Source organism: Sinorhizobium sp. CB7 (genome assembly GCF_041357635.1).
Classification (GTDB): domain Bacteria; phylum Pseudomonadota; class Alphaproteobacteria; order Rhizobiales; family Rhizobiaceae; genus Rhizobium.
The window spans coordinates 56,545-147,457 of sequence record NZ_JAULLL010000020.1; the positions used below are offsets into that span (position 1 = coordinate 56,545).

Here is a 90,913-nt window from a genome sequence, read left to right on the forward strand (position 1 = left end):
CCGAAAACCGCGCACACTTTTCGGCATCCCGCTCTAGGTTCGTCACCGTTGGATTGACATGCCCTCAGCTGGACCGATCAGAGTTCTGACAGCGGACGATCACCTGTTGATCAGGGAAGGTCTTGCTGCGCTCGTCGCTTCCTGTCCCGACATCGCCATCGTGGGCGAAGCCTCGGACGGCGAGGAAACGATTGAACTCTACGAAAAGCTCAAGCCCGACATCCTCCTTCTGGATCTCCAGATGCCGAAACTCGGCGGCATCGAAGCCATGGCCGTCATCAGAAGCCGCCATCCCTCCGCGCGCATCATCGTGCTGACGACCTACGACACCGAGCAACTCGCCATCAAGGCCATCGCTCACGGCGCAAGGGCCTACCTGCTGAAGAGCTCCGTTCGCCGCGATCTGATCGACACGATACGGTCCGTTCACAGCGGAAGACGGCATGTCGACCGGGACGTCGCGGCAACGATCGCCAGCTACGCGGACAATGATCTTCTGACAAACCGGGAAGTCGACGTCCTGAGGCTTATTGCTGCAGGAAACTCGAACCGGGAGATCGGCGTGCACTTGTCGATCACCGAGGAGACGGTCAAGGGACATGTCAAGAGCATCCTCTCGAAGCTCTCCGCAAACGACCGGGCGCACGCCGTCGCGGTGGGCCTGAAGCGGGGCATCATCAGCCTTTAGGCAGGCTGAATCCCGAGTTTGCCCCTCACCCTAACCCTCTCTCCGCAAGCGGGGAAAGGGGACGACGGAGCAAGGCAATTACTCGCGGAAGAATGGAGTCCGCGGCCGGATACGATTGTCCCCTCGCCCCGCTTGCGGGGAGAGGGCTAGGGTGAGGGGCAGAATTCTCAGCGAATCCAACGGCTTCCGATCGGAATATCTGCCGCACGGCAACCCCATCATTCGCAACGATCGCCACCTCGCCCTCCGTGGCATCGCATTGTATGATTGCTAGCTTGAGCAATTCCAGGAAAAGTGTGAAGCGGTTTTCCGTCAGGAATTGCGCACAGCAAAAAGCTGCTGGGGGGTGGCAATGGGGAACGCGCTTTCGGATTCTGACGCCTCGGCGCTCGTGGCGAGGACTGTCGACTGGCTGGTCGATAGCGGGCTTGGGGGGAGCGACGTGCCGGAACTTGTCGCGGGGCTCGGCCGTCGCCTCAATGCAGGCGGTGTTGCCGTCGACCGGGCCGGCTGCGCAATTCTGACACTGCATCCGCAGATCGTTTCGCAGGAGGCCACCTGGCACCTGGAAAGCGACGAGGCGACCACGCGGCATTATTCGCCGAAGCTGATGGAAGATCCCGACAGCCTGCGCGGTCCGTATTTCCATCTCGCCTGGAACAGGCTGATGTACAAACGGTTTCCGCTCGGCGAAGGCGGGGATATGCCATTGCTCCAGCGGCTCCGTGCCGAAGGCTACACCGAATATTTCGGTTTCTTCCACCCGACCGGCGGTGCGGCGGCATTATCTCCCTTTGCGCGCCGGGTCGGTCTCGTTCCCTGCGTCGTCGGCTCGTTTGCGACACGTCGGCCCGGCGGCTTCAGTGAAACGGAAATCGGTTGCTTCAAGGCCATATCGACGCGATTGGCGTTGGCGGCGAAGGCGCGAATGAACTTCGAGACGGGCGCCCGTCTCCTCGATATCTATGTCGGCCGCTCTTGCGGATCCCAGGTGCTTGACGGACGCATCACGCGCGGCGACTCGGACCGCATCACCTGCGGCATCTGGCTCTGCGATCTGCGCCGGTCGTCAAGGCTGGTCGCGCAGATGCCTCTGGACGAATACATCGCCCTTCTCAATCGATACTTCGATGTCACGGTCGGGGCGGTCATGGGCGCGGGCGGCGAGGTCCTGAAGCTCATCGGAGACGCCGTCATGGGGATCTTCCGCTCGGATCGGCCAGGCAGTGACCTTGACATGCGCGAACGTGCGCTGGCGGCCTCGATGGGAACGCTCAGGGAAATCCGCGCCCTGAACGCGTCCGGCCCGCCGCTGGAGGTCGGCATTGCCCTGCACGTGGGAGACGTCATGTACGGCAATGTCGGCACTGACGAGCGGCTGGACTTCACCGTCATCGGTCGCGCCGTCAACGAAGCGGCAAGGCTCCAGGGGCTGACGAAGCAGCTCGGGCATCCGGTGCTCGCTTCTGCGTCATTCGCCGAGCCGATCCCCGATCGTTTCGACTTTACCGGAGCACATCCGGTCGCCGGCTTCGATGACATGCTCGAAACCTATGTTCCGCGGACCTGATCCGCCTGCCCTATTGTAACGTCTCCACGGCTGTCTGGCGGCAAATCATGGCTGCATGATAAATATTAGATATATCTAATTCATAGCCGGCGACCGCGGGATCAAACTGTGCGGCACGGCAATACTGGAGGTGGACCAAGCAGTGATGCGTCACCGAACGAATATTCGCATCGCAGTGAATGGGTTGATTGCCCTGCTGGTGACCTATCTGCTTGTTGCCTATTTCATCGCTCCGGAGATCTGGATTTTTCGCGATGCTCGCCGCGTAGCCGGGTTTGGCAACATGGTTACGACCACGGAGCAGGATATTCCCGGTGACCCCATCAACGTTGGCCTTGTCGGGTCGAAGGAAGAGGTCGTCCGGGCTTTTGCTGCCGCCGGATGGGATCCTGCAGACAAGATCACCTTGAAAAGCTCCGTTGAGATCGGATTGAGCGTCGTGCTGGATCGGCCCGATCTCGATGCGCCCGTCAGTCCACTCCTGTTTGAGAGAAGGAAACAGGACCTGGCCTTCGAAAAGCCCGTTGGTGAAAGCGCCGACCGGCGAAACCATGTCCGTTTCTGGCTCACTCCAAAGACCGGCACTGATGGCCGCCCGCTTTGGCTCGGCTCCGCCAGCTTCGATCGTGGCGTTGGCTTAAGCCATGACACCGGTCAGATCACCCATCATATCGGGCCAGACATCGATGCCGAGCGTGACCTTGTCATCGGCGATCTTCAAACGGCCGGGCAACTATCGTCCAGTTACGAGATCCCCGGAATAGGAGCAACCGACAGGGGGCGCAATGGCGGAGGCGATCCCTATTTCACCGATGGCAAGGCGCTCGTCGGCGTGCTGCGTTAAGGTGCGGCTCGATAGGAGCGGGAGTTCGGGTTACGCCGAATGTCTGGCGGCGCTCGCATCGATTTTGGCGAAATTTTCAGCAAGTCCAATAACTTAAAATCCGAATATCTGCCGTGCGGCGCCCCCCCTCATCCGACCCTTCGGACCACCTTCTCCCCGCCGGGGAGAAGGGGAGTTCGCCGCTTGCTCGATCGTCCCCTCTCCCCTCGGGGAGAGGGCAGGGTGAGGGGGAATCTCAGCGAATCCAACAGCTTCAGATCAAAATACCTGCCGCGCCCATCTACCGCCCGATGGACCGCTCCTGCATCTCCTCGCCGATGAAGCAATTATAGGGCTCCTGGTAGGCAACGCGGCTCAGTCCCTCTTCGATCGCGCTGACCTTCAGCCCGGAAATCTCGATGACGAGCTTGTTCAGGATCGCCTGGCCGAATTGGCCGACGTCCGACACCTTCAGCAGAAAGGCTCCCTCCCCGCCGATGACGCATTCCCGGTAATAGACATCGAGATCCGGGATCGATGCCGAATCCGGCGCGGTCTTCAGCATGATCGGTAGGCCGTCGATGACGATCCCCTGGGCGATGGTGGTATTACGGCCGACGGGGGCCGGCACCCCGGCATTATTCGGTCCGTCGCCGGATATGTCGATCACGCGCCGGCTTCCTGAAAATGGGTTGGATTGCAGAAGCGCCCGTGAAAAGCCCAGAGCATTCGAGATCGAGGTGAACGATATCCGTCTTATCGGCTGCCGGCTCAAGGCACCGGCAAATTGCCAGGCGGTCTCACTATCCTCGATCACGGTCCAGGGTACGATCTGGACCGCCGTACCGCCCCATTCGACATAGGTGACCGCAATCCTGCCGAGCGCCCCCCGGCGCACGGCGCGGACGATCTCCGGCCGGCGGAATGCCGCGACGTATCCGGCCCGCTGCAGCCGCTGCTCCTCGATATCCATCGAGTAGGAGACGTCGACGGCAAGGACCAGCTCCAGGTCGACGGCATCAGGAGATTGCCCGGCGGACGGGCCAGCGCCCGCAAGACAAAGGGAAACGGCAAGCACCCATCGCCATTTCATCACGACGTCAATTCCCACGCGGCATGGCTGCCGGTTTTCATTCGGCCTCAGCAGCATAGCCCACGAGCAGGCGTTTTGCGAAGACCAGCTTTTTGACCGGAAGCAGGCCTTTACCCGAGCACGATCAGCGGCGTCCCCTCCTCCTCGAATTGCATGTCTCTGAGGAACGCGTGATCGTCGCGTTGGCGCAGCATCAGTAACGTGCGGAAGCCCTTGCCGATGCGCTTCGCATAGCCGAGGTCGTTGAGTAGCGAACTCAGCTGCAAGCCGTCGATCCGGTCGGCCCTGAGGGCGGAAAAGAGGCCCGCGCGGAACTTTTCCTCGAAAGAGGAGACCTCCTGATCGAAGGCCGCGAGTGCCCCCTTCCCATCCTCGCCGGTCTCTTCCGACTGGCCGAGAATCCGCACCCTGTGAAGCACCGAAATCAGATGCCGGCGCAGCTCGACATAGGCGTCGCGGCCCGGCGAGTCCGGTTGGCGCAGATAGAAACCGAGATTCTTCTGCAGATGCTTGGCGTCTTTCACCATCTCGACCAGTCTGAGGGCAAGGAGCTGGCAGGCCGTCCAGAATTCGCGATGTTCCTCGTCCTTCGGGATATCGATCCGCCCCATGAAGTCGAGGAGGTCGGCATAGACGCCCTTGATGTAGCGCTGGTAGAGCGTGTCGGCATCGAGGTAGTGCTCAGCCGGCGGGGCCCGCATCAGGGACTCGTCGTGGATGGCGCGGTCGATCTCGTTCACCGGCAGATAGAGGGCATGGCAGATCACCTCGATGCTGAGGCGGCCGAGATGTTGCAATTCGTGCACCACGGCCGAGGCGGCCGTATCGAGCGAGCTCAAAGCCTGCCTGTTGAGGTAGCGCGCATGGTTGCGCTCGATCGCGGGCGCGGCGGGCAGGACTTCCCCGATCAGCACATGCGGTTCCGGCCACTCCGGCAACACCCGTTCGAGCATGGTCGCGAAACGATCGAGGAAGGGCCAGAAGAGGAGAACGCCGAGCCCGTTGAACAGCGTGTGGAAGATGGCCAGCATGATCAGGTTGTTGTCGGCAAAGCCGATCATCACGGCAATCGCCTGGGTCAGCCAGACGAATGGGCTGAGCAACAGGAAGGCGACGACAGCGGTCAAGGCGTTGAAGAGCAGATGCGCGAGCGCCAGGCGTTGACCGCTGCGATTGCCGCCGAGCGCGCCGGCCGCAGCGGTCGTGACGCTACTGCCGACATTGGCGCCGATCGCAATCGCCGCCGATTGCACGAGATCGAGCTGGCCGAGCGCCAGTGCCGCCAGCGTCAGCATCAGCGTCGCATGCGAGGATTGCAGCACGAGCGTCAGCACTAGACCGATGCCGGCGAAGAGCAGCCGTCCAAGCCAGCCGTCCAACTGGTACTGCGCCAGATCGAAATTCTCCGTGACGGTCGAGAACCCGTCCTTGATCAGGTCGATGCCGAGGAAGATAAAGCCGATGCCAAGCAGGATGCGGCCCGCCGCCTTGGCCTTCGGTCCCAGGAAGCTCGCCACCACGCCGAAGATCATCAGCGGCAGGGCGAGCGGCGAGAGGCTGAAATTCTGCCCGGCGAACGCAAGCAGCCAGATGCCGGTGGTCGCCCCGAGATTGGCCCCGAAGATGATAACGATTCCGGCCGTCAGGCCGATCAGGCCCGTGGTGATAAAGGCGATGGTCATCAGCGAAACGAGCGTGCTCGATTGCAGCACCGTCGTCCCGAGGAGACCGATCGTCAGGCTTTTCAACCGTGTCGAGGTGCCGCGCGCCAGCATCTGCTCGAGCGCCTCGCCGGCAAGCCCGCGCAAGCCCTCTTCGAGGCATTGCATGCCGAAGAGAAAGAGCGCGAGCCCGGCGCAGAGCGTCATCCAGTTGTCGTTCGCCCAGAAACTGTAGGCGAGCGCCACGACCAGAAGTGCCGCGGCCACACCCATCGCATAGCGCCGCAGGGAATGAGCTGCCGAAACGTCGCCCATCGGAATGCCTCTCGAGATGACGCTGATCCTCGATCAGTCAATTTTCATTGCGGTCCCTTGTCAATCTCTCCCAATTCAGGGTTGACGAAAGGACTGGGCTCTTGGGCTTGTCCGCGCAAGGAGATGACTGCCTCGGGCTTCGCATCTGCCGAGAATTTGCCCCTCACCCTAGCCCTCTCCCCGCACGCGGGGAGAGGGGACGACCGTTACCCTGACGCAATGGTTCCCTCTCCCCGCGCGCGGGGAGAGGGTTAGGGTGAGGGGCAAAACTCTCAGCGAATCCGATGGTTCCGGGTCGGAACATTTGCCGCGTGGCGGATGAGGAGCGGCCCGCGGCATCCAATAATTGAGACGCAGCACCAGTAGTTCCAATTCACATTCCGCGGGCATCAAGCAGCAAGACGAAACCCGATCACCGCCTGCACGGCGCCTCGAAGATCCGCCCGTTCCGGTCCCGGTACCGACAATAGCCGGCGCGTTCGGTCGACGCGCCGATCAAGGTGCCGGCGACAGCGCCGAGCGCACCGCCGACGGCCGCATTCCGCACGTCGTTGCCGCCAACCGCTGTTCCGACCGCGGCCCCGCCGACACCACCGATCACGGCGCCTTTCTGAGTGTTGGTGCAGGCCGCCAGGCCTGCGGCAACTGCGAGCACAAAAGCCAGTTTCCTCATGGAGGTTCTCCTCGTTGCGTGCCGACCCGATTTTCAGAAGCAGCGTCCCTGACTGATGGGGCGGAAGCCGCTTGAGCGTGCCAGGCAGGCATTGTCGAAAGTACGGGTCCTGTTGCCGCGCACGGCGCAGACCGGCCGGAATTCGCGTGTGCAAACGGTCGGCCGGCCACCAAACGGCGGCGGCGGTACGCTCATGCGGCATTGGCCGCGATGCATGACCTGGAATCCGGAGGCCCGGGCCAGGCAGGAATTGTCGAAGGTCCGCTGCTGGCCACCGCGGCGGCCGCAGACCGGCGCGAACTCGCGCGTGCAGGCAAACGGCGGGCCGCCGATCGGCGGCGATACGCTCATGCGGCACTGGCCGCGGTGCATCACCTGGAATCCGGAAGCCCGGGCCAGGCAGGAATTATTGAAAGTCCGCTGTTGGCTGCCGCGGCGGCCGCAGACCGGCGCAAATTCCCGCGTGCAGATCTGCTGCCGCACCGGAACCGGCTGCACTTCGACGACGGGCGTGCAGGCCGAAAGGGTCGCGGCGACAAGGAGGAAAGCCAGGAAAGAATGGGCACCGCTCGACATTACGTCACCTCCTCCATTCGGAGTTGCTGTCAGCCCCTTGTCCTGATCACACGGCCGCCTGCTGCATCATGAACTATGCCGCTGTCCCAGTGGAGGCCCGGCTGAGCGCATCCCGCAGGACCTGTTCCTTGGTTTCGTCGAGCGAGGTCTGGAGCACCGTGCCGCCATAGCCCTCGATCTCATTGATCACCTTATCGGCTGTCATATCCTGGACGAGCAGGAACAGGGCGGCCTTGCCCGGTTCGAGATTTGCCGACAGGTCCTTCATGAAGTCGTCGTTGATGCCGACATCGCTCAGCGCGCCGCCGATCGCGCCGGAGGCAGCACCCAAGGCAACCCCGATGAGCGGACTGAGAAACAGAAGTCCGACGAGCAGGCCCCAGAAGCTGCCCCGTGCCGCACCGAGGGCTGTGGTGTTGACGATCTGGTTGAGCTTGACCTTGCCGCCGTCCGTCTTGGTCGCAATGACGGCGTCGCCGAGTGTGATCAGATATTCCCTCTGCAGCTCGAAAAGCCGGTTGCGCACTTCTTCGGCTTTGGCTTCCGTGGGATACACGATGACGATGAGACTGGACATGGATACCACCCGTGTCGAAGCATGAAAGGACGAGCCATTCTATCTTCCCGCTCGTTTGAAGAAATCAGCCGAGAATCCCGGGGCTTGGCTCTGCGTCTCTTTTCAACCGTCGGATGCCTTGAGTTCGGCCCCTCACCCTAACCCTCTCCCCGCTCGCGGGGAGAGGGAACGATCGAGTAGGCGGCTGTCTATCCGGTTCACACAATAGTCCCCTCTCCCCGCGAGCGGGGAGAGGGCTAGGGTGAGGGGCAAATCCACGAATCCGAAACCCTCAAAGCCCACAAACCCGCAGCGGATAGGCCGCCGCCCCCAAAGCCGATGCGTTCGAACCCAGTTCGGATACCATCAGCTTCGGCACCGCACGGGGCACACCATAGCGTGAGCCCTGCTGGATGACGCAGCCCTGGATGAAGCGTTCAGCGAGTTTTGCGGGAATCTGTCCGCCGAGCACGATCGCCTGCGGGTCAAAGGTTCCCCAGATTGCGGCGACCATCTGGTTGAAGGCCGGCGTGACCTCGCCGATCCACTCTTCGGCGCCAGGCCATTTGGGATCGTAGTACTGACTGATGTCGGCGATAGAGCGCACCGGAACGCCATTCGCGATCAGGCGCGCCAGCAGAAACTGAAGCGCGGGACGGCGCTGGTGCTCCTGCGGATGATAGATGCCGGAGAACTCACCGGCATTATGATTGCCGCCGATCAGCAATTCGCCCCTGTAGATCAGGCCGCCGCCCAGCCCGTAATTGAACGAGATATAGGCGAAGTTCGAAATGAAGCGGCCATAACCCAGCATCGCCTCGCCGATCGAGGCGGTATTGGCGCCGTTTTCGATCCAGACCGGCAGGCCGAACCTGTTCGACAGCAGCGGCCCGAGTTCGATCAGCGACCAGTCGTGCAAGGGAAGCGGCGCGTTGAACTGCGTTCCGCTGACCCAATATCCGGCAATGCCGAAGCCGACGCCGAGGCAGCGCTCCTCCTCGAGGTGATGCTCTTGGCGGAGCGCCTCCATGCGATCCGAGATCAAGTCGATGCCGTCTTCCCGCCCGCGGCCACCGATCTCGACGAATTCCTGATGGATGGGCGTACCGTCGAAACGCATCAGGCACAGCCCGATATCGTCGGTGTTGAGCGATATGCCCCAGGTATAGGCAAAGGCCGGGTCCACCCAGAGCGACGGGCTCGGCTGCCCGCGCCCGAGCCCCGGCTGCGGCGGACCGAGCTTCAGGAGGCCGCGCTCGGCCAGGCCGTCGACGATGCGATGGAGGGACTGCTGGGCAAGATCGAACCGGTCGGACAGCAAGGAGCGGGCGACACCCGGCTGCAGCCGGATATATCGCAGGATCTGCCCCTCGTTGAGTGACACGACAGGCCCGCCGGGCTGGCGGCGAAACCGCTCGGCAATCAGGCCCTCGGCTCGATAACTCATACAGTCCCCCTCATATTATTACACGTTGCGTGACTATCTATTGGGCAGCAAAGCAGCAAAAATCAAGGAAAATCCTGCCACTTAGCCTGGTGTTACCACGTATTCAAAATCCATTCATGCGATTGTCACACTCAATGAGTAGTAATCTCCACGGCGCCGGGGATGGCTGCCGTAACAATTTTTCCTGCCTGGAGAGAGACCATGCGCCTTTCAACCCTTTTTACGATGATGACCGCGCTGACGGCGTTCCAAGGAACGGCGCAGGCGACGGATATCGAGTTCTGGTACGGCAATACCGGCAGTGGCGAAGCCGCCATTCAGGCTGCCTGCAAGGGCTTCAATGAATCACAGACGAAGGATCACATCACCTGCACCGGCCAGGGCAGCTACGAGGCGGGCATGCAGAAGGCGATCGCCGCCTACCGCTCCAAGAACCATCCGGTGCTGATCCAGTTCTTCGACGCCGGCACGCTCGACCTGATGCTTTCGGGCGCGGTCATTCCGGTCTCCGAAGCCATGCCTGATGTCAAGTGGGACGAGTATATCGCAGGCGCCCGCGCCTATTACGAGACGGCGGAGGGCAAGCTCTATTCGCAGCCTTACAATTCCTCGACGCTTCTGTTCTACACGAACAGGACCATGCTCGAAAAAGCGGGCGTGACGAAGACGCCGGAGACCTGGGAAGAGGTCATCGAGGCCGCGCGCAAGCTGAAGGCCGCCGGTGCCGCCTGCCCGTTCACGACAGACGTCAACCCCTGGCGCCAGCTGGAGCAGTTCGCCGCCCGCCATGGTGTTCCGATCGCGAGCAAGCACAACGGCTATGACGGCCTGGATGCCGAATATGTCTTCAACCAGGGCATCATCAAGCAGCACCTGAACAATCTCAAGAACTGGCGCGATGAAGGCCTCGTGCGCCTGAACGCCGATACCAAGGCCGGCGACTACACCGCCGCCTTCAATGCCGGCGAATGCGCCATGATGGAAGGCTCGTCCGGCTCCTACGCCACCTCGCTGAAGGCCTTCGGCGACAAGTACCAGATCACCGTCAGCATGGCGCCGATGTATGCCGGCCATGAGCGTCACAACACGCTGGTCGGCGGCGCCTCGCTGTGGCTGATGAAGGGACATTCCGAGGCGGAAGTCGCAGCCGCACAGGCCTTCCTCGATTATCTCCGCATGCCCGAACAGCAGATCGCCTTTACCGAAATGACCGGCTACCTGCCGGTGACGCAGGCCGCGATCGACAAGCTGGAAAAGGACGGCCTTGCCGACAATCCGAAATTCGGCACCGCCCGGATCGGCATGCAATCGCTGTCGATGCCGGCAACGCCAGACACCCGCGGGGTCCGCCTCGGCTTCTATGTCCAGTTCCGCGAGATCTTCAACGAGGAAACGCAGAAGGCCTATGCCGGCGAGATCAGCATGGACGCAGCCCTCGACAACGCCAAGCGCCGCGGCGACGAGCTGTTGAGCCGTTTCAAGGCCACCTACGCCTCGGCTGCCGCGAACTGATCGTCCAGCCCGGCTCCGTTAGAGCAATTCCAGGAAAAGTGCGGAACGCGGTTTTCCGTCCGGAATTGCTCTGAAAAAAGGAGCCGGGCCTTTGATCCCCAGGGGATATCGATGACCCACTCTCCATTCCGCTCACCCTGGCTTGCGGCCGCCCTGCTGGCGCCGATGATGCTGCTGGTCGCCGTGTTCTTCTACTGGCCGGTGGCGGAAGCCTTCTACTGGTCCTTCTTCCTTGAGCAGCCCTTCGGCGGCGGTTCCACCTATGTCGGGCTGGAAAACTTCCGGCGCGTCCTCTCCGATCCGCAATTCTGGAAAAGCCTCAGGCTGACGCTGCTCTTCATGATCCTCGGATCGACGCCCGCCGTCGTCGTGCCGCTGGCGCTCGCCGTCGCGGCCGATCGCAGCCTCAGGGCATCGAGGCTCGCGCGCAACGTGCTTGTCTGGCCGAAAGGCGTGGCGGGCGCCTCGATCGGCGTCGTCTTCGCCTTCATCTTCAATCCCTTCGTCGGCATCCTGACGCCCGTCAACGGAGCCTTTCCGGGATCGTGGAATCCCGGCATCAGCGGCACCGACGCCTTCATCATGCTGATCGTCGCCAATGTCTGGAGCGGCATCCCCTTCAATTTCGTGATCCTGCTTTCGGGCCTGCAATCCCTGCCCGACAGCTATGCCAAGGCGGCCGCAATGGACGGCGCGGGTCCGTGGCGGCAGGTCTTCGACATCCGCCTGCCGTTGATCGCGCCGCAGATCTTCTTCACCTTCGTGCTCGAATTCACTGAAAGCGTCGTATCCGCCTTCGGCCTCGTCGACACCATGACGCAAGGCGGTCCGGGCGGCGCCACGACGCTGCTCGTTTACAAGATCTATACGGATGGATTCAAAGGCTACGATCTCTCCGGCGCCTCGACCCAGACCGCCCTCCTGATGGTCTTCGTCGCCCTGATGGCGACCATGCAGTTCCTGCTCGTCGAGCGCCATGTGAAATACGAGCGCTGAGATGATCGAGAATTCGCATTCCTTCAACCGCTTCGCCTCGGCCCTGCTCCTCCTGGGGATCGTCTACATCCTCGGGCCTCTCTGGGTCGCGCTGATGACCGCCTCCCATTCCTATCAGGATATTCTCGAAAACGGCTTTGCCTGGTATCCGGGCACCGAGCTCTTCGCAAACATCGGCCGCGTCTTCGCCGAGACGCGCATTCCGGTCCAGATGCTGAACAGCCTGTTGGTCGCCCTGATGATCTCGGGCGGCATCTGCCTGCTCTCCTTCCTGACGGCCTTCGCGCTCGTCTTCCTGAACCTGAGGGTCGCGCCGCTGATCTTCGCGACGATCTTAGCCACCATCATGCTGCCGCTCGATATCCGCGTCGTGCCGACCTATCAGGTCGCCTCCAACATCCTGGCTCCGGTCGGCGCCTTCCTCGACTTGACCGGCATCAACACCATGCTGCCGCGGCCCTGGCATCCGGAGCTTTCGATCGTCAACACGCATCTCGGCCTTGCACTCCCCCTGATCGCCCATGGCACGGGAACCTTCATGTTCCGCCAGTTCTTCCGGACCATCCCGATGGATCTCGCCAAGGCCGCGCGCATGGACGGCGCCGGCGCCTGGCGCTTCTTGATCGACGTGCTCCTGCCGCTCTCGAAAAGCAGCCTTGCCGCGCTCTTCGTGCTGATGTTCCTCGGCGGCTGGACGCAATATCTCTGGCCGCTCGTCGCAAGCTCCACGGCCGACATGCAGACAGCGGTCGTCGGCCTCGCGCGGCTTGCCCCTGACGCCAACGGCGAGCTGCCCGATTATCCCCTCATCATGGCGGCCGCATGCGTCGTCTCGATTATCCCGCTCATGATGATCGCGCTGCTGCAGCGCTTCCTCGTGCGCGGCATGGCCCTTTCGGAGAAATAATGCTGACCTCGCTCGAAACCCCGGCATCGACCAATGCCGCGCTCTCCGGTTCATCGATGAAGGCCGCGTCGGCGACCGCCATCCGCCTCGAGGCGCTCTCCAAGACCTATGACAAGCTTCCGGTGATCGAAAACCTTTCGGCCACGATCGAACCGGGCGAATTCACGGTGATCCTCGGTCCGTCCGGCTGCGGAAAATCCACCCTGCTCGGCATGATCGCCGGGCTGGAACGGGTGACGGGCGGCCGCATCCTATTCGGCGGGCGCGAGGTCCAGGCGCTTGAACCGCGTCAGCGCGGCTGCGCCATGGTCTTCCAGAACTATGCGCTCTATCCGCATATGACGGTCGCCCGCAACATGGACTACAGCCTGCGGATCGCGGGCATGCCGCGCAGCGAACGCGACGAGCGCGTCAGGAAGGTCGCGACGATGATGGAGCTCGACCATCTGCTCGATCGTCGTCCCGGCCAGCTCTCCGGCGGCCAGCGCCAGCGCGTCGCGATCGGCCGGGCGATCATTCGCGAGCCGCAGGTTCTGCTCTTCGACGAGCCGCTCTCCAATCTCGACGCGCGGCTGCGCAACGAGATGCGCCTCGAGCTGTCGCAGCTGCATCGCCGCATCGGCGCGACGTCGATCTTCGTCACCCATGATCAGGTCGAAGCGATGACGCTCGCCGACCGTGTCATGATCCTCAACAAGGGCCGGATCGAGCAGTTCGACCGGCCGGGCGAGATCTATCGCAATCCTGCCTCGACCTTCGTCGCGGGCTTCCTCGGCGCGCCGCCGATGAACCTCATCCAGGCGACCGCGGCCGACGGCAGGCTGCGGATCGCCGACGGAACCGTCATCGCCCCTTGCGGCGAGAGCGGCAAATATGTCGCCGGCATTCGCCCTGAGCATATCGCTGCCTGCGCACCCGGAGATGAAGGCGCCGCCGGCGTCCGGGTTCTGCTGCGTGAGGAACTCGGACTGCATACGGTCGTGACCGGCGTCCTGCCTTCCGGCGAACGGCTTCGCTGGATCTCACCGCCCGACACGCAATGTGGTACGGACGACGTGACGCATGTCCGCCTGCCTGCCACGCATCTCAAGCTTTTCTCCGCGGAAACGGGTCTCGCCGTCCGCACCCCCAGCAAGTGAAAGACAGACAATGAAGACTTACAAGGATTGGATTGCGGCCCCAGGCCGTGACTGCGCAGTCATTGCCCATCGCGGCGCTTGGCATGAGGCCCCGGAAAACAGCGTGGCGGCAATCGCCCGGGCGGCCGCACTCGGCTGCACGGTCGCGGAAGTAGATGTGCGCCGCACCGCCGATGGCGCGCTTGTCCTCCTCCACGACGATACGGCGCTGCGCATGACCGGCGTCGACCTCGCCCCCGAGGAGGTGACGCTTGGAGAACTGCGCGCCCTCAGGCTTCGCCCGCGCGACGGCCTTGGCGATCAGACTGCGACCGAGCACCTCATCCCAACGCTCGAAGAGGCGCTTCAAGCCGCCAAGGGCCGCATCTTCCTCGATCTCGACCTGAAGGACCGCGGCATCGCGCCCGACGTGATCGCCTGCGTCAAGCGCGCGGGCGCGGAAGGCATCGTCGATCTGAAATTTCCCGTGAGCTCGCAGGCGGAGGCCCGCCGCCTGCAGGAGATGCAGGGCGAGAGCGGCATCGCCATGATGGCCATGACCACCTTCGAGGCCGGCAGCGACGACGAACGCCGCCAGGCCCTTCTGACGCACGCACCCTTCATGGTCGAGACGAAGTTCGACAGCGCCGAGCGCCTCGCGGCAAATGCGGCTGTCTTGAACAGGGCCGGCATCGCCGTCTGGGTCAATTCGCTTGATGTCTCCTATTGCGACGGCTTCAACGACACCAATGCGCTCGCCGACCCCGATCGCATCTGGGGCAGACTACTCGCCGCCGGCGTCAGCGCCATCCAGACCGATGAGCCGGAAGCCCTGATCTCCTGGCTGAAGTCCCGCAAGGCGGCGGCGTGACCGAACGCGCCTTCTCGGGCGAGGGATAATCGAACGCGCGGCAGTTATTACCGTCGCCGCCGTGAGGGACGACGGAGGCTGCGACTCCCCCTTCGCCCCGCCTGCGGGGAGAAGGTGGCCCGAAGGGTCGGATGAGGGGCTGTCACGGCACTCGAATTTTCTCTCGCAACTATCGGATTCGCTGAGAATTCTGCCCCTCACCCTGGCCCTCTCCCCGCAAGCGGGGCGAGGGGACAATAGAGCAAGTGGCAGTGACGGTAATCAATGTCACGGTGAGGGACGACGGAGGCCGCGACTCCCCCTTCTCCCCAGCGGGGAGAAGGTGGCCCGAAGGGTCGGATGAGGGGGTTTCACCGCCCGCGCAACTCTACCCGAAACGCACCGCAGTCGTGTTCGCCCCGCATATCAGCACACAGACCTTCTCCCCCGGCGCCGGCACATATCGGCCGCTCAGCAGCGCCGCAAAGGCCGCCGCCCCGCCCGGTTCCGCAACGATCCGGATCGTGTCCCACAACGCCGCCTGCGCCCGTCGGATATCGTCGTCGCTGACCAGGATCGAGCGATCGACATAGGATTGGGCAATCGGAAACATCAGGCTGCCGACCTGCCTTGGCGCAAGCGAGTCGGCGGCAATGCCCTCGGTGGGCGCATCGACGGGCCGGCCGGCTGCGAGTGCCATGTGAAGCGTCGGCGCGCCTTCGGGCTCGACCGCGACAACCCGCTTGCGACCGGCGAACCAGGCGGCTATGCCGCCGATCAGACCGCCGCCGCCAACGGCGACCAGTATCGTATCGACCTCCGGCAGGTCCCGTTCCATCTCCAGGCCGAGCGTCCCCTGCCCGATCAGCGTCTCGGACTGATCGTAGGCGTGGACCGCAAGCGCGCCCGACTCCGCCACGAACGCCTCGCTCGCCGCAAGCGCGTCCGCATAGCGCTCGCCCCCGACCACCAGCTTCGCGCCGTAGCTCCGGATCCGGTCCGCCTTGGCAGGCGAGGTGACATCAGGCAGGAAAATCGTCGCCGGAACGCCGAGCCGGCTTGCCGCATAGGCAACGGCCGCACCATGGTTGCCGCCCGAAGCGGCAACGACGCCGGCCGCCGGCACCGGCCTTCCGAGGAGATTGGCGAAGGCGCCGCGCGCCTTGAACGATCCGGAATGCTGCAGGCATTCGAGCTTGAGCGCGGCCGGCAACGTTGACATGCCGAAATCAGCCATATCAACGTGCAGGACGGGCGTGCGCCGGATATGCGGACGGATCTTGGCTTCCGCCTCTCGGATGCGCGCCTGTGAAATATCGGTTGAACTGTCGGCCATCATGAAAACTCCTCGGTCATTGACATCAGTTAGTAACTTAGCAAAATAACGAAATGCAAGAGGTTGATGTCATCAAAGCGCTCGCCAATTCAAGGCGGCTTCAGATTCTGGACTGGCTCAAGGATCCGGTCGCCCATTTCCCGCCTCAGGTGGATGGCGATCTGGTTCAGGACGGCGTCTGCGCCGTCCTGATCGCCGAAAAGCTCGCCATTTCCCCGGCAACGCTAAGCGAACACATGCGTGTCCTCACCCATGCCCGTCTCGTGCACGCCAGGCGGATCAAGCAGTGGATATTCTACAGGCGCAACGAGGCGCAGATCAGCGCGGTGAAGGCGCTGATCCAGGAGATATGAGGCGGGGGCCGATGGCCGAGTGTGGGAAGTGCCGAGCTAAATGACACACTGTGCGATGTATCGAAAGGAGTCTTTTCGCCGTGCGGACGCACGGCGGCTGGATCCCTGTGACAAGCACAGGGAAGAGGGAGGTCGGGGAGGCCTTCCGCATCAAACAACTACCTGCGAAATACCGGAGGCTTGGCCGGTTCTATAATTTTCCAAGATTTCAGGCGGTGATTGGGGCACGGACGGTCCCCCAAACTCCCTCTTCCCTGTGCCTGTCACAGGGATCCAGCCCGCGCCGTGTCCACGGCGCGAATGACTCCCTCCTTCACACACGACCGCCACGACCCCACCCCGGCACCACAAGATTTCACAAAATTTCACGCGCGGACACCGGCGAGCGCTGGCAGAGTGTCCGTACTGCTGCGTTAGGGGGACGGCTTCCGGCCGTGAGATTTTGTATGTCCTATGATCTGACCATCAACGGAAAGAGCTACACCGTCGATGTCGACGGCGACATTCCGCTTCTCTGGGTGCTGCGCGACACGATCGGCCTGACGGGGACGAAATTCGGTTGCGGGATCGCCATGTGCGGCGCCTGCACGGTTCATGTCGACGGCATGGCTGTCCGGTCCTGTGTCATGCCGGTCCAGGAAGCGGTCTCCAGGGCAATCACGACCATCGAAGCGATCGGCGAAACCGAGGAAGGCGCCCGTGTGCAAAAAGCCTGGCTCGATGTCGACGTGGTCCAGTGCGGCTACTGTCAATCGGGGCAGATCATGTCCGCGGCAGCATTGCTGGCGGCCAATTCGGCGCCGACGGACGACGACATCGATGCCGTCATGGCCGGCAATATCTGTCGCTGCGGCACCTATCCGCGCATCCGCGCGGCGATCAAGCTGGCCGCCGGTCAGTCTGCTGAGGCGAGGTGATCCCGATGAGCATCTTGGACAGGGCCGAGATCGGCTTTTCGCGACGCAGTTTCCTGATCGGCGCATCGCTCTCGGGAGCCGCCCTCCTCATCGGACTGAGGCCGGTGACATCAGCGGCGGCAAGCGGCACGTTCGAACCCAATGCCTTCATCCGCATCCCGGCCGATGGCAGGATCGTGCTCGTCATGCCGTCAGTCGAAATGGGGCAAGGCATCTATACCGCCGTTGCCATGCTGATTGCCGAGGAGCTGGAGGTCAACCTGGACCAGGTGACCCTGGAGCATGCGCCGGCTGACCCGTCGCGCTACGCCAACCCCTTGCTGGGCGACCAGATCACAGGCGGCTCGCTTGCCATCCGGGGCATCTACGAGCCCATGCGCCAGGCGGGCGCGACCGCCCGTCAGATGCTCGTCAACGCGGCCGCACGGCAATGGGGCGTCGCACCGGACACCTGCCATGCCGCGGCCGGCGCGGTTATCCATGCGGCAAGCGGCCGCAGCAGCGCTTATGGCGGCCTCATCGAGGCAGCCGCTTCCGAGCCCGTCCCTCAGGAGGTCCCGTTGAAGCCGGCACAAAGCTTCAAGGTTATCGGACAGGCAATCCGGCGGCTCGACAGTCCGCAGAAGGTCAACGGCACGGCGAAATTCGGCATCGATGCCCGCCCTGACGGCGTGTCCTATGCCGCGATCGCGATCTGTCCGCACTTCAACGGAACGCTGCGTTCGGTCGACGATGCGCCGGCTCTCGCCGTCAAAGGCGTGAAACAGGTTGTCCGGATCGAGGATGCCGTCGCCGTGGTCGCGGACAATACGGGTGCTGCCCGCAAAGGCCTTGCGGCGCTTTCGATCGAGTGGGATCCGGGGGTCAACGGCAATCTCTCCATGGAAGAGCTCGAGCAACGCGCCGAGCAGGCGATCGGAGGCGACGCCCTCCCCCACATCAACGAAGGCGATGTGGCCAAGGCCGAGGCCGAGCATGGCCCGCCGCTGGAATTCATCTACCGGCTGCCGATCCTGACGCACACGGCCATGGAACCGATGAACTGCACGCTCCACATCCATCAGGATGGTTGCGAGGTCTGGACCGGCACCCAGGTCATGGGACGCGCCCGGCAGGCGGTCGCCGATGTGACGGGTCTGCCGCTGGAAAAGGTGGTGGTGCACAATCACCTGCTCGGCGGCGGTTTCGGCCGCAGGCTCGATGTCGACGGCGTCATCGTCGCCGCCAAGATCGCCAGGCACGTTGCCGGACCGGTCAAAGTGACCTGGAGCCGCGAAGAGGACATCCGTCACGACTGCTATCGCTATCTCAACTACAGCAAGGTGACGGCAACGCTCGGTCCGGACGGACTGCCGGTCTCGTGGCGGCATCGCGTCATCGGCCCGGCCGTCATGGCGCGCTGGCTGCCCGCCTTCACGCGGAATGGCATCGATCTCGACATCATGGGCGGCGCGGAAAGCCCCTACGCCATTCCCAACAAATACACGGAGTTCGTCCGGCACGAGGCGCCCGACGGCATGCTGACCGGCAACTGGCGCGGCGTCGGCGCCACGCGCAACATACCGCCCATCGAGGGGGTCATCGAAGAGCTCGCACATGCCGCGGGCGCCGATCCCCTCGAATACCGCCGGCGTCTGCTGAACGACAAGCCTCGGCTCCTCGGCGCCCTCAATCTCGCGGCCGAGAAGGCTGGCTGGTCGAAGGCGCTTCCTGAAGGCAAGGGACGCGGTATCGCCATCTCGGAAGACTTCGGCAGTTTCGCCGCGATGATATCGGAAGTGACGGTCGACGACGGCGGAAGCCTGAAGATCAACCGCATCGTCTGCGCCGTCGATTGCGGCCAGGCGATCAACCCCGATACGATCGAGGCGCAGATCCAGAGCGGCATCGTCTATGGCCTGAGTGCTGCGCTTTACGGGCGCATCACCGTTGCGCGCGGCGCCGTCGTGGAGGGCAATTTCGACGATTCCCCGGTCCTGCGGATCCATGAGACGCCGACGATCGACGTCTACATCGTCCCGAGCACGGAAGCCCCCGGCGGCATCGGTGAAGTCGGCACGCCCGGCGTCGCACCCTCGCTGCTGAATGCGATTTTCAAAGCCACCGGCAAACGCCTGCGTTCGCTTCCGGTCGACCAGACCCAATTGCAGAGAGTATGATCATGATGGGCAGGGCTTTTGCTGTATCTCTTGCCATCGGTGCTGCCGCTCTGGGCCTTATTGCCCTCGGCCCCTTGCAGGGCAATGCCGAGACGACGGACAACGCAGCGGCATTGAAGGCTGTCTCCGATTTCGACGCCATCACGGATACGTCCGCTCGATCGAAGGCGCTCTTCGAAGAGGCGACCCGCGTCATCACGCACCCCCGCTGCATGAACTGCCATCCCGCGACGCGCAGCCCGACCCAGGGCGAAGACTTGCACCCGCATGTGCCGCCGATCAACGCCATCGAAAGCTCCATGGGTCCGGCGGGGCTGGCCTGCACGACCTGTCACGGAGCGGAAAACCGGACCCTCGTCGGCAGCCGGCTCAAATCGATCCCCGGCAATGCCCATTGGTCGCTCGCCCCCGCAAGCATGGCCTGGCAGGGCCTGTCGCACCGCGAAATTTGCGAGCAGGTCAAAGATCCGAACCGCAACGGCGACCGGTCGCTCGCGGACCTCATTCATCACATGGGCGAGGACCATCTCGTCGCCTGGGCGTGGCATCCCGGCGAAGGGCGCGCGGCAGCACCTGGAAACCAGGAGGCCTTCCGCGCGCTGATTGCGGCCTGGATCGAAACGGGCGCGCAATGTCCTGATTGAGACCTGTCAGGGAATCGCCTCGCGGGGCGCAAGCTCGGATCTAATGGCTGAGCGCCCTAAAGGCGGACAAAGCTGCCTGCGCGACTTCGACATCCTGCGAGACGGTGCCGCCCGCCACGCCGAGCGCGCCAATGACGATCCCGTCCGGCCCCTTCAGCGGAATACCGCCGCCAAACGGAGCAAGACCGCCGTTCGTCAGCTCGAGCTCGGGGGCCGAAGCCCCGGGCTTGCAATAGTCCCAGACGGTCTCGCTGTTTGCCTGAAACAGGACGGCCGTCGAAGCCTTGCGGATGGCGATGTCGATCGATGCGAGCACCGCGCCATCCATGCGCCGGAACGCCTTCAGATGAGCGCCGGCATCGAGCACGGCGATGACGACGGCAAGTCCCATCTCACGCGCCTTGGCTTCAGCGCCGTCGATGACCGTCTGAGCCTGATATGAACTGAGTTGCATGCCGCCTCCTCTACCGACAAGGATTCCCAGAATTCCTCGAGGATCGGTTGAGACGGTCTGTCGCGCCAGTTCAGTTTTGCCGAGAAGTGTGGAGTTTTGTGGGGTGAGAGGCGCGACGCCCAGGCCAAACGAAGCTCTGTGCAGCCGGCGTCATGCAGCAAGAGTCCTTTCGCCGTGCGGACGCACGGCGGCTGGATCCCTGTGACAAGCACAGGGAAGAGCGAGGTCGGGGAGGCTTCCGCACCAAACAACTGCCTCCGAAAGCTGGAGGCTTGGCACCGTTCTATAATTTCCAAGATTTCAGGCGGTGATTGGGGCACGGGCGGCCCCATCCTCCCTCTTCCCTGTGCTTGTCACAGGGATCCAGCCGCTGTGTGTCTGCACGGCGCGAATGACTCCCCTTCTCACAATCCCTTTACGTCGACGGCGAGCTCATCCAGCAGGCGTCTCGCAGCCTTGAGATCTGCCGTATCGAACCCCTCACGGAAGAGCGCGTAGGTTTCGCTCAATATCGCCCAGCCTTCCCCGTGCCTTTGCTGCCGGGCTCTGAGCCGCGCCAGACTGGTGACCGCGCGCAGCCGCCAGGACAACGCCGTCTGCACGTCCGCGATGGAAATCGATTGTTCAAACATCCGTTCGGCGTCGCGTTCGCTGCCTGCCTTTGCAAAGAGTTCGCCATGCACGCGCAACAGCTCGGGTATTATGTAGAGGCCGTTGCGCCGCCAGGCTGCGGATATGACGTCATCCATCAGCCCAAGGGCCTGGTCGAGAAAACCGTTCTGGGCGAGGCCCTCGGCGAGCGTGCAGGAGAGCCAGGGCGTGTAGGTCCCGAAGTTTTCGGACTTCAGTTCCGTGAGTGCTTCCCGGATCAATTTGAGACTGGCTTCGCGGTCTCCCTGGCGAAACAGGGCCTCGCCCTTCAAGCCGTAACCGACGGATCTGTAAGGCTTCAGCGAAAATTCGGTGGCGTGTTGAATCAGCCGGTCGGTATAGCTTTCGAATGTCGGCCAGTCGCCTCTGAAATGAAACAGGCCGCCCGCCAGAATGAGGACCTGACAGGTCGCAAGGGGATCCGGCCTTGCGGCGCTTTCGCCCTCGCGCACCAGGTTCAGGGCCTGGTCGGCAAATCCCTGCAGCCAGAGAACTCTGGCAAGCAGGAGTTGGGATTCGGAGCGGAAGTCGAGAAAATTCGTCGTTCCATGCGTGGCATTCTCCGGTCGCCGCAACACTCGGACCAGGCACTCTCGCGCCTTGGGCAGGTTTCCCGCCAGATAGTGAGACGCGGCGACCAGCACGTCGGCGGCGGGTGACACCGCCGGTTCGACAAGGCGATCCGTCAACGCCGTTGCCTTCTCGGCAATGTCCAGCAGGCGCGTGAAATCTCCGGTGCGACGATCATAAATATGCAGGCAGCCGAGCAGGCGAAACTGAGCGTCGTAATCTTGCAGGATTTCCGCGATCCTGAGGGCCTGCTCGTGCAGGGCGCGTGCCTTAATGCTGTTGCCCTCGGAGTACATCTGTATATGACCAAGTGCGGCGTACAACGCCATATCATATTGCGTATCGCGAAGCTCGTTCGGCAGGACAGCGAGCGCCCGCTCGCACCAGCGCCGGCATTCGGCGAGCAGCCCGTCACGAAGGAACAGGCGAACCGAGTCGGCCGCCAGCCGGACGCCGAGTGCGGCATCGCCCATGTCGGACAGGCTCCAATCCAAGGCAGCACGAATATTGCCGAGATGCAGTACCGCGGCGGCATTGCGGTCTTGCGAGATTCGGGTCGTGGTCGCGATCAGCCTGAGCGGCGCGACATAGTAGGATGCATGGCGTCTGGAGACCGCCGCTTCCTCATCGGCCTCGGCGAGCTTGGCCTTCGCGTAGTCACGTGTCGTGTCAAGGAGCCGGTACCGCGTTGCGCCGTCCATGGGATCCGCGACGACAAGGGATTTTGACACGAGCTGAGCCAGCGCTTCGACGATATCGGCGGCAGCGACGGTATCGCCACCCGCGATTGCCTGTGCTTCGGCGAGCCCGAACGGTCCAACGAACACGGACAGGCGCCGAAGCACGATGCGCTCGCGTTCGGAGAGCAGCTCGTAACTCCAGTCCAGCGTGGCGCTCAGCGTCTGATGGCGGGGCAATGCCGTACGCCGTCCTTGCCAGAGCAGTTTCAATCGGCCATCGAGCAGCTCTGCCGTCCCCCTGAGCCCATGGGTGCTCACGCGGCCGGCGGCCAGTTCCAACGCGAGCGCGATGCCGTCGACCTTCCGGCAGATATTGGCAACAACAATCGCATCGGCGTCATTGAGCCTGCCCGGATGGCCGCCCGCGACAACGCGTTCGACGAAGAGCGAAGCGGCCGAATAGTCCAGAACGCTCCTGGCGTTCAGCGTCGCGCCCTCGGGCGGAATGTCCATCGGCACCAGAGGATACACATGTTCTCCGGCGGCCCGCAGAGGCTCACGGCTCGTTGCCAGAATGCTGACGCCGGGGATTTCCTGAAAGATCGTCTCCGCCAGTGTCGCCGCCGAGCCGATCACATGTTCGCAGCAGTCGAGAATCAGAAGCATGTGGCGGTCGCGCAGATAGGTTATGACCGCGGCCGTTGGATCTTTTGTCTGGACCGCCAGTCCCAGCTTCGACGCGAGGACTTCCGGAATTGCCTCCTTCGCCGGATGTACGCCAAGGTCAAGAAACTGCACACCGTGCCGAAAAAGCCCCGAGAGATGATGGCCCATCGAAAGGGCGACTGTCGTCTTCCCGATGCCTCCCGGCCCATGGATGGTCACAAATCGCCGTGTCGACAGAAGCTCCCCGATGACGCGCATGTCATTGTCGCGTCCGATCATCCGGGTCGGTATCGGGGGAAGTCTGCCGGCCGGGCTGCGGACTGGTGTTTCCGGCGCCCTATGGTTCGGCGGCGCTATATTACTGACGTGATGGACGAAGCAATAGCCTCGGCCGGCGACATTCGCGATGTAGCGTATCCCGTCCTTTCCCTCGTCCAGTGCCTTCCTCAGAGCGGCGATGTGCCCTCTGAGGCTGCTCTCCTCGACCGTGATATCGGGCCAGGCCCGGGCCATGAGCTGCGGCTTGGTCACAACGCTCCCGGCGTTTTCGACGAGGAGGATGAGAAGATCGAGCGCCCGGCCACCCAAGGGAACCGTCACGCCCTGCCTGACCAGGCGACGCTCCTGCGCAAACAACTGGAAGGGGCCGAACTCAACGCTGCGCATCGCCGAGTCCCCTGCCGGTCTGGATTTTTTCGAAGACCCCTGCTTTTTCGCGAGAAATCCCGGCACAGTTGCCTCCGGCCGAACGCAACCGTTGCCGCAGCGGATTGAGAATCCGCTTCCAGTTTCTGTCCGCCCTCATCGTCCCCGCGCCATTGTTATACCCCCGGGGGAATATACCGTGACGGGCAAATTTTTGTCATCCGGCCCCGTCCAGCACATTTCGGTGATGATGAAGGGCGGACACGTCCGGCAAAGCGCGACCATCTATGGCATGAAAAAAGGCCCGGCGTTACACCGAGCCTCATCTTACGGACGGATGCCTGAGACCATCAGTTTGCGCGAGGTTGCTGCGTAGCCTTCGGCTTGCTGGGAACGGCCTCTTTCTTGACACTGCCCGTTGTGTTCGCGTCCTTGGTGCGGGGAGCGCCCATGACGCGGCTTGCTGCGGAGGCCTTGTTCGAGCCGCCGGCAGGATATGGCGATGAATTCATGCCGTAGAAGTTGGCTGCCGAGGCCGAGGCCGCGCCGCCGATGATTGCGGAAGCGACGATAGCGGCTGCCATCGTGATGTTTGCGATCTTGCTCATATTTACTTTCCTTTTGCTTCGCGGTGCATTTCTTGGGAACAATGACACCGCCGAAAATGAACAATTTTGGTGATCTGAGCCCTTGTTCTCCAACGGTAACACGGGCCCCTCTCTGGAATGCCTGCCTTCAAAATGGGTTTGCTTGGGAGAGATCCCTCTTTTGTCTGCAGCCGGGATGTGGGTGCTGCCTGAGACAATAAAAGGCGCGAAATCCTGAACGCTGTGTTGGGAAAATATGAATTGTCACGCGTTGGGCAATCGCGGGGCGCGTGCTTCGCCAGCTTCGCTCGGGCGCGGCAAAGCCCGGGCATTTAGAGCATAACCAATTGATTCCCCTGCATTTTCACCTTGCAGCATCATGCGTCTTTTCAGAAGCATCTGATTGAGCGAGACATGCAGCAGCAGGCCTGTATTCAATCACTTTGATTTGACAGCATCGTGACCGCCAGGAAGCTGGATTTCGCCCTCAGCCCTTCCCGCGCTCTCCTCGAAAGAGGGCGAGAGGACAATCGAGCAAGCGGCGGCTGCGGATCGATCGCCGCTGTAAGGGACGAAGAAGGGTGCGACTCCCCCTTCGCCCCGCCTGCGGGGAGAAGGTGCCCGAAGGGCGGATGAGGGGCCGTCGCAGCACCTGATTTTTTCTCGCAACTGACGGATTTGCCGAGAGTTTCGCCCCTCACCCTAGCCCTCTCCCCGCAAGCGGGGCGAGGGGACAACCTCAAGCGGCGGCTGTGAACGAACAGGGACGACTGAGGTCGCGGCTCTGCCCCACAAGTCAGGCCTCCATCCGCAACAATTTACCCTCGCGTATCCCGCGTCTTATACCCCCAGTGCTCCGCCAGCACGTCCAGCCCATCCTTCAGATAGTCCGCAAGCGTCGTCCGCTCGCGATGCGTCCGGCCGAGCTCGGCGATCGCAAAGCCCTGGCCGGCCACCTTGCTCATGATCTCGTAGGCACGAACGCCGAGCAGTTCGCGGCATTTGGCGAGCTGGCGCCCGGCATCCATCTGATGCAGACCGATCGGGTCGCGCGCGCCGCCAGCGTCGACCCGTTCGACGGAAAGGTCGAGCGAGCCGGCGCCCGCGCCACCGAGCAGTTCTGAGAGCCTGCGGAAGCGCAGCGCCGCCTGCAACTGGTGCTGACTGATATGACCCTTGGCGGCCATGGTGCCGATCGCGCTCTCGCGGATGTTGACGACAGCCTCGATCTTGACCGGGTTGCCCCGGCCACCCTCATGGGCGCGCGAGAAATAGGGATTGTCGACCATGACCCTGCGCGTCTCGATTTTCGACTGCCAGGCGAGCGCCTTGGTCTTTGCCGATTTTGGCCCGCCTGTTTTCTTCTCGCCCGCCTTTGCCCCGCTTCCCGTCTTCATCATGCCCGCCTTCGTGCCGACCGTCGTTGACATCTTGTCCATAGCCTTGCCCGTCTCCGTCATGCTTATCCTCGTCATGTCCCTTGCCTACTCAATCCAGCCATTCCTGAGGGCGGCCGCCACCACCGCCGTCTTGTTCGTCACGCCGGCGGCGGCGGTCGCGTCCTTGATGTGACGCTCGACGCAATAGTGGGTGATGCCGAGGATGATGCCGGTCTCGAACGCGGTCTTGCCGCGCGAGGCCCATTCGACGCATTCGATCTGCCGCTTCGTCAGCGGGCATTCCAAGGGGATTGCCTGATTGCTCATCATTTGCCTTTCATCGTCTCCGTTTCGACTGTCTTTGGGCCCACGATCACGGCGGCGACCCGGCGGCGGAAGGCCGCCTGCTCAGCCGAGATCGTCGGCGCGTCGCTTAAGTCAGCGATGCCCGCCCAGTAGGCGGCCTCTTCTGGAGTCAGCGCTTCCTGCGGCGGGCGGTGACGCTCGAAGGCCTTTGCCTGGCTGTTGGCAGCGGAAAACTGCCGGTAGAGCGCGCGGATGCGGTCAAGCTGGCCCTCGTCCGTCTTGGCGCGCGGCCGGCCCGCTTCCTCCAGCATCGCCTTCCTTTCCCGGAGTCGGGCGATATCCTCGCGCACCGCCCTCGCCTCGCTCCTGGCGAGTGCCGCAAATTCCGGCGGCGTCGGCACGAAGGCGCGGTTGATCTCATATTCGCCGCGGATGATCTTCTCGGTCGCCCGCCTAAGCCCGTGCGCCGCAACGCCGGCAAGCGCGAAGGCATAGATCTCCGGCGCCTTGCCCGCCTGCATGGCCGAGGGAAGCGCGAGGCCGGCGGCAAGCAGCGAGCGCACGGAGCGCGCCACCTGGTCCTCAGTGGCCGGTCGCAACTGCTCGGAGAGTGCGCCAATCTGCCGGTTCAAGGTCGAGAGTGCCGCCGGTAAAGTCGTCATCGCGTGTGATTCCCAATTTTCTGTCGAATGCCTCGATCGCGCTTTGATGGCGCTGCTGAAATGCGGTCGAAGCCTGAGGCCGCGCGTCCCTGGCGCCTTTCGGTAGCGCATTCAGCACCCAGTTGCGCCAGGTCGCCTGCCAGTCGAGCTTGAGGGCGTCGGCCCCGGCCTTGGCGGTCCAGTAGTTGCGGAACTTTGCCGCCTCGACGGCCGCCTGCGCCTGGCTCAGTCCCTTCTCGGCCGCGAAACGCAGGTCCGGCAGGAAGTCGGCCGGCAGCCGCGTCGGGCGCTGCCGCTCCGAGCGAAGCGAGCCAGGGTTGGGGGTTATTTCTTTAGGGGGTCCGGGGGACCTTTCTTTAGGGGGAAGGGTTTTGTCCCCGTCTTGTCCCGCGACTGTCCCGGGACACGCCTCGGGCTGTCCGGCCCGTGCCCGCCCATCGCGCACCTGCCTTTCGGCCTGGGCTGCCCGCTGGCGCCGCTTGCGGTCGCGCTCGGCAGCGCGCCGCTCGGCGATCTCGCCGTCCTTCGCCTCGATTGCCTCGACGGCAATGGCGATCGCCTCGGTCGGCGCGCCGGCCTCCGCCATTTTGCGAATGAGTTCCGCCACGGTCATGCCCGCCTCTTCTGCTTTCGGATGAACGGCCCTTGATCAGGGCCGCAATATTGGAATGGGTGCCGACCCCGGCTCAGGGAGGAGGAAGCCGGGGCCGGCGAAGCTGCGCCGGGAGGATCGCGCAGCTATCTCTTATTCTTCTTCTTCTTCGCGCCGCCGACGACGGCCGCAATCAGACAGGCATAAAATCCCGCCGCTATCAGGCAGGCGGCAAAGCCCTGCAGCGCCAAGCCCAGCATTGCGCCCGAGCTCATAACCCCACACTCACGGCAAGACCTCCGTCTCGCCATACCAGTCGGCGACCGTCACCGCCCCGCCCGTCGCCTCGCCGATCCGGCGGATCATCTCCGGCGAGGGAAAACGCTCGCCGCGCACATAGCGATTGATGGTCGCCTGGCTGACGCCGACGATCCTTGCAAAGGCCTCGTGCGTCATCTCCCTGCCCTTGATGAATTGCTGTAATCTCATGCATGAAATAATACCAAAATGGCATTATCTGTCCAGCAAAATTATACCATTTTGGCCGTTGCGTTTTATTCCATATCGGTATAATCTAACATTATGAGCAAACTCAGAGAGTTACGGGAGAGACAGGGCCTCAGCCAGCAGCAGCTGGCTGAACTCGCCGGCACGTCGCAGCCCCAGATCAAGCGTCTGGAGACGGGCGACCGCAAGCTGACGAAGGAATGGGCCGAACGTCTCGCCCCCCATCTTCAGGCCTCGCCCGAAGTCATCCTGTTCGAACGCGAGGAGAGCCCCAGCTCCGAAGGAGTTTCCAACGCCGTACAATTTTATGAACTTCCCAATGCCCGGATTGGCGATAAACTGGTGGGGCAAGGCCGCAAGATTCCCGTTTATGGCCAGGCAGTTGGTGGCGTAGACGGCGAATTTATCATGAATGGCACAGTCCTTTACGAGGTGCTCGCACCTCCGGTTCTCTCGCATATTTCCGAAGCCTACGCCGTCTCCGTCTCGGGCGATTCCATGTATCCGCGCTACGAGGACGGCGAGATCTGCTTCGTGGATCCGAAACGGCGCGTGAAGAAGGGCGACTACGTCATCGCCCAGGTACGCCTGGAGGATGGCGGCCCGCTGCTTGCCTACGTCAAGAAGTTCGTCCGCCACAATGCGGCCGAGCTGGTGCTGGAACAGTTCAACCCGCCGAAGGAACTGCGCTTTCCGGCCAATACGGTGTACACGGTGCATTATATTGCGCTTGCCGGGAACGCGTGAGAGGGCCCTCCCTTCTCCCCCTCGGGGAGAAGGTGGCCCGAAGGGTCGGATGAGGGGGCCGCCACACGGCAGGTATTCTGATCCGAAACCATTGGATTCGCTGAGAGTTCTGGCCCCTCACCCTAACCCTCTCCCCGCGCGCGGGGAGAGGGAGCCAATCGCGCCAGCCGCAAACTGCCACCCATTTAACCGGTCCATTCTGTGACGCATCTATCCGGTTTGAACGATCGTCCCCTCTCCCCGCGAGCGGGGAGAGGGCTAGGGTGAGGGGCAAATCTCGGGGCCGTCCAACTCCTCTGGTATAAATTTGATACCAAAATGGTATTGACGCAATCATGCCGAACCGGTATTGTCCATCCCATCAGCGCACCGAATGACCTCCCCAAGGGGACGCGAGACTTCGGTAAGGGCAAGCAGAAGATGGGACTTATGAACACGAAAGCTGGTTTGAGAACGCCACATGCCGCTAAGCCCTTGATCCACCCGGATCGCGCTGACCCCACTCCCCTCCTGCCTGCCCACCACCCCGGACGCGCGGCATAGGGCAGCATCCATGACAACCCGATACGCAATCGGCGCGGGCGAGCTGCTGCTCATCACCGTCGCCTGGACCGGCGGCATTCACCGCGGCACGTCGAACATCATCGAAACCAACATCCGTTGCTATACCTCCGAAGAGGTGCAGGCCCTTATCGACGAAAACATCTCCGAGACCTGCGCCGTCATCGCCGTCGACCGTTACGACATCGCACGCCGCATCGGCGAGGACATTTCGGAAGACTACGACATCCGTTCGCAGGGCGAACGCGACGAGCATGTGGATTACGGAGCCGCCGGCAGCAGCACGCCTGTCGATCCCGACTACGCCCACGATGTCCGGCTCGAAAGACTGGCAGCGCTGCCATGAGCGATTGCGGTTTCAAACTTTTCGATGGCTGCGCCTGCAAGGGCGAATGCCAGGCGAAGCCTTACATGCCGCCGCCGCTGATCGTCTTTTCCTGGCGCGATCATCTCGCGGTTTGTCTGGCGGCGGGGCTGGTGGCCGGATTCACTGCATTCGGACTGATGGCTGCGGGAACGAGCTGGCTCGCTTGCCAGCGCCTCTGAACCTCACGGCCTTGCCGCCGCCGCTTCGCTCTTCGGCTTCAGCAGGATGACGAGAAGCAGGCCGATGATAATGATCGCTGCACCTTCGAGGTGATAACGCTGCAGCTGCTCGCCGAGGATCAGATAGGCGAGCACGGCGACGAAGATCGTCTGGAGATAGAGGAGAACGCCCGCCCGGGCGGCACCCAGCGCCTCGATGCTCCAGTTGAAGCAGAAATACATCAGGGCTCCGCCGGGGATCGCCGCATAGGCGAGTGCGATGAGCCCGCTGGCATTCAGTGCCGAGCGTTCGTCGGACGCAATCTCAAAGAGATAGAAAGGCAGCGCGGTGAGCGCCGCAGCGCCGAGAAGTAGCACCAGCAGCGGAAGGCGCTCGATGTCGAATTTCGCACGGCGCAGCAAGACGGCGTAAAGGCTGAAGCAGAAGGAGCCGGCGACGATCCACAATTCTCCGGGATTGACGTCGAGACGCAACAGCGCGGCCGGGTCACCCTTGACGACGATGACCAGGATGCCGAGGAAGGCAAGGACTGATCCGACCGCCTGCCAGGGGCCAAGCGGCTCGCCCAGGATGAAACGGGCAAGGATCATGGTGATGATCGGGATCAGTGCCATGATGATGCCGGCCGTGGTGGCATCGGCGAATTCGAGGCCGATGAAGACCATGCCCTGGCAGATCGCAAGCCCAATCCCGCCGATTGCGAGCAGTTCCAGCGGGCGCGCTCGCGCGAGCGCGACCATGGCGCCGAAATGCCGATGCACGACCGGCAGCAGGATCGCCCAGGCGATCAGAATGCGCCAGAAGCAGAGCGCCCAGGGCGGCATTTCTGAGGAGACCCATTTGGCAGCGATATAGACGCCGGCCGACAGCAGCCAGCAGAGGACCGCCACGGAATAGGCGGTCACAAGCGAATTGCCCCCCGCCTCTTCCGTCCTGACCGCGCCGTTATGGACTGCCAAGACATTTATCGCCATGGGGTAGTTATGCCACACTTTTTACGAGTTGCACAGATGAGCGGGAGATATGGGCGAAATAGAGTGCAGTAGAAAGCTACATCAGGACTTTTCACGCCCGTTTAACAACGGCGCCGCCATCGGATGCCTAGTATTGACTTGATTCATTCTCTTAAATATTCAAGCATTGGTTGAGGGAGTTTTTCATGAAGCGTGCATTTATACAGTTTGTCGTAGTTGTGTTAGCCGCTATATCGCTGTCTAGCCTTAGCAAGGCAGACGACAATGACGTCGAACATAATGAAGAACAACGAACCCTTTTTAGCGGCGAGCGCCGCAAGATAAATTTCTCATACCAAATTGCGGGCGATTGCTCCATGTACGCCTTACCGATCGTTCAGATCCTGAATCCTCCCCAGCACGGCAAGATGGAGGCTGTCCGCGAGGAAGGATATCCTTCGGGGGAAGGCGAGTACGAAAAATGCAATACGACCAAGGTGCTTGGTCTGGCGGCCTATTACACGCCCGACAAAGGTTTCAGCGGCAGAGACAGTTTCACCGCGCGCTTCTCATATGGGGACGGCTACATTACCGAGGCCGTCTTCAATATTCAGATCATTGAAAAGCCGAAGCTGGATCCGTCCTGTGATGCTGTAAATCAAGCCTATGTCGCAACCCGCAATTTCCCGAAATACAAGGAAAGGATCTACGGGTTGAGGGAGGACGGGACGCGGGCTCTCGTTGCCGTCATCAGAGGCGACGCGGAAAAGTTCGCTGAGCTGAATTTTCATACCGGCTGGTGGACGACATTTGACAAGGCCACGGCACTTCGACTTGAAGACAGGGATTATCCGAAGTTTTCTTCGTGCCGGCTTCTGAATCGACAGCGCACGCCGGAAGGCAAGGTCGCCCACTATTCTGTGATCTGGCGTAAATTTCCATACAGAGCGGAGTCCGAGATCTGGATATCGGCCGACACTGGTCTCTTTCTGAAAACGCTGCGGCGTTATCCCGACAACGGGTGGCAGCTTCCCTTTGAAACCTTGTTGGAACTCTTCGACTACAATCCGGTCGGCGACATCCCGCAGGCACGGATGAACGATCAGCCAAAGGAAGATCCCACCGGTCGCGCGGTCAATTATGCCTATGTCGCAACCCTCGGCACATGGTCCTACAGCAAGAAGATCTACAATCTCAAGAAAGATGGCACTCATAAACCCTACGCCGACGTTCGGGTCACGCGGGCAGCCGGGTACTTGAAATATGCCTTTGGCGAGAGATGGGTGGAATTCGATCGAACGGCATGGTCGACATTCGATCAGGTCGATCCGAAATTCACCGCCTGCAAACACATCAAGGGCGGCAAGGAAATCCACTATCGCGCAACATGGCACGACTTTCCGTTCGAGGCATCAGCCGAAATCTGGATCTCCGCGAAAGACAAAAGATTCACCAAGGTCATCCGGCGCTATACCGACAATTGGGAATATTCCTTTCCAGTTGCGCTTGAGACCTTCGACTACGATCCGAAAAACGCCGTAGCACCAACGCAGTGAACGCAGCCTTCACCGGCGGCATGCTGGTTGAGAGGGATTTTTCATGAAACGCGCTTTTATTCTGTTCGTATTGGCTATGGCAGCCGCCATATCGCTGCCCAGCCTTAGTAAGGCGGAAGACAGTGTCAGACCGGATCAACATCGACGAACCGTATTCAGCGGCGAGCGCAGAAAAATAGATTTCGCATACGATTTCGCATATCACGTCGAAGACGGTTGCTCGGTATACCTCTCGCCGAGCGTTGAGATCCTGAAGCCTCCCCAGCACGGCAAGATGGAGGCCCTTCACGAATATGGATATCGTCCGGAGCAAGGCGAATTCGAGAGGTGCGATGGCGCGACGGTGCTTGGTCTCGCCAGCTATTATACGCCCGACGAAGGCTTCGCCGGCAGGGACAGTATTACCGCACGCTTCTCTTATTGGAACGGCCGCATCGACGAGACTCTCTTCGATATCGAGGTCATTGAAAAGCCGAAGCCGGATCCGACCTGTGATGCCGTGAACCAAGCCTATCTCGCGACCCGCAGTTTCCCGCGATATAACGAAACGATCTACGAATTAAGGGAAGATCAGACGCTTCGGCCATATATAGTCCTCTACGTTGATCGGGACGGGGGCGTTCAAAAAAATCTTGTGTCCGGGGAATCGCAGAAGTTTGGCAAGCCTTCGACCTCGCTTCTGGACATGGATCATCCGAAATTTTCTTCATGCCGGCTTCTTGATCAACAGCGCGCCTCAGAGGGCAAGGTTGATCACTATTCCGGAACCTGGCGTAAATTTCCGTACAGCGCAGAATTCGAGGTCTGGATATCCGCTGACACCGGTCTCTTCCTAAGGATGCTGCGCAGTTATCCCAGCAATGAATGGCTGTTTCCCTTCAGGACCGCGCTGGAAGTCTTCGACTACGACCCGAAGCAAGCCGCCATGCCGATGCAATAAGAGCGGGCGAGCCATAACCTGTGAGGTTGAACACATCGATGCAAGCATGGAATTGTTTCGCCGCAATAGGGTTCATCCTCTGCATCGGTGTCCCGCAGGCGCGGGCGAATGAACTCCCCAAGGAGGACCCTACGTGTCGCGCGGTTAACAGCGCCTATGTCGCGACCCGCGGCACGCCGAGCCATAGCGAAAGAATCTATGAAGTTAAGAATGACGGGACGTTAAAGCCTTTTGGCGAGTTTCGGATCACGCGGACAAAGGGGCTTCGGAAGGCTGCCTCCTCTACTGAATGGGAGGAATTTGACAGATCGTCGTGGTCATTATTGGACACTTACAGCCCAAAATTCAGCAACTGCACGCTGGCGGAGAGCATTCAGAGCATTCATTACTATGCGACTTGCATCTCCATATTTGGCATCGACCGATATCTGGATTTCCGAAGAAAGTGGGAAGTTTCTGAAGGTCCAGCGTCGTTACCCTGACGGCGGTGGCAATTCTCCTTTCCAATTATCCTAGAAATCTTCAACTACGATCCGGAACCCGCAGCAGCATCCAACCCGTAACCAGCAAATCCGCTCTGCCGCATCACCACCGAATTCTGCCCATCGCCCCCGGCGCCCATCGCCCTAAATCCTTACAGATTCGAACAACAAAAAGGAGACGACCCATGTGGACGATCCTGATCGGGGCACTTCTGGTGATTTGCGGCGTGCTCTACACAATGCGCGAAGCTCTTGGCCGGCGGAGGTTGAGCGAACCCCATCGTTCGCCCGAGAGCGGCGGCGCACCGACCCTGGAACCACCACAGCAGGGGCTCGCCTTCCTCGGCCTGACGCGCAATTGGCCGGGCCTCGCCATGATAGCGGTCGGTGCAATTCTGCTGATTTTTGGCGCATATCTGTAGCGCGAGCAGATGGAACCACTTCGCTTCTCCTTCGTTGACCCTTCAGCGAAAAGGAGGAAACCGTCATGCGAAATTCAATCATGAGTTGCGCTGCTGTCATGTTGAGCGTCTGTTCCTTCGCCGCTCCCGCCATGGCCGACAGCGTCTACATTGACCGGGATTATGACCGCTACGACCGCGTACGCCCCGGTATCACCATCAACGAACGCGGCGTCCAGTTTGGCGTTAGGGAAGAACGCCCACGCTATCGCTATCGCGACCGCTGCATTACGAGGACTGTCACCCGCGAGGACGAGTATGGCGAACGCTATACCGAGACGGAGCGCCGTTGCCGTTAACTGACCGATTGCCTCCATGGAGGATAGGTGCTGCCGCAGAATGCATGAAGGGAGGCCGGTATGTACCGGCCTTTCTCACGGGTTGCGCGCGAAGGCGGCATTTCCATTTTACCCAGCTCTAAACCCGCCGCGCGATGAACGTGTAGTAGTTCATCGCCCCGAAGAATATCCCAGCCTCGGAATCGCGACGCAGTTCCTCGGCCCAGGCATCGGCTTCCTGCTGCGTCATGGCTCCCGCGCTCGGGGCGAGGCTCTGGAAGGCGTCGATCGCCGACGACCAAAAATCCGCCCGGCCCAGTTCGGCCAGGACATAGGGAAAGGTTCTGACAAGTTGCAGGCCGGCGGCTTGTAGCAATCGGGGCATATGCCGCATTACGCGCGGGTTGATGGCGGCGCAGCTGATGATCGCCTCGTCATTGGCTTTGGCGCGGGTGCCGTCGGCGTTTCCGTAGGTCATGGACGCGAAATCGCCATCGAAGATCGCGATCATGCCGCCGGGCCGGACGAGGCGAGCAGCCTCGCGAATGACGGTGATCGGGTGTTCGACATGGCTGATAAGCGTATGGGCGACGATCGCGTCGAAACTGCCGTCAGCAAGATCCAACTTGCGGCTGTCGCCGGCGCGGAACCCGATCCGGTCGAGACCCTCGTCCATTGCCAGGTCTGCCGCCGCCGCGACGAGCCATGGACTGAGGTCGATGCCGAGCACTCGTCCCGAAAAGTTTGGCCGCAGCGCTATCGTGCGCGCGACGAAACCGGTGCCACAACCGAGATCGAGTACAGCCGCCGCCGCGTCGATGTTTATCGCCTCGAGATAGTCACCAAGCATCTTCCTGAAGAGCGGGTGCCTGGCCCGCGTTTCGAGCCGCGTGACGATGGTTCGCAGCTGTGCGTTGTCCAGGGTGTGGGTGGTGGAATAGGGGTCGATGGCTTTCATGCTGTCTCCTGTCAGCATGCGGGTTTCCCGGCAGGTCCGGAGCGCGGATCCGCAATGCCGATGTTCGTGGAAAACTCGCTAACAACGCCCCGTTACCCGAACATGTCAGCAGGCTTGAACCGGCTTACAGCTGTAAGCCGAAGGCGGAATGGAAGCCCGAAGTGCTGCCCGTGACATGCCGTCCTGGCTGCACTATCCTGCCGCTTTCCGGAGAAACACCATGTGCGGGCGCGTCTACATAAAGACATCGCTGGAAGAGTTGCTGAGAGCCTTTTCCTTCGCCGGCCCTGGCGATGTCGCGGGGCTTGCGAACGGCTTTCCCCGCTATAACGGTGCGCCGCAGCAGGATTATCCGATCATCATCCGCGATGTGGTGCGTGAGCCTGATGTCATGGGGCCGGTTTTCGTCTCGGCGCGCTGGGGCCTCATGTCCCGCCTGTCGAAGGACAAGGCAGGCCGGCCGCCGGTCAATGCCCGGGCTGAAACACTTGCCAGCAATGGCCTGTTCAAGGCCGCCTACCGATCGCGCCGGTGCCTTGTTCCGATCAACGGCTTCTTCGAGTGGAAGGACATCTATTCGACCGGCAAGAACAAGCAGCCCTATGCGGTCGCGATGAAATCCGGCGCGCCCTTCGCGCTCGCCGGCGTCTGGGATAGCTGGCGCGACGAGCACGGCGTCGACCACAGGACATTCGCCGTCATCACCTGCGACGCCAACGAGATGATGGCGGAAATCCACGATCGCATGCCGGTCATCCTGCACCGGGAGGATTACGAGCGCTGGCTTTCGCCGGAGCCCGATCCCCACGATCTGATGGTGCCCTTCACCTCCGAGCTGATGACGATGTGGCCGATCGGCCCGGCAGTCGGATCGCCAAAGAACGACAGGCCCGACATTCTCGATGAGATCGATCCGGACCAGGATCCCGAGCCGACACTACTCTAGATGTGAGCTTTAAGGAGGTTGTCTGAGTTCAAGCGCGAGATAGCGGTTGTCTGGCGCGGTGGCTTCCCCAATTTCCCTCATTCCTGTGCCTGTCACAGGAATCCAGCCGCCGTGCGTCGGCACGGCGAAAAGACTCCTGTCAGCAGGTTGATGTTCGCGGAATTTGTTGTGGTGGAACCGAGCAAAGAGCTTGTTCTCCACCTGTCGGCATCGCCAAAAGGCGAGTCTCCCGCGCCGTGGACACGGCGCTGCTGGATTCCTGTGACAGGCACAGGAATGAGGGAAGGTGGGGCGACGGCGGCGCCAAACAACCAACAATGAGATCGTGGATTGGCGGGATCGCCCTGAAGGCCACCTCACGGAATTCCCCACCTCACCGATCAGCACGGATAACTTCCTGAGAGTTCACAGTTAGAGGCCTATGAACGCTGCAACAGCAGAGGAGGAATCAATCGGCTACGCCGTTCCTCACTCGTCTCCCATCTTGAGCGCCGCAATGAAGGCCTCCTGCGGGATCTCCACCTTGCCGAACTGGCGCATGCGCTTTTTGCCTTCCTTCTGCTTTTCCAGAAGTTTGCGCTTACGGGTGGCGTCACCGCCGTAGCACTTCGCCGTCACGTCCTTGCGCAGCGCCCTCACCGTTTCGCGGGCGATGATGCGCCCGCCGATCGCAGCCTGGATCGGAATCTGGAACATGTGCTGGGGAATCAGGTCCTTGAGCTTCTCACACATGACGCGGCCGCGCTTTTCCGCCGCCGAGCGGTGTACCAGCATCGAAAGCGCATCGACCGGCTCGGCATTGACGAGAATCGACATCTTGACGAGGTCGCTCTCGCGATAGTCCGTGAGATTGTAGTCGAAGGAGGCATAGCCCTTCGAGATCGACTTCAGGCGGTCATAAAAGTCGAAGACGACTTCATTGAGCGGCAGGTCGTAGGTCACCATGGCGCGGTTGCCGACATAAGTGAGCTCGGTCTGGACGCCGCGACGGTCCTGGCAGAGTTTCAGGATTGCGCCCAGATACTCGTCCGGCGTCATGATCGTCGCCTTGATCCAGGGCTCCCGGAACTCGGCGATCTTGACGACGTCAGGCATGTCGGCCGGATTGTGCAGTTCCTTCTCGGTGCCATCAGTCATGGTGAGCTGATAGACGACCGAGGGGGCTGTTGCGATGAGGTCGAGGTTGAACTCGCGCTCCAGGCGCTCCTGGATGATTTCGAGGTGAAGCAGACCCAGAAAGCCGCAGCGGAAGCCGAAACCGAGTGCCGCGGATGATTCCATTTCGAAGGAGAAGCTGGCGTCGTTGAGGCGCAGCTTGCCCATGGCCGAGCGAAGATCCTCGAAGTCGGCGGCATCGACGGGAAAGAGGCCGCAGAAGACCACCGGCTGTGCCGGCTTGAAGCCGGGCAGGGCCTCCGCGGTCGGCCGCTTGTCCTCGGTGATCGTGTCGCCGACGCGCGTATCTGCCACTTCCTTGATCGAGGCGGTGATGAAACCGATCTCGCCGGGGCCGAGGCTGTCGACATTGACCATTTTCGGGGTCAGCACGCCGACGCGTTCGATCTGATATTTCGCGTCCGTGCCCATCATGCGGATCGTCTGGCCCTTAGTCAGCACGCCGTCGATGATGCGGACGAGAACCATGACGCCGAGATAGGTGTCATACCAGCTATCGACCAGCAGCGCCTTCAGGGGAGCCTTGTCGCCACCAGGGCTCTTCGGCGCCGGCAGTTTGTTGACGATCGCTTCCAGCACGTCGGGAATACCGAGGCCGGTCTTGGCTGAAATCAGCACGGCGTCGGAAGCGTCGATGCCGATCACTTCCTCGATCTGCTCCTTGATGCGCTCCGGTTCAGCAGCGGGCAGGTCGATCTTGTTGAGCACAGTGACGAGCTCGTGATTGTTGTCGATCGCCTGATAGACATTGGCGAGTGTCTGCGCTTCCACGCCTTGGCTCGCGTCGACGACCAGCAGGGAACCTTCACAGGCCGACAGCGAGCGGGAGACTTCATAGGCGAAGTCGACATGCCCGGGCGTGTCGATCAGATTCAGGATATAGGTTTCGCCGTCCTTCGCCTTGTAATGCAGGCGAACGGTCTGGGCCTTGATGGTGATGCCGCGCTCGCGCTCGATCTCCATGCTATCAAGCACTTGCTCCGACATCTCGCGCTCGGCAAGACCGCCCGTCGTCTGAATCAGTCGGTCGGCCAGCGTCGATTTGCCGTGGTCGATATGGGCCACGATGGAGAAGTTGCGGATGTGCGAAAGCGGAGTCGTCGAATTGGTGCTCATGCGCGCCATATAGCAGCGCCGCACCCGCCCGCAAAGCGGAAAAGCAGCGGATTTCTTTGGCGGGAGGGACTTGGGTCTTGCCATCCATCGGCACTTGATTCCAGTATCGGTTCATGTATTTCTCTTATAGTGGAATCATGGATTGGTTGATGGAACAAAACCTTGAAATCGCGATCGGCGCGCGGATGCGCAGCCTCAGGATCGACAAGGGGCTGACGCTGGATGATCTCGCCAATGCGTCCGGGGTAAGCCGGGCGATGATCTCGCGTATAGAGCGGGCGGAGGCGAGCCCGACGGCGTCGCTGCTGGCCCGGCTCTGCGCGGCGCTCGGATTGTCGCTGTCGGCCTTCTTTTCCGAGGAGGATCAGACATCTTCACCGCTCTCTCGCCGTGAGGACCAGCGGCTCTGGCGCGATCCGGAGACGGGCTATCTGCGCCGCGCGGTCTCGCCGCCGGGAATGCCCTCCGAGGTCGACATCGTCGAAGTGGAGTTTCCGCCGGGCGCCCGGGTCAGCTTTCCACCGCAGGAGGCCAGCCGCGGCATGAGGCAGCATGTCTGGCTGTTCGAAGGTCGGATGGAAATGACCGTAAACGGGATCCTGCATGTGCTGGATCCCGGCGATTGCCTGTTCATGGCGCTCGGCGAGGGCCACGATTTTCATAATCCGACCGATAAGCCGGCGCGCTATGCCGTCGTGCTCGATCGCCGGCAACGCTGATGTGATTTTAATCAGGAGAGGACATGCCTGACATCCGTATGCTTTCCGGGAAAGAGGCGCGCGACGCCATACCCGCCCTTTGCGAAATCCTGGCCGATTGCGTCAATGGTGGCGCCTCGGTCGGTTTCATGCAGCCCTACGCCGTTTCGGACGCCGAACCTTACTGGCGGAGCGTCGCCGATGCCGTTGCCGCGGGAGAAACGCTGCTCTTTGTCGCCGAGGTCGAGGGTAATATCCTGGGAACCGTGCAGGTGGGCTTTGCCCAGATGCCGAACCAGCCGCATCGCGGCGATCTGAAGAAGCTCCTCGTCCATCGCTCGGCGCGTGGCAGGGGACTTGCCCGGCTGCTGATGGCGGCGGCCGAACACGGGTCGGCGACCCACGGCAGAAACCTGCTCGTGCTCGACACCGCGACCGGCAGCGAAGCTGAGGCAATCTATCCACGTCTTGGCTGGGAACGCGCCGGCGTCATTCCGGATTATGCCATGTGGCCCGAGGGCGGTTTCTGCGCCACGACCCTGTTCTACAAGCGGGTGACCTGACAGAGAAGGCTAGCGACCATTCACAAATGGTGCGAGCACCTCATCGAGCCCGACCTGGCCGTTCCATTCCACGGCATTCCAGCCGAAGGCCCGCGCCGCTTCGACATTTTCTCGCATGTCGTCGATGAAGACGATGTCGGCTGCCGCAACACCCGCATGCTCGTTCGCTAGCCGGTAGAATTCCGCCGACGGCTTCCGGTGGCCGAGTGCTGCGGAATAGAGAATGCCGTCGACGTGGGCGGCCAGTCCGCGCTCCTCCATCAGATATTTCGCCCGCATATGCTCCTGGTTGGTGGCAAGATAGATCGCGATGCCGCATGCGCACCAGGCACTGAGCGCCTCAAGAAAGACGTGGTCGATGCGGGAATCGTTCTCGAACCAGTAGGCCCTCAGCATTTCGGCGCTGAGCTGCGGCGCGATCCGCGCAAGCACCGCTTCAAGGCGCGGCATCAGCGCCTCCTTGCCCGTGACGATCTCGCTCCAATACGGAGCGAAGAACTCCCTTTGCAGAAGCGCTGCCGGTAGGCCGAGATCGCGTTCCAGATAGGTGAGGGGCGGAAGCCCGTCAGCCGGCCGCCCGCGAACCACGACACCGTCGACATCGACCATGAGGACTTTCATGAGGCCGCGAATCCCTCCCGCTGCCGAATCATTCGCGGTTAACGTGATTTAATCGATCGCCCCAATCAAGGCGCTTGCCGATGCGCCGCACCGGATCGGCGATTTCTGCGCGGAGGCGATCGTGCTGTCGCTCGGCGTCGATGCATTCGAGCGCGACCCGATCTCCTTTTTCCAGCTGACGTCAGAAGATTTCATCCGCATGGGCGCCATGATCGCCTCATCCCGCCTGCCTGTCCTTGTCTGCATGGAAGGCGGTTATGGTGTTCCGGAAATCGGTCTGAATGTCGCCAATGTGTTGAAAGGGCTGGAGGACTGATCAGGTATTTGGCGCCGGCATTTTTGCCGGATCGTCCAGCGCCGGATTGTAAAACAGCGAGAGTGTCAGGCTTCTGGCGATCCGCTCGGCCGTCGCCATGAACCAGTCTCTGGCCTCCACTGAAGGCGCGATATCGTCAAGTGTTGCGGAAAAGAGCGCCAGCCATTCCGGGAAAAGCTCCGCCGTCATGCCTTCGACGCCGAGATGCGCCTGCACGGGCTTGCCGCCATAGGCGCCGTTCTTGAAGGCGACCGACGACCAGAAGCGCTTCATCTTCTCCATATGCTCCGGCCAGCGTCCGGAGAGACGATTGTCGAAGACCGGGCCTAAGTTCGGATGTGCCTGGATGCGGCCATAGAAGGTCTCGACCAGCCTGTCGATGAAGAGGGCATCTACGCCGATCCGGCGCATCTCCGCTTCGGCGCGTTCGCGGATCTCCGCAACATGGGCGGGACGGCCCTGCAGTTCGCTGTTCATATCGTGCTCCCGGCGCTATGCCGCGCGCCCAAGGAAGGATGCGCGGCGGCCCTTATGTAAGCAGTGTGACGATGCCGCCAAGAGATCACGAGGCGCTTGCGGCAATCTGTCTAAATTCTGGCGGTCATACTTGACCCCTCATGGGCAGAATTTTAGAACTAGAATAATTCTAAAATGGAGATTGCCATGCTGCTTGGGCTTTTCGGCTCCTCGAAACGTTCATTCAATTCATTGTCCGAACAGGAAATTCTTGCACTTGCCATTGCCTCGGAAGAGGACGATGCGCGCATTTATCTCGCCTATGCCGATCTGCTCAAAAGCCGATATCCGGCATCCGCCAAGGTCTTCGAAGACATGGCCGAAGTCGAGGACACGCACCGCAAAACGTTGATCGATATGCACCGCAAACGTTTCGGCGAGCGTATCCCCCTGATCCGGCGCGAGCACGTGCGTGGCTTCTACGAACGCAAGCCGGATTGGCTGCGCAACAACCTCTCGCTGGATGCGATGCGTCAGGAGGCCGAGGCCATGGAGGAACAGGCCTACCGCTTCTATGTCGAAGCCGCGCGGCGCACGTCAGATGCAGAGACGCGCCAGCTCCTCGGCGATCTTGCGCTCGCAGAGCAGGGGCACGAGGATATCGCCCGAATGCTTGGCGACAAGCATACGCCGGAAGAGGTGAAGCAAGAGGAGGATGCGGGCGCGCGCCGACAATTCGTGCTGACCTATGTGCAACCGGGCCTTGCCGGCCTGATGGATGGTTCGGTCTCGACGCTGGCGCCGATCTTCGCGGCTGCTTTCGCGACGCAGGATACCTGGCAGACCTTTCTCGTCGGTCTTTCGGCCTCCGTCGGCGCCGGCATCTCCATGGGCTTCACGGAAGCCGCCCATGACGACGGAAAGATCTCGGGGCGCGGCTCGCCGGTCAAGCGCGGTCTCGCCTGCGGCATCATGACGACACTCGGTGGCCTCGGACATGCGCTCCCTTATCTTATCCCGTATTTCTGGACGGCGACGATCACCGCCGCCATCATCGTCTTCTTCGAACTCTGGGCGATCGCCTTCATCCAGAACAAATTCATGGAGACACCTTTCCTGCGCGCTGCCTTTCAGGTCGTTCTCGGCGGTTCGCTGGTTCTGGGAGCCGGCATTCTGATCGGCAACGGCTGAATTAGCTCAAGCCGGTTCTTACCGTATGCGACAATGCAAAAGGCCGGCTGTTTTGCAGCCGGCCTTTTGCAAGAAAGTGGTTTTGCATGCTTACCGGAGGGCACCGACCAGAACGTCGTTGCCATTCTCGATGGTGACCCAGCGGCCGGAATTGTTGCTCGCCTGGCGCTTGATGAAGGAATAGGGCGTCTGGAACCACGGCTTGACTTCGCTATTGAGATTGTCGAGCACGTAATCGCCGTCCGTGGTCCTGAGCGTCAGCACGGCATGGCCCTCGCCATCCGGCTTGCGCACCACTGTTATCAGAAGATTGGCCGGCGAAATTCCGCGCTGGATGAGGATGCGACGCTTCAGGAGCGCGAAGTCCTCGCAGTCGCCAGCGGTCGTCGGATAGGCCCAGACTTCGTCCTTGCCGTAGATTTCCTTGTCCGTCATTGGCGTGATGGTCTCATTGACGGTGGTATTGACCGAACGGACCATCGTCCAGTTCGCCGCCGTCAAGGCGGCCGGCCCGACATTGCGGTTCGGCCCGCATTCGTTGCGATGCGTCTGACAGAAATCGTAATGTCCGATTGGTTGGGACGTGACATCACCGATCACCATCGATCGGTTCTGTGCTGGTGCCGGCATGGCTGCCGTAGACATCGCACACATGGCCGTCATGGCCACGAACACACTTTTTACTCGCACGCCCGCATCCTTGTATCGCCCTTGCATTTCTTAACGAAAAGTTAATGGGGCGGGGCGTGCGAAGTCAATCGTTACTTTTTCGTTAACGGAAACGATTCGTCAACATGGTTAAAATGCAACACAATCCGTGGGTTACGTAACGGAAGTTCAGGTGGGGATTGCATCGGGAAAATGCAACTGCCTTATCTTTGATTACCGCCCTGCCCTGACAGCCGACCTGCTTTGACTATAGCGCCGTGCGTCTTGTGAGACGCACAAAGGTCGCTGTAGCACCTTTAAATTGCTGCACGGTTCATCCTTAAATCGGCTCCGATTTAAGGAGCCATGCAGTGGCGAATGAGCTCCTGGACGGCGCCCAGCATTCGTTCGATGTCCTGCGGTCGGGACAGCCGGTGATCGCCGTCACGGATGAGCGTCAGCACCACGTCATCGGCGGGAAGGTGCTCCATGAGTTTCAACGCATGCGCAAAGGGCACGTCCGGATCCTGCATGCCCTGAAGGATGTGGACCGGGCAACCGGTTTCGATGATCCCCTGTAAAACCCGGTTGTTGCGGCCGTCCTCGATCAGGGCGCGCGTGAAGATGTTCGGCTCGGGGCTATACTCCGAGGGCTCTTCGAAATAACCGCGTTCTTGCAGCGATGCGCGTTCTGCCGCCGAAAGATTGGGTTCGACGAGTTCGAACGTGAAATCGGGTGCGGGCGCGATCAGCACCATGCCATCCACCGCCGGCGCGGAAACGCGTTTGCGCAGTTCCTGTACGAGCCTCAGCGCGATCCAGCCACCCATCGAGGAGCCGACGACGATGAGGCGCTTCGGCGCTACGTGATCGATTACCGAGAGCGTCTCGTCGAGCCAACGCGAAATCGTCCCGTTGGTGAACTTGCCGCCCGACAGACCGTGGCCGGAATAGTCGAAGCGGATCGAAGGGAGACCGTGCTTTGCGGCGAAAGCGTCCAGTTCGACGGCTTTGGTGCCGTTCATGTCCGATCGGTAGCCCGAAAGCCAGAGGAGCGCCGGTCCTGAGACGCCATCTTCCGCCTTGCGGACGAGCATGGCGATCGCGCGTTCGCTTTCGCCTTTACCAATTGTCAAGTATTGGGGTTCGAAATGCTCTGATGTTTCGGACATGGGAACTCCTGCTGTTACTTCGCATAAAACAGATTCGACCTGTGGCTGACAGGTGATGATTTTTCTTCTAAAGCATGTTATTGACTTCACCGCAGCAATCACGTCATCCCGTCAGTTGTGCCGGCGGGACTTCGGACGGGTGCAGCAATCCGAAACAATTCGAGGAGAATACGACCATTCGCAGACCCTTTAAAGCCGATGCGCCCGTGAAGGAAGGGCCACGCTCAAACCGTGAAATACGCATACCAAGAGTTCAGCTTATTACTGCTGACGGTCAGAATATGGGCGTCGTCCCGACCGATCAGGCGTTGAGAATGGCCGAGGAAGCCGGTCTCGACCTGGTAGAGATTTCCCCCAATGCCGAACCGCCCGTGTGTAAGATCCTGGATCTGGGAAAGCTGAAATATGCCAACCAGAAGAAGGCCGCCGAGGCGCGCAAGAAGCAGAAGGTGGTCGAAATCAAGGAAATCAAGATGCGTCCCAACATCGACACCCACGATTATGAGGTGAAGATGAAGGCGATCGGCCGTTTCTTCGAAGAGGGCGACAAGGTCCGGGTGACGCTCCGTTTCCGCGGCCGTGAAATGGCCCACCAGGAACTGGGCATGAAGCTTTTGCAGCAGGTGAAGGACGACACGCAGGCGGTCGCCAAGGTCGAAGCCGAGCCGAAGCTTGAAGGCCGCCAGATGATGATGGTGCTGGCGCCGAAGTGACGCCGCTCACGTCCGAAGATGGGAGCCGTCCTTAAGGGCGGCTTTTCTTTATTTCCGCAAGTTGGCGGAACAAAGATTTTCCCGCAGACTCCCGTTGCACTTTGCCGGGACTGCGGGTATAAGCGCGCGTCCGAACTGACCGGCAGGGCATGCCGTGGCGGTTCAGAATGCTTGCGGAACGGTTCGTCACCGAGCCCGCAAATCAACAACAAACGCTCCCCGCCTTTTGCGAAGTCCGGAAACGGGCTCCTGCGGAAAGGGCTTTTTCGATAAAGCGCGTGAGGGAGGACAGAAGGAGTAGCAAAATGCCCAAGATGAAGACGAAGTCCTCTGCCAAGAAGCGGTTCAAGATTACCGCCTCCGGCAAGGTCAAGGCCCAGGCTGCCGGTAAGCGCCATGGCATGATCAAGCGTACCAACAAGTTCATTCGCGACGCCCGCGGCACCATGGTTCTTGCAGAACCCGATGGTCGCAAGGTGATCAAGAACTACCTGCCGAACGGTCTCTGAGACTTTTCGCGATACGCTTTAGATTAAGGAGATCATGACATGGCACGCGTAAAAAGAGGCGTCACCGCCCACGCCAAGCATAAGAAGGTTCTGAAGCAGGCCAAGGGCTTCTATGGCCGCCGCAAGAACACCATCCGTACCGCCAAGGCCGCCGTCGACCGCGCCAAGCAGTACGCCTACCGCGACCGCAAGGTCAACAAGCGCAATTTCCGCGCCCTCTGGATCCAGCGCATCAATGCTGCTGTTCGCGAATTCGGCCTGACCTATGGCCGCTTCATCGACGGCCTGAACAAGGCTGGCATCGAAGTCGACCGCAAGGTCCTCTCCGACATGGCGATCCATGAGCCGGAAGCATTCGGCGCCCTGGTGGCTGCTGCCAAGAAGGCCCTTGAGTATCTCAAGGATGCCGGCACGAAGAACGAGTTTGAAGGCGCGGTCAAGTAGCCGGCGCTTCCCAAGCTTTTGCATCGATGAATTTGGGAACCCGCGCTGGCAGGACTGGCGCGGGTTTTTCTTTCTCTATATTCCTTGCCCCGCCTGCCGGAATTTCATTTAGACCCTGGACGAAAGAGAAGAGAATGTCCGATCTCGAAACGCTTAAAACATCCCTCCTGGCAGATGTGGAGGCTGCAGCCGACGAGCAGACGATCGAAGCCGTCAGGGTTACGGCGCTCGGCAAGAAAGGCTCGATATCGGAACTGCTGAAGACGCTCGGCTCCATGTCGCCGGAAGAGCGCCAGACGCGCGGAGCCGCGATCAACGCTTTGAAGAACGAGGTCACCGAAGCGATCGGCGCCCGGAAGACGGCGTTGAAGCAAGCTGCCATCGCGGCGCGGTTGGAGGCCGAAACGGTCGACATCAGCCTGCCGGTACGCTCCTCGCCCGCCGAGCGTGGTCGCATCCATCCGATCAGCCAGATCATCGACGAGATCACGGCGATCTTCGGCGACATGGGTTTCTCGATTGCAGAAGGCCCCGATGTCGAGACGGACTACTACAACTTCACGGCACTGAACTTTCCCGAAGGCCATCCCGCGCGGGAGATGCACGACACATTCTTCTTCAATCCCGATGGAAACGGCGAGCGCAAGGTGCTGCGCACCCATACCTCGCCCGTGCAGATACGCACCATGGAAGCGCAGAAGCCGCCGATCCGCATCATCATTCCGGGCAAGACCTACCGGCAGGATTCCGACGCCACGCATTCCCCGATGTTCCATCAGGTCGAGGGCCTCGTCATCGACAAGAAGGCGAATGTCGCCAATATGCGCTGGGTACTGGAGGAGTTCTGCAAGGCATTCTTCGAAGTCGACAGCGTGACGATGCGCTTCCGCCCATCCTTCTTTCCTTTTACCGAGCCGTCCTTCGAGGTCGACATCCAGTGCGACCGCTCCGGCCCGATCGTCAAGTTCGGCGAAGGCACGGACTGGATGGAAATCCTCGGCTGCGGCATGGTGCACCCGAACGTGCTGCGCTACGGCGGGCTCGATCCCGATGAGTACCAGGGCTTCGCCTGGGGCATGGGCCTCGACCGCATCGCCATGCTGAAATATGGCATGCCGGACCTGCGCGATTTCTTCAATGCGGACGTCCGCTGGATGACGCATTACGGCTTCCGCCCGCTGGACATGCCGACGCTGTTCGGAGGTCTCAGCTCTTGACCCGTTTGCCCGAGCGCTATCGGAACGCCGTCACTTTCTCTTTCGGCGATACGCCGGAACTGAAGGACGAGCTTCTGGCGCTTATGCTCGATGGACGCAAGACGGCGACCTGCGGCGCGCTTCGGGATTTCGGTTCTGATGGCGAGCCGCTGCCCGTGCTGGGGCGACGAGATGTCGTTCTCGACAGCAATGGCCGTCCGGCGGCCGTCGTCGAGACAGTCGAGGTGACGGTGTGTCGCTTTGACGAGGTCGATGCTGACTTCGCCGAGGCCGAAGGGGAGGGAGATCGCTCCCTTGCCGCTTGGCGCGAGGCGCACGAGGTCTATTTTGCCCGCAACGGCGGCCTTTCGCCGGATATGGAATTGGTTTGCGAGCGCTTCCGGCTGGTCGAAGTGCTGGAACGCTGAGTTGAAAAACAGGTGATACGATGAAATTCACACTCTCCTGGCTGAAAGAACATCTGGAAACAGACGCCACGCTCGACGAGATCTGCGCCCGCCTGACGATGATCGGGCTCGAGGTCGAGGATGTCGACGACAAGGCCGCGTTCAAGCCCTTCGTCATCGCCAAGGTCGTCTCGGCGGAGAAGCATCCGCAGGCCGATCGTCTCAAGGTCCTGATGGTGGATACCGGCAGTGGCGCCCCGGTCCAGGTCGTCTGCGGTGCACCGAACGCGCGCGAAGGGCTCGTCGGTGCCTTTGCTGCTCCGGGAACCTATGTTCCGGGTATCGAGGTGACGCTCGCCGTTGGTAATATCCGCGGCGTCGAAAGCCGCGGCATGATGTGCTCGGAAAAGGAACTGCAGATTTCCGACAATCACGACGGCATCATCGATCTGCCGGCGGACGCCCCTGTCGGCGCCAGCTACGCCTCTTACGCCGGGCTCGATGATCCGGTCATCGAGATCAATCTCACGCCGAACCGCCCGGATTGCACCAGCGTCTACGGCATTGCCCGTGATCTTGCGGCATCCGGTCTCGGCCGGTTGAAGCGTCGTTCGATCCCTGCTATCGCCACGGAAGGCGAGACGCCGGTCAAGGTCACGCTGGATCTCGACGACGAGCGCCTTTGCCCCGGCTTTTCTCTTCGCCTCGTGCGCGGCGTCAAGAACGGCCCGAGCCCGCGGTGGATGCAGCAGCGGCTGTTGGCGATCGGCCTGCGTCCCATCAATGCGCTGGTCGATATCACTAACTACATGACCTTCGACCAGGGCCGGCCGATGCACGTCTTCGATGCCGAAAAGGTCACCGGCAATCTCACGGTCCGCCGCGCAAGGGACGGCGAGACGGTGCTCGCCCTTGACCAGCGTGAATACAAGCTGAACCCCAGCAACGTGGTCATCGCCGACGAGGATGGCATCGAGTCGATCGGCGGCGTCATGGGCGGCGAACATTCCGGCTGCGACGAGAACACGACGGACGTACTGATCGAATCCGCTCTCTGGGATCCGATGAACATCGCCAAAACCGGCCGCAGCCTCGGCATCATCAGCGATGCGCGTTATCGCTTCGAACGCGGCGTCGATCCGGAATATATGGTTCCTGGTCTGGAGCGCACGACGGAACTGGTGCTGCAGCTTTGCGGCGGCAGGGCTGCGCGAGCGAATGTCGTCGGCTATAAAGGTTATCAGGCCAAGGTCGTCGATTTTCCATTCTCAGAAGTCAAACGCCTGACCGGCCTCGACGTATCCGCGGAGGAGAGCAGTCAAATCCTGACGCGCCTCGGTTTTGCCGTCTCCGGCTCCGGCGAGCGTGTCTCCGTCTCCGTTCCCTCCTGGCGACCGGACATCGACGGCAAGGCCGATCTGGTGGAAGAGATCATGCGCATCCATGGCGTCGACAATATCAAGCCGGTGCCGCTCGAAAGCCATGCGGCCGTCAACGGCAAGATCCTGACAACGCTCCAGATCCGTACCCGTATGGCCAAGCGCGCGCTTGCCTCTCGCGGCATGCTGGAGGCCGCTACCTGGTCCTTCATTTCCGAACATCAGGCGAAGCTCTTCGGCGGCGGAGCGGCTGCCCTGAAGCTTGCCAATCCGATTGCGGCCGACATGTCGGACATGCGCCCCTCGTTGTTGCCCGGGTTGCTGACGGCCGCGCAGCGCAATGCCGACAAGGGCTACGGCGATGTCGCGATCTTCGAAGTCTCGGGAACCTACGAGAACGATGCGCCCGAAGGTCAGCGCCGCGTCGCCGGCGGTGTCCGCCGCGGCTCGGCCTCGCTTGCCGGCGCCGGCCGCATGTGGTCGAACAATGCCAAGGGTGGCGGCAAGCCCGTCGATGTCTTCGATGCCAAGGCTGATGCACTGGCGGTGATCGAAGCCTGCGGCCTGCCGATGACCAATATCCAGATCGAGCAGGGAGCGCCGGACTGGTATCATCCGGGCCGCTCCGGCGTCATCAAGATGGGACCGAAGGTCGTGCTCGGCTATTTCGGTGAATTTCATCCCGCCACGCTGGAGGCGCTTGACGTCTCCGGCGCGCTTTGCGGCTTCGAGGTCTACATCGATTCCATGCCGGAACCGAAGAAAAAGGCGACCCGCACCAAGCCGGCGCTGGAGCTTTCGCCCTTCCAGGCGGTCAAGCGTGACTTCGCCTTCGTGGTCGACAGGAGCGTCGAGGCCGGCGCCCTTGTCAAGGCGGCAAGCGGCGCCGATCGGAAGCTGGTGACCGGCGTGAACGTCTTTGACGTTTTCGAAGGCGGCTCGCTCGGCGAAGGCAAGAAGTCGATCGCGATCGAGGTGCAGATTCAGCCGATGGAGCGCACGCTGACGGACGAGGATTTCGAAGTGCTGACGCAGAAGATCGTCGCCAGCGTCAACAAGTTCACCGGCGGTGTTCTGAGAAGCTGAGCGATTCCTGGGGAAGCCCTGCGTTCAGGTAGGATCACCTACAGCGCAGTGCGTCTTTTCAGACGCACAAAGGTCGCTGTAGCACTTTGAATTGCTGCATGTTTTTATCCTTAAATCGGTTCCGATTTAAGGATACATGCAGTAGACGCAGGGTGGTCCAAAATTGCAGGGCCTATGAATGTAGGTGATAGACCTTATTGACGATCGTCCATCGCCCCTCGTTCTTCAGCAACGATAGATAATCCGAGTATCGCTTGCCGGCGAATTCGTCGGCCACCTTCACGCTCGCCGCGTCTCCGGTGACGTCGATCGACATGATATCCATGAATGGCTGCGTTCCCGGAGGGGCTGCACCTTCCGCCACGATGGCGGCGATGAATTCGTCGCGCGAGAGCCATTCGACGGCGCCGTCGTAATGGCCGATGATGGACGCGCGAGGATGAAATGCTTTACGCAGCGCTGTTTCATTGGCGAAGGCCATGCCCTCGATGTAAAGATGCACGACCGCTTCGACTGCCTGTTCTTCCGACATGCCACCCCCTTGTCTGGTCAGATCGGTTGATGCCTCTGAAGGCACTCTGGGATTTGCTCCTGCACCAGTAAAATTAATTAGCGCTAATGTAAGGAGTTTGAAGGTCTCCGCCGCGTCGGATGCGGTTGCTTGCACACGCCACTGCCTGCTACGGCAAACGCGGACAACGGGAAAGCGGCCGATGTGAGCCGACCGCTTCTCCCATCAAGCGACGACTGTCAGGCGACCTTGGCCTTCTGGTTCGCCGCCGTAACGGCGAGCTTCGTCAGTAATTCGTCGGTCTGGGCTTCTTCCCGCAGGGTCTGGTCGAGAAGGTTCATGGCTTCCTTGTGGCCGAGCATTTGCGCCCAGGTCTTCAAAGTGCCGTAACGGGCGATCTCGTAGTGCTCGACAGACTGCGCGGCGGAGATGAGGCCGGCATCGATAGCAGCCGTGCCCTTGAATTCTTCCATAATCTCCTCGCCCTCGGCGATGATGCCCTGGATTGCCTCGCAGGTCTTGCCCTGTGCACGCTTTCCGATCAACTCGAAGACTTGCTGCAGCCGCTCGACATGACCTTCGGATTGGTCCCTATGCTTTTCGAAAGCGGCTTTGAGTTCCGCAGATTGCGCACCTCGGGCCATCTTCGGCAGAGCCTTCACAATCTGCCGTTCGGCATAATAGATGTCCTTCAGCGTATCGTAGAAGAGGTCTTCCAACGTCTTTTCCTTGGCCATTTTTCTGATCCTTCTTTTCCGGTGAACGTCACATGAAACGTGACCCCATGGAGAAGCGGTTTCCGGCGGAAATGTTCCCGACACGCCGGATTTTCCCGCCTTTCGGGTGGCGGGCACAGCGATGCGGGTTAATCTCTCCGCATCGAATCGGAGGAGGACGGCCATGCGAAAGCCGGCATCGATGAAAGGGCTGGAGGAGCTGGGCCGGGTTCGGCTGTCGCAGAACTTCTTTTTCCGCGACTTCCTTCATTCTGAAATCGCGGACTTCTATCGTATTCCGAACATTCCGGAGGAGCCGGACCTTGCAATCGAAGCGGGCAGAAGGCTCTGCGAGGAATTGCTGGAACCGCTTCAGGCGACCTTCGGGCGGCTGCATATCCGCTCCGGTTACCGTTCACGCGAGGTCAATGCCTTCGGCAATAAGAACGGATTGAACTGTTCATCCAATGCGGCAACCGCCGCCGACCATATCTGGGACATGCGCGATTTCGACGGCTGCATGGGAGCGACCGCCTGTGTCGCCGTGCCATGGCTGGTCGACCGTTACCGAAACGAGGAGGACTGGCAGAAGCTTGCCTGGTGGATCCATGATCATCTGCCTTACGCTGCGCTCTGTTTCTTTCCCAAGCTCTGGGCGTTCAACATCCAATGGCATGAGCGGCCGCGCCGCGTGATCCAGAGCTATGTGCGGCCCCGCGGCATTCTGACGAAACCCGGCATGGCGAACTGGGAAGGCGATCACTGCGCCTTCTACGAAGGCTTTCCAACGCTCAGAAATTGATCCTGTAGCGGATGTGACCGTCGCTCCCGACGTAGCGGTCGTACAGCTTGCGCGCTGTCCTGTTGTCCTCGCTGGTGTGCCAGTAGAGCCGCTCCCAGCCATTGGCTTTGCACATCGCGACCAGATCGTCCATCAATGCCCGACCCACACCCTGTCCGCGAGCGCTTGCGTCGACGAAAAGATCCTCGAGATAGCAGTCCAGCCTGCGGATCCAGGTGCCTTCATGCGTGAGGCAAAGGGCGAAGCCGAGGATATCGCCATCGACTTCGGCAACGCGCATGAAGATTGCAGACGCCGGATCGAAGACCCGGCTCCACGTCAGATCGGTGATATCAGAGTCGACGTCGACCTCGTAGAAGGCAAGATAGTCGGCCCAAAGTTTACGCCAGCGAGCCTCGTCATCAGGACGAGCATCCCGGATCCTCACGGTCATTGCCTGCTCCTCATGCACCTGCTCCTCATGCACCTGCTCCTCATGCACCTGCCCCTCCCGCACCTGCTTTGTCGAGCAACGCCATGGCGTCGCTGGACAGATCGAGCCTCACTGCGTTGATCATAGCATCGAGCTGGCCGAGGCTGGTCGCGCTCGCGATCGGTGCGGTCACGCCCTTCTTGCGCAACAGCCATGCAAGTGCGATTTCGGCCGGTTTTGCGCCGGTTTCTTTTGAGACGGTGTCGAGCGCGCTCAGGATACGCATTCCCCGCTCGTTTAGATAGCCTGACACGCGCCCCTCGCGCGCCCGTCCCTCGGTGTCGGCCTTCGTCCGGTATTTGCCAGTGAGAAAGCCGGCTGCGAGGCTGAAATAGGTGATGACGCCGATGTGTTCCTTGATGCAGAGATCGGCAAGTGAGCCTTCGAAGACCGAGCGAGCGTAGAGGTTATATTCCGGCTGCAACACCTCGTAGCGCGGCAGGCCGGCTCTTTCGCTTGCATCGAAGGAATCCTGAAGCTGCCGGGCATCCAGATTGGAGCAGCCGATTGCGCGGATCTTTCCCTGTTGCTTGAGCTTGGCGAAGGCGCCGAGCGTCTCTTCATAGGGGGTCTCCGGATCTGGCCAGTGCGCAAGATAGAGATCGATATGATCGGTCTGGAGCCGCTTCAGCGAATCCTCGACTGCTTGCAGGATATATTGCTCCTTGAGGCCTTTCTTGCCCGGCCCCATCTCCGAACCGACCTTGGTGACGATCACCGCCTTGTCGCGGCGAACTCGGCTGGACTTCAGCCATCTGCCGATGATCTCCTCGGATTCGCCACCCTTGTTGCCTGGAACCCATTTGCCATAGACATCGGCTGTGTCGATCGTGTTGAAGCCCGCATCGAAGAAGGCATCGAGAAGCTCGAAGGATGTTTTCTCGTCAGCCGTCCAGCCGAATACGTTGCCGCCGAAAACAATCGGCGCGATCGAAAGATCTGTCTTTCCAAGTCGGCGCAATTCCATGGCGCTCTCCTCAAATTGATTGGGTGTGTAAGAGTGGGGGCACGGCGAATAACCTCTTCCTTCTTTTAGGACTTTTGACCGTCCGGGCAAACGGTGCTTGCGTGAATTCTGCCCGGACCATTGCACGCCATGGATCGGATGAATAAGCTTGCGGCGAATTTTCATTCGGAGGACAGGTGATGTTGCGTTTCGGGATTTTGTCGACGGCCAAGATCGGCCGCGAGCTGGTTGTACCCGCCATTCAGGATGCGGAAAATTGCGTGGTCACCGCGGTTGCGAGCCGTGATTTCGCCAAGGCCCGCGAGATGGCCGATCGCTTCTCGGTGCCACATGCTTTCGGTTCTTATGAGGAGATGCTGGCGTCCGACAAGATCGACGCCGTCTACATCCCGCTGCCGACGTCGCAGCATGTCGAATGGACGATCAAGGCCGCAGACGCCGGCAAGCATGTGCTCTGCGAAAAGCCGATTGCGCTCAAGGCTGAGCAAATCGACAGCCTGATCGCCGCGCGCGATCGCAACAAGGTGCTGGTCACCGAAGCCTATATGGTCACCTACACGCCGGTCTGGAAGAAGGTCCGCTCGCTGATCGCCGATGGCGCGATCGGCCGCCTGCGCCAGGTGCAGGGCGCTTTCACCTATTTCAACCGCGACCCCGCCAATATGCGCAACATTCCCGAGCTGGGTGGTGGCGGCCTGCCGGACATCGGCGTCTACCCGGTGGTCAGCAGCCGCTTTTCGACGGGCAAGGAACCGCTGCGCGTTCAGGCATTGACCGAGCGCGATCCGGAGTTCGGTACGGATATCTATTCCAGCGTCAGGGCGGATTTCGGCGAGTTCGAGCTGAGCTTCTATATCTCCACCCAGATGGCGAACCGCCAGATCATGGTCTTCCATGGGACCGACGGCTACATCGAAGTGAAGTCGCCCTTCAATGCGGACCGTTGGGGTGCGGAGGAAGTCGAGCTGACGGACCGCAGCCACGGACAGTCGCAGATCTACCGCTTCCCGGACAGCCGTCAGTACAAGCGCGAGGCTGAAGCTTTCGCCAGGGCTGCGCAGGGCGAACAGGAAGAGGTCGTGACGCTCGAGAACTCGAAGCTCAACCAGAAGGTCATCGACGCAATCTATCGCGCCAGTGAGAAGGACGGCTGGGAGCCGGTTTGAGCCTGGGCAATAATTGCACAGGCAGTCCATAGCCGCGAGTCGAAGTTCGAACGGAGCGGATAGGCCCCTCATCCGCCCTCCGGGCACCTTCTCCCCGCAGGCGGGGCGAAGGGGGAGTCGCATCCTCGGTCGTCCCTCACTGGGACGTTGATCTACCACCACTGCCACTTGCTCGATCGTTCCCTCGCCCCGCGTGCGGGGAGAGGGCTAGGGTGAGGGGCCGAACCCTCGGCATATGCGTTGGCCTGAATCGGAATCCCGGTACGCTCTCTACCGTCGGAAGACGAAGCGGGAATAGCCGAAGAAACTGAAGACCATCGAGGCGGTGGTGGCAAAAACCATCGCCGCCAGCGGCTGAAGCACGGGCAGTGAAATCAGCAGCACGGAATAGAGCGCATAGTTCAAGAAGGCGGTGGTGATGCCGACCGAGCCGTAGCGAAAGCCCTCGACAGCGAGCGAATGACCCGAGCGCCCAAAGGTGAAAGCACGGTTGAAGGACCAGGTCGTAATCATCGCGGCCGCGATCGCAATCAGCCGCGCCAGGAACGGCCCAAGCGGCGTCAGATGCAGGAGAAGGGCAAGCAGGCCGGCATCGACGATGAAGCCTATGCCGCCGACAATTCCGAAGCGGACGAGCTTCCTCATGCCGCTCCCGCCCTCCTTCGGGTCGGGCGGCGGGTCGTTGCGTTTTCGAGCAGGATCGGCTGATCGGCGCCCGCGCGCGGCGCCTGCAGCCGCATATAGTGCATGCGCAGATGCTCGGCGCGCGACCGTGCGACGGAATCGAGGATAAGTCCCGCCGTAAAAAGCATGAAGGAAATCATCATCAGGGCCATGGAGAGCACCCAGGTCGGCATGCGGCTGACGAGACCGGTTGCAAAATATTCGATGAGGACCGGCGTCATGAAGCCGAGGCTCGCTGCCATGAATGACAGGCTTATGAGCCCGAAGAAGGCAAAGGGTCGCGTTTCCTTCATCAGCATGGCGAACATCCACAGGATCTTCGCGCCGTCACGGAAGGTCGAGAGCTTCGAATGGGAGCCTTCCGGCCTGCGCCCATAGTCGAGTTCCAGCTCGCTGACCGGCAGTTTCAGACGCGAAGCATGCACCGACATCTCCGTCTCGATCTCGAAGCCGCCGGAAACGGCAGGGAAGCTCTTGACGAAGCGGCGCGAAAAGGCGCGATAGCCGGAAAAGATATCGGTGAAATCCGTGCCGAAGATCAGGCGATAAAGAAAATTGAAAATCCGGTTTCCGAGCGCATGACCCTGCCGTCCGGCATCATCCTGTACGCCCCGGCGGGTACCGACCACCATATCGGCGTGTTCGGTCAGAAGCGTGCGAATCAGCTCCTCGGCATCCTCGGCGGCATAGGTGCCGTCGCCATCCGCCATCACATAGATGTCGGCATCGATGTCGGAAAACATGCGGCGCACCACATGCCCCTTGCCCTGTCGCCGCTCGCGCACGACATTCGCGCCGGCCAGCATCGCCTGCAGCGCGGTGCTGTCGGTAGAATTGTTGTCATAGACGTAGATACGCGCCTGCGGCAGTGCCGCACGGAATCCGCGAACGACCGCTCCGATCGTAGCTGCCTCGTTGTAGCAGGGTAGCAGTACGGCGATATCGAAAATGTCGGTCCAGGATTCTGACATGATGTCCGCTCGGTATGAGAAACCGGCGGGAAGCTTATATGCATGCCCGTTAACAAACCTTGTCTGGCCTACAGCGCCGCGCGTCTTATCGGCCGTCGCACTTTACCTTTTCTTGAGGGGAAACCGCTAGCGTCAGCGGCGACCATATGACGGGATCTGACGGACATGACGGACGCGATGCAGACGATCGGTGGGCGGGCGGCGACGTCGAGCAGCAGCAGGCGTTTCTGGTCGCGTCTTTGGCCGGTGAGCCTGCTCTACAGCCTCGCGGTCATTGCCGCGCTTGTCACAATCAAGCTTCCCAGCGCCACGGACTATGTCGGTGGCGACAATGACGATGGTATGCGCCTCGTCGAAGTGCGCGATCTTCTGGCTGGGCAGGGATGGTTCGACCTGACCCAGTATCGTCTCGGTCTCGAAGGCGGCACGTTGATGCACTGGTCGCGGCTCATCGATCTGCCGATAGCGAGCCTCATCGCTTTCTTTGGTCTGTTTTTCCCGCCCGAACGAGCGGAGGCGATCGCACTTGCCATCTGGCCGCTGCTGCTGGTGATACCGGTGATGGCTGCCATGGCGCTGGCCGGTCGTCGGGCCGGCGGCGCTCTTGCCATGCATATTTCGCTTGGCCTGACGGCAATGCTGCTGATTACCAGCAACCGTTTCATGCCAGGCGCGATCGACCACCATAACGTTCAGCTTGGCCTTGCGGCGGTGATGCTGGCAATGCTGATCGACGGGAAATATCGTGCTGCGAGCTTCGCTATCGCCGGTCTGGCGGCGGCTTTGGCGATTGCGATCGGCGCGGAGACTACGCCGTTCGTCGCGGTGAGCTGCCTCGTCGTCGCCCTGCTTTGGGCATGGGAGGGAAAGGCTTTCGCCGCTGCCGCCCAGGCTTTCGGTTTGGCGCTTGCGCTGGCCATTTCGGTCTTCTTTTTCCTGACGGTGCCGCCGCGTCTCTATTCGACCGTCACCTGCGACAACCTGTCGCTCGGCTTCTACGGGCTTTCGACCCTCGGCGGCGGACTGCTCCTGGCATCCGCAATATTCGCCAGCCATTTCTCGCGCGGTGTCCGTTTTGCGATCCTGGGCGGCGTCGGTGCGGTCGTCTTTGCGACCGCCCTCGTGCTTGCGCCGAAATGCCTTGGTAGCCCGCTTGCAGGCCTCGACCCGATGCTCGTGGAGCTCTGGTTGAATGGCGTCATGGAGGCGCAGTCCTTCCTTGATCTCACGCGCGAGAGGACGAACGAGCTCGGAGCATTCTATGCCACAGGATTGCTGGCGATGGCGGTTTGCGTTTTCCGCATCCTGCGCGGCGACCGGACCCAGATGCATGCGATTTTCCTGGGCTTGCTTACCGTGAACTGGGGGGTCGCCCTTATCCAGGTCCGCGGTGCACCCTTTGCCAATCTTCTCGCCGTCCTACCACTCGTCCTGCTGCTTCTCGATCTCCGCCGCATTTCAAACAGCGACCCCGAGGATATGAGCGCGGCATTTTTCTACGTGGTCACGGCCCTTGCCTCCGTTCCGGCCGTCTGGGCTGTTGGCGGCGCGCTGACGAACGGACAGGTGGAAAACCTCTGGACGGCCACGGAGCCCTCCGACGCGAATGGCAAGCGAGCTTGCACCGCTCGAGAGGCCATGGCGCAATTGGCGAGCCTGCCCACCGGCGTCGTGGTGGCCTCCTCCGAAATGGGCGTTCCGATCCTGCGGTTCACCGCTCACCGGACGCTTTCGGCACCCTACCACCGCGATCAGGGCGGCATGCTGACCGAATTGCATGTTGGGCTTGCAGAGCCCAGAGAGGCGGATGCTTTCCTGCGTGGAGCCGGTGTCACTATCCTCGCCTTCTGCCCCGATGATTCCCAGACGCGGCGGCTGGCAGAGCTGAAGCCCGATGGCCTCTATGCGCAATTGCTGCAAGGGCGGATTCCGGCCTATCTGCAGGCTTTGCCGAAGCTGCAAGCCTCAGACTTGAGGCTTTTCCTGTACAGGCCGAGTGGCGGCTAAACGTAGAAATTCTTTAATTATACTTGGAACTGCGAGGTCAGGCGGTTTTTAGACGATCAATGATCATCAGCGTTGCCAGGAAGGTGAACAGTCCGGCATTGTAGCCGCCGACCGCCAGAAGCAGAGAAAGAATATGCACAGGGCCCGGAGAGGCGATCGCCGCGACGACAAAGCTCAGGCCGATCAAGGCAGCAATCATCGCCACGGAAAATGCCGAGCGGATCAATCCTGCTGCGATACCAATCATTGTGGCAGTGATAAAGATCATTCTGCCGCCTCCTGGACAAGTATAACTTCCGGAAAAGCTTTGCACTGTCCCTGCTAACAAAGCTTTATCGGGCAACGCCGTCGGGGCAAGTTTGGTTCCTGCCAGATGGCTGAGAACACTGTCAAAATCGTGGCAGAGGCCTAAAAAACGCGAAAAAACCCCCAATTTCCACGGAAATCTGCCGATTTCACCGATCTTTAAACATATTAGCAATTGGTTCCGAATCTTCGAATGGCGCACCGGCTTTGGCCGAAGCGCAGGCTTTCCGGGCCGTTGCCGCGACCGTCATCGAAGCGGACAGTGATGAATCGGCCTCTTCAGGAGATATGCCTGAACCGGGGTGCTGATCTTGGTGGCGGCTTCGGCTACAAGAGAGCCATGAGCAATTTCTTCGAGAATGATTCGCCGTCCAATCTCACCGAATACTCGGTTTCGGAATTGTCCGGCTCAATCAAACGAACGGTCGAAAATGCCTTCGACCAGGTAAGGGTGCGCGGCGAGATCTCCGGCTATCGTGGGCCGCATTCCTCCGGCCATGCCTATTTCGCATTGAAGGATGACCGAGCGCGCATCGACGCCGTCGTCTGGAAAGGAACCTTCTCGCGGCTAAAATTCCGGCCGGAGGAGGGGATGGAGGTGATTGCCACTGGCAAGGTCACGACCTTCCCGGGATCTTCGAAATACCAGATTGTGATCGAGGCGCTGGAGCCGGCGGGAGCCGGCGCACTGATGGCGCTGCTCGAGGAACGAAAGCGCAAACTTTCAGCGGAAGGTCTGTTCGATGCGGCTCGTAAACGGCGCCTGCCCTTCATGCCAAAGGTGATCGGCGTCGTCACGTCGCCGACCGGTGCCGTCATTCGCGATATCCTGCATCGCATATCCGATCGCTATGCGGTCCATGTCATCGTCTGGCCGGTCAAAGTGCAGGGGGATGGATCGGGCGAAGAGGTGGCGAATGCCATCCGCGGCTTCAACGAGTTGCCGCCGGAGAGCGGGATTGCCCGCCCAGACGTCCTGATCGTGGCGCGCGGGGGCGGCAGCCTCGAGGACCTTTGGAGCTTCAACGACGAGGTCGTCGTGCGTGCTGCTGCTGCGAGCGCAATCCCTCTGATCTCCGCCGTCGGCCACGAGACCGACTGGACATTGATCGACTACGCTGCCGATGTCCGCGCGCCAACGCCGACCGGGGCGGCGGAAATGGCGGTGCCGGTCAAGGCCGAACTCGATGCTCAGATGGCAAACCTTGCCGCTCGCCTGCAGGGCTGCATGAACCGCCATATGGATCAGCGCCGCCAGTCCCTGCGTGCACTGTTGCGCGCACTGCCGTCGCTCGACCAGCTTCTGGCCTTGCCGCGTCGCCGGTTCGACGAGGCGGCGGCGGGACTCGGACGTGGACTGGGCCTGAATACGCTCAACAAGCGCCGCAGCTTCGAGCGGACGGCATCGCATCTGCGTCCCGAAATGCTGTCCAGCCGGATTGCGGAAAAGCGGCAGGTCGTCGGTGATCGCATCATGCGGGCCGAGCGGATCGTCGAACGCAAGGTGACCGAGTTCAAGAACCGCGTTTCCTCGGCAAATGCGTCGCTCCGCAATGTTCCCGCGCGCTTGCAGGCGCAAACCGGCCGTACGCGCGACCATCTTGCCAATCTCTCGCGCCATGCGGACACGGCCGTCCGCCATCAGCTCGTTCGTGCACGAGGCGAGATCGTCGCCCAGGACCGCATGCTCCAATCGCTTTCCTACAAGAATGTGCTGAAACGTGGCTATGCCGTCATCCGTGACGAAGACGACAGGCCGGTTTCACAGGCTGCGGCGCTGGAGCCGGGCACCACGATTGCGATCGAGTTTGCCGATGGCCGCGTTGCAGCTGTTACGGACGGCGCAGGCGATGTATCTTCCGCGCCAGCGCAGAAGAAGAAGGCGACGAGGCAGACCGAGACCGCCGGGCCGCCGAAGCAGGGCAGCCTCTTCTGACGAGAGCAATTCCGAGAAAAGTTCGAAGCGGCTCTGCGCTTCCGTGAAAAGCCGAGCCGCTTTATCCGCGGCTGTCATTCGAAATCCGCCAGAAATTTCCTCAAGAGCCTGTCGAGGTTTGCCTTATCCTCTGAACTCAAACTTTGCGTCAGGCGTTGCTGATTGGCGACATGCGCACCAACGGCCGTCTCGACGATGACAAGCCCCTTTTCCGTCAGCGCAATGAGGACGCTGCGGCGGTCCTCAGGATTGATGACGCGCTCGACGAAACCCGCCCTTTCGAGCTGATCGATGCGGTTGGTCATGGTGCCGGAACTGATCATCATCGTTGCGAGCAGATCGCCCGGTGAAAGCCGGTAAGGCGCTCCTGAACGGCGGAGCGTAGCAAGGACGTCAAAACTGGAAGATGAAAGTCCCTGCTCCTGCAGAACTCTTTCGACCTCCCGCCCGAGATGGGTAGCCAACCGCTTCATCCGCCCGAGAATTCCCATGGCCTCGACATCGAGATCGGGGCGTTCGCGTCGCCACTGCGCAAGTATCCTGTCCACGCGATCCATGAAAATATCCGTTGCGGCAATGCCTTCCTTCGATATCAACGAGATATCTTGACGTCAAGATAACTTGCGATAAAGTGAATTATCTTGATTTAGAGATTCTTGAGATGAAGACAAATATCAGCTACACCACCGACGTCCTGACAACCGCGATCGCGCCGGCCATCTGGGGCAGCACCTATTTCGTGACGACGGAATTCCTTCCGGCCGGTTATCCGCTGACGGTGGCCATGCTTCGCGCCCTACCGGCCGGACTGCTGCTTCTCATCATCGTCCGGCAACTCCCGCGTGGGATATGGTGGCCACGCATCTTCCTTCTCGGCGCGCTGAATTTTTCATTCTTCTGGGCGATGCTTTTCGTTTCCGCCTATCGCCTGCCGGGCGGCGTCGCTGCCACGGTCGGCGCCGTGCAGCCGCTGATCGTGCTCGCCTTATCCAGGCTTTTCCTCAGGAGGCCAATCCGTCCTCTTGCGGTCGCGGCCGGATTGGCTGGAATAGCAGGCGTCGGTCTTCTGGTGCTGACGCCTGAGGCGGCTTTGGATCCGATCGGCATCGCAGCCGGTCTCGCCGGCGCCGTGTCGATGGCCTTCGGCACCGTTTTGACACGCCATTGGAGGCCGCCGGTGCAAAATCTGACCTTCACGGCCTGGCAGCTCGTTGCGGGAGGCATACTGCTCCTGCCGTTCGCATATTTTCTGGAGCCCGCGCTGCCGGTGCCGACAGCTCAAAATATTTTTGGCATCGCCTATCTCGGGCTGATCGGAGCGGCCTTCACCTATCTTCTGTGGTTTCGGGGGCTGTCGCGCATTGAGCCGTCGGCTGCAGCCTCGCTTGGCTTCCTCAGTCCGCTCGTTGCGACGCTGCTCGGCTGGTTTCTGTTGGGACAAGACCTGACGCCTGCGCAATCGGCGGGCTTCGCCTTGGTGCTGGCAAGCGTCTGGCTCAGTCAGTGGGCAATGATGCCAAGATCGTCGCGCGTCTTTTCAGACGCGCGTGGGTCGCTTTAACTACGGTGCTCAGGACCACTCGCCCTGCCGCATGACCGGCACGCGCGAGCCGTCCGCCTGGATACCATCGATATCGACCTTGTCGGAGCCGATCATCCAGTCGATATGGATCAGGCTGGAATTGCCGCCGCGGGCCTTGATCTCGTCCTGCGTCAGTGTCGCACCGTCGATGAAGCACTTCGAATAGCACTGGCCAAGGGCGATGTGGCAGGAGGCGTTCTCGTCGAAGAGCGTGTTGTAGAACAGGATGCCGCTTGCCGAGATCGGCGACGAATGCGGCACAAGCGCCACTTCGCCCAGGCGCCTTGCGCCTTCGTCGGTATCAAGCACCTTGTTCAGTACTTCCGCCCCGCGTGAGGCTTTCGCTTCGACGATGCGTCCGGCTTCGAACCGCACTTGGATATTGTCGATCAGGGTGCCCTGATGTGACAGCGGCTTGGTGCTCGACACGTGCCCCTCAACACGCAACGCATGCGGCGTGGTGAAGACCTCCTCGGTCGGAATGTTGGGATTGCAGGTGATGCCGTTCTTGGCGACCGAGGCGCCGCCCATCCATTCGTGACCGTCTCCCAATCCGACCGTCAGATCCGTGCCCGGCCCCTTGAAGTGCAGGGAAGCGAAGCGGTGCTCGTTCAACCAGGCAGAGCGTCTGCGCAGATTGGCATTGTGATCGGCCCAGGCTGCGATCGGATCGGCGACGTCGACGCGCGAGGCCGAAAAGATCGCCTTGGCGAGCTTGGCAACAGCGATCGGTTCCGGATCATTCGGGAAGACCAGCTTTGCCCACGAGGGGTTCGGATAGGAGACGATGTTCCAATTGATCTCGAAATTGGAGATCTTTTCCAAGGCCGGCTTGTATGCGGCGGAATTGGCGCGATTGGCGCGCGCGACCTTGCCTGGGTCCTGGGAGGAAAGCAGCATCGGATTGTCGCCCGCGATGGCAAGCCGGGCTGCCCCACTGGCATAGGCTTTGGCCATGCCTTCATAGAGCCAGCCGGAGGCCCGGTCGAAACTCTCATCAGGACCATGTTCGTAGCGGGCGAGCGTTGTGTCCTCATCCGTATAGAAAGTGGTGACCAGACCCGCACCCGCCATATAGGCCTGTTTTGTGATAAGGCGAACCAGCGGCAGCGCGACCACCGGCGAGGTCATGATAAGATCCTGGCCCTTCTGAAGCTGGAGCCCCACCTTCACGGCCACTTCTGCAAGCTTTTCAAGCTGGGCGAGATCGATGGGATTTTGGCTTTGAGGCATGAATGTCATGGCGAACCTGCGTGCTGAACAACGATAAAGCTGACGGTCAGACTAGGCTTCTTTACGGCGAAAATGAAGGCGCTTTTCCGCGTTTGTCAGAACACACGCGGCACTCTCGAGCGGGATGCCGAAAGTGTGCGCGGTTTTCGGGCGACATCCCGCTCTCACTTTTTGATTTAGCGGCGGATTCAGATCTCAGGTCGATTCGAACTGAGATCATCCGGCTCTATGCCACGAGTGGCGCGGCAACAGCCCTCAGGACCTTCAGCGCATCCTTGGGATCGAGCCGGACCTGCAAGCCGCGCTGACCGCCATTAATGTAGACGAGAGCTTCGCCCATGGCTGCTTCCTCGATGGCCGTCGGGACAATTTTCTTCTGACCGAAGGGGCTGATGCCGCCGACATGGTAGCCGGTCAACCGTTCGGCATCGGCAGGTTTCATCATATTTGCAGACTTGCCACCGAAGGCGCTTGCAAGCCTCTTCATGCTGACCTCGCGATCCGAGGGAACGACGACACAGACGGGCTTTCCATCCACCTCGGCCATCAGCGTCTTCAGCACGCGATGCGGCTCTTCGCCGAGAGCCTCCGCCGCCTGCAGACCGATGCGTTCGGCATTCGGATCGTAGTCATAGGCGTGAACCGTAAAGGCAATCTTGGCGGCCGCGAGACTTTGCGTGGCGCGAGTGGTCTTGGACATGGCCCCACCCTTACGCGGCGATCTTGAAAAGCGCCGCGTAGCTCTCCGGCTTGAAGCCGATCAGCAGCTCGCCATTGGCCTCCAACACCGGTCGCTTGATCATCGACGGCTGAGCGAGCATCAAAGCGATCGCCTTTTCCTCAGTGAGATCGGCGCGATCGGCATCCGGAAGCTTGCGGAATGTGGTGCCGGCGCGATTGAGCACGGTTTCCCAGCCAGCCTCTGAAATCCATTTCTGCAGATGGTCGCGATCGATGCCCAGCGCCTTGTAATCATGGAAGTCATAGGCGACGCCATGGTCTTCGAGCCAGGAGCGCGCCTTCTTCATCGTGTCGCAATTCTTGATGCCGTAGATCGTGATCGCCACGCTCAATCCTCCAGTGTTCCGGCCTTACGCGCCGCTTTGCTCGGGCTCCCGCACGCGATCTTCATCAGGTCGCCTCGCCGCCGCACAAGGCGGTCGGAGACGCGGGTGACGATCAGGCCGGCCTGCGGTGCATGAATGTCGAGGCTCCCGTCCGGCATGCCGGGTGCCGTAACCAGCGTGGCAAGCAGGTCGCCTTCGGCAACCTGCTCTCCGATATTGCGATGAAACAGCACCACGCCCGCCTGCGGTGCGCGGATCATCTCGATATTGTCGAGGGGTGCGGCAGGTCCGGCAAAGCTGCCCGGGGACACAGCCGCGTCGTTGACGACGCCGCGTCCTGCAAGGAAGCGCCAGAGTCCTTCCGCGTCCTTCTTTGCCATATCGGGGTAGACATCGCGCGTGCCGCGCAGTTCGACAGTGACCGAAAGCTTGCCTGGTAGCTGGGATTTCTTCTCGCCTGCCACCTCGTATTTCCAGGCGAAGCCGACGGCTTCCTCGAAAGCCGAGCTTTCACCATCGGAAATCAGCACCGCGTCCATCTGGAGCGCAGCAGCGAGGTCGGACGCCTCCGGCCAAAATGCCTCGTCGATATAAGCATATTGCAAGGACTCGTCGTCGCAATGCAGATCGAGCACCAAGTCGGCCTCAAGTGCCATACGCAGAAGCTGGCGCTTCAGTCGATCTGTAGCCGGATACTGATCGAGATCCTCGACGAGGGATTCGCGATCCTTGACGGAAATCAGCGGAAAATCGCGATTGAAATTGACCCGCGAGCCGAGATCGAATCGACCCTGCAACTCGCCGAAATGCGATTGAGCCGCCCCGATCGGATTGGCGTGAGGCACGACTGTAACGTCGCCGAGAAGCGCACCTTCGCTTTCTGCCTGGCGCAATCTCTCGCAAAGAAAGTGCAGGACCGCCGTGCCTGGAAGCTCGCCGGCGTGCAGCGCTGCTTGCGTGTAGACCTTTGGTGCGTCCCGTTGGCTTCCCTTGAAACGCAGGACCGGCAGCCGCCATTCGATGCCGGGCATATCCCCGGCGATGACGATCTCGGATATTTCCATTTCTGTCCTCCGTCTTTGTTTCCCGATCTATATCCGAGTGTGGTGATGGCGTCACCGCACTTCGGGTCGGCTTTCACAGGGGAAGAAAGGCGAAGCATAGGCGAGAGGATCACCGCCATTTAGCTTAACGCGTCAGCAAATGCCGCCGATTCTGGAGACCGGCGGCACGTGCAGGGTGCATGAGGTGGTTGAACGATCTCATCTATACGGTGAGAATGACGCTGCCGGTCGTGCGTCCGGCCTCCAGATCGGCATGGGCCCTGGCTGCTTCCGCGAGGGGATATTCGTTGCCGATCGGATTGATCAGCCCATTCTGCAGCACCTCGAACAGATCGGCTGCACCCTTCCGGTAGAAATCCGGTTCGTTCGCATAGGCCAGCACGCTGGGCCGCATCAAGCCGATGACGCGCGGAGCGCTGAGTTCCTCGACGCGAACAGGCGGAATCGGCCCGGCCGGCTGGCCAAGGCTTGCCGCGATCCCGAAGGGGCGGACTGTGGCGAGCGTTTGCGACAAGGTCGTTCCGCCGATACCGTCCACGGCAAGGTGCACGCCCCTGCCATCGGCAATACGGCGCGTCTCCTCAACCCAGTTGCCGGACGTATGAAGCAACACGGCTTCGGCTCCAGCCTCGCGTGCAATCGCCATTTTGGCCTCGGAGCCGACCGTGCCGATCACTCGACCGCCGAGACGGCGCGCCCAACGCGTCACGATCTGCCCGAGACCACCCGCGGCCGCATGGACGAGAACCCACTCGCCCGGCCGCAGTCGATGAACCTTGTAAAGCAGCATATGCGCTGTCAGCCCACGCAGCATGGAACTGCCGGCTATGCGGTCGCTCACGCCGTCCGGTACAAGGACCAGCCGTGATGCGGGCAGGTTGCGGATCTCGGCATAGCCGCCGAGCGGATGACCGGTATAAGCGACGCGGTCGCCGACCCTCAACCCGTCAACCTGTGATCCCACGGCCGTGATAACTCCGGCACCTTCAAGCCCAACGATATTGTGCCCCTGCGGCATCGGATACAGACCGCTGCGGTAATAGATGTCGACAAAATTGACGCCAATGGCGCTTTGGCGGATCTGCGCCTCGCCGGGAGCCGGCTGAGCGACGGGAAGATCGGCCGATTTCAGCATATCCGCACCGCCCGGTGCGGAGAGAGTGATGGCAAGAGGCATGGAAAATCTCCTTTCCCGCTCAATCCAGCACGAAAAAGATTGCGAATAAATTCGGTGTCTTTGCGGAATATTGGTGCAATAATGCACCGATGATCGACTGGCAGGATCTTCTTCATTTTTCAGCACTTGCCCGCACCGGATCGTTGTCGGCGGCCGCGCGAGAGCTCGGCGTTGATCATGCCACCGTCGGCCGGCGGATCGCCGCGTTGGAGCGTGCGCTCGACCTTCGCCTGATCGACCGCCTTCCGCGAAGCTCACCCTTGACCGCCGATGGCCGTGCCGTAGCATCGATTGTAACGCGCATGGATGATGCCGTGGAGGAGATCCGCCGCTATTCGAAGACCGTGCCAGAAAGACCGTCTGCAGCAGTCAGGGTCAGTGCACCGCCATCTGTCGCCGCACGCCTGATCGCACCGCGCATCGTCGCCTTCCATAGGGCGCATCCTGACATAACGCTGACAGTCTCAGGTGCTACAGGCAACGTCGCCCTGGATAGGGGAGAGGCCGATATCGCGCTGCGCATGACGCGCCCGGACGAGGGCGCTCTCCTCGTCAAGCGGATCGGCGTCATGCGCTTCGGTCTCTATGCCACGCCGGACGTGGCGGCGCGCCCTCCTACAAACTGGAGTTTCATCGGATATGATATTGCATTGGAGCACCTGACCCAACAGGTGTGGCTACAAAGCATCCTCGGCGGGCGCGAGATCATCTTCAGGGCAAACGACGTTTTCGGCCAGCAGGAGGCGGCGCGCGCAGGGCTTGGCGTTGTTGCCCTGCCGGTCTTCGTCGGGGACCGAGACCCCGCGCTCGTGCGTCTGGAGCCTCCGATCCCATCACCCGCGCGCGACCTCTGGCTGGTCACCTATCCGGATCTCAGGCGATCCCCCGCGATCCGTAGCGTCATGGATTTCCTTGCGAACATCATTGGCGAGGCTTGCCCGGTGCGGGAGTGATGGCCGAGCTATTGTTCGAGCAACGGCCAGCGCTCGATGTGCTTGTGCTGACTTCGTCCATAAAGGCTATGGATCAGCTTGAACTCTCGAACCGTCCATGTCAGCGGCTCGTCGAGCCGCGTCTCGTCAATCGAGTTGCGCCCGCGAAACAGTGTCAGGTGAGGCACGAAGCTCGCCCGCCGGCCGGGATGTACAGCGAAATAGGCGAGGGCTTCGTCGATCGCGCGATGCAATATCGTTAATTGCCGCGTGCCGGCAGCGCAGCGCAATACAAGCGCACCGTTCGGACCGGTTTCGAAGCTCGCCAGCCGATCGAACGTGACTGAGAACGGGGCTATCGCAATAGATGCTCCCGCCTGCATGGCGGCGAACACGATATCTTCTCGAAGAATCGGGTAAGCGCCAAGAAAGTTGAGCGTGACGTGGAGTCGTTCCGGTTGATAGAACTTGCCCTGCAGGCGAAAAGCGGCAGCTCCGAATCGTTGCATGAGATCGATTGCACGCGCCGCAATATCTGGCTCGGGCACTATGCCAAAGAACAGATTTTCGGAAGATATCTTCGCGACTCGCCGCCGACCAGGGGAGCTAAGCGAGGGCAGATCGAGCGAGAGTTGTTCAGGACGTTTGATAGGCATACTCCGCCATCGGGCTTGGTCAGCCCGCCTCCACAAAACGTGTCCGGCAGGATAGGCCCAGAAGGCATAGCGATCAAGAACAAAAAGTGAACATTTCAAGCGTCGAGCGCGGAATCTTGGTTCGGAGTTCTGTGCCTACATTCCCGTGCCCAGGAACTCCAAGCGCGTGAAAATCGTATAATTCGACTCCGATACCATCATCGCGACGAATACCAGGACAAGGACCGGTGGAACCAGGATCGCATAGACCAGAGCCAGTCGCTCCCAGGCCATGTGCATGAAGACGGCTACGATCAGCCCTGCCTTTAGCATCATGAATGCCAGGATCAGAAACCAGCGGAGATAGCCCTGGATGCCGAAATAATCGACCAAGTAGGAAAACGTGCTGAGAACGAAGAGCAGTCCCCACACCAGGAGGTAAAGCTTGATCGGGTGCTGCTGCGTGGAATGTGCTTGCGCCTGCGCCATGTTGCGTTCCTCACCACAGATAGAAGAATGCGAAGATGAAAACCCAGACCAGGTCGACGAAGTGCCAGTAGAGACCCATGATCTCGACGATCTCGTAATGGCCCTTGCGACTGGTGAAGAAGCCCCGTCGTCCCGTGTCGAAGTCGCCGCGCCAGACCTTGCGGGCGGTGATGAGCAGGAAGATTACGCCGATGGTGACATGGGTGCCGTGAAATCCGGTGATCATGAAAAAGGAGGAACCGAATTGCGCAGCACCCCAGGGGTTCTCCCAGGGCCGCACGCCCTCCGTAATCAGCTTCGTCCATTCGAACGCCTGCATGCCGACGAATGTCGCGCCGAAAGCCGCCGTCACCAGCATCAGGGCGGCCGTCTTGCCGCGTTCGCGACGATATCCGAAATTGACCGCCATCGCCATGGTGCCACTGCTGCTGATGAGAATGAAGGTCATGATGGCAATCAGGATCAGAGGGATCTCCTGCCCGCCGATGTTGAGCGCAAAGACTTCGCTGGGGTTTGGCCAGGGAACCGGCGTCGACATGCGTGCCGTCATGTAGGCCAGCAGGAAACAGCCGAAAACGAAGGTGTCGCTCAGGAGAAAGATCCACATCATGGCCTTTCCCCAGGAGACGTTCTTGAACGCCCGCTGATCGGAGGAGAGGTCGGCTGCGATACCGCGCAGGCCCTCGGGCCTCTGGAGCGTTTCACCGGTGTCGACTTGCGTGTATTGAACCATCTTTCAGCCTCATGAAATCAATTGGCGGCAGAGATCGACGAAGTCATTCGCCCATCCGGCAAAGAGCGCGAAGAGAACCAGCCAGACGGCGAGCATGAAATGCCAATAGACGGCGCACAGGTCGAGGCTTAGGCGAAGCCTCTTCAGGGAGACGCTGCCGCCGAACGCTCGGACTGTCGTGCGACCGAGCACCGCAAGACCGCCGAGAATGTGGAGGCCGTGCAGACCGGTGAGCATGTAGAAGAAGCTGTTGGCGGGATTGTCGGAAAGCACGTAGCCGGCTGCGTTAAGCTCACGCCACGCCATGATCTGTCCGGCAAGAAAGAGGATTGCGGTTGTAAGTCCCGCCACCATGCCAAGACGTACCATGTCGTATCGGCTGCGCCGTGCTTCGGCCCTTGCCCATTCCATCGTGGCGCTGCTGAGCGCCAGCATGGTGGTGTTTATCCAGAGCAGCCGCGGGACAGGCGTAGCCCACCAGTCGGCGGCCGTCATGCGCATGAAGTAGGCGCTGATGAGAAGCGCGAAGAGGCCCCCGACAACGGCGAGGAAAATGCCAAGACCGATCTTGGCGGGCTCGATCGATGGGCGCCTGTCATGGAATCCGCCCGGCGTCGGCCCCACTTCCAGCCATGGTTTAGAGGTCAGCCGGTTCTGTCCCATCCACCACAGAACAATAGCGACGATGACAGCGAGAAAAATCAGCATGATGCTCATGAGGTGGCTCCCAGCGCCACCCTGTCGGGACCAGGCTTGTTCTGTGGAAGAAAATCGTCGCCATTGCCCGGCACGCTATAGTCATAGGCCCAGCGATAGACGACGGGCAGCTCCTTCCCCCAGTTGCCGTGCGCTGGTGGCGTTTGCGGCGTCTGCCATTCCAGCGTCGTTGCGTGCCAGGGATTGCCCCCGGCTTCCCGGCCGCGGAAGAGGCTCCAGACCAGATTGAACAGGAAGACGATCTGTGCTGCACCGACGATCAGCGCCATCACCGTGATGAAGACGTTCAGCGTGTGGACGGAGGACGGAATAAAGGCTGTCTCGCCAAGCTCATAGTAGCGGCGCGGCACGCCGACCAGGCCGAGATAGTGCATGGGGAAGAAGATCGCATAGGTACCGAGAAAGGTGATCCAGAAATGGATCCTTCCCATCACCTCGTTCAGCATGTGCCCGGTGACTTTTGGATACCAGTGGTAGATCGCTCCGAAGATGACCAGGATCGGCGCCACGCCCATCACCATGTGGAAATGCGCGACGACGAACATCGTGTCCGACAGCGGTACGTCGACGACGACGTTGCCGAGAAACAGTCCCGTCAGCCCCCCATTGACGAAGGTGACGATGAAGGCAAGGGCGAACAGCATCGGCAGCGTCAGATGGATGTCGCCCTTCCAGAGCGTCAGCACCCAATTGTAGACCTTGATCGCGGTCGGAACCGCGATGATGAGCGTCGTAACGGCAAAGAAGAAGCCGAAGTTGGGATTCATGCCGCTGACATACATGTGGTGCGCCCAGACAATGAAGCTGAGTGCTGCGATGATGAGGATCGCCCAGACCATCATGCGGTAACCGAAGATGTTCTTTCGCGCGTGTGTGCTGATCAGATCCGAGACGATGCCGAAGGCCGGCAGCGCCACGATGTAAACCTCGGGGTGACCGAAGAACCAGAACAGATGCTGGAACAGGATCGGGCTTCCGCCTCCCTGCTGCAGTTGTTCGCCCATCTCGACGATGGAGGGCATGAAGAAACTCGTCCCGAGCAACCGGTCGAACAGCATCATGACGGCGGCGACGAAAAGAGCCGGAAAGGCAAGCAGCGCCATGACCGTCGCCGTGAAAATGCCCCAGACCGTCAGCGGCATGCGCATCAGGGTCATGCCGCGCGTACGCCCCTGCAGAACGGTAACCACGTAGTTCAGCCCACCCATCGTGAAACCGATGATGAACAGAATCAGCGACGACAGCATCAGGATGATGCCCCAGTCGCGCCCGCCCGGCGTACCGGAGAGGATGGCCTGGGGCGGATAGAGCGTCCAGCCGGCGCCCGTCGGTCCTCCCGGCGCGAAGAAACTGGCGACCAAAACCAGCACGGCGAGCAGATAGACCCAGTAGCTCAGCATGTTGGCATAGGGAAAGACCATGTCCCGGGCGCCAAGCATCAGCGGAATGAGGTAGTTGCCGAAGCCGCCGAGAAACAGGGCCGTCAGGAGATAGATCACCATGATCATCCCGTGCATGGTGATGAACTGATAGTAGTGATCGGCATCGATGAAGGAGAAGTAACCGGGAAAGGCGAGCTGGATGCGCATCAACCAGGAGAGGACGAGCGCCACGAAGCCGATCGCCATGGCCGTGATCGAATACTGGACGGCGATAGTCTTGGCATCCTGGCTGAAGACATATTTCGTCCACCAGCTCCTCGGATGATAGAGTTCCACATCCTCGACTTCGGCGGGGTGGATAACGTCCCCGGCGCCGGATCGAATATCGACCATGGTATCTCCTCCTCGTTCCTCCGATAGCCCGCTCTCAGTTCGCCGGTAGCGTCTCTTTCGATGCCAGCATCTGCGTGAAGGTCGGCTGCTGCTGCAGCCAGGCCTGATAGGCGGTCTCCTCATCCACCATGACCGTTCCACGCATCTGCGGATGCCCGACGCCGCAAAGCTCGGCGCACAGAACGTCGAAAGTTCCGGTCCGTGTCGGCGTGATCCAGAAATAGGTCACCATGCCCGGGATCATGTCCATCTTTGCCCGGAATTCCGGCACATAAAAATCATGGACGACGTCTATCGAGCGCAGCAGCACCTTGACCGGCTTGCCGACGGGCACATGCAATTCGCCTCCTTCGACGATCACATCGTCGAGCCCAGCAGTGTCGTTTTTGTTTAATCCGAGGGGGTTGTCGGGCGTGACATCACGGGTGTCGGCTCTCCCCAACCGACCGTCCGCGCCCGGCAACCGGAAACTCCACTGCCACTGCTGGCCGACGATCTCGATCTGATGGGCGTCGGGCGGAACGGTGACGAACTGGTGCCATACGAACAGGCCGGGCGTGAGCATTGCCGCGACGCCCACAGCCGTTCCTACCGCGAGCCATGTTTCCAGCCGCCTATTTTCGGGTTCGTAGGCGGCCTGGTTTCCGGGTCGGTGACGGAAGCGGAAGATGCAATAGGCCATGAACAGGACCACGGCCACGAAAACAATGCCGGTGATGACGAAGGTGATGGTAATCGTATGGTCGATGTAGCTCCAGTTGGACGCTATCGGAGTCCACCACCAAGGGCTGAGAAGATGGAATACGACAGATCCCACCACCAGTAGAACCAGAATCAGCGCTATAGCCATTTCCCGCTCCCTGAAACCGTGATCCGCCTGCGAAAGCTTTCCGCAATCGGCCAACGTTTGTTAGTAGTATCTCATGAACAAGCCATGCGGGCAATTCCAACGACGGAAACGTTTTGCATGAGCAAACAACCAGGTGTCAGTGTCGCCTGAGGGGTGGTGGACACCCTCGATCCTGCTTGTGAGAGAGAAGGAGCGGCGTCCCACACCCTGTCTATTGCTTGGAGAATTGCTTCAGATAGGCGATGAGATTGGTGATCTCGGTATCATCCTTCAGCCCGACGAATGCCATTTTCGTTCCCTTAACCTTCAACTTCGGGTCGTGCAGATAATCGCGCAGCGCGGCGTCGTCCCAGACAAGGCCGCTCTCGCCGGCCTGCTTCATCGCCGCCGAATAGCTGAAGCCCGGATGTGTTCCAGCCTTTCTGCCAAACAGGCCGTTCAGCGAAGGGCCGACCTTGTTCTTATCCGTATCGGCGATATGACAAGTGGCGCATTTCTTGAAAACAGTAGCGCCCGCCGCGGCATCACCTTCCTGTGCTGCGGCGTTGAACGAAGAAAAAGCGGCAAGAAATACGCAAGTCGAAAGAACACGGTACCGCATGGCAATCCCATCCTCCACAGGTTGCCTGGAACAAAGGCTGGCGTCATCTCCCTTGCCGCCGCTCTTGCTCCGGATTTCGCCATCCGTTGCGATGGCGGATGACATTCCACGACCGCAAAAATTATGCCTTCGGCCCCATAAGTCAATTGATCCGAATGGTTAGTCGTCGCCGCCGCGACCGCAACGACGAAGCCGCAATCCGCTCGCTTCACGTGCAGCGCAAGAATGATTTGCTGCAATGCGGCGACGAACCTCCCTTGACGGAAGCCCTGTTGAGACATCTACTCAACTGATCTGCTGGACCGACCAGTAGCCAGGGAGGTGGCGATGATCGATGGCAGTCCGATTCTTGCGCAAATGCCGAACGTCGGGCATCGCCTCGACAGGCGCACTGCGCGTGAGGTCATCGCCGAGAAGCTCATGGTGCTGATTGCGACGAACATGCTGCGCCCCGGCGACGAACTCCCGGGCGAGCGCGAGCTGGCGAATGTCCTGCATGTCAGCCGGGAGACCGTGCGCGGCGCAGTGCAGATGCTGGCCGCCCGCCAGATCATCGAGGTTTCCCATGGGAGCAGGAGCCGAGTCGCGAATGTCGATCTCAGCCATCTGACGGTGACCATCGCCTCCCCGAATGCGATCGACAGCTATGATCTCGATGACGTGCATGCGGCGAGATTGCACATCGAACTCAAGGTCGTCGGCGATGCGGCCCGAAATATCGACGATGAGACGCTGCGCAAGCTGGAAAGCCTGCTGGAAGCGCAGCGGCTTTGCGGCGACGATGCGATGCGTTTCCTGATCTGCGATCGTGAATTCCATATGGCGATCTACAGGGCTTGCGGCAATCCACTTCTGTCGGATTTCGTCACCGATCTCTACACCTACATGATGGACAACAGGCGCAACGCCATGTCTCGGCCGGGCGCCGTCGCGGCCAGCTATAGCGATCACGCCGCGATCGTCGATGCACTGGCGAGGCGTGACGAGGATGCAGTGGTCGCCGGTTTCCGGCGCCATCTCCTGCGCATCTACGAAACAACCAAGGAAATGCTCGCCAGCCAAGGGCGAAGTACGGCAAAGGCGATCCCGGGAAAAACGGTGTGCTGACCGTATCGTTCGCGAAGGCCAACAAGGAGGTTCGGCGAAATGCATGTGATGGTGACGGGCGCGGCCGGCATGGTCGGCCGAAAGCTGATAGAAAGGCTTGGCTCCGAGGCCGGAGCGCTCGGTCGTGAGATCGGGAAACTGACGCTCGTCGATGTGGTGCAGCCGCCGATTCCTCCCGCCCTGTCATCAGTGGCGACGGCTCTTGCCGCCGATCTCACGGATGAAGGAGCGATCGCCAAACTGGTTGCATCGCGTCCCGATTTGATCTTTCATCTCGCAGCGATCGTGTCGGGCGAGGCGGAGGCCGATTTCGAGAAGGGTTACAAGGTCAATCTTGACGGCACGCGTGAGCTCTTCGAAGCCGTCCGTCGGGAAGGGCAAAGGGAAGCTTATCTGCCTCGCGTCATCTTCGCATCCTCGATCGCAGTCTTCGGCGAACCCTTCCCCGACAAGATCGGCGATGAGTTCTTCACGACGCCACTGACCAGTTACGGTACGCAGAAGGCGATTTGCGAGCTGCTGTTGGCGGATTACACCAGACGCGGCATTTTCGACGGGATCGGCATCCGGCTTCCGACCATCTGCGTTCGCCCCGGCAAGCCGAACAAGGCGGCATCGGGCTTCTTTTCCAACATCCTGCGCGAGCCGCTGGCAGGGAAGGAGGCCGTGCTGCCGGTCGACGAGAATGTCCGCCACTGGTTTGCAAGCCCGCGCTCGGCGGTCGGCTTTTTCGTTCATGCCGCCCGTATCGATACCAGCCGGATCGGCCCCCGGCGCAATCTGACCATGCCGGGCCTTTCCGCCCTTGTCGGCGAGGAGATCGCGGCCCTGGAGCGTGTGGCCGGTCGGAAGGCCGTCAATCTCATCCGCAGGGAGCCGGATCCGGTCATTCGATCGATTGTTTCCGGCTGGGCGACGGATTTTGACGCGCGTCGGGCAAGCGCACTCGGCTTCACCGCGGAAACCAGCTTCGACGAGATCATAAGGATCCATATCGAGGACGAACTCGGAGGAAAGATCTGACATGGCAGCCCCCTCGACCACGGGCAAAGATAAGATTGCGCTGGTGACCGGTGGCGGCACCGGTGTCGGCCAAAGTATCGCGCATGGCCTCAGCGCTGAAGGATATACGGTTGTCATTACCGGACGACGCGCCGATATCCTGGAGAAGGCAGCTGCGGAAATGTCGGCGGCGACGGGCGGCACGGTCCGCGCGGTCGTTTGTGATATCGGAGATCCAGGCAAGGTCGAAAAGCTGTTCGGCTCGATCCGCGCCGACTTCGGACGGCTCGATCTGCTGGTCAACAATGCCGGCTCGAACGTGCCTGCGATTCCATTGGAAGACGTAACCTTCGATCAGTGGAGCAACATTCTTGCTTCGAACCTGACCGGCGCCTTCCTGTGCACGCAACAGGCCTTCCGCCTAATGAAGACACAGACCCCCCGCGGCGGCCGCATCATTAACAACGGCTCGGTGTCGGCAACGACTCCGCGCCCCAATTCGGCGCCCTATACGGCGACCAAGCATGCCATCACGGGTCTGACAAAATCGACCGCGCTCGATGGACGGAGTTTCGATATCGCCTGCGGCCAGATCGATATCGGGAATGCCTCGACGGACATGACCTCGAAGATGAGCACAGGGGTATTGCAGGCAAGTGGCGAGTTGGCCGCTGAGCCGACCATCCCCGTCGAGCACATCGCGCGTGCGGTGGTCTACATGGCGAGCCTGCCGTTGGATGCGAACGTCCTCACTATGACGGTCATGGCGACACAGATGCCTTTCGTCGGCAGAGGATAGGAGAGGGAAGCCGGGACTGGCTGGAATGCCCGTAAAAAATCCTGGAGGAGAGGATCGCGGGTACCAACGCCAACGGTGAAAATGCAGGTTTTGGGAGGAGCCATAATGGCAGCAGTTGACTTCGTCGATGTCAGGAAATCGTTTGGTGCGGTACCAGTCATAAAGGGGGTAAACATCGAAATCGAGGACGGGGAGTTCGTCATCCTCGTCGGCCCTTCGGGATGCGGGAAATCCACGCTACTGCGGATGCTTGCCGGTCTGGAAAACATTTCCGCCGGCGAAATCCGCATCGGGGAGCGCGTCGTCAACACGCTGCCGCCGAAAGATCGCGACATCGCGATGGTCTTCCAGAATTATGCGCTTTATCCCCATATGACCGTCGCCCAGAACATGGCCTTTTCGCTGATGCTCAAGCGGTCGCCGAAATCCGACATGGACAAGCGCGTGAACACCGCCGCCGAAATCCTCGGCCTCTCGAAGTTGCTCGACCGTTATCCGCGCCAGCTCTCCGGCGGGCAACGCCAGCGCGTTGCCATGGGGCGTGCCATCGTGCGGGACCCGCAGGTGTTTCTCTTCGACGAGCCGCTGTCGAACCTCGATGCCAAGCTGCGCGTCGCCATGCGCGCGGAGATCAAGGAACTGCATCAACGGCTGAAAACGACGACGGTGTACGTCACCCATGATCAGATCGAAGCCATGACTATGGCCGACAAGATCGTCGTCATGCATGACGGCATCGTCGAGCAGGTCGGTGCGCCTCTCGAGCTCTATGATAAGCCTGCAAATCTTTTCGTCGCGGGCTTCATAGGTTCTCCGGCAATGAACATGATCAAAGGCAGGCTCAATCCGGAAAATTCCGGTGAGTTCATTGCCCCTGACGGTACGATCCTTCCAGTCGCAAAGCCCATGTCTCAAGCGAAGGGGCGCGAGCTCGTCTATGGACTGCGGCCGGAATATATCAGCATCGACCCCAACGGTCTGCCGGCAGAGGTCGTCGTCATTGAGCCGACCGGCTATGAGACCCAGATGATCGTGAAGCTGGGCGGCAGCGACGTGACCTGCATTTTCCGGGAACGCGTCGGTGCCCGGCCCGGCGAGACCATTCGCCTTTCGATCGATGGCGCGCATGTCCACCTGTTCGATGCCGACGGTGGCAGGCGACTTTCTGATTGATGCCGCTTTGCGGGGAGTGGAAAGGGGAGGAGCCTTTCCATTCTTGGCCGTCATTGCGGAAACTGCTGCCGCATTCGCCAAGCGGGACGGTGAATGCCGGAAGGATCTGCTCCCGCTTTTCAACGGAGGAGTATCATGACTTTCAAGAGACGCGATTTTCTAGCCGCATCCGCGGCCGCTGCCGGCGTGATGGGCCTCGGCCTGCGGCCGTCCTTCGCGCAAGCTGAGCCGAGCTACAAGCCGGAAGAGGGCGCAAGCCTCAGGTTGCTGCGCTGGACGCCGTTCGTCAAAGGCGACGAGGATGCGTGGCTGGCGAACACCAAGAAATTTACCGAAGCAACCGGTGTCGAAGTCCGTATCGACAAGGAGAGCTGGGAAGACATTCGCCCCAAGGCTGCGGTTGCCGCCAATGTCGGCTCGGGGCCGGACCTCATCATGTGCTGGTTCGATGACGCCCATCAATACCCGGACAAGCTCGTCGATCTGACCGAGCTCGCCAACTATCTTGGCAATAAATATGGCGGCTGGTACGACGGCCTGAAGGGCTATGCTTCACGCGGCGATAAGTTTATCGCCATGCCGCTGACCGCGATCGGCAATGCCGTCTGCTATCGGGACAGTCACGTCAAGGCGGCGGGCTTCAGCGAGTTTCCGAAGGATACGGCAGGGTTCCTGGAACTTTGCAAGGCAATGAAGGCCAAAGGAACGCCCGCAGGCTTCCCGCACGGCAAGGCCGTCGGCGACGGCAACAACTATGCCCATTGGCTGCTCTGGAGCCATGGCGGCAAGATGGTGGACGAGAGCGGCAAGGTCGTCATCAACAGCCCGGAAACGCTGGCTGCCATCAACTATGCCAAGGCGATGTACGAGACCTTCATTCCAGGCACGGAGAGCTGGCAGGATATCAATAACAACCGTGCCTTCCTCGCGGGCCAGATTTCCCTGACCGCAAATGGCGTGTCGCTTTACTATGCGGCGAAGAAGGATCCGGCATTGGCCGAAATCGCAGCCGATATCAGAACCACGAACTTCCCGATCGGTCCCGTGGGCAAGAGCGTCGAACTGCACCAGACGAGCTCGCTGCTTCTCTTCAACCACACGAAATATCCGGAAGCCGCAAAAGCCTACATCAAGTTCATGATGGAAGGCGACCAGATGAATGCCTGGATCGAGGGCTCGAGTGCCTATTGCTGCCAGCCGTTGAAGGCCTTCGCAAACAATCCGGTCTGGACCGCCGATCCGATCCACGCGCCCTATGCACGTGCCTCTGAGACGCTGCGCCCGAACGGCTATGCCGGACCGTTGGGTTATGCCTCGGCGGCAACGATGGCGGATTATGTGCTCGTCGACATGTTCGCGGTCGCGGTCACCGGCCAGATGACGCCGGAAGACGCTGTCGCCCAGGCCGAGAAGCGGGCGAACCGCTATTATCGCGTCTAGACTTTCGGCGAAACCAACGTCGAAAAAGCTCCACCGGCGCAAGCGCCGGCGGAGCATCGGAAGAGACCAATTCGAGCCGGAGATGACAATGGCCACCGTACCGTCCGGAAAACCGCCGACTGCCATGGCGTTGCTCTTTCAGAACAACAACGTCCTCGGCTTTCTGTTCATGCTGCCGGCGGCAGTATTTCTTGTCTGCTTCCTGACCTATCCGCTGGGTCTGGGGGTCTGGCTCGGTTTCACCGACACGCGCATCGGTCGCGACGGCATTTTCATCGGCCTTGAGAATTACCAGTTCCTGGCCAGGGATTCCGTCTTCTGGCTCGCCGTCTTCAATACGTTGCTCTACACCTTCGTGGCATCGGTGCTGAAGTTCGTTCTCGGCCTTTGGCTGGCATTGCTGCTCAACGAGAACCTGCCCTTCAAGTCCTTCTTCCGGGCGATCGTACTGCTTCCCTGGGTCGTGCCGACAGTGCTTTCGGCACTGGCCTTCTGGTGGATCTACGATTCCCAGTTCTCGATCATCTCTTGGTCGCTGATGCAGCTCGGCCTAATCGACCGCCCGATCAATTTCCTCGGAGACCCGACTAACGCCCGGATCTCCGTCATCGCCGCCAATGTCTGGCGCGGTATCCCCTTCGTCGCCATTTCGCTGCTGGCTGGCCTGCAGACCATTCCGCAGTCGCTGCAGGAGGCGGCGTCGCTCGACGGCGCGACGAGCTGGCAGCGTTTCCGACACGTGACACTGCCAATGCTGACGCCGATCATTGCGGTGGTGATGACCTTCTCGGTGCTCTTCACCTTCACTGATTTCCAGCTCATCTACGTTCTGACCAAGGGTGGGCCGGTCAATGCGACGCATCTGATGGCGACGCTTTCCTTCCAGCGCGGTATACCGGGAGGACAGCTCGGCGAAGGTGCTGCAATCGCTGTCGCCATGATCCCGTTCCTGCTCGCCGCAATCATGTTCAGCTTCTTCGGGCTGCAGCGCCGCAAATGGCAGCAGGGCGGCCAGGATTGAGGCGGAGGAGATCATCATGAGCACTAACACGACAACCAGTAGCGATATCCTGACCGACAATGCGGAGGGCATGAGCTATCTCAATCGCCTGCCGCGCAGGGTCGTACTCCTCTATCTTCCCATGGCAGTTTTCGTCTTCGTGTTGCTGTTTCCATTCTATTGGATGGCAATCACGGCGATAAAGCCGAACGCGCAATTGACGGACTACGCGCATCACAGCCCCTTCTGGGTCGTCAATCCGACACTTGATCACATCAAGTACCTGTTTTTCGAGACCTCCTATCCCGGTTGGCTCTGGAACACGATGCTGGTCGCCGTCGGGTCGACAATCCTGTCCCTGGCTGCCTCGGTCTTTGCCGCCTATGCGATCGAGCGCGTGCGTTTCAGCGGATCGCGACCGATCGGGCTGCTGATCTTCCTCGCCTATCTGGTGCCGCCCTCGATCCTCTTCATTCCGCTCGCCTTCATCGTCTTCAAGCTTGGAATCTATGACTCAAGGCTTGCGTTGATCTTCACCTATCCGACCTTCCTCATTCCCTTCTGCACCTGGCTGCTGATGGGCTATTTCCGCTCGATCCCGTTCGAGCTCGAGGAGAGCGCATTGGTGGACGGGGCTACACGATGGCAGATTCTCGTCAAGATCATCCTGCCGCTCGCAGTCCCCGGTCTGATCTCGGCGGGCATCTTCGCCTTCACCTTGTCGTGGAACGAGTTCATCTATGCGCTCACCTTCATTCAGTCTTCGGAGAACAAAACCATTCCCGTCGGCGTCCTGACGGAGCTGGTGCGCGGCGACGTCTTCGAATGGGGTTCGCTGATGGCCGGAGCACTGTTCGGCTCGCTGCCGGTGGTGCTGCTCTACTCGTTCTTCGTCGACTACTACGTGTCGTCGATGACGGGCGCGGTGAAGGAGTAGTCGATGCTTGAACGAAATCAGGGCCGGCGGGGATCACCCGCCGGCCCTGCGCTGCATGCTTGCGATTTTGGTCGTATCAGCGGCGCTGGTTATAGACGTCGACGCAGACGGCGCCGAGCAGAACCAGGCCCTTGATCACCTGCTGGTAGTCAATGCCGATGCCGAGGATCGACATGCCGTTGTTCATCACGCCCATGATGAAGGCGCCGATGACGGCACCCGTGACCTTGCCGACGCCGCCATAGGCGGACGCGCCGCCGATGAAGCAGGCCGCAATGACATCGAGCTCGAAGCCGATGCCGGCCTTCGGCGTCGCCGTGTTCAGACGGGCTGCGAAAACCAGTCCGGCGAGTGCTGCGAGCACGCCCATGTTGACGAAGGTGAAGAAGGTCAGGCGCGCGGTCTTGATGCCGGAGAGCTGTGCCGCCTTGATATTACCGCCAACGGCATAGATCTGCCGCCCGATGATGGTGCGGTTCATCACGAAGCCGTAGGCTGCGATCAGCAATGCCATGATGATCAGGACGTTCGGCATGCCGCGATGCGAGGCGAGCAGGTAGGCAAGGAAACCGATCACGGCGAAAATGACGACGTTCTTGCCGATGAAGAAACCGAATGGCTCGGTCTCGACGCCGTGCGACAGCCGCCGCGCGCGGCTTGCGAAATTCTGCCGGATCAGGAGAACCGCAAGCACCAGCCCAAGCAGCAGCGATGTCACGTAGAGGCCACCGGACGAGGAGATGAATTCGGGAATGAAGCCCGAAGACAGCTTCTGGAATACCGGTGAGAAGGGACCTACCGACTGGCCACCGAGGAAGGTCAGCATCAGCCCCTTGAAGACGAGCATGCCGGCGAGCGTGACGATGAAGGAGGGTATCTTGAAATAGGCGACCCAGAAACCCTGCGCCGCTCCGATCAGCCCGCCGATGACGAGGCAGATGATACCTGCCACAATGAAGTTCACCCCCCAATGAACCATCAGCACCGCGGCGATCGCGCCGATGAAACCGGCGACGGACCCGACCGAGAGATCGATATGCCCGGTGACGATCACCATCAACATGCCGAGCGCCATGATGACGATATAGCTGTTTTGCAGCACCAGGTTCGTCAGGTTCAACGGCTTCAGCAAGGTGCCGCCGGTCGCAAACTGGAAGAAGATGACGATGGCGACCAGCGAGATCAGCATGCCGTAATCGCGCAGGTTGTCCTTGAGGAAGCCCGATGCCGTCTGAGGCGCGGACAGCGTGTTTGGAGGGTTGCTCATTCTTCTCTCCCTTTGCGCCGCATGATGGCGCGCATGATGTTTTCCTGGGTCGCCTCTTCACCGGCGACCTCGCCGACGAAGGCACCCTCGTGCATGACCATGATCCGATCGCATATGCCGATCAGCTCCGGCATTTCCGAGGAGATGACGATGACGGCCTTGCCGGCATCGGCCAGCTCGTTGATGATCGAATAGATTTCGTATTTCGCACCGACATCGATGCCGCGGGTCGGCTCGTCGAGGATCAGCACGTCAGGACCGGTGAACAGCCATTTCGACAGCACAACCTTCTGCTGGTTGCCGCCCGAGAGCTTTCCCGTCTCCTGATAGACATTGTGGCTGCGGATGCGCATGCGCTGGCGGTAATCCTGCGCAACTTTCATCTCAGCTATGTCATCGATGACGCCCTTTTCGGCGACCCCCTTGAGATGGGCAAGCGAGACGTTCTTGCGGATATCTTCCGCCAGGATGAGGCCTAGGCTCTTTCGATCCTCGGTGACATAGGCAAGGCCGGCGGCAATCGCCCGGTCCACGGTCGAGACGTCGACGGGCTTGCCGCGCATGCGAACCTCGCCGGTGATGTCGCGGCCCCAGGAGCGGCCGAACACGCTCATGGCGAATTCCGTCCGCCCGGCGCCCATCAGGCCGGAAATGCCGACGATTTCGCCGGCGCGCGCCGACAGGCTGACATTCTTGACGACTTTCCGCTCGACATGCTGCGGATGATGGACCGACCAGTTCGCGATTTCGAAGATGGTCTCGCCGATCTTCGGGGTACGCTTGGGGTAGCGGCTTTCCAGGTCCCGGTCGACCATCTTGCGGATGATGTCGTCCTCTTCGATCACCTGGGCGTGGCAGTCGAGGGTGGCGACGGAGCGGCCATCGCGCAGAACCGTGATCTGGTCGGCGACGGCGGAAATCTCGTTCAGCTTGTGCGAAATCAGGATCGAAGTGATGCCGTGGGCTCGAAACTCCTTGAGGAGCTCGAGGAGGGCTGCGCTGTCGTTCTCGTTCAGGCTTGCCGTCGGCTCGTCCAGAATGAGCAGGCGCACGTCCTTCGAAAGTGCCTTAGCGATTTCGACGAGCTGCTGCTTGCCGACGCCGAGATTGGTGATTAGCGTGTCGGGCGCCTCGGCCAGCCCCACCTTCGCCAGCAGAGCCTTGGTGCGCTCATGCACGGCCGAGCGGTCGATGACGCCGAAACGGGCGGGCGGATTGGCGAGGAAGATATTCTCCGCGATCGACATCAGCGGAATCAGCGCCAGTTCCTGGTGAATGATGATGATGCTGAGCGCTTCCGAATCGTTGATGTCGCGGAAACGGCGTTCTTCCCCGGCAAAGAGGATGGACCCTTCGTAGCTTCCGTGCGGATAGACGCCGGAGAGCACCTTCATCAACGTCGATTTGCCGGCGCCGTTCTCTCCCACCAGCGCATGGATCTCGCCTTCGCGCACGGTGAAACTGACATCGGTCAACGCCTTGACCGCGCCGAACGATTTGGAGATGCCACGCATCTCGAGAATGGGGGGCCTTTCAGCCAAACTGGCGGATATGGTCATTGGATCATACTCCGGTTTGACGGTCGAGGTTGCGCGCCGGCATCGAGCCGTCGCGCCACCCGCGATCCGCAAGCCTTACTGGATCTGGGCGGCGGCGTAGTAGCCGCTATCGACCAGCACGCTCTTCCAGTTGCTCTTGTCGACAACAACCGGCTTCAGCAGGTAGGACGGAACGACCTTGACACCGTTGTTGTAGGTCTTGGTGTCGTTGGTCACGGGTTCCTTGCCGTTCATCAGCGCGTCGACCATGTCGACGGTAACCTTGGCGAGGTCGCGCGTATCCTTGAAGATGGTCGAATACTGCTCACCGGCGAGAATGGACTTCACCGAGGGAACCTCGGCGTCCTGGCCGCTGACGATCGGCATCGGCATGTCGCCGCTGCCATAGCCGACACCCTTCAGCGAAGACAGGATGCCGATGGAGATGCCGTCATAGGGCGACAGAACTGCGTTGAGCTCCTTGTCGGCGTAGTAGGCGCTGAGAATCGCGTCCATGCGGGCCTGAGCGGTCGCTCCGTCCCAACGCAGGGTCGAGACCTTGTCCATGCCCATCTGGCCGCTGCCGACGACGAGCTTGCCGCTGTCGATCAGGGGCTTCAGCACGCTCATGGCGCCGTCATAGAAGAAATAGGCATTGTTGTCGTCCGGCGAACCGCCGAACAGTTCGATGTTGAACGGGCCGGCTTCCTGATCTGCCTTCAGTCCCTTGACGATCGACTGTGCCTGCAGCACGCCGACCTGGAAATTGTCGAAGGTCGCGTAATAGTCGACGTTCGGGGTGTCGCGGATCAGGCGGTCATAGGCGATGACCTTGATCTTCTTGTCAGCTGCCTGCTGCAGAACGTCGGACAGCGTCGTGCCGTCGATCGATGCGATCACCAGCACCTTGGCGCCCTTCGTGATCATGTTCTCGATCTGTGAAAGCTGGTTCGGCACGTCGTCTTCCGCATACTGCAGATCCACGTCGTAACCGCGTTCCTTCAATACCTTGACCATATTGTCGCCGTCGGCGATCCAGCGTGCCGAGGACTTGGTCGGCATTGCGACGCCGACAAGGCCCTTATCGGCGGCCTTCACAGGCATGGCAAAAGCCATGCTGGCGAGCATTGCCGCGGCAGTTATAGTCTTGAATAAGCTCATGCTTCTCCCTCCAAAACGGCGCATTCACTGCGAATGCGCCAAATTCTCGATGAACGGCCGTAATTGGCCCTGAAGCAATTCCAGGAAAGGTGCGAAGTCTTTTCCATTCGGAATTGCGTAAAACAAGAGGTTAGAGCGGTTCTGCGTTTCCATGGAAAGCTGAACCGCGCCAACGTCGGATTTCAGTGATTGTCGCGCGGCAGACCGCTCGTCTGGGCGATCCGCTGGTACTTGACGGCCGGTTCGAGCACGGCGCCCGTTTCGAGCTGCCCAACGATACCGCGCTGGATTTCCTGCCAAGGGGTCTGATGCTTGGGATAGTGGTATCCGCCGGCGGCCTCAAGGGCCTTGCGGCGCTCCGCCAGCTCCTCATCCGAGATCAGGATGTCGGCGGTTCCGCGGCCGACGTCGATGCGGACGCGGTCACCGGTCTTCAGCAGTGCCAGTCCGCCGCCAGCGGCCGCTTCTGGCGAGGCGTTGAGAATGGACGGGCTGCCCGAAGTGCCGGATTGACGTCCATCGCCGATGCAGGGAAGGGACGTGACGCCTTCCTTGAGCAGGTAGTCGGGTGCGCGCATGTTGACGACCTCGGCGGCTCCCGGATAGCCGATCGGGCCGGCGCCGCGCATGAACAGGACCGTATTCGCATCGATGCCGAGCGAGGGGTCGTCGATCCGGTGGTGATAGTCTTCCGGCCCGTCGAAGACGACCGCGCGGCCTTCGAAGGCATCGGGATCTTTCGGATTGGACAGGTAGCGTTGGCGGAATTCCGGCGAGATGACGCTCGTTTTCATGATTGCCGACGAGAAGAGGTTGCCGCGCAGCACGCGGAAACCTGCATGCTCCTTCAGCGGCTCTTCGAAGCGGCGGATGACCTTTTCGTCCTCGATGATCGCGCCGCGGCAGTTCTCGCCGATGGTCTTGCCGTTCACCGTCATGGCGTTCTCATGGATGAGGCCATGGCGCATGAGCTGATTGACGACCGCCGGCACGCCACCGGCGTGATAGTAGTCCTCGCCGAGATATTCGCCGGCCGGCTGCAGGTTGACGAGCAACGGCACTTCCTCGCCATAGGTCTGCCAGTCGTCGACCGTCAATTCGACGCCGATATGCCGGGCCAGACCGTTCAGGTGGATCGGGGCGTTGGTCGAACCGCCGATGGCGGAATTGACGCGGATGGCGTTGATGAAGGCTTCCTTCGTCATGATGTCGGAGGGTTTCAGATCCTCGCGTACCATCTCGACGATCCGGAGCCCCGTCAGATAGGCGGCTTCCTGGCGATCGCGATAGGGCGCCGGAATGGCCGCCGAGCCCGGAAGCTGCATGCCGAGCGCTTCGGCAAGCGAATTCATCGTGGTCGCCGTGCCCATCGTGTTGCAGTAGCCGGTGGACGGCGCGGAGGATGCGACGAGCTTGACGAAGCCCTGGTAGTCGATTTCACCCTTTGCCAGCAGCTCACGTGCCTTCCAGACGATCGTTCCCGAACCGGTGCGTTCGCCGCGGAACCAGCCGTTCAGCATCGGACCGACCGACAGAGCGATGGCGGGAAGATTGACTGTGGCCGCGGCCATGAGACAGGCCGGCGTGGTCTTGTCGCAGCCGATCGTCAGCACGACACCATCGAGCGGATATCCGTAAAGCACTTCGACCAGGCCCAGATAGGCGAGGTTTCGGTCGAGGCCCGCCGTCGGCCGCTTGCCCGTCTCCTGGATCGGATGCACCGGAAATTCGATGGCGATACCGCCTGCTTCGCGGATACCTTCCCGAAGGCGATGGGCGAGTTCGAGATGGTGCCGGTTGCAGGGCGAAAGATCGGAACCGGTCTGCGCGATGCCGATAATCGGCCGGTCGGATTGCAGTTCCGCCTGGCTGAGACCGAAGTTCATGTAGCGCTCGAGATAAAGCGCCGTCATGTCCGCATTGGCCGGATTGTCGAACCAGGCTCGCGAACGAAGCTTGGTCTTCTCTCCGCGGCTCTTGTCCGTTTCAGCTATTTCAGTCGAGGGAGAGTTCTCTGATTTCGTCATCGCATTTACCCGTGAATGAAGAGATGTGAAAGAACAGCGCTGGCTATGGTCAGTCTACGAAGGCTTCGACCACGTGGCGGCGCCCCAGCATGAAGGCGTCGGCGACATGCACGAGCGGCGACAGATCGGTGTCCATGCGACGACCGGCGACCAGCTTCACGAAGTCAGCGTACAGATTCCGATATTCGCGATCGGCCTCGACGATCTGCTCCTTGCCGTCGACGATAAGCCGGCTGCCACCATGTGTCAGCACGACGGAGCCCTCATCGCACTCGACCCGGATATCCCAGGTCTGCGGCCCGGTCTGGCGCCAGTCGAACTCGGCAGAGACGGGAATGGCGCTGTCGGTTTCGAAGGCGAGGCTGGCCGCAATCGGTGCTGCCCGGTTGTCCGGAAAGAACAGGTCGGATCGCACGAGATGGAATGACTCCGGCATGATGCGGGTGACGATCGAGAGCGCGTTGATGCCCGGATCGAAAACGCCAAGACCGCCCGGTTCCCAGATCCAGGCTTGGCCGGGATGCCAGTGGCGGACATCTTCCTTCCACTCGACGTGGACGGAACGGATGGTGCGTTGCGACAGGAGCTTGCGTGCCGGCTCGACCGCGGCTGCGGCGCGGGAATGCCAGGTGGCGAAAAGCGTCAGCCCCTTTGCCTTCGCGAGAGCTTCGAGTGCGTAGACCTCGGAGAGCGTCGCGCCCGGGGGCTTTTCCAGCATGACGTGCTTGCCGGCATCGAGCGCTGCCTTCGCCTGGGCAAAGCGGCCTTGCGGCGGCGTACAGAGCGAGACGGCGTCGACGACAACGTCCGAGCCGAGCAGCGCGTCGATGTCACCAAAGGATGGAATACCATCGAGTGAAGCATTGCGGCTGGCGACAGCAACGAGATCGATGCCGTCGGTCGCCTCGATGGCTGAGAGGTGTTGATCGCGAGCGATCTTGCCGAGACCGACAATGGCAAGCCGGATCGATGACATGCGCTCCTCCTTAGAGCTTCTTCACCGTGACCGATGCGGCAGGCGCGACGCTCAGACGGTTGACGAGTGGCAGACGGAAAGGAGCCGCGGAGATTTCAAAGACGTCCCCTTCTTCCGTCTTGACGCCATTCGAAAATGACAATGTCGCAGTGCCGAAGAAATGGACGTGCAGGTCGCCCGGCCGGCGGAAGAGATGGTATTTGAAGTTGTGATGCTCCAGATTAGCGATCGTGTGCGACATGTTCGCTTCGCCGGAAAGGAAAGGCTTTTCGAAGATCACGTCATCGCCGCGCCGCACCCGCGAAACACCTTCGACATGGTCCGGCAGGTCGCCGACCAAGAGCTCCGGGCCGAGTGCTGCCTGGCGCAGCTTCGAATGCGCGAGCCACAGATAGTTGCCTTTTTCCGTCACATGGTCGGAGAACTCATTGGCGAGACAGAAACCAAGCCGGAACGGCGTACCGTCGGGGCCGATAAGGTAGATGCCGGCCAATTCCGGCTCTTCACCGCCATCGAGCGCAAAGGCCGGCGAGACAAGGTCGGCGCCTGTCGGGCGGAGCGTCGAGCCGTCGCCCTTGTAGAACCATTCCGGCTGGACGCCCGTCTCACCCGGCTTCGGCTTGCCGCCTTCGACGCCCATCAGGAACATGCGCATGGAATCGGTGGGTTTTTCGGCCGACTGCGCAGCCTTGTGCATCTTGTCGCGGCCGTCGGCCGAACCGAGATGGGTCAATCCGGTTCCGGCGACGATGAAATGTGCCGGATCCGGATGCGATACCGGGAGCGCCAGGCGTTGCTCGGAGACTGCTTTCTCGATATCGACGGTTTCAGCCAGCCCCGCCACCATGATACGCTCGGCAAGTGTCTGCCCGGCGGCAATCGCCTGCGTCGCGAGGTCGTAAGTGGAGTCGGCTCCCTTTACGACACGTGCGTCGTCAGCCCCGTTCCAGGCGACGACGCGAATGCGGCCGTCTTCGCCGGTCACTTGAAGAATACGCAGCATTTTCCTCCCTCACCCTTTGTGGGGTTTCATTTCATCCTGGCGTCCGTTAGAGGCTCGCCAAGCGTCATAAATATGACTATTAGATCGAAAGATTGCTTGTCAAGCGTGGTGTCAGCATTGTGAAAGCGCGGTGAATCCGGTGCTAAATACGCCAAAATCATTGAATTTAAACGGTATATCTCAGCTTCGCCTGTAAAATGCTTGAATGTGTTAATTTCAAATAAAAAGTCATACTATATGGCTAGGCGGGCCCTGCTGTGATAATCGGTGGCTGCAAATGGAAGCTGATCGCCCCACTTTGTTGCGCTAGACGAAAACCGGGAGCGGTATAATCATAGTGGCATTCATCGTATAGGGGCAGGGTGTCGCTGGTTTGACGGTCGATCGGCGATGTTAGGGAGGTCTGTGTGGGGTTGCTGGAGACGACGATCACCGGGCGCAAGCGGCGCAGCAGCCATGCGCATGTGGTTGCCGAACTGGGACGGGGCATCGTCTCCGGAGATATACCGGAGGGTTCGATCCTCCCCGGCGATGCGGAACTCTCGTTGCGTTTTGGCGTCTCGCGCACAGTCCTGCGCGAAGCTATGAAGACTCTGGCCGCGAAGCGGCTTGTTGAACCCAAGGCCAAGGTCGGCACAAGGGTGCTCGATCAGTCGAGCTGGAATTTCTTTGATCCCGATGTTCTTGGCTGGCGTTGCGAAGCGGGCGTCGATCTTGGCTTCGTCGAGCACCTGGCCGAGATGCGCATGGCGCTGGAGCCGGCTGCAGCGGCGGCTGCCGCTCTGCGTGCGACAACCGAAGACATCGTAGCGCTTTATGCCATTGCGGCGAAATTCGACGATCTTAGCCATACGCCGGAGAGCATCGCCAAGGTGGACCTCGAATTTCACGTCGCGATTGCGCACATGTCCGGCAATCCCTTCATGCGTTCGGTCAGTGCCCTCATTGAAGCGGCGCTGGCGATTTCATTCCAGCTGTCATCACCGGCGGCATCCGTCGAAAAGATCAACGAGATTGCGACCAATCATCTGCGCATCGCCCATGCGATTGCCGCCCATGATCCGGAAAAGGCGGTCGCCGCGATGAAATATGTCATCGAGATCGGCAAGGGGCGCATTCGGGATTCGCTCGAAAATTAGCCCGCTCTATCCAGCTGAAGAGACGATCTTCTCGTCACTCGTCCAGCCAGGGCGAGCTGAAGCGCAGCAGGCGTCCTTCCGTCGCAAAGGCTTCCAGCACACGTTCTCGTCCATCCTGAATGACGGACTCCATGGCGCTATATGCAGCGCGGCCGTCATGATTGGCGATGGCGTCGATGATCCGCATATGCGTTTGCGATATATCGGAGAACCCGTTCTGCGATGGCGGCGTACTGACGCGAAACATGCCGACAAGTGCTGCCTCGATCAGGCTTCCGACGGTGCGCATGAACGGATTATGCGATGCCTCTGCAATGGCGAGGTGGAAGCGCAGATCGACGGCGGCGAGGCTCCGGCTCGAATGCGAGGATTTTCCCATCTCTCTGGCCAGCAGCCGCAGAGCATCCCTTTCGGCGGAGGTGGCGCGCTCTGCGGCAAGCGCTGCGGCAAAGGGCTCGAAAGCGAGCCGGACATCATAGAGGTGCAGGAGAAAGTCCTGGTCCACCCCGCTGTCGAAATGCCAGTTGAGCACGTCGCTGTCGAACATGTTCCATTGGCTTTTTTCGGTGACCTTCGTTCCGACGCGCGCCCGGGGCACGATGAGACCCTTTGCGGCCAGCGTCTTCATGCTTTCACGAAGCACGGTTCGCGACACACCGAAACGCTCCACGAGGTCGCTGTCGCCCGGAAGCGGCGCTCCCACTGGGAACTGACCGGAGACGATATCCTTGCCGAGTTCATCGACGACTTGGGAATGGCTGGTCCTGAGCGGACTGCCGGTTTTCTGTGTGTGAAGGATTCCGTTGTGCAAGGACCTGGCCCCCCTTAGAGCCGGATGATTTCAGGTCGAAACGACCTGAAATCTGAATCCGGCTCTCAATCAAAAAAGCTGGAGCGGGATGTCGTCCGAAAACCGCGCACACTTTTCGGCATCCCGC

Annotated in this window: 93 protein-coding genes and 1 pseudogene; 44 read left to right on the forward strand and 50 right to left on the reverse strand. The window is 60.8% G+C overall.

Annotated features, from left to right (window positions below; all coding sequences use genetic code 11):
• Nucleotides 1-58 precede the first annotated feature (58 nt).
• The 3 genes from AAE029_RS29235 (at nucleotide 59) to AAE029_RS29245 (ending at nucleotide 3,102) form a co-directional block, all read left to right on the forward strand.
• Nucleotides 59-688 (forward strand): response regulator, encoded by a 630-nt coding sequence (locus AAE029_RS29235; protein ID WP_371076422.1) that lies wholly within the window; start codon nucleotides 59-61, stop codon nucleotides 686-688.
• 352 nt (nucleotides 689-1,040) lie between these two features.
• On the forward strand, nucleotides 1,041-2,258 hold the full coding sequence (locus tag AAE029_RS29240; RefSeq protein WP_371076423.1) for an adenylate/guanylate cyclase domain-containing protein: 1,218 nt from the start codon (nucleotides 1,041-1,043) through the stop codon (nucleotides 2,256-2,258).
• A 145-nt stretch (nucleotides 2,259-2,403) separates the two neighbouring features.
• On the forward strand, nucleotides 2,404-3,102 hold the full coding sequence (locus AAE029_RS29245; protein WP_371076424.1) for an LssY C-terminal domain-containing protein: 699 nt from the start codon (nucleotides 2,404-2,406) through the stop codon (nucleotides 3,100-3,102).
• A gap of 280 nt (nucleotides 3,103-3,382) precedes the next feature.
• On the opposite strand, the gene AAE029_RS29250 is transcribed toward AAE029_RS29245, so the two are convergent.
• The 6 genes from AAE029_RS29250 to AAE029_RS29275 all read right to left on the reverse strand — a co-directional run bounded on the left by AAE029_RS29250 (nucleotide 3,383) and on the right by AAE029_RS29275 (nucleotide 9,402).
• A complete protein-coding gene (locus AAE029_RS29250) occupies nucleotides 3,383-4,174 on the reverse strand; it encodes a DUF1194 domain-containing protein (protein ID WP_371076425.1) in 792 nt (263 codons plus the stop codon).
• 110 nt (nucleotides 4,175-4,284) lie between these two features.
• On the reverse strand, nucleotides 4,285-6,150 hold the full coding sequence (locus tag AAE029_RS29255; RefSeq protein ID WP_371076426.1) for a Na/Pi cotransporter family protein: 1,866 nt from the start codon (nucleotides 6,148-6,150) through the stop codon (nucleotides 4,285-4,287).
• Nucleotides 6,151-6,562: 412 nt separating this feature from the next.
• On the reverse strand, nucleotides 6,563-6,823 hold the full coding sequence (locus AAE029_RS29260; RefSeq protein ID WP_371076427.1) for a YMGG-like glycine zipper-containing protein: 261 nt from the start codon (nucleotides 6,821-6,823) through the stop codon (nucleotides 6,563-6,565).
• Between the two features lie 33 nt (nucleotides 6,824-6,856).
• Nucleotides 6,857-7,399 carry a Kazal-type serine protease inhibitor domain-containing protein gene (locus AAE029_RS29265; RefSeq protein ID WP_371076428.1) on the reverse strand — a complete coding sequence of 181 codons (543 nt, stop codon included), beginning with the start codon at nucleotides 7,397-7,399 and terminating at the stop codon, nucleotides 6,857-6,859.
• 73 nt (nucleotides 7,400-7,472) lie between these two features.
• On the reverse strand, nucleotides 7,473-7,976 hold the full coding sequence (locus AAE029_RS29270; protein ID WP_371076429.1) for a DUF1269 domain-containing protein: 504 nt from the start codon (nucleotides 7,974-7,976) through the stop codon (nucleotides 7,473-7,475).
• Nucleotides 7,977-8,247: 271 nt separating this feature from the next.
• Nucleotides 8,248-9,402, reverse strand: a complete 1,155-nt coding sequence (locus tag AAE029_RS29275; protein ID WP_371076430.1) for an ROK family transcriptional regulator — start codon at nucleotides 9,400-9,402, stop codon at nucleotides 8,248-8,250.
• A gap of 201 nt (nucleotides 9,403-9,603) precedes the next feature.
• On the opposite strand from AAE029_RS29275, the gene AAE029_RS29280 reads away from it, so the two are divergent.
• The 5 genes from AAE029_RS29280 to AAE029_RS29300 all read left to right on the forward strand — a co-directional run bounded on the left by AAE029_RS29280 (nucleotide 9,604) and on the right by AAE029_RS29300 (nucleotide 14,806).
• Nucleotides 9,604-10,914: an extracellular solute-binding protein gene (locus AAE029_RS29280; RefSeq protein WP_371076431.1), complete on the forward strand. Its 1,311-nt coding sequence runs from the start codon at nucleotides 9,604-9,606 to the stop codon at nucleotides 10,912-10,914.
• A 105-nt stretch (nucleotides 10,915-11,019) separates the two neighbouring features.
• Nucleotides 11,020-11,910, forward strand: a complete 891-nt coding sequence (locus tag AAE029_RS29285; RefSeq protein ID WP_371076508.1) for a carbohydrate ABC transporter permease — start codon at nucleotides 11,020-11,022, stop codon at nucleotides 11,908-11,910.
• Between the two features lies 1 nt (nucleotide 11,911).
• Nucleotides 11,912-12,817 (forward strand): ABC transporter permease subunit, encoded by a 906-nt coding sequence (locus AAE029_RS29290; RefSeq protein ID WP_371076432.1) that lies wholly within the window; start codon nucleotides 11,912-11,914, stop codon nucleotides 12,815-12,817.
• A 56-nt stretch (nucleotides 12,818-12,873) separates the two neighbouring features.
• Complete coding sequence (locus AAE029_RS29295) at nucleotides 12,874-13,956, forward strand: ABC transporter ATP-binding protein (RefSeq protein ID WP_371076509.1); 1,083 nt, start codon at nucleotides 12,874-12,876, stop codon at nucleotides 13,954-13,956.
• A gap of 10 nt (nucleotides 13,957-13,966) precedes the next feature.
• Nucleotides 13,967-14,806 carry a glycerophosphodiester phosphodiesterase family protein gene (locus AAE029_RS29300; RefSeq protein ID WP_371076433.1) on the forward strand — a complete coding sequence of 280 codons (840 nt, stop codon included), beginning with the start codon at nucleotides 13,967-13,969 and terminating at the stop codon, nucleotides 14,804-14,806.
• 367 nt (nucleotides 14,807-15,173) lie between these two features.
• On the opposite strand, the gene AAE029_RS29305 is transcribed toward AAE029_RS29300, so the two are convergent.
• Nucleotides 15,174-16,124: a threonine/serine dehydratase gene (locus AAE029_RS29305; RefSeq protein ID WP_371076434.1), complete on the reverse strand. Its 951-nt coding sequence runs from the start codon at nucleotides 16,122-16,124 to the stop codon at nucleotides 15,174-15,176.
• A gap of 50 nt (nucleotides 16,125-16,174) precedes the next feature.
• Here AAE029_RS29305 and AAE029_RS29310 point away from each other — a divergent pair, with 50 nt between their 5' ends.
• The 4 genes from AAE029_RS29310 (at nucleotide 16,175) to AAE029_RS29325 (ending at nucleotide 20,194) form a co-directional block, all read left to right on the forward strand.
• Nucleotides 16,175-16,474, forward strand: coding sequence for an ArsR/SmtB family transcription factor (locus AAE029_RS29310; RefSeq protein ID WP_371076435.1), 300 nt, complete (start codon nucleotides 16,175-16,177; stop codon nucleotides 16,472-16,474).
• 446 nt (nucleotides 16,475-16,920) lie between these two features.
• Entirely contained in the window at nucleotides 16,921-17,391 is a 471-nt protein-coding gene (locus tag AAE029_RS29315; protein WP_371076436.1) for a (2Fe-2S)-binding protein, read from the forward strand.
• A 5-nt stretch (nucleotides 17,392-17,396) separates the two neighbouring features.
• Nucleotides 17,397-19,550 carry a molybdopterin cofactor-binding domain-containing protein gene (locus AAE029_RS29320; protein ID WP_371076437.1) on the forward strand — a complete coding sequence of 718 codons (2,154 nt, stop codon included), beginning with the start codon at nucleotides 17,397-17,399 and terminating at the stop codon, nucleotides 19,548-19,550.
• Nucleotides 19,551-19,552: 2 nt separating this feature from the next.
• Nucleotides 19,553-20,194: an Isoquinoline 1-oxidoreductase subunit gene (locus AAE029_RS29325; protein WP_371076438.1), complete on the forward strand. Its 642-nt coding sequence runs from the start codon at nucleotides 19,553-19,555 to the stop codon at nucleotides 20,192-20,194.
• 40 nt (nucleotides 20,195-20,234) lie between these two features.
• Here the strand turns inward: AAE029_RS29325 and AAE029_RS29330 are convergent, their stop codons facing one another.
• The 9 genes from AAE029_RS29330 to AAE029_RS29370 all read right to left on the reverse strand — a co-directional run bounded on the left by AAE029_RS29330 (nucleotide 20,235) and on the right by AAE029_RS29370 (nucleotide 27,875).
• On the reverse strand, nucleotides 20,235-20,648 hold the full coding sequence (locus tag AAE029_RS29330) for a heme-binding protein (RefSeq protein ID WP_371076439.1): 414 nt from the start codon (nucleotides 20,646-20,648) through the stop codon (nucleotides 20,235-20,237).
• 404 nt (nucleotides 20,649-21,052) lie between these two features.
• On the reverse strand, nucleotides 21,053-23,881 hold the full coding sequence (locus tag AAE029_RS29335; RefSeq protein WP_371076440.1) for a winged helix-turn-helix domain-containing protein: 2,829 nt from the start codon (nucleotides 23,879-23,881) through the stop codon (nucleotides 21,053-21,055).
• A gap of 329 nt (nucleotides 23,882-24,210) precedes the next feature.
• Nucleotides 24,211-24,468, reverse strand: coding sequence for a hypothetical protein (locus tag AAE029_RS29340; protein WP_371076441.1), 258 nt, complete (start codon nucleotides 24,466-24,468; stop codon nucleotides 24,211-24,213).
• Nucleotides 24,469-25,265: 797 nt separating this feature from the next.
• Nucleotides 25,266-25,922: a hypothetical protein gene (locus tag AAE029_RS29345; protein ID WP_371076442.1), complete on the reverse strand. Its 657-nt coding sequence runs from the start codon at nucleotides 25,920-25,922 to the stop codon at nucleotides 25,266-25,268.
• A gap of 9 nt (nucleotides 25,923-25,931) precedes the next feature.
• A complete protein-coding gene (locus AAE029_RS29350; protein ID WP_371076443.1) occupies nucleotides 25,932-26,156 on the reverse strand; it encodes a helix-turn-helix transcriptional regulator in 225 nt (74 codons plus the stop codon).
• Nucleotides 26,153-26,794 (reverse strand): hypothetical protein, encoded by a 642-nt coding sequence (locus AAE029_RS29355; RefSeq protein ID WP_371076444.1) that lies wholly within the window; start codon nucleotides 26,792-26,794, stop codon nucleotides 26,153-26,155. The genes AAE029_RS29350 and AAE029_RS29355 overlap by 4 nt, the downstream gene beginning before the upstream one ends.
• Entirely contained in the window at nucleotides 26,715-27,407 is a 693-nt protein-coding gene (locus AAE029_RS29360) for a hypothetical protein (protein WP_371076445.1), read from the reverse strand. The genes AAE029_RS29355 and AAE029_RS29360 overlap by 80 nt, the downstream gene beginning before the upstream one ends.
• 125 nt (nucleotides 27,408-27,532) lie before the next feature.
• Nucleotides 27,533-27,661 (reverse strand): hypothetical protein, encoded by a 129-nt coding sequence (locus AAE029_RS29365; RefSeq protein ID WP_371076446.1) that lies wholly within the window; start codon nucleotides 27,659-27,661, stop codon nucleotides 27,533-27,535.
• A 10-nt stretch (nucleotides 27,662-27,671) separates the two neighbouring features.
• Nucleotides 27,672-27,875: a helix-turn-helix domain-containing protein gene (locus tag AAE029_RS29370; protein ID WP_371076447.1), complete on the reverse strand. Its 204-nt coding sequence runs from the start codon at nucleotides 27,873-27,875 to the stop codon at nucleotides 27,672-27,674.
• 93 nt (nucleotides 27,876-27,968) lie between these two features.
• On the opposite strand from AAE029_RS29370, the gene AAE029_RS29375 reads away from it, so the two are divergent.
• The 3 genes from AAE029_RS29375 (at nucleotide 27,969) to AAE029_RS29385 (ending at nucleotide 29,747) form a co-directional block, all read left to right on the forward strand.
• Nucleotides 27,969-28,640: an XRE family transcriptional regulator gene (locus AAE029_RS29375; RefSeq protein WP_371076448.1), complete on the forward strand. Its 672-nt coding sequence runs from the start codon at nucleotides 27,969-27,971 to the stop codon at nucleotides 28,638-28,640.
• Nucleotides 28,641-29,193: 553 nt separating this feature from the next.
• The gene (locus AAE029_RS29380) at nucleotides 29,194-29,547 is read left to right on the forward strand and encodes a hypothetical protein (RefSeq protein WP_371076449.1); all 354 of its coding nucleotides are present in this window, start codon (nucleotides 29,194-29,196) and stop codon (nucleotides 29,545-29,547) included.
• Nucleotides 29,544-29,747 (forward strand): hypothetical protein, encoded by a 204-nt coding sequence (locus tag AAE029_RS29385; protein WP_371076450.1) that lies wholly within the window; start codon nucleotides 29,544-29,546, stop codon nucleotides 29,745-29,747. The genes AAE029_RS29380 and AAE029_RS29385 overlap by 4 nt, the downstream gene beginning before the upstream one ends.
• Before the next feature lie 3 nt (nucleotides 29,748-29,750).
• Here AAE029_RS29385 and AAE029_RS29390 read toward each other — a convergent pair whose 3' ends face one another.
• On the reverse strand, nucleotides 29,751-30,722 hold the full coding sequence (locus AAE029_RS29390) for a DMT family transporter (protein WP_371076451.1): 972 nt from the start codon (nucleotides 30,720-30,722) through the stop codon (nucleotides 29,751-29,753).
• Nucleotides 30,723-31,078: 356 nt separating this feature from the next.
• Here AAE029_RS29390 and AAE029_RS29395 point away from each other — a divergent pair, with 356 nt between their 5' ends.
• From AAE029_RS29395 to AAE029_RS29410, 4 genes are all read left to right on the forward strand, one after another.
• Complete coding sequence (locus AAE029_RS29395) at nucleotides 31,079-32,257, forward strand: hypothetical protein (protein WP_371076452.1); 1,179 nt, start codon at nucleotides 31,079-31,081, stop codon at nucleotides 32,255-32,257.
• 43 nt (nucleotides 32,258-32,300) lie between these two features.
• Nucleotides 32,301-33,197, forward strand: coding sequence for a hypothetical protein (locus AAE029_RS29400; protein ID WP_371076453.1), 897 nt, complete (start codon nucleotides 32,301-32,303; stop codon nucleotides 33,195-33,197).
• A 667-nt stretch (nucleotides 33,198-33,864) separates the two neighbouring features.
• Nucleotides 33,865-34,101 (forward strand): hypothetical protein, encoded by a 237-nt coding sequence (locus AAE029_RS29405; RefSeq protein WP_371076454.1) that lies wholly within the window; start codon nucleotides 33,865-33,867, stop codon nucleotides 34,099-34,101.
• A gap of 65 nt (nucleotides 34,102-34,166) precedes the next feature.
• Entirely contained in the window at nucleotides 34,167-34,439 is a 273-nt protein-coding gene (locus AAE029_RS29410; protein ID WP_371076455.1) for a hypothetical protein, read from the forward strand.
• Nucleotides 34,440-34,557: 118 nt separating this feature from the next.
• Here AAE029_RS29410 and AAE029_RS29415 read toward each other — a convergent pair whose 3' ends face one another.
• Nucleotides 34,558-35,376, reverse strand: a complete 819-nt coding sequence (locus AAE029_RS29415) for a methyltransferase domain-containing protein (RefSeq protein ID WP_371076456.1) — start codon at nucleotides 35,374-35,376, stop codon at nucleotides 34,558-34,560.
• 220 nt (nucleotides 35,377-35,596) lie between these two features.
• On the opposite strand from AAE029_RS29415, the gene AAE029_RS29420 reads away from it, so the two are divergent.
• Nucleotides 35,597-36,322: an SOS response-associated peptidase gene (locus AAE029_RS29420; RefSeq protein ID WP_371076510.1), complete on the forward strand. Its 726-nt coding sequence runs from the start codon at nucleotides 35,597-35,599 to the stop codon at nucleotides 36,320-36,322.
• Between the two features lie 468 nt (nucleotides 36,323-36,790).
• Here AAE029_RS29420 and lepA read toward each other — a convergent pair whose 3' ends face one another.
• On the reverse strand, nucleotides 36,791-38,623 hold the full coding sequence (gene lepA, locus AAE029_RS29425) for a translation elongation factor 4 (protein WP_371076457.1): 1,833 nt from the start codon (nucleotides 38,621-38,623) through the stop codon (nucleotides 36,791-36,793).
• 140 nt (nucleotides 38,624-38,763) lie between these two features.
• Between lepA and AAE029_RS29430 the strand changes: the two genes are divergently transcribed.
• Together AAE029_RS29430 and AAE029_RS29435 are read left to right on the forward strand one after the other, a co-directional pair.
• On the forward strand, nucleotides 38,764-39,333 hold the full coding sequence (locus tag AAE029_RS29430; protein WP_371076458.1) for a helix-turn-helix domain-containing protein: 570 nt from the start codon (nucleotides 38,764-38,766) through the stop codon (nucleotides 39,331-39,333).
• A gap of 23 nt (nucleotides 39,334-39,356) precedes the next feature.
• Entirely contained in the window at nucleotides 39,357-39,875 is a 519-nt protein-coding gene (locus AAE029_RS29435; protein ID WP_371076459.1) for an N-acetyltransferase family protein, read from the forward strand.
• Between the two features lie 9 nt (nucleotides 39,876-39,884).
• Here AAE029_RS29435 and AAE029_RS29440 read toward each other — a convergent pair whose 3' ends face one another.
• Nucleotides 39,885-40,496: an HAD-IA family hydrolase gene (locus AAE029_RS29440; protein WP_371076460.1), complete on the reverse strand. Its 612-nt coding sequence runs from the start codon at nucleotides 40,494-40,496 to the stop codon at nucleotides 39,885-39,887.
• Between the two features lie 73 nt (nucleotides 40,497-40,569).
• Here AAE029_RS29440 and AAE029_RS29445 point away from each other — a divergent pair.
• A pseudogene (locus tag AAE029_RS29445) lies at nucleotides 40,570-40,812 on the forward strand (histone deacetylase family protein); the annotation flags it as partial.
• Here the strand turns inward: AAE029_RS29445 and AAE029_RS29450 are convergent.
• Entirely contained in the window at nucleotides 40,813-41,289 is a 477-nt protein-coding gene (locus tag AAE029_RS29450) for a group III truncated hemoglobin (RefSeq protein ID WP_371076461.1), read from the reverse strand.
• Between the two features lie 186 nt (nucleotides 41,290-41,475).
• Here AAE029_RS29450 and mbfA point away from each other — a divergent pair, with 186 nt between their 5' ends.
• Nucleotides 41,476-42,459 carry an iron exporter MbfA gene (gene mbfA, locus AAE029_RS29455; RefSeq protein WP_371076462.1) on the forward strand — a complete coding sequence of 328 codons (984 nt, stop codon included), beginning with the start codon at nucleotides 41,476-41,478 and terminating at the stop codon, nucleotides 42,457-42,459.
• Nucleotides 42,460-42,549: 90 nt separating this feature from the next.
• On the opposite strand, the gene AAE029_RS29460 is transcribed toward mbfA, so the two are convergent.
• Together AAE029_RS29460 and AAE029_RS29465 are read right to left on the reverse strand one after the other, a co-directional pair.
• On the reverse strand, nucleotides 42,550-43,149 hold the full coding sequence (locus AAE029_RS29460; RefSeq protein WP_371076463.1) for a transglutaminase-like cysteine peptidase: 600 nt from the start codon (nucleotides 43,147-43,149) through the stop codon (nucleotides 42,550-42,552).
• A 314-nt stretch (nucleotides 43,150-43,463) separates the two neighbouring features.
• A complete protein-coding gene (locus tag AAE029_RS29465) occupies nucleotides 43,464-44,279 on the reverse strand; it encodes an alpha/beta hydrolase (RefSeq protein WP_371076464.1) in 816 nt (271 codons plus the stop codon).
• A 176-nt stretch (nucleotides 44,280-44,455) separates the two neighbouring features.
• On the opposite strand from AAE029_RS29465, the gene infC reads away from it, so the two are divergent.
• From infC to pheT, 6 genes are all read left to right on the forward strand, one after another.
• Nucleotides 44,456-44,992 carry a translation initiation factor IF-3 gene (gene infC, locus AAE029_RS29470; protein WP_371076511.1) on the forward strand — a complete coding sequence of 179 codons (537 nt, stop codon included), beginning with the start codon at nucleotides 44,456-44,458 and terminating at the stop codon, nucleotides 44,990-44,992.
• Nucleotides 44,993-45,297: 305 nt separating this feature from the next.
• Nucleotides 45,298-45,501, forward strand: a complete 204-nt coding sequence (gene rpmI / locus AAE029_RS29475; protein WP_371076465.1) for a 50S ribosomal protein L35 — start codon at nucleotides 45,298-45,300, stop codon at nucleotides 45,499-45,501.
• 39 nt (nucleotides 45,502-45,540) lie between these two features.
• The gene (rplT, locus tag AAE029_RS29480; RefSeq protein WP_371076466.1) at nucleotides 45,541-45,945 is read left to right on the forward strand and encodes a 50S ribosomal protein L20; all 405 of its coding nucleotides are present in this window, start codon (nucleotides 45,541-45,543) and stop codon (nucleotides 45,943-45,945) included.
• A 134-nt stretch (nucleotides 45,946-46,079) separates the two neighbouring features.
• Nucleotides 46,080-47,162 carry a phenylalanine--tRNA ligase subunit alpha gene (pheS, locus tag AAE029_RS29485; protein WP_371076467.1) on the forward strand — a complete coding sequence of 361 codons (1,083 nt, stop codon included), beginning with the start codon at nucleotides 46,080-46,082 and terminating at the stop codon, nucleotides 47,160-47,162.
• A complete protein-coding gene (locus AAE029_RS29490; protein ID WP_371076468.1) occupies nucleotides 47,159-47,569 on the forward strand; it encodes an ASCH domain-containing protein in 411 nt (136 codons plus the stop codon). Before pheS ends, AAE029_RS29490 begins: the two co-directional genes overlap by 4 nt.
• Nucleotides 47,570-47,589: 20 nt before the next feature.
• Nucleotides 47,590-50,013, forward strand: coding sequence for a phenylalanine--tRNA ligase subunit beta (gene pheT, locus AAE029_RS29495; RefSeq protein WP_371076469.1), 2,424 nt, complete (start codon nucleotides 47,590-47,592; stop codon nucleotides 50,011-50,013).
• Nucleotides 50,014-50,185: 172 nt separating this feature from the next.
• Here pheT and AAE029_RS29500 read toward each other — a convergent pair whose 3' ends face one another.
• A complete protein-coding gene (locus tag AAE029_RS29500) occupies nucleotides 50,186-50,545 on the reverse strand; it encodes a nuclear transport factor 2 family protein (protein ID WP_371076470.1) in 360 nt (119 codons plus the stop codon).
• A 218-nt stretch (nucleotides 50,546-50,763) separates the two neighbouring features.
• Nucleotides 50,764-51,261, reverse strand: coding sequence for a ferritin-like domain-containing protein (locus tag AAE029_RS29505; RefSeq protein ID WP_371076471.1), 498 nt, complete (start codon nucleotides 51,259-51,261; stop codon nucleotides 50,764-50,766).
• A gap of 163 nt (nucleotides 51,262-51,424) precedes the next feature.
• Between AAE029_RS29505 and AAE029_RS29510 the strand changes: the two genes are divergently transcribed.
• Nucleotides 51,425-52,042 (forward strand): hypothetical protein, encoded by a 618-nt coding sequence (locus AAE029_RS29510; RefSeq protein WP_371076472.1) that lies wholly within the window; start codon nucleotides 51,425-51,427, stop codon nucleotides 52,040-52,042.
• On the opposite strand, the gene AAE029_RS29515 is transcribed toward AAE029_RS29510, so the two are convergent.
• Both AAE029_RS29515 and AAE029_RS29520 read right to left on the reverse strand, forming a co-directional pair.
• The gene (locus AAE029_RS29515) at nucleotides 52,032-52,475 is read right to left on the reverse strand and encodes an N-acetyltransferase family protein (RefSeq protein ID WP_371076512.1); all 444 of its coding nucleotides are present in this window, start codon (nucleotides 52,473-52,475) and stop codon (nucleotides 52,032-52,034) included. The two genes, AAE029_RS29510 and AAE029_RS29515, sit on opposite strands and share 11 nt — an antisense overlap.
• 40 nt (nucleotides 52,476-52,515) lie before the next feature.
• The gene (locus AAE029_RS29520) at nucleotides 52,516-53,481 is read right to left on the reverse strand and encodes an aldo/keto reductase (RefSeq protein ID WP_371076473.1); all 966 of its coding nucleotides are present in this window, start codon (nucleotides 53,479-53,481) and stop codon (nucleotides 52,516-52,518) included.
• A 179-nt stretch (nucleotides 53,482-53,660) separates the two neighbouring features.
• On the opposite strand from AAE029_RS29520, the gene AAE029_RS29525 reads away from it, so the two are divergent.
• Nucleotides 53,661-54,647: a Gfo/Idh/MocA family protein gene (locus tag AAE029_RS29525; protein WP_371076474.1), complete on the forward strand. Its 987-nt coding sequence runs from the start codon at nucleotides 53,661-53,663 to the stop codon at nucleotides 54,645-54,647.
• 270 nt (nucleotides 54,648-54,917) lie between these two features.
• Here the strand turns inward: AAE029_RS29525 and AAE029_RS29530 are convergent, their stop codons facing one another.
• Together AAE029_RS29530 and AAE029_RS29535 are read right to left on the reverse strand one after the other, a co-directional pair.
• Nucleotides 54,918-55,292: a GtrA family protein gene (locus tag AAE029_RS29530; protein WP_371076475.1), complete on the reverse strand. Its 375-nt coding sequence runs from the start codon at nucleotides 55,290-55,292 to the stop codon at nucleotides 54,918-54,920.
• Nucleotides 55,289-56,302: a glycosyltransferase gene (locus AAE029_RS29535; RefSeq protein WP_371076476.1), complete on the reverse strand. Its 1,014-nt coding sequence runs from the start codon at nucleotides 56,300-56,302 to the stop codon at nucleotides 55,289-55,291. Before AAE029_RS29535 ends, AAE029_RS29530 begins: the two co-directional genes overlap by 4 nt.
• A gap of 165 nt (nucleotides 56,303-56,467) precedes the next feature.
• Here AAE029_RS29535 and AAE029_RS29540 point away from each other — a divergent pair, with 165 nt between their 5' ends.
• Nucleotides 56,468-58,309 (forward strand): hypothetical protein, encoded by a 1,842-nt coding sequence (locus AAE029_RS29540; RefSeq protein WP_371076477.1) that lies wholly within the window; start codon nucleotides 56,468-56,470, stop codon nucleotides 58,307-58,309.
• Between the two features lie 37 nt (nucleotides 58,310-58,346).
• Here AAE029_RS29540 and AAE029_RS29545 read toward each other — a convergent pair whose 3' ends face one another.
• Nucleotides 58,347-58,577 (reverse strand): hypothetical protein, encoded by a 231-nt coding sequence (locus AAE029_RS29545; protein WP_371076478.1) that lies wholly within the window; start codon nucleotides 58,575-58,577, stop codon nucleotides 58,347-58,349.
• A 378-nt stretch (nucleotides 58,578-58,955) separates the two neighbouring features.
• Here AAE029_RS29545 and xseA point away from each other — a divergent pair, with 378 nt between their 5' ends.
• Entirely contained in the window at nucleotides 58,956-60,551 is a 1,596-nt protein-coding gene (gene xseA / locus AAE029_RS29550; RefSeq protein WP_371076513.1) for an exodeoxyribonuclease VII large subunit, read from the forward strand.
• Nucleotides 60,552-60,625: 74 nt separating this feature from the next.
• Here xseA and AAE029_RS29555 read toward each other — a convergent pair whose 3' ends face one another.
• Nucleotides 60,626-61,108, reverse strand: a complete 483-nt coding sequence (locus tag AAE029_RS29555) for a MarR family winged helix-turn-helix transcriptional regulator (protein WP_371076514.1) — start codon at nucleotides 61,106-61,108, stop codon at nucleotides 60,626-60,628.
• A 104-nt stretch (nucleotides 61,109-61,212) separates the two neighbouring features.
• Here AAE029_RS29555 and AAE029_RS29560 point away from each other — a divergent pair, with 104 nt between their 5' ends.
• Nucleotides 61,213-62,112 carry an EamA family transporter gene (locus tag AAE029_RS29560; RefSeq protein ID WP_371076479.1) on the forward strand — a complete coding sequence of 300 codons (900 nt, stop codon included), beginning with the start codon at nucleotides 61,213-61,215 and terminating at the stop codon, nucleotides 62,110-62,112.
• A gap of 9 nt (nucleotides 62,113-62,121) precedes the next feature.
• Here AAE029_RS29560 and AAE029_RS29565 read toward each other — a convergent pair whose 3' ends face one another.
• The 5 genes from AAE029_RS29565 to AAE029_RS29585 form a co-directional block, all read right to left on the reverse strand.
• Nucleotides 62,122-63,375 carry an aminopeptidase gene (locus AAE029_RS29565; RefSeq protein WP_371076480.1) on the reverse strand — a complete coding sequence of 418 codons (1,254 nt, stop codon included), beginning with the start codon at nucleotides 63,373-63,375 and terminating at the stop codon, nucleotides 62,122-62,124.
• A gap of 217 nt (nucleotides 63,376-63,592) precedes the next feature.
• Nucleotides 63,593-64,066: a Cys-tRNA(Pro) deacylase gene (ybaK, locus tag AAE029_RS29570; RefSeq protein WP_371076481.1), complete on the reverse strand. Its 474-nt coding sequence runs from the start codon at nucleotides 64,064-64,066 to the stop codon at nucleotides 63,593-63,595.
• Between the two features lie 10 nt (nucleotides 64,067-64,076).
• Complete coding sequence (locus AAE029_RS29575) at nucleotides 64,077-64,433, reverse strand: ArsC family reductase (RefSeq protein ID WP_371076482.1); 357 nt, start codon at nucleotides 64,431-64,433, stop codon at nucleotides 64,077-64,079.
• A gap of 2 nt (nucleotides 64,434-64,435) precedes the next feature.
• Entirely contained in the window at nucleotides 64,436-65,497 is a 1,062-nt protein-coding gene (locus AAE029_RS29580; protein ID WP_371076483.1) for a succinylglutamate desuccinylase/aspartoacylase family protein, read from the reverse strand.
• A 202-nt stretch (nucleotides 65,498-65,699) separates the two neighbouring features.
• Nucleotides 65,700-66,674 carry a quinone oxidoreductase gene (locus AAE029_RS29585; protein ID WP_371076484.1) on the reverse strand — a complete coding sequence of 325 codons (975 nt, stop codon included), beginning with the start codon at nucleotides 66,672-66,674 and terminating at the stop codon, nucleotides 65,700-65,702.
• Nucleotides 66,675-66,763: 89 nt separating this feature from the next.
• On the opposite strand from AAE029_RS29585, the gene AAE029_RS29590 reads away from it, so the two are divergent.
• Nucleotides 66,764-67,627 (forward strand): LysR family transcriptional regulator, encoded by an 864-nt coding sequence (locus AAE029_RS29590; protein WP_371076485.1) that lies wholly within the window; start codon nucleotides 66,764-66,766, stop codon nucleotides 67,625-67,627.
• Nucleotides 67,628-67,635: 8 nt separating this feature from the next.
• Here AAE029_RS29590 and thpR read toward each other — a convergent pair whose 3' ends face one another.
• From thpR to AAE029_RS29625, 7 genes are all read right to left on the reverse strand, one after another.
• On the reverse strand, nucleotides 67,636-68,262 hold the full coding sequence (gene thpR / locus AAE029_RS29595; RefSeq protein WP_371076486.1) for an RNA 2',3'-cyclic phosphodiesterase: 627 nt from the start codon (nucleotides 68,260-68,262) through the stop codon (nucleotides 67,636-67,638).
• Between the two features lie 135 nt (nucleotides 68,263-68,397).
• On the reverse strand, nucleotides 68,398-68,730 hold the full coding sequence (locus AAE029_RS29600; RefSeq protein ID WP_371076487.1) for a cytochrome C oxidase subunit IV family protein: 333 nt from the start codon (nucleotides 68,728-68,730) through the stop codon (nucleotides 68,398-68,400).
• A gap of 10 nt (nucleotides 68,731-68,740) precedes the next feature.
• A complete protein-coding gene (locus AAE029_RS29605) occupies nucleotides 68,741-69,463 on the reverse strand; it encodes a heme-copper oxidase subunit III family protein (RefSeq protein ID WP_371076488.1) in 723 nt (240 codons plus the stop codon).
• 9 nt (nucleotides 69,464-69,472) lie between these two features.
• Entirely contained in the window at nucleotides 69,473-70,180 is a 708-nt protein-coding gene (locus AAE029_RS29610) for a cytochrome c oxidase subunit 3 (protein ID WP_371076489.1), read from the reverse strand.
• Nucleotides 70,177-71,955, reverse strand: a complete 1,779-nt coding sequence (ctaD, locus tag AAE029_RS29615; RefSeq protein ID WP_371076490.1) for a cytochrome c oxidase subunit I — start codon at nucleotides 71,953-71,955, stop codon at nucleotides 70,177-70,179. The genes AAE029_RS29610 and ctaD overlap by 4 nt, the downstream gene beginning before the upstream one ends.
• A 34-nt stretch (nucleotides 71,956-71,989) precedes the next feature.
• Complete coding sequence (locus AAE029_RS29620) at nucleotides 71,990-72,805, reverse strand: cytochrome c oxidase subunit II (protein WP_371076491.1); 816 nt, start codon at nucleotides 72,803-72,805, stop codon at nucleotides 71,990-71,992.
• A 211-nt stretch (nucleotides 72,806-73,016) separates the two neighbouring features.
• On the reverse strand, nucleotides 73,017-73,406 hold the full coding sequence (locus AAE029_RS29625; protein WP_371076492.1) for a cytochrome c family protein: 390 nt from the start codon (nucleotides 73,404-73,406) through the stop codon (nucleotides 73,017-73,019).
• A gap of 330 nt (nucleotides 73,407-73,736) precedes the next feature.
• Here AAE029_RS29625 and AAE029_RS29630 point away from each other — a divergent pair, with 330 nt between their 5' ends.
• The 7 genes from AAE029_RS29630 (at nucleotide 73,737) to AAE029_RS29660 (ending at nucleotide 80,864) form a co-directional block, all read left to right on the forward strand.
• On the forward strand, nucleotides 73,737-74,513 hold the full coding sequence (locus AAE029_RS29630) for a FadR/GntR family transcriptional regulator (protein ID WP_371076515.1): 777 nt from the start codon (nucleotides 73,737-73,739) through the stop codon (nucleotides 74,511-74,513).
• Nucleotides 74,514-74,552: 39 nt separating this feature from the next.
• Nucleotides 74,553-75,536, forward strand: a complete 984-nt coding sequence (gene denD / locus AAE029_RS29635; protein WP_371076493.1) for a D-erythronate dehydrogenase — start codon at nucleotides 74,553-74,555, stop codon at nucleotides 75,534-75,536.
• A gap of 1 nt (nucleotide 75,537) precedes the next feature.
• Nucleotides 75,538-76,314, forward strand: a complete 777-nt coding sequence (locus AAE029_RS29640) for an SDR family oxidoreductase (RefSeq protein ID WP_371076494.1) — start codon at nucleotides 75,538-75,540, stop codon at nucleotides 76,312-76,314.
• Between the two features lie 105 nt (nucleotides 76,315-76,419).
• Nucleotides 76,420-77,487: an ABC transporter ATP-binding protein gene (locus AAE029_RS29645; RefSeq protein WP_371076495.1), complete on the forward strand. Its 1,068-nt coding sequence runs from the start codon at nucleotides 76,420-76,422 to the stop codon at nucleotides 77,485-77,487.
• A gap of 135 nt (nucleotides 77,488-77,622) precedes the next feature.
• Nucleotides 77,623-78,927 (forward strand): ABC transporter substrate-binding protein, encoded by a 1,305-nt coding sequence (locus tag AAE029_RS29650; RefSeq protein ID WP_371076496.1) that lies wholly within the window; start codon nucleotides 77,623-77,625, stop codon nucleotides 78,925-78,927.
• 88 nt (nucleotides 78,928-79,015) lie between these two features.
• Entirely contained in the window at nucleotides 79,016-79,948 is a 933-nt protein-coding gene (locus tag AAE029_RS29655; protein WP_371076497.1) for a carbohydrate ABC transporter permease, read from the forward strand.
• 16 nt (nucleotides 79,949-79,964) lie between these two features.
• Nucleotides 79,965-80,864, forward strand: a complete 900-nt coding sequence (locus AAE029_RS29660) for a carbohydrate ABC transporter permease (protein WP_371076498.1) — start codon at nucleotides 79,965-79,967, stop codon at nucleotides 80,862-80,864.
• 76 nt (nucleotides 80,865-80,940) lie between these two features.
• Here the strand turns inward: AAE029_RS29660 and mmsB are convergent, their stop codons facing one another.
• The 6 genes from mmsB to araD1 form a co-directional block, all read right to left on the reverse strand.
• Entirely contained in the window at nucleotides 80,941-82,131 is a 1,191-nt protein-coding gene (gene mmsB / locus AAE029_RS29665; RefSeq protein ID WP_371076499.1) for a multiple monosaccharide ABC transporter permease, read from the reverse strand.
• Nucleotides 82,128-83,690, reverse strand: a complete 1,563-nt coding sequence (gene mmsA, locus AAE029_RS29670) for a multiple monosaccharide ABC transporter ATP-binding protein (RefSeq protein ID WP_371076500.1) — start codon at nucleotides 83,688-83,690, stop codon at nucleotides 82,128-82,130. The genes mmsB and mmsA overlap by 4 nt, the downstream gene beginning before the upstream one ends.
• A 75-nt stretch (nucleotides 83,691-83,765) precedes the next feature.
• Nucleotides 83,766-84,797: a multiple monosaccharide ABC transporter substrate-binding protein gene (chvE, locus tag AAE029_RS29675; RefSeq protein WP_371076516.1), complete on the reverse strand. Its 1,032-nt coding sequence runs from the start codon at nucleotides 84,795-84,797 to the stop codon at nucleotides 83,766-83,768.
• Between the two features lie 215 nt (nucleotides 84,798-85,012).
• The gene (locus tag AAE029_RS29680) at nucleotides 85,013-86,857 is read right to left on the reverse strand and encodes an IlvD/Edd family dehydratase (protein WP_371076501.1); all 1,845 of its coding nucleotides are present in this window, start codon (nucleotides 86,855-86,857) and stop codon (nucleotides 85,013-85,015) included.
• Nucleotides 86,858-86,906: 49 nt separating this feature from the next.
• Nucleotides 86,907-87,833, reverse strand: a complete 927-nt coding sequence (locus AAE029_RS29685; protein WP_371076502.1) for a Gfo/Idh/MocA family protein — start codon at nucleotides 87,831-87,833, stop codon at nucleotides 86,907-86,909.
• A 10-nt stretch (nucleotides 87,834-87,843) separates the two neighbouring features.
• Entirely contained in the window at nucleotides 87,844-88,836 is a 993-nt protein-coding gene (gene araD1, locus AAE029_RS29690; protein WP_371076503.1) for an AraD1 family protein, read from the reverse strand.
• A gap of 407 nt (nucleotides 88,837-89,243) precedes the next feature.
• Between araD1 and AAE029_RS29695 the strand changes: the two genes are divergently transcribed.
• Nucleotides 89,244-89,975: a FadR/GntR family transcriptional regulator gene (locus AAE029_RS29695; protein WP_371076504.1), complete on the forward strand. Its 732-nt coding sequence runs from the start codon at nucleotides 89,244-89,246 to the stop codon at nucleotides 89,973-89,975.
• Between the two features lie 34 nt (nucleotides 89,976-90,009).
• Here the strand turns inward: AAE029_RS29695 and AAE029_RS29700 are convergent, their stop codons facing one another.
• Entirely contained in the window at nucleotides 90,010-90,786 is a 777-nt protein-coding gene (locus tag AAE029_RS29700; protein ID WP_371076505.1) for a FadR/GntR family transcriptional regulator, read from the reverse strand.
• Between the last annotated feature and the right edge of the window lie 127 nt (nucleotides 90,787-90,913).

Bases quoted from the DNA above. Each gene is read 5' to 3' on its own strand.
- AAE029_RS29250 (WP_371076425.1), bottom strand. From the start codon at position 4,174: ATGAAATGGCGATGGGTGCTTGCCGTTTCCCTTTGTCTTGCGGGCGCT.
- AAE029_RS29545 (WP_371076478.1), bottom strand. From the start codon at position 58,577: ATGATCTTTATCACTGCCACAATGATTGGTATCGCAGCAGGATTGATC.
- AAE029_RS29400 (WP_371076453.1), top strand. From the start codon at position 32,301: ATGAAACGCGCTTTTATTCTGTTCGTATTGGCTATGGCAGCCGCCATA.
- AAE029_RS29325 (WP_371076438.1), top strand. From the start codon at position 19,553: ATGATGGGCAGGGCTTTTGCTGTATCTCTTGCCATCGGTGCTGCCGCT.
- denD (WP_371076493.1), top strand. From the start codon at position 74,553: ATGCATGTGATGGTGACGGGCGCGGCCGGCATGGTCGGCCGAAAGCTG.
- mmsB (WP_371076499.1), bottom strand. From the start codon at position 82,131: ATGAGCAACCCTCCAAACACGCTGTCCGCGCCTCAGACGGCATCGGGC.
- AAE029_RS29650 (WP_371076496.1), top strand. From the start codon at position 77,623: ATGACTTTCAAGAGACGCGATTTTCTAGCCGCATCCGCGGCCGCTGCC.
- AAE029_RS29390 (WP_371076451.1), bottom strand. From the start codon at position 30,722: ATGGCGATAAATGTCTTGGCAGTCCATAACGGCGCGGTCAGGACGGAA.
- AAE029_RS29515 (WP_371076512.1), bottom strand. From the start codon at position 52,475: ATGACCGTGAGGATCCGGGATGCTCGTCCTGATGACGAGGCTCGCTGG.
- AAE029_RS29620 (WP_371076491.1), bottom strand. From the start codon at position 72,805: ATGGCTATAGCGCTGATTCTGGTTCTACTGGTGGTGGGATCTGTCGTA.
- ctaD (WP_371076490.1), bottom strand. From the start codon at position 71,955: ATGGTCGATATTCGATCCGGCGCCGGGGACGTTATCCACCCCGCCGAA.
- AAE029_RS29265 (WP_371076428.1), bottom strand. From the start codon at position 7,399: ATGTCGAGCGGTGCCCATTCTTTCCTGGCTTTCCTCCTTGTCGCCGCG.
- AAE029_RS29600 (WP_371076487.1), bottom strand. From the start codon at position 68,730: ATGGCGCAGGCGCAAGCACATTCCACGCAGCAGCACCCGATCAAGCTT.
- AAE029_RS29420 (WP_371076510.1), top strand. From the start codon at position 35,597: ATGTGCGGGCGCGTCTACATAAAGACATCGCTGGAAGAGTTGCTGAGA.
- chvE (WP_371076516.1), bottom strand. From the start codon at position 84,797: ATGCTCGCCAGCATGGCTTTTGCCATGCCTGTGAAGGCCGCCGATAAG.
- AAE029_RS29450 (WP_371076461.1), bottom strand. From the start codon at position 41,289: ATGAACAGCGAACTGCAGGGCCGTCCCGCCCATGTTGCGGAGATCCGC.
- AAE029_RS29580 (WP_371076483.1), bottom strand. From the start codon at position 65,497: ATGGAAATATCCGAGATCGTCATCGCCGGGGATATGCCCGGCATCGAA.
- AAE029_RS29625 (WP_371076492.1), bottom strand. From the start codon at position 73,406: ATGCGGTACCGTGTTCTTTCGACTTGCGTATTTCTTGCCGCTTTTTCT.
- AAE029_RS29435 (WP_371076459.1), top strand. From the start codon at position 39,357: ATGCCTGACATCCGTATGCTTTCCGGGAAAGAGGCGCGCGACGCCATA.
- AAE029_RS29360 (WP_371076445.1), bottom strand. From the start codon at position 27,407: ATGACCGTGGCGGAACTCATTCGCAAAATGGCGGAGGCCGGCGCGCCG.
- AAE029_RS29340 (WP_371076441.1), bottom strand. From the start codon at position 24,468: ATGAGCAAGATCGCAAACATCACGATGGCAGCCGCTATCGTCGCTTCC.
- AAE029_RS29405 (WP_371076454.1), top strand. From the start codon at position 33,865: ATGTGGACGATCCTGATCGGGGCACTTCTGGTGATTTGCGGCGTGCTC.
- AAE029_RS29680 (WP_371076501.1), bottom strand. From the start codon at position 86,857: ATGACGAAATCAGAGAACTCTCCCTCGACTGAAATAGCTGAAACGGAC.
- AAE029_RS29385 (WP_371076450.1), top strand. From the start codon at position 29,544: ATGAGCGATTGCGGTTTCAAACTTTTCGATGGCTGCGCCTGCAAGGGC.
- AAE029_RS29610 (WP_371076489.1), bottom strand. From the start codon at position 70,180: ATGAGCATCATGCTGATTTTTCTCGCTGTCATCGTCGCTATTGTTCTG.
- AAE029_RS29645 (WP_371076495.1), top strand. From the start codon at position 76,420: ATGGCAGCAGTTGACTTCGTCGATGTCAGGAAATCGTTTGGTGCGGTA.
- mbfA (WP_371076462.1), top strand. From the start codon at position 41,476: ATGCTGCTTGGGCTTTTCGGCTCCTCGAAACGTTCATTCAATTCATTG.
- AAE029_RS29310 (WP_371076435.1), top strand. From the start codon at position 16,175: ATGCAAGAGGTTGATGTCATCAAAGCGCTCGCCAATTCAAGGCGGCTT.
- thpR (WP_371076486.1), bottom strand. From the start codon at position 68,262: ATGCCTATCAAACGTCCTGAACAACTCTCGCTCGATCTGCCCTCGCTT.
- AAE029_RS29555 (WP_371076514.1), bottom strand. From the start codon at position 61,108: ATGGATCGCGTGGACAGGATACTTGCGCAGTGGCGACGCGAACGCCCC.
- AAE029_RS29275 (WP_371076430.1), bottom strand. From the start codon at position 9,402: ATGAGTTATCGAGCCGAGGGCCTGATTGCCGAGCGGTTTCGCCGCCAG.
- AAE029_RS29530 (WP_371076475.1), bottom strand. From the start codon at position 55,292: ATGAGGAAGCTCGTCCGCTTCGGAATTGTCGGCGGCATAGGCTTCATC.
- AAE029_RS29380 (WP_371076449.1), top strand. From the start codon at position 29,194: ATGACAACCCGATACGCAATCGGCGCGGGCGAGCTGCTGCTCATCACC.
- AAE029_RS29605 (WP_371076488.1), bottom strand. From the start codon at position 69,463: ATGGTTCAATACACGCAAGTCGACACCGGTGAAACGCTCCAGAGGCCC.
- pheS (WP_371076467.1), top strand. From the start codon at position 46,080: ATGTCCGATCTCGAAACGCTTAAAACATCCCTCCTGGCAGATGTGGAG.
- AAE029_RS29245 (WP_371076424.1), top strand. From the start codon at position 2,404: ATGCGTCACCGAACGAATATTCGCATCGCAGTGAATGGGTTGATTGCC.
- rplT (WP_371076466.1), top strand. From the start codon at position 45,541: ATGGCACGCGTAAAAAGAGGCGTCACCGCCCACGCCAAGCATAAGAAG.
- AAE029_RS29290 (WP_371076432.1), top strand. From the start codon at position 11,912: ATGATCGAGAATTCGCATTCCTTCAACCGCTTCGCCTCGGCCCTGCTC.
- AAE029_RS29585 (WP_371076484.1), bottom strand. From the start codon at position 66,674: ATGCCTCTTGCCATCACTCTCTCCGCACCGGGCGGTGCGGATATGCTG.
- AAE029_RS29375 (WP_371076448.1), top strand. From the start codon at position 27,969: ATGAGCAAACTCAGAGAGTTACGGGAGAGACAGGGCCTCAGCCAGCAG.
- AAE029_RS29315 (WP_371076436.1), top strand. From the start codon at position 16,921: ATGTCCTATGATCTGACCATCAACGGAAAGAGCTACACCGTCGATGTC.
- lepA (WP_371076457.1), bottom strand. From the start codon at position 38,623: ATGGCGCGCATGAGCACCAATTCGACGACTCCGCTTTCGCACATCCGC.
- xseA (WP_371076513.1), top strand. From the start codon at position 58,956: ATGAGCAATTTCTTCGAGAATGATTCGCCGTCCAATCTCACCGAATAC.
- AAE029_RS29510 (WP_371076472.1), top strand. From the start codon at position 51,425: ATGCGAAAGCCGGCATCGATGAAAGGGCTGGAGGAGCTGGGCCGGGTT.
- AAE029_RS29335 (WP_371076440.1), bottom strand. From the start codon at position 23,881: ATGCGCAGCGTTGAGTTCGGCCCCTTCCAGTTGTTTGCGCAGGAGCGT.
- AAE029_RS29365 (WP_371076446.1), bottom strand. From the start codon at position 27,661: ATGAGCTCGGGCGCAATGCTGGGCTTGGCGCTGCAGGGCTTTGCCGCC.
- AAE029_RS29540 (WP_371076477.1), top strand. From the start codon at position 56,468: ATGACGGACGCGATGCAGACGATCGGTGGGCGGGCGGCGACGTCGAGC.
- AAE029_RS29410 (WP_371076455.1), top strand. From the start codon at position 34,167: ATGCGAAATTCAATCATGAGTTGCGCTGCTGTCATGTTGAGCGTCTGT.
- mmsA (WP_371076500.1), bottom strand. From the start codon at position 83,690: ATGACCATATCCGCCAGTTTGGCTGAAAGGCCCCCCATTCTCGAGATG.
- AAE029_RS29415 (WP_371076456.1), bottom strand. From the start codon at position 35,376: ATGAAAGCCATCGACCCCTATTCCACCACCCACACCCTGGACAACGCA.
- AAE029_RS29565 (WP_371076480.1), bottom strand. From the start codon at position 63,375: ATGACATTCATGCCTCAAAGCCAAAATCCCATCGATCTCGCCCAGCTT.
- AAE029_RS29260 (WP_371076427.1), bottom strand. From the start codon at position 6,823: ATGAGGAAACTGGCTTTTGTGCTCGCAGTTGCCGCAGGCCTGGCGGCC.
- AAE029_RS29305 (WP_371076434.1), bottom strand. From the start codon at position 16,124: ATGATGGCCGACAGTTCAACCGATATTTCACAGGCGCGCATCCGAGAG.
- AAE029_RS29685 (WP_371076502.1), bottom strand. From the start codon at position 87,833: ATGTCATCGATCCGGCTTGCCATTGTCGGTCTCGGCAAGATCGCTCGC.
- AAE029_RS29525 (WP_371076474.1), top strand. From the start codon at position 53,661: ATGTTGCGTTTCGGGATTTTGTCGACGGCCAAGATCGGCCGCGAGCTG.
- AAE029_RS29560 (WP_371076479.1), top strand. From the start codon at position 61,213: ATGAAGACAAATATCAGCTACACCACCGACGTCCTGACAACCGCGATC.
- AAE029_RS29505 (WP_371076471.1), bottom strand. From the start codon at position 51,261: ATGGCCAAGGAAAAGACGTTGGAAGACCTCTTCTACGATACGCTGAAG.
- AAE029_RS29255 (WP_371076426.1), bottom strand. From the start codon at position 6,150: ATGGGCGACGTTTCGGCAGCTCATTCCCTGCGGCGCTATGCGATGGGT.
- AAE029_RS29235 (WP_371076422.1), top strand. From the start codon at position 59: ATGCCCTCAGCTGGACCGATCAGAGTTCTGACAGCGGACGATCACCTG.
- AAE029_RS29350 (WP_371076443.1), bottom strand. From the start codon at position 26,156: ATGATGAGCAATCAGGCAATCCCCTTGGAATGCCCGCTGACGAAGCGG.
- AAE029_RS29355 (WP_371076444.1), bottom strand. From the start codon at position 26,794: ATGACGACTTTACCGGCGGCACTCTCGACCTTGAACCGGCAGATTGGC.
- AAE029_RS29590 (WP_371076485.1), top strand. From the start codon at position 66,764: ATGATCGACTGGCAGGATCTTCTTCATTTTTCAGCACTTGCCCGCACC.
- AAE029_RS29535 (WP_371076476.1), bottom strand. From the start codon at position 56,302: ATGTCAGAATCCTGGACCGACATTTTCGATATCGCCGTACTGCTACCC.
- AAE029_RS29500 (WP_371076470.1), bottom strand. From the start codon at position 50,545: ATGTCGGAAGAACAGGCAGTCGAAGCGGTCGTGCATCTTTACATCGAG.
- AAE029_RS29330 (WP_371076439.1), bottom strand. From the start codon at position 20,648: ATGCAACTCAGTTCATATCAGGCTCAGACGGTCATCGACGGCGCTGAA.
- AAE029_RS29270 (WP_371076429.1), bottom strand. From the start codon at position 7,976: ATGTCCAGTCTCATCGTCATCGTGTATCCCACGGAAGCCAAAGCCGAA.
- AAE029_RS29320 (WP_371076437.1), top strand. From the start codon at position 17,397: ATGAGCATCTTGGACAGGGCCGAGATCGGCTTTTCGCGACGCAGTTTC.
- AAE029_RS29465 (WP_371076464.1), bottom strand. From the start codon at position 44,279: ATGTCCGAAACATCAGAGCATTTCGAACCCCAATACTTGACAATTGGT.
- AAE029_RS29295 (WP_371076509.1), top strand. From the start codon at position 12,874: ATGAAGGCCGCGTCGGCGACCGCCATCCGCCTCGAGGCGCTCTCCAAG.
- rpmI (WP_371076465.1), top strand. From the start codon at position 45,298: ATGCCCAAGATGAAGACGAAGTCCTCTGCCAAGAAGCGGTTCAAGATT.
- AAE029_RS29300 (WP_371076433.1), top strand. From the start codon at position 13,967: ATGAAGACTTACAAGGATTGGATTGCGGCCCCAGGCCGTGACTGCGCA.
- AAE029_RS29345 (WP_371076442.1), bottom strand. From the start codon at position 25,922: ATGACGAGGATAAGCATGACGGAGACGGGCAAGGCTATGGACAAGATG.
- AAE029_RS29440 (WP_371076460.1), bottom strand. From the start codon at position 40,496: ATGAAAGTCCTCATGGTCGATGTCGACGGTGTCGTGGTTCGCGGGCGG.
- AAE029_RS29395 (WP_371076452.1), top strand. From the start codon at position 31,079: ATGTACGCCTTACCGATCGTTCAGATCCTGAATCCTCCCCAGCACGGC.
- ybaK (WP_371076481.1), bottom strand. From the start codon at position 64,066: ATGTCCAAGACCACTCGCGCCACGCAAAGTCTCGCGGCCGCCAAGATT.
- AAE029_RS29660 (WP_371076498.1), top strand. From the start codon at position 79,965: ATGAGCACTAACACGACAACCAGTAGCGATATCCTGACCGACAATGCG.
- AAE029_RS29430 (WP_371076458.1), top strand. From the start codon at position 38,764: ATGGAACAAAACCTTGAAATCGCGATCGGCGCGCGGATGCGCAGCCTC.
- AAE029_RS29280 (WP_371076431.1), top strand. From the start codon at position 9,604: ATGCGCCTTTCAACCCTTTTTACGATGATGACCGCGCTGACGGCGTTC.
- pheT (WP_371076469.1), top strand. From the start codon at position 47,590: ATGAAATTCACACTCTCCTGGCTGAAAGAACATCTGGAAACAGACGCC.
- AAE029_RS29240 (WP_371076423.1), top strand. From the start codon at position 1,041: ATGGGGAACGCGCTTTCGGATTCTGACGCCTCGGCGCTCGTGGCGAGG.
- araD1 (WP_371076503.1), bottom strand. From the start codon at position 88,836: ATGCTGCGTATTCTTCAAGTGACCGGCGAAGACGGCCGCATTCGCGTC.
- AAE029_RS29655 (WP_371076497.1), top strand. From the start codon at position 79,016: ATGGCCACCGTACCGTCCGGAAAACCGCCGACTGCCATGGCGTTGCTC.
- AAE029_RS29370 (WP_371076447.1), bottom strand. From the start codon at position 27,875: ATGAGATTACAGCAATTCATCAAGGGCAGGGAGATGACGCACGAGGCC.
- AAE029_RS29640 (WP_371076494.1), top strand. From the start codon at position 75,538: ATGGCAGCCCCCTCGACCACGGGCAAAGATAAGATTGCGCTGGTGACC.
- AAE029_RS29520 (WP_371076473.1), bottom strand. From the start codon at position 53,481: ATGGAATTGCGCCGACTTGGAAAGACAGATCTTTCGATCGCGCCGATT.